Source organism: Streptomyces sp. NPDC020996, assembly GCF_040641355.1.
Taxonomy (GTDB): domain Bacteria; phylum Actinomycetota; class Actinomycetes; order Streptomycetales; family Streptomycetaceae; genus Streptomyces.
Genome location: NZ_JBFADM010000032.1, coordinates 8,090 through 89,610 on the forward strand (window position 1 = coordinate 8,090; position 81,521 = coordinate 89,610).

Here is an 81,521-nt window from a genome sequence, read left to right on the forward strand (position 1 = left end):
CGGACCGTGCTCAGGACCGGGCTCCGGACCGGATTCAGAGCCGGATTCAGAGCCGAGCTCCGGGTCGGACCTCGGACCGTACTCCCCGCCGGGCTCCAGGACAGGCTCCCAGCCGGACTCCGGCCCAGGTCCCGGGCGGGTCGGACCTCGGACCGTGCTCAGGACCGGGCTCCGGACCGGATTCAGAGCCGGATTCAGAGCCGAGCTCCGGGTCGGACCTCGGACCGTACTCCCCGCCGGGCTCCGGGCCAGGTTCGGGGGCGGGTTCCTGGGCGCCTGTGAGGCCGGCGCGCTTCGTCGTGCCGTGCGGTTCCGTGCGCGGGTTCAGTCCAACGGGCGCATTGGGGCGTAGGCCAGCCCCAGCGCGCCGTGCGCCAGCAGCAACGCCCCCGCCGCCAGCCAGCCGCCGCTGCGGCGGTACGCGCCCCAGGCCGTGAGCGGCAGTCCGGCAGCGAGCTGGGCCAGGGCCAGCGTCTGTCCCTTCGAGGTGCCCGCCCAGGGCAGCCAGGCGTTCCGGGGGCCGGGGCCGGTCCCGGCGGCGCCGGATGCCGGACGGGCCGTCTCCGGCCGGACCTCCCCTTCGAGCGACCGGTCCGCCCCTGTGAACCGGCCGGCGGCCGGGGCGATCTGACCGGTGACCTGGCCGGTGACCGGGCGGGCGTCCGGCAGGACGCGGGCCGCCTCGCGGAGGCGGTCGGCGGGTTCGCCCGGGTCGAGGCCCGGCGGCAGGGCGACGCCGGCGCGCGTGAGGACCGTCAGCAGGCCGCGCAGGCGGGCGCGGGCGTCGGCCCAGCGGTCGGACGCGGTGAGGCGGTCGAGCAACGGCAGGTCCGGGCCGAGGCCGAGACGCGCGGCGAAGGTACGCATCGCCTCGTCCTGGCCGGCGGGGGTGCCGTCGGCGAGCCAGACGTAGCCGACCGGGCGGCGGAAGCCGGAGACCAGGGTGTAGCCGGCACGGTCGGCGTCCCACCACAGCGCGAGGACCGGCCAGGGAGCGCCGACGGCCAGGGCGGTGGCCCAGCCGGTCAGGACGTCGTCGACCGTCTCCGCGTCCCCGGCCCACGGCCCGCCCCCGGGGACGAGGACGCTCCAGCCGTCACCGGCCCGGGCCAGCGTCATGGTCTCGCCCAGCAGGAGGGCGGTGCGGGCGACGGAGTCGGCGTCGGCCCGGCAGAGCAGGAGGGCGCCGGGAGCGCGGCCGGTGCGTGAGGTTTCCGTCGTCGCCATGGTCACACGCTAGGGCGATTTGCCCCGTTCGGTCACTTCGAGGGCGTGGACACGGGTATCGACGTCCCCGGATCGGGTGTCTTGACTTTCCCGCACCGCGATATATCGTGAAACGAGAGAAGACGCGATATGGCGTGTTCACGGCGGGAGGTCTGCACCATGTCCGAGTGGTCCGTCCGAGAGCCCGGGAAGCTCACGTTCGACGAGCCCCCGCGGGAGCTCCACGTGCGCATCGTCAACGGCACGGTGAACGTGGTGGGCACGGACGAGGACTCCGCCCGCCTGGAGGTCTCCGAGCTGGAGGGGCCCGAACTGCTCGTCACCCTGGAGGGCGGCGCGCTCACCGTGGCGTACGAGGATCTGCCCTGGAAGGGCTTCCTGAAGTGGCTCGACCGCAAGGGGTGGCGGCGCAGTGCCGTGGTCTCCCTCGCCGTGCCGGCCCGGACCCGTGTCGAGGTCGGGGTCGTCGGCGCCACGGCGGTCGTCTCCGGGCTCGACGAGCGTGTCGAGGTGAAGGGCGTCAACGGGGACACCACCCTCGTGGGACTCACCGGACCGGTACGCGCGGACACCGTCGCGGGGAACGTGGATGCGCAGGCGCTCAGCGGCGACCTCCGCTTCAACTCGGTCTCCGGCGACCTCACCGTCGTCGAGGCGGGCTCCTCCGTCCGGGCGGACTCGGTGAGCGGCTCGATGATCGTCGACCTCGATGCGACGGGTCGGCCGACCGACGTCACCCTGACGAGCGTCTCGGGCGAGATAGCCATCCGGCTGCCCCACCCGGCGGACGCGGAGGTCGAGGCGAACACCGCCGGCGGCACGGTCTCCAACGCCTTCGAGGATCTGCGGGTCGGCGGCCAGTGGGGCGCCAAGCGGATCACCGGCCGGCTCGGCGCGGGCAACGGCAGGCTGAAGGCGACCACGGTCTCGGGCTCGATCGCCCTGCTGCGCCGGCCCCCGGCCGAGGACGAACCGTGGGACGCGGTGCCACGGGACAACGGTCCGAAGGACGACGGCCCGAAGGACAACGGCCCGAAGGACGACGGCCCGAAGGACAGTGCCCCGTGGTACAGGAGCCCGAAGGACGGCGGCCCGAAAGACAACGGTCCGGAAGACAGCGGCCCGGCGGACAACCCGGCGGGCACAGCGGGCACGGACTCGGGGGAGAATTCCGTTTCCGGCCGGGACGGCGGCGCGACCGGCGCCCCGGCCGACGGCACGACCGACAAGAAGGTGCTCTGACATGCCTCCCGTCTTCGCCCATGGCCGCCTCCGCCTGTACCTGCTGAAGCTGCTGGACGAGGCCCCGCGCCACGGTTACGAGGTGATCCGTCTCCTCGAGGAGCGGTTCCAGGGGCTGTACGCGCCCTCGGCCGGCACCGTCTACCCCCGGCTCGCCAAGCTGGAGGCCGAAGGCCTGGTCACGCACACCACCGAGGGCGGCCGCAAGGTGTACGCGATCACCGACGCGGGCCGCGCCGAGCTGGCCGACCGCAGCGGGGAACTGGCCGACCTGGAGCTGGAGATCCGCGAGTCGGTGGCGGAGCTCGCCGCCGAGATCCGGGCCGATGTCCGGGGCGCGGCCGGCGACCTGCGGCGCGAGATGCGCGCGGCGGCTTCCGAGGCCCGCCGCGGCAGCACGGCGCAGGGCCGGCCGGCGGGCCCCTTCGGCGAGTACGGGGAGTACGGGGACCTCGGCGACAAGGAGGCATGGCGCGCCGCGAAGGAGGAGATGCGACGCGTCAAGCAGGAGTGGAAGGAACAGGCCCGCCGCGCCAAGGACGAGAGCCGCCGGGCCCGCGAGGAGGCCCAGCGGGCGCGGCGCCAGGCCAAGGAGGCGCAGGAGCGGGCGCGGGCCCAGGCCCAGGAGGAGGTGCAGCGCATCGCCCGGCGCGTGCAGGAGCAGGTGCAGGACCACTTCGCGCGGGGCGACTGGCCGACAGGGGTCCGGGAGGGCCTGACCGAGCTGGCCAAGGAGTTCGGCGACTTCGGCAAGACCTTCGGGACGGGGCTGGGCAAGGACTTCGGCTTCGGGCGCGGCGGCACGGGCACCGGTACGCCGGCGTCCGGACCGGAGTACTCGCAGACACCGGAGGATTTCCCGGCCGGGTACGAGCCGGCCTGGGCCCACGAGGAGACGACCGGCGACCCGGCCCGCGACCTGGACCGGCTGCTCGACCGCTTCCGCGACGACATCCGCGACGCCGCCCGCGACCACGGCGTCACGGCCGACCAGCTCCGTGACGCCCGCCGCCATCTGTCGACGGCAGCGGCTCACATCGGGGCGATACTGCGTACGCCGAAGGCCTGAGCGGCGGCGAGCGGATCAGGAAGGAAGACCTCACCGAGGCCGGACACACGCCGACGGCCGCCCCGGAAGAACGGGACGGCCGTCGGCACGGAAGCGGCTGTGGCTCTGGCTTGGCTATGGCTGCGGCTCTCAGCCGTTGGTGAGCACGATCTTTCCGAACTGGTCGCCCGACTCCAGTCGTTCGAAGCCCTCGCGAGCCCGCTCCATCGGCAGCACCTCGTCGATGACGGGACGTACGCCCGTGGCGGCGCAGAAGGAGAGCAGGTCCTCGAGTTCGTCCTTGGTGCCCATCGTGGAGCCGACGACCTTGAGTTCCAGGAAGAAGATGCGGGTCAGCTCGGCGTGCGAGGGGCGGTCGCCGCTGGTGGCGCCGGAGATGACGAGCGTGCCGCCGGGCCTCAGCGACTTCACCGAGTGCGACCAGGTGGCCGCGCCCACGGTCTCGATGACGGCGTCCACCCGCTGCGGCAGCCGCGCCCCCGACTCCAGCGCCTCGACGGCGCCCAGTTCCACCGCCCGCTTGCGCTTGGCCTCGTCGCGGCTGGTCGCGAAGACCCGCAGGCCGGCAGCCTTGCCGAGCACGATCGCGGCCGTGGCGACGCCGCCGCCCGCGCCCTGGACGAGGACCGAGTCGCCGGGCCGCACCCCGGCGTTGGTGAAGAGCATGCGGTAGGCCGTCAGCCAGGCGGTCGGCAGGCAGGCGGCCTCCTCGAAGGAGAGTTCCCTGGGCTTGGGCAGGACGTTCCAGGTCGGCACGGCGACCTGCTCGGCGAAGGTCCCCTGGTAGCGCTCGGTCAGGATGGAGCGGGGCTCCCGGGGGCCGACGCCGTGACCGCTCTGTCCGATCACGGAGTGCAGGACGACCTCGTTGCCGTCCTCGTCGACGCCGGCGGCGTCGCAGCCGAGGATCATCGGCAGTCTGTCCTCGGGCAGGCCCACGCCTCGCAGCGACCACAGATCGTGGTGGTTGAGGGAGGCGGCCTTGACGTTGACGGTGCTCCAGCCGGGACGGGCCTCGGGAGCCGGACGCTCCCCCAGTTCCAGGCCGTTCAGCGGCTGGTCGCGGTCGATTCGGGCGGCGTAGACGGCGAACATGGCCTTGACGATAGGCGGCCCCGGCGGCGCGGGGAACCAGGCCGCGCTGTGACACACACCCTCTTGCCACGGCAGGAGTCAGCGGGAGTCAGCGGGAACCCGGGGGGATCAGGTGGAATCAGCGGGCACCGGGAGAATCAGCGGGAAAAAGAACAGCCCCGCCCGGAAGGGCGGGGCCGTTCAGCCGGCACTAGGCACTCGGCACTCGCGTCAGCGACGTGCGACGCCCTCGGCCCGCGCCGCGGCCGCGACCGCCGCGGTGACCGCCGGAGCGACCCGCTCGTCGAACGGCGACGGGATGACGTAGTCGGCGGCGAGGTCGTCGCCGACCACTCCGGCCAGCGCCTCGGCCGCCGCGATCTTCATCCCCTCGGTGATCCGGGACGCGCGCACCTGGAGCGCGCCCGCGAAGATGCCGGGGAACGCCAGCACGTTGTTGATCTGGTTCGGGAAGTCCGACCGGCCGGTGGCCACGACCGCCGCGTACTTGTGCGCGACGTCGGGGTGCACCTCGGGGTTCGGGTTGGCCATGGCGAACACGAACGCGTCCTTGGCCATGGAGGCGACCGCCTCCTCCGCGACCGTACCGCCGGAGACGCCGATGAAGACGTCGGCGCCCTCCAGCGCCGCCTCCAGCGACCCGGTCAGGCCCGCCTTGTTGGTGAAACCGGCGACTTCCCGCTTGACCGGCGTCAGGTCGTCCCGGTCGGCCGAGACCACGCCCTTGCGGTCCGCGACGGCGACATCGCCGATACCGGCCTCGATCAGGAACTTCGCGATGGCGATACCGGCCGCGCCCGAGCCCGAGATGACCGCCCGCAGGTCGCCGAGCCCACGGCCGGTGAGCCGCGCGGCGTTGCGCAGGGCCGCCAGGGTCACGACCGCCGTGCCGTGCTGGTCGTCGTGGAAGACCGGGATGTCGAGCCGTTCCTGCAGCTTCCGCTCGATCTCGAAGCACCGCGGCGCCGAGATGTCCTCCAGGTTGACGCCGCCGAAGGACGGCGCGAGGCGCACCACGGTCTCGACGATCTCGTCGACGCCGGTGCAGTCCAGCGCGAGCGGCACCGCGTCCACGCCGCCGAACTGCTTGAACAGGATCGCCTTGCCCTCCATCACCGGGAGGGAGGCCTCGGGCCCGATGTCGCCGAGTCCGAGCACGGCCGTGCCGTCGGTCACCACGGCGACCACGGACGACTTCCACGTGTAGTCGTTGACCAGGTCCGGCTGCTCCGCGATCGCGGTGCACACGCGCGCGACGCCGGGTGTGTACGCGAGGGACAGGTCGTCCTTGTTGCGGACCGGCACGGTGGCCTGCACGGCCATCTTGCCGCCGCGGTGCAGCGCGAACGCCGGGTCGAAGGAATCGAGGGGCTCGGCCCCGCCGTCCTGATCCGTACTGCTGTCGCTGCGAGGATTGACGATCTCCGCTGCCACTTTGTCTTACCCCTTAAGTCTTCATCGGTTGAGGGTGGGCCACTCCTGGTGAGGGGTGGGCGGGACCGCGTATGGCCCGATATCTGTTGATGCGTACGGGTCATACGCGACAGGCGCGCCGCACACGCGCCCGGAGCCCCGGATGAGGGGTGTAAAGAACCTTCTTACCCGACGGACCGTGTCGACGACGAGTCCATTAAGCGCAAGGTCACATCCCGAAACCCGTAGGTCACACACTGGTGACGAGGATTCTCCCGAAATGGGTGGACACGTCCTTGACAAGCTCTTGACCAGCGGCCGAACAGTGACCAACGCCTCGGAGCACAGGTCCGCGTCCCGGGACGCACCGGAGATCTTCCGGCCGGAGGGGAGGATTCCCGCAGATGGTCCGGTCATGATGTCCGTCCTGATGCGGTTCGGGGGTCACCCGTTATCCGATTTTGACATAGCTGGCCCCCTGAACGGCTGAGTCCGAATGGCAAGATGCCGTAATCACACGAGGTCGCGACACCCAAAGGTGTGTGTTCTCGTCGACCCATCGGCATCTCCACCCTTCCGCCGGAGGAACCCACCATGACCGCAAGCTCCACCCGTCGTACCACCGCCGCGCCCAACCGTCTGGCAGCGGTAGGTGCGATCGCGGTCGCAGGCGCGCTGCTTCTCACCGGCTGCGGTGACCAGACCAAGGACAAGGACAAGGGCGGCAGCAGCGCGTCGACGAGCACCGCGCCGCTGGCCGACAAGCTTCCCCAGGCGATCCGCGACAAGGGTGTCATCAAGGTCGGTTCGGACATCGCGTACGCGCCGGTCGAGTTCAAGGACAGCTCCGGCAACACGGTCGGCATCGACCCCGACCTCGCGGCCGCCATGGGCAAGCAGCTGGGCGTGAAGTTCGACTTCGAGAACGGCACCTTCGACACCCTGATCACCGGTCTGCGCTCCAAGCGGTACGACATCGCCATGTCGGCGATGACGGACACCAAGGACCGCCAGGAGGGCATCGACTCCGACACCGGCAAGAAGGTCGGCGAGGGCGTCGACTTCGTCGACTACTTCTCCGCCGGTGTCTCGATCTACACCAAGAAGGGTGACGACCAGGGCATCAAGACCTGGTCCGACCTGTGCGGCAAGAAGATCGCGGTGCAGCGCGGCACGGTCTCCGAGGACCTCGCCAAGTCCGAGGCGAAGAAGTGTCCGAGCGGCAAGAAGCTGGCCATAGAGTCCTTCGACAACGACCAGCAGGCCCAGACCCGTGTCCGCGCGGGCGGCGCCGACGCCGGCTCCTCCGACTTCCCCGTGACCGCGTACGCCGTGAAGACCTCCGGCGGCGGCAAGGACTTCCAGATCGTCGGCGAGCAGGTCGAGGCCGCCCCGTACGGCATCGCGGTCGCCAAGGACAACACCCAGCTGCGCGACGCCCTGAAGGCCGCCCTGGACGCCATCATCAAGAACGGCGAGTACGACAAGATCATCCAGAAGTGGGGCGTCGGTGACGGCGCCGTCAAGGCAGCCGTCATCAACGGCGGCAAGTGACCGCGGCCTGCGGCCACCGAAAGGGCATCACCCGTGACTGCTGACATCGGCAAGACGGCACGTCCGGAAGACGCTCCCGCGGCCGGGCCGGAGGCCATCAAGGCCATCCCGGTCCGGCACTACGGGCGGTACGTCTCCGCCGTCATCGCGATCGGGCTCCTCGTCGCGATCATCTACGCGTTCGGCCAGGGCAAGATCAACTGGCACGCCGTTCCGGAGTACTTCTTCGACGACCGCATCATGAAGGGCGTCGGCCAGACGATGCTCCTGACGGTGCTGTCGATGCTGATCGGCATCCTCGGCGGCATCCTGCTCGCCGTCATGCGCCTGTCGAAGAACCCGGTGACCTCGTCCATCGCCTGGTTCTACATCTGGTTCTTCCGCGGCACCCCGGTCCTGGTCCAGCTGTTCGTCTGGTTCAACCTGGGCCTGGTCTTCGAGTACATCAACCTCGGGCCGATCTACAAGAACTACTGGTCGGACTTCATGACGCCGTTCCTGACGGCGCTGCTCGGCCTGGGCCTCAACGAGGCCGCGTACATGGCGGAGATCTGCCGCGCCGGCCTGCTCTCGGTCGACGAGGGGCAGACCGAGGCGGCCCACGCCCTCGGCATGAGCCACGGCAAGACCCTGCGGCGGATCGTCATCCCGCAGGCCATGCGCGTGATCGTGCCGCCCACGGGCAACGAGGTCATCAACATGCTGAAGACCACCTCGCTGGTCTCGGCGGTGCAGTACTACGAGCTGCTGCGCTACGCCCAGGACATCGGCCAGACCTCCGGCGCCCCGGTGGAGATGCTGTTCCTGGCCGCCGCCTGGTACCTGATCCTCACCTCGGTGCTCAGCGTCGGGCAGTACTACGTCGAGCGGTACTACGCCCGCGGCTCCAGCCGGAATCTGCCGCCCACCCCGTGGCAGCGGGTCAGGCAGAACCTGGCGCCCCTGTTCAGCCGGAAGGGGGTCACGGCATGACCGACAAGCTCAGCAAGGCGGACGAGCCCGTGCGCGACTCCAGTGTCCCGATGGTCAAGGCCGAGGGTGTCCACAAGTCCTTCGGCCAGGTGGAGGTCCTCAAGGGCATCGACCTGGAGGTGCGGTCCGGCGAGGTGTTCTGCCTCATCGGCCCGTCCGGCTCCGGCAAGTCGACCTTCCTGCGGTGCATCAACCACCTGGAGAAGATCAACGCCGGGCGGCTGTACGTCGACGGGGAGCTGGTCGGCTACCGGCAGCGGGGCGACAAGCTGTACGAGCTCAAGGACAGCGAGGTCGCGCTCAAGCGCCGGGACATCGGCATGGTCTTCCAGCGCTTCAACCTCTTCCCGCACATGACCGCGCTGGAGAACGTCATCGAGGCGCCGGTGCAGGTCAAGGGGCAGAACAAGACCGAGGCCAGGGAGCGGGCCCGGCAGCTGCTGGAGCGGGTCGGCCTGGCCGACAAGGCCGGCAACTACCCCTCGCAGCTCTCCGGCGGCCAGCAGCAGCGCGTGGCGATCGCCCGGGCCCTCGCCATGGACCCGAAGCTGATGCTCTTCGACGAGCCGACCTCGGCCCTCGACCCGGAGCTGGTCGGCGACGTCCTCGACGTCATGCGCGACCTGGCCGAGTCGGGCATGACGATGGTGGTCGTCACCCACGAGATGGGCTTCGCCCGCGAGGTCGGCGACAGCCTCGTCTTCATGGACGGCGGCGTCGTGGTCGAGTCCGGCCACCCGCGCGACGTCCTGACCGACCCCCAGCACGAGCGGACGAAGTCTTTCCTGTCCAAGGTGCTGTGAGCCGTCCGGCGGCCGCAGCGGCGACGAGGGGCGGTACGGGATCTCCGTACCGCCCCTCGCGCGTGCGCTCCCGCGGCGGACGGCCCTACCTGAGCGCCAGCAGCAGCGTGTCCGACGGTGAGCACCACACCGCGCGGGCCTCCTCGAAGCCCTGCTCGCGCAGGACGCGCGCGTGCCAGGCCGCGGACGCCGTGTCGCCGTCCGCGTGGTCGCCGTAGATCTCGAAGCGGCGGGCGGTGGGGGCGGCGAGCACGGGATCCTTGGCGGCCAGGGCCCACCACTCGGCCCAGTCGAGGGCGCCGTCCTTCATGGCCAGGTCCATGCGGCGATGCCGCTGGGCGCTCTCGGCCGCGTTGATGCGGGGCGTGGTGTCGTCGGCCATGTGGTCGGCGTTCAGGAAGACGCCGCCCTGGCGGACCAGCCCGGCGATCCGGCCGTACAGGGTCCGGAGGTCCTCGGTGCGCAGCCAGTGCAGGGCGGTGGCGGTCAGGACCGCGTCGTAGGTGTCGTGCGGGAGCAGTGCGGGCCAGTCGGGGTCTTTCAGGTCCGCCTCGACGAAGGCGACGCGCTCGGCGCCGGCGAACGTGCCCCGGGCGATGGTGAGCAGGGCCGGGTCGAGGTCGACGCCGGTGCTGGTGGCCCGCGGGAAGCGGGCGAGCAGCCGGGCGGTGATGCTGCCGGTGCCGCAGGCGAGGTCCAGGACGCGCGGCTCGGGCCCGGCGAACGCCTCGACCATGTCGAGCATGACCCGGAAGCGCTCCTCGCGGTCCGGCATGTACCACTCCTGCTGCCGGTCCCAACTGCGCTGCCACTGCTGCCAGTCGGTTTCCGCGCCGGTCGTCATGGAAGCCCCCTCCTCAGCCGAGCTCGTAATACCCTGGAAGCACGATCATCTGTTACCCGACCGCATCATGACCATAGAGCGCCCCAGTAAGGACTACAAGTGGAACTGGCCTATTACTCGGATTACGCCGTACGTCTGGTCAACAGCGAGCAGCCGGCCCGGGGCAAGGACACCCTGACCTCGGTCGAGGCGGTCCGGGAGCTGTTCGGGGCGAACCAGTCGGCGGCCCGGCGCGCCACGGACGCCGACGTGACCCGGTTCCGTTCGGTGCGGGCCCGGCTGCGCTCGGTCTTCGCGGCGGCGGACCAGGGGGACGAGACGCTGGCGGTGGACCTGCTGAACTCGCTGCTGCTGGAGTTCCCGGTGAGCCCGCAGATCTCGGGCCACGACTTCCGGGACGACGACGGCCGCCCCCTGTGGCACATGCACCTGGCCGACCACCCGTCGAACGCGACCGCCGGCTACGCGGCCATAGCGGCGATGGGCCTGGCGTTCCACCTGACGGAGTACGGCGTGGACCGGCTCGGCCTGTGCCAGGCGCCGCCGTGCCGCAACGCCTACCTGGACACCTCGACCAACCGCTCCCGGCGCTACTGCTCCGACCGCTGCGCCACCCGCGCCAACGTGGCCGCCTACCGCGCCCGCAAGCGCCTGGAGGCCGACCGGTCGGACAGCACGGGCCTGGCGGACGACAAGGCCCAGCGCGCGAGCGCGAACGGCGAGCGCTGATCGGGCTTCCGCGGCCGGTACCTCAGACGCACCTTGCCCAGCACCAGGTCTTCGGGGACGGTCCCGTAGTCCGTACTGTCGCCGCCGGCGTAGGAGTTGTCACCCAGGACCCACCAGCCGCCATCCCGGCGCTCCGCCGCACGCTTGACGACGAGCAGGTCCTGCTGGAAGGGGTGGCGCAGCACGATCACGTCCCCCGGCCTGATCCGGGCGCCGTACTGCACCACCAGCCGGTCCCCGTGCCGCAGCGTGGGCACCATGGACGGCCCGGTCACCTCGGCCACCCCGAAGGGCAGCAGCGCCCTCATGCGCTCCACGTCCTGCGACGGCTCCGGCATCACCGGCACCTCCCCGGTCCGATCGTCCACAGTCTCAGTCTCACCCTGGACTTTTGTCCTAAGCCCGTGGGGGCACTCGCGAAATCACTTCTCCCAGGGAGTAATGTCGCACCTGAGAAGACGATCACGAGGAAGGATTGCTTCATGCTTTCCCGCCTGTTTGCCCCCAAGGTCAAGGTCAGCGCGCACTGCGACCTTCCCTGCGGCGTGTACGACCCGGCCCAGGCCCGCATCGAGGCGGAGTCGGTGAAGGCCGTCCAGGAGAAGATGGCCGGCAACGACGACCCGCACTTCCAGGCGCGCGCCACCGTCATCAAGGAGCAGCGCGCCGAGCTGGCGAAGCACCACGTCTCCGTGCTGTGGAGCGACTACTTCAAGCCCCCGCACTTCGAGAAGTACCCGGAGCTGCACCAGCTGGTCAACGACACCCTGAAGGCCCTGTCGGCCGCCAAGGCGTCGACCGACCCCGCGACGGGTCAGAAGGCCCTGGACTACATCGCCCAGATCGACAAGATCTTCTGGGAGACCAAGAAGGCTTGATCTTTGCCTAGGCTGTCTGACCTGCGGTTTCGCGGGTCGCATCGCCTACCTGTCCGCACCCGGTCCGCAGGCCGCCGAGCACGGCGTCCATGACGGTCCGGGTGCGGTCGTTCTTGCCGCCACCGGCAGGACCGGCGATGTCGTGCGCACCCTTCACCGAGGCTGAGAACATGAAGGAGCCCATGGCCGACATCGCGGTTGGAACGCTCGAGCGAGGCGTGCATGGTCCAGGGGGCGCGATGCCGGAACCGCGCCGGGTGCACCTCGACGAGGGCCCCGTCGCCGCCGGCGTCTGGACCGACGGCGACCTCGGGTTCGTCCTCCTTCTCCACCGCAGGGACGACGGGTTCGTCGCCAGCGAGCTGTACTACTCCCTCAACGAGAAGAGCGGGCCGGGAACGGAGTCCGAGCCGGCCGTATTCCGGAAGAACCTGACGTCCCGCGTGGCTGTCGTGGCCGTTCGGCCAGGTGAGCGCCTGCGGGTGGTCCCGGTCGAACAAGGTGGTTCGACATCGCCCGCCGCGAGTCAAGGCTTGGACCTCTTTTCTTCGATCGAGTGAACAACCCGGGGAGCGTCGTCACCAGGCTCCGCTGCCGGCCGAAAGCGAACTCGACCGGGCCGTGTGCGGGCGGCTCGGCGCGTGCCGACGCCGCTCGTGCGATCCTGACGTGATGGACCGGGAGGACCTGGTGCGGCTGCGGCGGGCACGCGACCGCATGGACCGCGAGTACGCCGAGCCGCTCGACATCCCGGCGCTGGCCCGCACCGCGCTGATGTCGCCCGGCCACTTCCAGCGCAGCTTCCGCGCCGCGTACGGCGAGACCCCGTACGGCTACCTGATGACCCGCCGCATCGAGCGCGCCAAGGCCCTGCTCCGGCGCGGCGACCTGTCCGTCACGGAGGTCTGCTTCGCGGTCGGCTGCGCCTCGCTCGGCTCCTTCGGCTCACGCTTCACCGAGCTGGTCGGCGAGACCCCGAGCGCGTACCGGGCTCGCTCGCACGAGACCGGTGCGGTGATCCCGCCGTGCGTGGCACGCACGTACACCCGCCCGACCCGTCCACGCCGGGCCCAGGTCGGGGCCATGGACGTGCACCGCCGACTGCGACGCGCTGTTCGCCCGGGTCGAGGAGTCGGGCGCCGACGTGCTGCAGGAACCGATGGACCAGCCGTACGGCGTGCGGGACTGCGCGGTCCGGGACCCGGCGGGCAATGTGCTGCGCTTCGTGCAACGCGAGGCGTGGGCGGCTTCCACCGCACAGCGAGAAGCAGCTGAGCCCTGGCCCTCCGGTCCGCCCGGATGCCCCGTACCGAGCCCGAGTGCTTCGTCAGGACTCCTTCGCGGCACCGTGCTCCTCGGGGCTCGCGTCCGGTTCGGCGCGTTCCCCGCCGTAGGCCGCGCAGTCCGGGTTCTCGCACGGGCCGGGCTTCCAGACCGGGACCCACGCGCCCAGCGTCTTGTGGCGTGCGACGACGACGATCCGCACGGGCTGTCCGCAGACGGGACAGACCGGCCTGTCTCTGTCCATGCCCTCAGGGTAGGCCGGTCGCCGACCGCCCGCGCGGGTGAGGACGTCACGTCCAGCGCCCGGTCTCGACGTTCTCCAGGACTCCGAGCGCGTCCGGCACCAGGACCGCGGCCGAGTAGTAGGCCGTCACCAGGTACTTGATGATCGCCTGTTCGTTGATGCCCATGAAGCGCACGGACAGGCTCGGCTCGATCTCGTCCGGGATCCCGGTCTGCTGCAGCCCGATGACGCCCTGCTCCGCTTCGCCCGTACGCATGGCGATGATCGACGTCGTACGGGCTTCGGTGACCGGGATCTTGTTGCAGGGGAAGATCGGCACCCCGCGCCAGGTGGGGATGCGGTTGCCCGCCATCTCGATGGTCTCCGGGACCAGCCCGCGCCTGTTCAGCTCGCGGCCGAACGCGGCGATCGCGCGCGGGTGCGCGAGGAACAGCTTGGTGCCGCGCCGCCTGCTGAGAAGTTCGTCCATGTCGTCGGGGCCGGGCACGCCGTCGTGCGGCTGGAGCCGCTGGTCGTACTCACAGTTGTGCAGCAGCCCGAACTCGCGGTTGTTGACCAGTTCGTGCTCCTGACGCTCCCTCAGCGCCTCCACGGTCAGCCGGATCTGCTGCTCCGTCTGGTTCATCGGCTGGTTGTAGAGGTCGGCCACGCGCGTGTGGATGCGCAGGACCGTCTGGGCGACGCTCAGTTCGTACTCACGGGGACTGGCCTCGTAGTCGACGAAGGTGTGCGGGATGTCCGGCTCGCCGGAGTGGCCGGCCGCGAGGTCGATCGCCTTCTCCCCGTACCTGTTGGTGCGCTGCCGGGGGATCGAGCGCCGTTGCCTGAGATGCTCGCGCAGCGACTCGGAGCGCTCGGCGACCTGCTCGAAGTCACGGCGGGGCAGGACCAGCACCGTGCAGGCGGTGTCCGCGCGGACCGTGTACTCCCACATGGCGTCCGGGTCGAGCAGGACCGCCTCACCGAAGTGGGCGCCGTCGGCGAGGACGCCCAGGACCGCGTCGTCGCCGTACGGACCGGTGCCGACCTTCTCGGCCCTGCCGTGCGCCAGGAGGTACACCTCCTCGACCGGACTGCCGAATGAGGCGATCACGTTCCCCGGCGCGATCTCGCGTTGCCGGCAGCGACGGGCCAGCTCCGTGAGCACCTCCTCGTCCTCGTACGACCGGAGCGCCGGCAGTTCCCCCAGCTCGGCGGGGATGACCTCGACCCGGTCGCCGGTCTTCACGAACGTGATGCGGCCGTCTCCGACGGCGTAGGTCAGGCGCCGGTTCACCCGGTACGTGCCGCCCTGGACGTCCACCCAGGGCAGCATGCGCAGCAGCCAGCGCGAGCTGATCTCCTGCATCTGGGGCACGGACTTGGTCGTGGTGGCCAGGTTCCGTGCGGCTGCCGTGCCGAGGCTCTGCTGCGGCCTGCCCTGCTCCGCCCGGACCTCTTCGCCTACCGACATAGAAAATCGCCCTCCCGGTCATGCCGCGGCACGGTGTGCACCGCGGCATCGATCTGCGGGATCAACTCTCCATCACCGTGCGTGCCGAATCCATTACACAAAAGAGCGGGAATGGATCACCGGTCACCGGGCAATATGGGACCCCGTCCACCGCTTCGGCGGGTGCGAGACGGCCGGATCTCGCCAGCCGCCGACATGACGATGTGTGATCGAGCTTTCACTTTCGGTACATCCCTGGCGATGAGTGGCCGCGCCCGGCGGCCCCGGCCCGGCACGGCACGGCACGAAGGAGGCGGTCATGGCCACACCCATGTCTGCGAAGGCGTTCCTGGACGGCCTCAGAGCGGAGGGCGTCACCGTCGTCGAGGTCGGCGACTGGAAGCACCACAACCGCAACCACAAGGGACCGTGGGGACCCGTCCACGGGGTGATGATCCACCACACGGTGACCAGCGGCAGCGAGCGCACCGTCGAGATCTGCCGCAAGGGCTACGCCGACCTGCCCGGCCCACTGTGCCACGGCGTGATCACCAAGGACGGCGTGGTCCACCTCGTCGGCTACGGCCGCGCCAACCACGCCGGCCTCGGCGACGACGACGTGCTGCGCGCGGTGATCGCGGAGAAGGGACTCCCGCCGGACAACGAGGCCGACACCGACGGCAACCGTCACTTCTACGGCTTCGAGTGCGAGAACCTCGGCGACGGGCAGGACCCCTGGCCCGAGGCGCAGCTCGAGGCCGTCGAGAAGGTCGCGGCGGCGATCTGCCGCCACCACGGCTGGACGCAGCGGTCGGTCATCGGGCACCTGGAGTGGCAGCCGGGGAAGGTGGATCCGCGGGGGTTCACGATGGCGTGGCTGCGCGCGCGGATCCGGGACCGGCTGAAGTGACGCCGCGGGCCACAATGGTGCCGTGACCTCCGTCGACACCCTGCGCCCCCGCCTGCCCTCCCCCTTGCAGGAAGTGTCCGACGACCGGTTCACCGCCCGCGGCCTCCGCCTCCTCCTGAAGCGCGACGACCTGATCCACCCCGAGCTGGTCGGCAACAAGTGGCGCAAGCTCGCTCCGAACCTCACGGCGGCGGGCGGGCGCACGGTCGTCACCTTCGGCGGCGCGTACTCCAACCACCTGAGGGCCACGGCCGCCGCGGGACGTCTGCTCGGCCTGCCCACCGTGGGCGTGGTCCGCGGCCAGGAACTGGCCGGCCGCCCCCTCAACCCCTCGCTGGCCCGGTGCGCGGCCGACGGCATGCGGCTGCACTTCGTCGACCGGTCGGCCTACCGCCGCAAGTCCGAACCGGACACGCTGGCGGCCGTCCTGCGCGCGGCCGGGGCCGAGGGGGCGTACGTCGTCCCGGAGGGCGGCAGCAACGCCGAGGCGGTGCGCGGCTGCCGGGCCCTGGGCGAGGAACTGCGCGGCCGCGTGGACGTCGCCGCCGTCGCCTGCGGCACCGGCGGCACGCTCGCGGGCCTCGCCGCGGGCCTCGCCCCCGGCCAGCGCGCGATCGGCATCCCGGTCCTGAGGGGCGGTTTCCTCACCGCCGAGATACGAACCCTGCAACGGCGGGCCTTCGGCGGCCCGCGCGGCAGCTGGCGCCTCGACGAACGGTTCCACTTCGGCGGCTACGCCCGCGTCACCGGCGAACTGGCCGCCTTCGCCGAGGACTTCGAGCACCGCCACGGCATACCCGTCGAACGTCTCTATGTCGCCAAACTGCTCTACGGACTTGTCGCTCTGGCGCGGGAGGGCGCGTTCCCTCGCGGCACCACGCTGGCCGCGGTCGTCACCGGACGCCCCTTCCCCTGAACCCCCGAACCCCCTGCTCCCCCGAGCCCACCCGAGCCCGCCCGAGCCGCCCGAGCCGCCCGAGCCGCCCGGCGGGTCTACGCCGTCTCGCGGTAGACCGCCGCCTCCTCCAGGTCCAGCCGCCGCAGCAGGCTCCGGAGCATCTCGTCGTCGATGTGGCGGCCGTCGCGCAGCTTCACGAACACCGCGCGCTCGGCGCCGATCATCTCCCGGGACAGCCGCCGGTAGGTGTCGTCGACGCTCTCGCCGGTGACCGGGTTGACCGAGCCGAGGCGTTCCCACACGGCGTTGCGGCGGCGTTCGAGGACCTGGCGCAGCCGGTCGGCGAGCGGCGGCGGGAGGGCGTTGCGCTCGTCGGCGAGGAGGTCGTCCAGGCGCCGTTCGGCGGCCCGGGAGGCCTGCGCCTGGGCGTTGGCCTCCGCGAGGGTCTCGGCCTGGGCGTCCCGGGCGGGGAACTTCAGCAGGCGGATCAGCGGGGCCAGGGTGAGGCCCTGCACCACCAGCGTCCCGATGACCGTCGTGAAGGTGAGGAAGAGGATGAGGTTGCGCTGCGGGAAGGGATCGCCGCCGTGCACGGTGAGCGGGATGGAGAAGGCGATGGCCAGCGAGACGACGCCGCGCATCGCGGCCCAGGACGTGACGATCGGCCCCCTCCAGGTGGGGTTCTCCTCGCGTTCCCTGATCCGCGCGGACAGCATGCGGGGCACGAACGTGCCGGGATACACCCACAGGAAGCGGGTCGCGACGACCACCAGGAAGAGGGCGCCCGCGTAGCCCGCGGCGGCGACGCCCTCGTACTCGCCCAGCCCCTTCAGGACGACGGGCAACTGCAGTCCGATGAGCGCGAACACCGCCGACTCCAGGACGAAGGCGACCATCCGCCACACCGCCTCCTCCTGCAGGCGGGTGGCGAAGTCGACCTCCCACGCGCGGTGCCCGAGGTAGAGGGCGACGACCACGACCGCGAGGACACCGGAGGCGTGCACCTGCTCGGCGACGGAGTAGGCGACGAACGGGATCAGCAGGGACATGGTGTTCTGCAGCAGCGCCTCACGCACGTGTGTGCGCAGCCAGTGGATCGGCGCCATCAGCACCAGTCCGACCACGACGCCGCCGACCGCCGCGAGCAGGAACTCGCCGATCCCGCCCGCCCAGGAGGCGCCCTCGCCGACGGCCGCCGCCAGGGCGACCCGGTAGGCGGTGATCGCGGTGGCGTCGTTCAGCAGGGACTCGCCCTGCAGGATCGTGGTGATCCGGGACGGCAGCCCCACCCGGCGGGCGACCGCCGCCGCCGCGACCGCGTCCGTCGGCGCCACCACCGCGCCCAGCACCAGCGCCGCGGGCAGCGGCAGCCCCGGCACGATGAGATAGGCGGCCCAGCCGACGACGAAGGTCGCGAACAGCACGTATCCGACCGACAGCAGGGCCACCGGCCGTATCTGCGCCCGCAGGTCGAGGTAGGAGCTCTCGACGCCCTCCTTGTGCAGCAGCGGGGGCAGCACCAGCGGCAGCACGATGTCCGGGTCGAGGGTGTAGTCCGGCACCCCGGGGAGGTACGACACCACCAGCCCGGCCGCGACGAGCAGCAGCGGCGCCGGCACCGGGGTGCGTCGCGCGGCCGCCGCGACGGCGGCGCTGCCCGCCACGAGCAGCAGCAGTGGCATCACGTCCATGTCCTCGCCCACCCTCGAGTTTTTCCGCGCGGCTGTCCGCGCGGGCGTCGTAACCTGGCAATCATGAAACAGTGCACGCACGCCGACGCGCTGCCGCACCCGGAACCCGAGCCACTGACCGAGACGTGTCCGGAGTGCCTGCGCAACGGCACCCACCCGGTCCAGCTGCGGCTGTGCCTCACCTGCGGTCACGTCGGCTGCTGCGACTCCTCGCCGGGACGGCACGCGACGGAGCACCACAAGGATTCCGGACACCCGGTCATGCGCACCTTCGAACCCGGCGAGAACTGGCGCTGGTGCTTCGTGGATCACGTACTTGTGTGACTCCGGACGACTCCGTTTCCGGACGGTTCGACGGTCTGACGTCTGGGTACGTCAACCCGGCGCGCCTTCTTCCCATTTGGAGCCGCCAGACCCCTAGACACGGAGCGTGTTCACAGCTTTACTGTGAGTAACGACAACGGGGCGGGGTCCCGGGGGACAGAAAAGTCGGGAGCGCGGTAGCGTCACCGCTGAACCACACGTCGCGTTACCCCGGGGGGCGACCCTCGGCCAATAGCTTGTACCACCATGGAGGTGAGGGTGTCCCAGATCGCAGGCGAGCCCGCGACCCAGGACTTCGTGGAAGTCCGGCTGCCGGCTGCGGGTGCCTACCTGTCGGTGCTGCGTACGGCGACTGCCGGCCTCGCCGCCCGTTTGGACTTCACCCTCGACGAGATCGAGGACCTGCGCATCGCCGTGGACGAGGCCTGCGCGATCCTGCTTCAGCAGGCCGTGTCCGGCTCGGTGCTCAGCTGTGTCTTCCGGCTCGTCGACGACTCGCTCGAGGTCACTGTCTCGGCCCCCACCACGGACGGCCACGCCCCTTCCAGGGACACCTTCGCCTGGACGGTGCTGTCCGCGCTCGCGGGCAAGGTCTCCTCGGCCGTGGACGAGGACAAGACCGTTTCGATCAGCCTCTACAAACAGCGCGGCGCCGGACCCGGGCCGGCGTGAGGACAGGGGACGGGCCGGTGCGTGACGAAGAGCGCGGCACACGGGAGCTGCCGGCCGAGGGCACAGGCGGGTCCCGGCACATGGCGGACGGTGTCGACGGCATTCCCGAGCAGGCCCGGCCGCATCCGGAGGACGATTCCCCGAGGGCCGGCCTGGGCGACGGGCAGCGGGATCGGGAAGGTGCCGCACAGAGCGCGCCTCTGGGCGGCCGGGTCGGGGTCACCCCTGCCCCTGGCGGCTCCCCCGCCCGAACCAGGCCGAAGGCGGGGGAAGCGGCCAGGGCTCGGGGAAGGGCAACGGGCGGGACGATGAGCGAGCACGAGCGAAACGCCGGGGACGACGCGCCGAGCACGCCGAGCGTGCAGGCCGCGGAGCACGACCCGCAGGACCGCAGCGGAGCGCGTGCGATGTTCGTCGAGCTGCGCTCGCTGCCGGAGGGCAGCCCGCAGTACGCGGAGCTGCGCAACCAGCTGGTCCGCATGCACCTGCCGCTCGTCGAGCACCTCGCGCGCCGCTTCCGCAACCGCGGTGAGCCGCTGGACGACCTCACCCAGGTCGCCACCATCGGTCTGATCAAGTCGGTCGACCGTTTCGACCCGGACCGCGGCGTCGAGTTCTCGACGTACGCGACCCCGACGGTCGTCGGCGAGATCAAGCGGCACTTCCGCGACAAGGGCTGGGCGGTCCGCGTCCCGCGCCGTCTGCAGGAGCTGCGGCTGGCCCTGACGACGGCCACCGCGGAGCTCTCGCAGCAGCACGGCCGCTCGCCCACGGTGCACGAGCTCGCCGAGAAGCTGGCGATCTCGGAGGAGGAGGTCCTGGAGGGCCTGGAGTCGGCCAACGCCTACTCCACGCTGTCCCTGGACGTCCCGGACACCGACGACGAGTCCCCGGCGGTCGCGGACACCCTCGGCGCGGAGGACGAGGCCCTGGAGGGCGTCGAGTACCGCGAGTCCCTCAAGCCGCTGCTGGAGGACCTGCCGCCGCGCGAGAAGCGGATCCTGCTGCTGCGCTTCTTCGGCAACATGACCCAGTCGCAGATCGCGCAGGAGGTCGGCATCTCCCAGATGCACGTCTCCCGGCTGCTGGCCCGGACGCTGGCGCAGCTGCGGGAGAAGCTGCTGGTGGAGGAGTGACCGCTACCCGCGGTCGCCCCCCGTGCCGCCGGGCCCCCGGATGCCGAGGGCCCGGGTGGTCTCGGCGTTGACCAGCAGCACCAGGGACGCGACGGCGACGACCGCCAGGGCGATCCCCGCCGGGATCGCCACGCTGTCCGCCCGCAGCAGGTTGTAGGCCACCGGCAGCGCCATGATCTGCGTGATCACGGCCGGCCCGCGGCTCCAGCCGCGCCGGGCGAGCAGTCCGCGCGCGGCCAGCAGCGGCAGCAGCGCGAGGACGACCAGCGTGATGCCGCCGGTGACGGCGGACCGCCGGTCGTCCGGGGCGCCCGTGAAGCCCTCGACGAGCATCCAGACGCCTCCGACGACGAGCGCGAGCCCTTCCAGCGCGGTGAGCGCCGCGGCGTACGTCAGACGGCGCGGGCGGGGGCCGGTGGTCTCCGGGGCTGCGGGGGTCTGCTGACTGCTCACCCCTGAAGGGTAGCCGCCGGCGGGCGGGCCTCCGTGTCGAGGTTCACGCGCTGATCCTTACCCGATCCACACCTCGGCCTGTGCCCGGTACCACCCAGTAGGTACGCTGCAACCCATGCGTGCACTCCTCGTGGTCAACCCGGCGGCAACCACCACAAGCGCACGTACGCGCGACGTTCTGATCCATGCGCTCGCGAGCGAGATGAAACTCGAGGCGGTGACCACCCAGTACCGGGGGCACGCGCGTGATCTCGCCCGGCAGGCGGCGGAGAGCGACGACATCGACCTGGTGGTGGCCCTCGGCGGCGACGGTACGGTCAACGAGGTCGTCAACGGCCTGCTGCACTCCGGCCCCGACCCCGAGCGCCTGCCCCGCCTCGCCGTGGTCCCCGGCGGCTCCACCAACGTCTTCGCCCGCGCCCTGGGCCTGCCCAACGACGCGGTGGAGGCGACCGGCGCCCTGCTGGACGCCCTGCGCGACGGCAGCGAGCGCTCGGTCGGCATGGGCATAGCGGCGGGCACGCCGGGCACCGAGGACGAGGCGGCGCCGGCCCGGTGGTTCACCTTCTGCGCCGGGCTCGGTTTCGACGCGGGCGTCGTCGGGCGGGTCGAGCAGCAGCGCGAGCGGGGAAAGAAGTCCACCCACTCCCTTTATCTGCGCCAGGTCGTCCGCCAATTCCTGCAGGAGCCGAATCGCCGTCACGGCACCATCACGCTCGAGCGGCCGGGCGACGATCCGGTGACCGATCTGGTGCTGTCCATAGTCTGTAATACGGCTCCGTGGACCTATCTGGGCAATCGTCCGGTGTACGCGTCACCTAAGGCCTCGTTCGATACCGGGCTCGACGTACTCGGTCTCAGCCGCATGTCCACCGCCGCGGTTGCCCGGTATGCGACCCAGTTGCTCACTTCGTCCCCCGAGCGCGGACCCCACGGCAAGCACGCGGTGTCCCTGCATGACCTGGACCGCTTCACCTTGCATTCGAAGGTGCCCCTGCCGCTTCAGATGGACGGCGACCACCTCGGACTGCGTACGAGCGTGACGTTCACAGGCGTACGCCGTGCACTGCGTGTGATTGTGTGAGCGGAAGGGCCCAAAGTCCTTTCACTCGAACGTTTAGGCCAGGATCCACCCCATGGAAGTACGGCTGTGACCTAGTCGACACCGAGGAATCAAAAAAAACTTTCCGGAAGGGGTTGTATCCGCCGCTGAGGTTTGCGAGTCTCTACGTGGCGATCGGGACGGCCCGCAACACCGGCCTCGACAGATCACCGGAACCCCTCTCCAAAACACAGGACCACACCGGGGAAGACTCGGCGGTAGGCCCTTCACTTGTTGAGGGATTCGTGAAAGCGTTCACATTCACAAGCAACTTGCACGTAATACCAAGGAGAGGTAGCAGCCATGGACTGGCGTCACAACGCCGTTTGCCGCGAGGAAGACCCCGAGCTCTTCTTCCCCATCGGCAACACCGGTCCTGCGCTGCTGCAGATCGAGGAAGCCAAGGCCGTCTGCCGTCGCTGCCCGGTTATCGAGCAGTGCCTGCAGTGGGCGCTCGAGTCCGGCCAGGACTCCGGCGTCTGGGGTGGTCTCAGCGAGGACGAGCGCCGCGCGATGAAGCGCCGCGCCGCTCGCAACCGGGCCCGTCAGGCCTCCGCCTGACATTCGCACCCCTGCTGACAGCCTGAGCTTGGCGGCGCGTGTGCCCTACGGGCGATGATCCGTAGCGAGCGAGTACGCATCTCCCGCCCCCGAGCCGCAGCGCGCAGTACCTACGATGCGCAGCACTTGCTGGCAACGAGCATTCGCCCCGGACCGTGCGCGGTCCGGGGCTTCTTGCTGTCACTTGTGGGGTCGCACCGGGATGTCGAGGATCACCTGCGTCCCCCGCTCCGGCGCCGGGACCATGTCGAACGTGCCGCCCAACTCGCCTTCGACCAGGGTCCGTACGATCTGCAGACCCAGGTTTCCGGCGGTGTGCGGGTCGAAGCCCTCGGGCAGACCGACGCCGTCGTCCTGGACGGTGACCAGCAGGCGGGCCTCCTTGGTGGTGCCGCCGCGGACCGCCGAGACCTCGACGGTGCCGGTGTCGCCCTCGCGGAAACCGTGCTCCAGGGCGTTCTGCAGGATCTCGGTGAGCACCATCGACAGGGGCGTCGCCACCTCGGCGTCCAGGATGCCGAAGCGGCCGCTGCGCCGGCCGATGACCTTGCCCGGCGAGATCTCCGCGACCATCGCCAGCACCCGGTCGGCGATCTCGTCGAACTCCACGCGCTCGTCCAGGTTCTGGGACAGCGTCTCGTGCACGATCGCGATGGAGCCGACCCGGCGCACCGCCTCCTCGAGCGCTTCGCGGCCGCGTTCGGACTCGATGCGCCGGGCCTGCAGGCGCAGCAGGGCGGCCACCGTCTGCAGGTTGTTCTTCACCCGGTGGTGGATCTCCCGGATGGTCGCGTCCTTGGTGATCAACTCGCGCTCGCGGCGCCGCAGTTCCGTGACATCGCGGAGCAGCACGAGTGAACCGATGCGGGTGCCCTTCGGCTTGAGCGGGATCGCACGGAACTGGATGACCCCGTCGTGGGCCTCGATCTCGAACTCGCGGGGCGCCCATCCGCTGGCCACCTTCGCCAGCGCCTCGTCCACCGGGCCACGGGTCGGGGCGAGTTCTGCGGTGGTCCTGCCCAGGTGATGGCCGACGAGGTCGGAGGCGAGGCCCATGCGGTGATAGGCGGACAGCGCGTTCGGGGAGGCGTACTGGACGATGCCGTCCGCGTCGACGCGGATCAGGCCGTCGCCGACGCGCGGCGCGGCGTCCATGTCCATCTGCTGGTTCGCGAACGGGAAGGCGCCGGCCGCGATCATCTGCGCGAGGTCGGAGGCGCTCTGCAGGTAGGTCAGCTCCAGGCGGCTCGGGGTGCGCACGGTGAGCAGGTTGGTGTTGCGCGCGATGACGCCGAGGACCCGCCCCTCCCGTCGGACGGGTATCGACTCGACCCGGACCGGGACTTCCTCGCGCCACTCCGGATCGCCCTCGCGCACGATGCGGCCCTCGTCGAGCGCCGCGTCCAGCATGGGCCGGCGCCCGCGCGGGACGAGGTGGCCGACCATGTCGTCCTGGTACGAGGTGGGGCCGGTGTTGGGCCGCATCTGGGCGACGGAGACGTATCGCGTGCCGTCGCGGGTGGGGACCCACAGGACCAGGTCGGCGAAGGAGAGGTCGGAGAGCAGCTGCCACTCCGAGACCAGCAGGTGCAGCCACTCGAGGTCGGAGTCGTCGAGGGCGGTGTGCTGGTGGACCAGTTCGTTCATGGAGGGCACGTGTGCGAGCGTACCTGGGGGTTTGTCCCACTCCGAAATGCGCGGCCTTGCGGAGGAACACCCGCGGGCCGCGGCGCCCGGAGGGACCCTCAACCCTCCTGGCACCGCAGCCCGGAGCAATATCGGCCGTGGGGTGTGCGGTCCCGGTCGGCCGAATGTCGAGGATCCGGGGCAGTCAGGGCAGAGAGCTCCGGTTCCTCGGTCCCGCCCTCCTGTGCGGGGAAGGCGGAAGCCTGCGGTACTTCTTCGCACTGCTTCAATTGTGGACTAGACCACTGCGCGTGTCCATGAGTCGGGAGCTGTTCTTCGGTGTTCCGGCCCCAACTGTTCGGACGTCCTGGCATCCACCACGCAGCCTAACCCTTATGGGTTCATGTGCGGGGCCAGATGGTCAGGGCAATTTCCGCGAGCGCCTCCAGTTCCTCCCGGCTCGCGCCGTCGCGCGCCTGCTGGGACATGCCCTGGAGGACCGCGCCCGTGTGCCGGGCCAGCGCGCGGGCGTCGGCGCCGGCCGGCAGCTCCCCCACGGCGATCCCGTCCCGGATCCGGCTCTCGAAGGCGGCGATGTCGGCCTTGCGCCGCTCGCGCAGGGACTCCTCGACCTCGGGACTCGTGCAGTTGGTGGCCGCGTGGATGACGAGGCAGCCGTGCGGGCGGCCGGGGGTCGTGTACTCCACGGCGGCCTCCCGCAGGATCCGCTCGACGGCCGCCCGGGCGGTGGGCTCCTCGGCCAGCGCCCGCTCCGCGAAGGAGCCGTAGCGCGTGCCGTAGACGCGCACGACCTCATCGAACAGCGCCTGCTTGTCACCGAAGGCCGCGTACAGGCTGGGGGCGCCGATGCCCATCGCCCGAGTGAGGTCGGAGACGGAGGTCGCCTCGTAGCCGTGCTCCCAGAAGGCCATGACGGCCTTCTCCAGGGCGGTCTCGCGATCGAAGGAACGAGGGCGGCCGCGCCGCTTGGGCACGGGCCGGACGTCCACGGCACCCTCCACGGTGCTCTCCGCAGCACTCTCCGGGCCGCCCTCCGCAGCGCCGACCTGCACCTTCGTCTCCTCGCTGACCACCATGGAGTGAATTATATAGCGGATGCTAGAGAATTTTCGGCGGTCCGTTGTACGGTCATTTCTGTATCGGCCGCTAGAAAATCATGGAGGGCATCGGTATGAACTGGAACGTAGGAGACTCTGCTAAATTGACCTCGACTGGTCTATACCACACGTGCTGTTCCTTGAGTCCAGTTGAGTCCCTTCAGAGATCGGCAGGCCCAGCGTGGAAGTTGTCATCGTTCCGGACGCCAAGGCGGGTGGCGAGATCGTCGCCGAGGCCATGGCGCGACTCCTGCGGCGCAAGCCCGACGCGTTGCTCGGGGTGGCCACCGGGTCGACCCCGCTGCCGGTGTACGAGGCCCTGGCGGCCAAGGTCCGCTCCGGTGCCGTGGATGCCTCGCGCGCCCGGATCGCGCAGCTCGACGAGTACGTGGGGCTGCCGGCCGAGCATCCGGAGTCCTACCGTTCGGTGCTGCGGCGTGAGGTGCTGGAGCCGCTCGGAATCCCGGCGGACTCCTTCATGGGGCCGGACGGCACGGCCGAGGACGTACCGGAGGCGTGCGCGGTGTACGACAGGGCGCTCGCCGAGGCCGGCGGGGTGGACCTGCAACTGCTGGGGATCGGGACCGACGGGCACATCGGGTTCAACGAGCCGTGCTCCTCGCTCGCCTCACGCACCCGGATCAAGACGCTCACCGAGCAGACCCGCGTCGACAACGCGCGCTTCTTCGGCGGCGACATCGAGCAGGTCCCGCACCACGTCATCACGCAGGGCATCGGGACGATCCTGCAGGCCCGGCACCTGGTGCTGCTGGCGACCGGCGAAGGCAAGGCCGACGCGCTCGCCGCGACCGTCGAAGGACCGGTCGCGGCGGTGTGCCCCGCCTCCGCGATCCAGCTGCACCCGCATGCGACGGTCGTGGCCGACGAGGCCGCCGCGTCCAAGCTCAAGCTGGCCGGCTACTTCCGCTACGCCTACGTCAACAAGCCGGATTGGCAGGGGCTCTAGTCGCCGCGGGCACGCGAAGGCGCCGGCCGCTGCGGGGCGCCGGCGCCTTCCGTGTCGTGCGGACTACACGCCCGCGACGACCTCCGCCGCCGCGCGACCGCAGACCCGGGCCGCGCCGTGGGTGGCGATGTGGAGGGCGCCGCGGGGCGGGGCCTGCGGAATGCCCATCTCGACGACCACCGTGTCGGGGCGGGCCCTCAGCAGGGTGTCCAGGGCGGCCGCCATCCAGGGGTGCCGGTGCTCGTCGCGGACCACGGCGACGATGCGGCGCGGGCCGGCTGCGGCGAGGGCCTCCCGTCCCGCGTCCGCTCCGGTGAAGCTGCCCGTCTCCGTGCCGGGGAGGAGCCGGACGAGTTCCGCGGCGACGCCCCAGGGCGTCTCGGCGCCGACCGCGATGTTGGCGACGGGGGCGAAGGCGGCGACGTAGGGCGGCTCGGTGAGCGGCGTGAAGCCGTCGGCGCCGGTCAGCCGCAGGGCCCGCCGGGCCGCCCGCAGGCCCACCTCGTCGTCGGCCGCGCCCAGCACGCCCGCGGCGCGGGCCGCCGCCGTCCAGCGGGCCAGGCGGCGCACGCGTTCCGCGGCGTCGGCCAGGCGCTCCTCGGGCAGTTCACCGGCGCGTACGGCGGTGACCAGGGCGTCGCGCAGGCGGCGTACCGTCTCGTCGTCCGCGAGACCGCCGCCCACGCAGATCGCGTCCGCGCCGGCCGCGATGGCGAGGACGCTGCCCCGTTCGATGCCGTAGGTGCCCGCGATGGCCTGCATCTCCATGCCGTCGGTGACGATGAGGCCGTCGTAGCGGAGTTCGCCGCGCAGCAGGTCGGTCAGCACCCGGCGCGAGAGCGTCGCAGGGCGGTCCGGGTCCAGGGCCGGCACCAGGATGTGGGCGCTCATCACGGCGCGCGTCCCGGCGGCGATCGCGGCGCGGAACGGGGCCAGTTCCCGCGACCGCAGGACCGCCCGCTCCACGTCGATGCGGGGCAGCGCGTGGTGGGAGTCGACGGCCGTGTCGCCGTGGCCGGGGAAGTGCTTGGTGCAGGCGGCGACCCCGGCGGACTGCAGGCCGTCCACGTAGGCCGCCGTGTGCCGGGCGACCAGGCCGGTGTCGGCGCCGAAGGAGCGGACGCCGATGACCGGGTTGGCCGGGTTGGAGTTCACGTCCGCGGACGGGGCCCAGTTGAGGTTGATCCCGCAGGCCGCGAGGCGGCGGCCGAGTTCGCGGGCCACCCCTCTCGTCAGCTCCACGTCGTCGACCGCGCCGAGGGCGTGGTTGCCGGGGAAGCTGGAGCCGGTACGCACTTCCAGGCGCGTGACGTCGCCGCCCTCCTCGTCGACGGCGACCAGCACGTCGTCCCGTTCCGCGCGCAACCGCGCGGTCAGGGCGGACAGTTGCGCGGCGGAGGCGATGTTGCGGCCGAACAGGCCGACCGAGGCGAGGCCCTCGCCCAGGCGCCGCAGCAGCCAGTCGGGGGCGGTGGTCCCGGTGAAGCCGGGTTGCAGGACGGTCAGGGCGTCCCGGGTGAGGGTGTCGGTACCGTCGGTGATCGTCGTCATCGGGGGCGTCATCCCTTCACGGCGCCGGCGGTCAGACCCGCGGCCATCTTGCGCTGGACGAGCAGGAACAGGACGACGATCGGCACGGCCATCATGGTGGCGCCGGCCATCATCGGGGCGTACTCGGTGCCGTGCTTGGTGGTGAAGTTGCCGAGCCAGACGGTCGCGGTCTGGTTCTTCTGGCTGAGCAGCATCAGGGCGTACAGGTATTCGTTCCAGGCCTGGATGAAGCCGTAGACCGAGGTGGCGACCATGCCGGGGGCCAGCAGGGGGAAGACGACCCGGAGGAACGCGCCGGTGGGTGAGCACCCGTCGACCATCGCCGCCTCCTCCAGTTCCCTCGGGATGTTGACGATGAATCCGCGCAGCGTCCACACCGTGAAGGGCAGGATGAAGGTCAGGTACGTGATGATCAGGCCGGTGAGCTTGTCGTACTGTCCCAGGTCGTTCAGCAGCAGGAACACCGGGATGATCATGGCGACCAGCGGGACCATCTGGACCGCGAGGATGCCGACGATCACGATCTTGCGGCCGCGGAAGGCGAACCGCGAGATGGCGAGGGCGGCCAGCAGGCCGACCACCATGCCGATCACGACCACGGCGAGGGAGACGGTCAGGCTGCGGCCGACCGGCCCCCAGAAGTCGGCGATGTCCAGCGCCCGGCGGAAGTTGTCGAGCGTGATGCCGGTCGGCAGCAGGCTCGGGTCCGGGTCGATGGCGTCCTTCGCCGGTTTGAACGCCGTGTCGACCATCCAGTAGAGGGGGAAGCCGGCGGTGACGAAGACGAGGAGGCCGAGGAGGTTGTACCCGAGCCGCGACCTGCGGCGCCCGGCGGTGACGAGGGCGCTCATTCGACCTCTCCGATCTTCAGCATCTGGCGCATGTAGACGGCGACGACACCGAGCAGCAGCGCCACGGTGAGGAGGGCGATCGCCGAGCCCTGGGCGTAGTCGTTGACGACGAACGCGCGGTCGTAGGAGTAGGTGTTGAGGACCTGGAACTCGGACTCCGGGTGGCCGCCGCGCATGACGAAGACCTGCGGGAAGACGCCCATGTCCCAGATCACCGACAGCGTCGTGAGCATCACGATGATCGGCTTGAGGACGGGCAGGGTGACCCAGCGGAAGACGCCCCAGGAGTTCGCGCCGTCCAGCCGGGCCGCCTCCTCCAGTTCCCGGGGCACCTGGGTGAGGCCGGCGCTCAGGGTGATGACGACGAAGGGCACGGCGCCCCACACCACCAGCAGCATGATCACGGCCAGCCCCTCGGGCCCGCTCGCAAACCAGTTGTGGCCGATCATCTCGACGCCGGGCAGTTTGTCGAGCAGCGCGTTGAACACGCCGTAGTCGGAGTCGAACAACCACTTGAAGACGGTCGTGGCCACGATGACCGGCATGCCCCAGCTGGCCACCAGCACGATGTTGATCAGCGTCTTCAGCCACCTGGAGACCCGCTGCAGCAGCAGGGCGATCGCCATGCCGGCGACCATGGTCAGGACGACGGCGCCGCCCGCGAAGACGATCGTGCGCAGCACGACGGCCCAGAACTCGCCGTCCCCCAGCACCTTGCCGAAGTTGTCGAAGCCGACCGACTCGGCCGGCTGGAAGCCCCACAGCTGGGACTGCCCGAACTTCTGGAAGGACAGGGTGACCAGGCGGACGAGCGGATAGCCCATGACCAGGGCGAGGACCAGCAGGCAGGGCGCGAGCAGCAGCCAGGGGGTGGCCGCGGGACCCGACTTCCGCCGTCTGCGCGGCCTCCGGGACGGCGCGGGCGGTGGCGGCGCCGGCCGCGGCGGCGGCACCTTGGCGGGGGTGGTCGTGTCTGCGGCACTCATCGCGCGCTCCTCAGCGGTCCCTCAGGTCGGCGGACGGCGGGACCCCGCCGACGGCAGGGTCCCGCTGTGGGTCACTTGGTGTTGATGACCTTGTCGATCGCGGCGTCCGCCTCCTTCGCGGCGGCCTCGACCGACTTGTTGCCGGTGCCGATGTTCTGCAGCATGGTCTGCAGGACCTGGGCCTTCTCGACCTGGCCCCAGCCGGGGGCCATCGGGACGAACCAGTTGGACTCGGCCGCGGTGGCCGGGACCGCCGTCGCCGGGTCGTCCTTCAGAGTCGCGAGGTCGGTCTTGTTGTTGGGCAGGTTGCCCTTGGCCATCAGGCCCTTCTGGCCGGAGGAGCCGGCGAACGCGTTGATCCACTCGGCGGCGACGGCCTGCGCGTCCGACTTCACCGGGACGGCGAGGTCGCTGCCGCCCAGGAAGACGGGCATGTTCTTGCCGGACGGGCCCGGCATCACGAAGTTCTCGAGGTTGTCCTTGAGCTTGCCGGTCTTGTCGTTCTTCGGGTCCGCGGCGGTCGCGCCCTCCCAGGCCGCGCCGAAGATCATGCCGGACTTGCCCTGGCCGTAGACGATGTAGCGGTCGGACTCGTCCTTGGTCTTGTCGCCGTGCATGTACGTGTCGACGACGTTCTTGAACTCGGTGAGGCCCTTGAGGGACTCGGGCGAGGAGAGGTTCGCCTTCCACTGGCCGCCCTGCTCCTCGGCGATGGAGCCGCCGGCGTCGTAGACGAAGGACATGGCCGCGTACCAGTCGCGGGTGGGCTGGTACCAGGCGGAGAACTTGTCGCCCTCCTTCTTCTGGACCTTGTCGAGGGCGGCGGTGAGCTCCTTGTACGTCTTCGGCGCGGACTTCACGCCCACCGAGGCGAAGAGGTCCTTGCGCCAGTTGCCGACGCGGCCGCCCGCGTAGTACGGGACGCCGTAGGTCTTGCCGTCGTAGGTGACCGAGGCCTTCAGACCGTCCAGCCAGGCGGCCGAGTTGTCGAACTTCGCCGCGTCGAGGGGGGCGAAGGCGCCCTTGACCATGTAGCCGAGCATCTCGGTGTTGCCCATCTCGACCACGTCCGGAACCTTGTCCGTGGCGAGGACCGCGTCCAGCTTGGTGTTCTTGTCCGGCCAGCCGTAGTACTCGTGGTCGATCTTGATGCCGGGGTGCTTCTTCTTGACCGCCGCGTCGGCGGCCTTCACCAGCTCCGGCCAGTTGTTCTGGGCGTCCACGGTGAGCCAGACGGTCAGCTCCTTGACGTCCGCGCCCTGCTTGTCCGAACCCTTGCCGTCACCGCTCCCGCACGCCGCGACGGAGACCACCATGCCCGCGATACCGATCGCGGCTGCCAGCTTGCGCTTCACGCCACCCTCCTCAGGGATGCCACACAACCCCCCTGCCTCCCCGCGCGAGCGTTGGGCCGGGACCTGGACCAATGGTGTAGACCAGTACCGGGAGCTTGGACCAGACCAAGAGGCCTGTCAAGGCTGCCAGAACCGCTCCGACCAGCCGTTATGCGACCTACATATGCAGGAACCTTTAAGTAAGAAGCCCGCGAAAAGGCGTGCACCTGACGCGGCAACACCGGTAGACCACTTACAGTGGTGGACTAGACCAAAAGAGAGGGCGACGGTATACAGAGGGGATCACGCAGCGTGCGGAGGAGATCCCGGTACGCTGCCGCCACGATGTGAGCCGCGTCCGAAGCCGGGAAGGCAGACCATGAGCACCGACGTCAGCAGTGCGGAGCACGAGGGTGGGGCGACCGTCCGCACCGCACGCGTGCCGAAGTACTACCGTCTGAAGAAGCACCTGCTCGACATGACGGAGACGCAGGCGCCGGGCACGCCGGTCCCGCCCGAGCGCACCCTGGCCGCGGAGTTCGACACCTCGCGCACGACCGTCCGCCAGGCCTTGCAGGAACTCGTCGTCGAGGGCCGCCTGGAGCGCATCCAGGGCAAGGGCACCTTCGTCGCCAAGCCGAAGGTCTCGCAGGCGCTGCAGCTCACCTCGTACACCGAGGACATGCGGGCCCAGGGCCTGGAACCCACCTCGCAGCTGCTGGACATCGGCTACATCACCGCCGACGACCGCCTCGCCGGGCTCCTCGACATCACCGCCGGCGGCCGGGTGCTGCGCATCGAGCGGCTGCGCATGGCCAACGGCGAGCCGATGGCCATCGAGACCACCCACCTCAGCGCCAAGCGCTTCCCCGCCCTGCGCCGCTCCCTGGCCAAGTACACGTCCCTCTACACCGCCCTCGCCGAGGTGTACGACGTCCGCCTCGCCGAGGCCGAAGAGACCATCGAGACCTCCCTGGCCACCCCGCGCGAGGCCGGCCTGCTCGGCACGGACGTGGGCCTGCCGATGCTGATGCTCTCCCGGCACTCCCTGGACCGGGAAGGCCAGCCGGTGGAGTGGGTCCGGTCGGTGTACCGGGGAGACCGCTACAAGTTCGTGGCCAGGCTGAAGCGTCCGCAGGACTAGTGCCAAGGCCGTGAAGTCTGCGGCTGGGGCATGTCGTCAAGGGCCTGCGGCCGCGAGGATTTCGATGCTGGTGGTGGCTTTGTAGCTGGTGCGGTCGATGCGGGGACCGCGGGCCTGGGTACTTGGAGATGGCGCGTTTGGCGATGCGGGGGCTGACGCGTAGTCGCCGCTGGGGCAGCAGGCCGGCCAGGACGTGTCGGCCGATGGTGCCGGCCAGGTCGACGACCGTGCCGGCGATGACGCCAGCGGCCTGGATCACCAGGTCGCGGGCCGTCTGCCAGGCGATGCTGAAGCTGGCGCGGTCGGGCTCGGTGCCGCATCGGGTGCTGGTGGCGTCGGCCATGGCGGTCCGCAGCAGTCGGTAGACCACGAGCAGGGCGTAGATCTCCTGGTCGATGCCTTCGGGGGTGCGGGCCCGCAGGACCCGGCCGCCGAGGATGGTCGACTTCAGTTCCAGGTAGGCCGTTTCGGTCTCCCAACGCTGGTGGTGGCGGGTGGCGAGTTCGGCTGCCGGGTGGCGGTGGTGGTCGAGCAGGGTGGTGGCGAGCCGGTAGAGGCCGGTGTGGTTCCCGGCGGTGGTGGTGGTGATCTCGCAGTCGATGACGCGGACGCGCAGTTCGCCCAGTGCCGAGAGGCAGGAGCCGTCCCGGTAGCGGGCCAGGACCGGCATCCGGCGGCCGTTCTCGAGCCGGACCAGAACCTCGGCACCCGTGTCCGCGATGTCCGCCAGGAGCCGCTGGGCGCCGAAGTTGCGATCGGCCGGCAGGATCATCCCGGGCCGCAGGCTGGGCAGCAGGCTCGGGGCGTAGGCGGTCTCACCCGCGGTGGTCGGGCCGAACACCGCGTCGATGAGGGTGCGGGTGCCGCAGGCGACCAGGGCGAGCATGCGGACCTGCGGGTATCCGGTCCCGCCGTGGTTGCCGGCCTGCTTGGTGAACCTGGTCAGGACGGCGGGAGTGTCGGGGACCGTCAGGGTGGTGCCGTCGAGCGCGACCACCAGGAGCCCGCGCCGGCGGACCCCTGGTCCGTGCCGGGTCGCGGCAGGGCCGCGCAGCAGGTCGAACAGCCACCGCAGCGGTTTGCTGCCGACGCGCCGGCGGGCCTGGGCCAGCGCGCTCGCCGTCGGCGCGGCCAACGGCAGGCCCGCCAGTGCCCCGGTGAGCTTGCGCCACACACCGGGGCATCCCGTCTCCGGGAACAGGCACGCGGCCAGGACCAGGTACACCACGACCCGGGAGGGCGGATCCCGCAGCCGCGACTGCACGGCCCTGGTCGCACTCAGCGCCGCATCGACCATCTCGAAGGGCAGCTGGGTCAGCTCGCCGAGACGACCGGGCGCAGACCGGCCTCCGGCCACCGTGACACCACGTGTGATGGCACACTGTCCGGACAGCGGAGCCTCCGGTCTTTGTGAACGGCTTGTCTTGGTCGACTGCCAGTTCTACCGGGGCTCCGCTCCTCATGTCCGGCGAAACCACCACCTACGACCCCCTGGACAACCCCGCCAGGCCCATAACTTCACGGCCTTGGGACCAGTGCTGCACCAGAACGCGAGAGCGAACGCGGGGCGCAAGCCGGCTCCGAACGCCCGGGTGCCGTCCGGGCGCGCGTTCGAGCGGATTCCGAGTGGATGCGGACGGACCGTCAAAAGGCTGGCGCCCGGATGGACTTGTGCTGTTGCCGAGGCGGCGGCGGCCGCACACAATCGTCACACGGACCTCGCGACGCGGTCTTCCGCTGACGTGACACCGTGACCTAGATTGCCTGCGCGTTGCACATGTGATCAGTGACGGGACGGAGTCGCGGTATGTCTAATGCGCCCGAAGCCAGACCCCCGGTGGTGACACCGGCTCGCATCCTCATCGCCGTCTGTCTGACGGCGCCCTTCGTGGCGATGCTGTGGGTCGGCTCCTACGCCGAGACGGATCCCACGCTCGCCGGGATCCCGTTCTTCTACTGGTACCAGATGCTCTGGGTGCTGCTGTCCACCGCGCTGACGATGGCCGCGTACAAGCTGTGGCAGCGCGACCGGCGCGTCCGCGCCGCGCAGAGGGGCGGTGCGTCGGAGTGAAGGACGGCGTCAACGGCATCGCCCTCGGTGTCTTCGTCTTCTTCTTCCTCGCCGTCACGGCGATGGGCTTTCTGGCCGCGCGCTGGCGCCGGGCCGAGAACGAGCACAGCCTCGACGAGTGGGGGCTGGGCGGGCGGTCGTTCGGCACCTGGATCACGTGGTTCCTGCTGGGCGGCGACCTGTACACGGCGTACACCTTCGTCGCCGTGCCGGCGGCGGTCTACGCGGCGGGGGCGGCCGGGTTCTTCGCGGTGCCGTACACCATCCTCGTCTATCCGCTGATCTTCACGTTCCTGCCGCGGCTGTGGTCGGTGTCCCACCGGCACGGCTACGTGACGACGTCGGACTTCGTGCGCGGCCGCTTCGGCTCGAAGGGCCTGTCGCTGGCGGTCGCGGTGACCGGCATCCTGGCGACGATGCCGTACATCGCGCTCCAGCTCGTCGGCATCCAGGCGGTGCTGGACGTGATGGGCATCGGCGGCGGCGAGAACACGAACTGGTTCGTGAAGGACCTGCCGCTGCTGATCGCCTTCGGCGTGCTGGCGGCCTACACCTACTCGTCGGGCCTGCGGGCGCCCGCGCTGATCGCGTTCGTTAAGGACACGCTGATCTACATCGTCATCGCGGTGGCGATCATCTACATCCCGATCAAGCTGGGCGGGTTCGACGACGTCTTCGCCAAGGCGGGCGAGAAGTTCGCCGCCGCGGGGGCGGGCGGTCTCGTGCCGGCCCCCGCGGGCCAGTGGACGTATGCCACGCTGGCGCTCGGCTCCGCGCTCGCGCTGTTCATGTACCCGCACTCGATCACCGCGACGCTGTCCTCCGGGAGCCGCGAGGTGATCCGCCGCAACACCACGATCCTGCCGCTGTACTCGCTGATGCTCGGCCTGCTGGCCCTGCTGGGCTTCATGGCGATCGCGGCCGGGGTGAAGGTCACCAACGGGCAGCTGGCGATCCCGCAGCTGTTCGAGAACATGTTCCCCGACTGGTTCGCCGGGGTGGCCTTCGCCGCGATCGGCATCGGCGCCCTCGTCCCGGCGGCCATCATGTCCATCGCGGCGGCGAACCTGTTCACCCGCAACATCTACAAGGACTTCATCAGGCCCGACGCGACGCCGAAGGAGGAGACCCGGGTCTCCAAGATCGTGTCCCTGCTGGTGAAGGTGGGCGCGCTGGTCTTCGTGCTGACGATGGACAAGACCGTCGCCATCAACTTCCAACTGCTGGGCGGCATCTGGATCCTGCAGACCTTCCCGGCCCTGGTCGGCGGCCTGTTCACGCGGTGGTTCCACCGCTGGGCGCTGCTCACCGGCTGGGCGGCCGGCATGGTGTACGGCACGGTCGCCGCGTACGGGATCGCCTCCCCGACGCAGGCGCACTTCGGCGGCAACGCCAAGGAGATCCCCGGCATCGGCGAGATCGGCTACATCGGCCTGACGGCGTTCGTGCTGAACGTGATCGTGACCGTGGTCCTCACCGTCGTGCTGAAGGCGGTCAAGGCCCCGGAGGGCGTCGACCAGACCCGGCCCGAGGACTACACGGCCGACGCCGGGGACGCGGGAGTGCGGGTGGAGCTGCCGCCCGCGACCGCGGGGGCGCCCCAGTAGGAGGCGGTACGGACGGGCGGGCCGTCGGTGCGGACACCGGCGGCCCGTTGTCGTACCCGTCGGGCACACTCGCCGCATGGACATCGCGATACGGCAGGCGGCCCCCGGGGAGTACGAGGCACTCGGCGAGATCACCGCCCAGGCATATCTGCGGGACGGCCTCCTCGACTTCGGGGAGAGCGACGCCTACCTCGCGGAGCTGAAGGACGTCGGCAAGCGCGCCGCCGCCGCCGAGGTGCTGGTCGCCGTGCGCCGGGACCGCCCGCTCGGCGGCGTGACCTTCGTGCCGTCCGGCGGCCCGATGGCCGACATCGCCGGGCCCGGCGAGGCCGAGATCCGCATGCTCGCGGTCGCGCAGGACGCCCGCGGCCGGGGCGTCGGCGAGGCGCTGGTCCGCGCCTGCCTGGACCGCGCCCGAGCCGTGGAGGGCTGCGTCCGCGTCGTCCTGTCGACCCAGCGCTCCATGCACACCGCCCACCGCGTCTACGGACGCGTGGGCTTCGCCCGCGCTCCCGAGCGGGACTGGAACCCGATCCCGCACCTGGACGACATCACCCTGCTCGCCTATGCGTTGACGCTGTGAAGCCACCGCGACACAACATCTGGGGGTGACAGGGCAGCACGGCACAAGATGTATGCTCATGCTCGCTGTCGCCGCAGGGGAATCCGGTGCGAATCCGGAACTGTCCCGCAACGGTGTACTTGTGCATGTCCATGCGCAGGAGTCAGTCCGAGGACCTGCCGACAGCGCGCCCGGCCGTCCGGTCCGGGCGCCTGACGTCCGGGCCTCGTGGAATGGGCCGGTGGACGCGGCGCCGTGTGCGCTCGTGACTGCCCCCTGCCCTCCGCAAGGCCCCGTGCCGAGCGAGGGAGAGCCCCCACGTGACCATCGCGCCAGCCGATCCGGCATCGGCGACCCGGGATCCGGCCTCAGTGATCCAGCCGGACGGCGACGGCCCCGGCGCCGAACTGCTGCGGACCCTGACCGAGTTGACCGCCGACCTGCCCGACGCCGACCCCGGCCGGGTCGCCGCCGCCGCGCTGCGCGGCCGGTCCGCGCGGGCGGACGTGACGGAACTGCGCGAGCTGGCCACGGAGGCGGCCGCCGGCCTCATCTCCGAGGACCCCGCCTACTCACGGCTGGCCGCCCGGCTGCTGACGATCAGCATCACCGCCGAGGCCGCCTCGCAGGGGGTCACGTCGTTCACCGGGTCGGTCGCCGTCGGGCACCGCGAGGGCCTCATCGCGGACCGGACCGCCGCGTTCGTGCGCGTCCACGCGGCACGCCTCGACGCGCTGGTGGACGCGCGGGCGGACGACCGCTTCGGCTACTTCGGCCTGCGCACCCTGCACAGCCGCTACCTGCTGCGGCATCCGATCACCCGCCGTGTGATCGAGACGCCCCAGCACTTCCTGCTGCGGGTGGCGAGCGGTCTGGCCGAGGACGACACGGTCCGCTCCGCCGACGAGGTCGCCGCGCTCTACGGGCTCATGAGCCGCCTCGACTACCTCCCCTCCTCCCCCACGCTGTTCAACTCCGGCACCCGGCACCCCCAGATGTCGTCCTGCTACCTGCTCGACTCCCCGCTGGACGAGCTGGACTCCCTCTACGACCGCTACCACCAGGTCGCCCGGCTCTCCAAGCACGCGGGCGGCATCGGCATCGCCTTCTCCCGCATCCGCTCCCGCGGTTCGCTCATCCGCGGCACCAACGGGCACTCGGGCGGCATCGTCCCGTTCCTGAAGACCCTCGACGCCTCGGTCGCCGCCGTGAACCAGGGCGGCCGGCGCAAGGGTGCGGCCGCCGTCTACCTGGAGACCTGGCACGCCGACATCGAGGAGTTCCTGGAACTGCGCGACAACACCGGCGAGGACGCCCGCCGCACGCACAACCTCAACCTCGCGCACTGGGTCCCGGACGAGTTCATGCGCCGGGTGAACGCCGACGGGCAGTGGTCGCTGTTCTCCCCGTCGGACGTGCCCGAGCTGGTCGACCTGTGGGGCGAGGACTTCGACGCCGCCTACCGGAAGGCCGAGGCCGAGGGGCTGGCGCGCAGAACCCTTCCGGCGCGCGAGCTGTACGGCCGCATGATGCGCACCCTCGCGCAGACCGGCAACGGCTGGATGACCTTCAAGGACACCGCCAACCGCACCGCCAACCAGACCGCCGAGCCGGGCCGCGTCGTGCACTCCTCCAACCTGTGCACCGAGATCCTGGAGGTCACCGACGACGGGGAGACGGCCGTCTGCAACCTCGGTTCGGTCAACCTCGGCGCCTTCGTCGACGACGGGGAGATCGACTGGGAGCGGCTGGACGCCACCGTCCGCACGGCCGTCACCTTCCTCGACCGCGTCGTCGACGTCAACTACTACCCGACCGAGCAGGCGGGCCGCTCCAACGCCCGATGGCGCCCGGTCGGCCTGGGCGTGATGGGCCTGCAGGACGTCTTCTTCAAGCTGCGCCTGCCCTTCGACTCGCAGCGGGCCCGGGACCTCTCGACGCGGATCGCCGAGCGCGTCATGCTCGCCGCCTACGAAGCCTCCGCCGACCTCGCCGAACGGAGCGGCCCGCTGCCGGCCTGGAAGCAGACCCGTACCGCCCGGGGCGTGCTCCACCCCGACCACTACGGCGTGGAGTTCGCCTGGCCGGAGCGCTGGGCGGCGCTGCGCGAACGGATCGCCGCGGTCGGCCTGCGCAACTCCCTGCTGCTGGCCGTCGCCCCGACCGCCACCATCGCCTCGATCGCCGGCGTGTACGAGTGCATCGAGCCGCAGGTGTCCAACCTGTTCAAGCGCGAGACGCTGTCCGGCGAGTTCCTTCAGGTCAACTCGTACCTGGTCAGGGACCTCAAGGAGCTGGGCGTGTGGGACGCCCGCACCCGCGAGGCGCTGCGGGAGGCGAACGGCTCGGTCCAGGACTTCGCGTGGATCCCCGAGGACGTCCGGCGGCTGTACCGCACGGCGTGGGAGATCCCGCAGCGCGGCCTGATCGACATGGCCGCCGCCCGCACCCCGTTCCTGGACCAGTCGCAGTCCCTGAACCTGTTCCTGGAGACGCCGACGATCGGCAAGCTCTCCTCGATGTACGCGTACGCCTGGAAGCAGGGCCTGAAGACGACGTACTACCTGCGCTCGCGCCCGGCGACCCGCATCGCGCGCGCCGCCCGGGCCCAGGCGGCCACCGTCCCCGTACAGCAGGCGGCCGACCCCGAAGCCGTCGCCTGCTCCCTTGAGAACCCCGAGTCCTGCGAGGCCTGCCAGTGACGCGCTCCCACCACCTGCTCGACCCCGGCTTCGAGCTGACGCTGCGCCCCATGCGCTACCCGGACTTCTACGAGCGCTACCGGGACGCGATCAAGAACACCTGGACCGTGGAGGAGGTCGACCTCCACTCGGACGTGGCCGACCTCGCGAAGCTGACACCCGCCGAACAGCACCTGATCGGCCGCCTGGTGGCGTTCTTCGCGACGGGCGACTCGATCGTCGCGAACAACCTCGTGCTGACGCTGTACAGGCACATCAACTCTCCCGAGGCGCGGCTGTACCTCAGCCGCCAGCTGTTCGAGGAGGCCGTGCACGTCCAGTTCTACCTGACCCTGCTGGACACCTACCTGCCCGATCCGGACGACCGGGCGGCCGCCTTCGCGGCGGTGGAGAACATCCCGTCGATCCGTGAGAAGGCGGGGTTCTGCTTCCGGTGGATGGACGAGGTGGAGAAGATCGACCGCCTGGAGACCCGGGCCGACCGCCGCCGCTTCCTGCTGAACCTGATCTGCTTCGCCGCGTGCATCGAGGGCCTGTTCTTCTACGGCGCCTTCGCGTACGTCTACTGGTTCCGCAGCCGGGGTCTGCTGCACGGCCTGGCGACCGGCACCAACTGGGTGTTCCGCGACGAGACGATGCACATGTCGTTCGCCTTCGACGTGGTCGACACCGTGCGCAAGGAGGAACCGGACCTCTTCGACGACGAGCTCGGGCAGCAGGTGACGGACATGCTGCGGGAGGCCGTCGAGGCGGAGCTGCAGTTCGCGCGGGACCTGTGCGGCGACGGGCTGCCGGGCATGAACACCGACTCGATGCGCCAGTACCTGGAGTGCGTCGCCGACCAGCGCCTCGTCCGCCTCGGCTTCGCACCCGTGTACGGCTCGGAGAACCCCTTCCCCTTCATGGAGCTGCAGGGCGTCCAGGAGCTGACCAACTTCTTCGAGCGGCGCCCGTCGGCCTACCAGGTCGCGGTGGAGGGCACGGTCGACCTCGACGAGGACTTCTGACCGGGATCCGGGAACGCGGGTGGTACGTCCAACCGGGGTCCGACCGGGAAGACCGGGAAGACCGACCGTCCGGGAAGACCGACCGGGAAGACCGGAGGACCGGAGGACCGGAGGACCGGGAAGGAGGCCACCCATGCGCCGGACGACCCACCGCACCGCTCTCGCCCTCGCCGCGCTGACTCTGGCCGCCGCCGGCTGCGGCGGCGGCAGCGGGACGGGGAGCGGGAAAGGGGGTGGCGGCGGCACCGTCTCGCCGTCCTCCCCCACGACCACCGCCGCGGCCGGCTGCGCGGACACCGCGCAACTGGACGCCGCCGACAGCGGCCGTACCGTCTGCCTGGCCGTGGGCGGCACGGTCCGCGTCAGCCTGGACGGGACCGCCGGACGGCCCTGGAAGCCGGTCGCCGTGAGCGGTACCGGGCTGCGGGCCACCAACAGCGGCTTCGTGCTGCGGCCGGGCGACGCGAGCGCCGCCTTCGAGGCCGTCTCCGCCGGCCGCTCCCGGCTGTCCTCGCAGCGGCCGCTGTGCGCCGCGCAGACCGGCCGGATCTCGTGCAAGGGGATTCAGGAGTGGTGGGTCACCGTGGTGGTGAGGTAGCCCGGCCGCCGTGCGGGACGCCGGGCGCCCGCCTCCGCGCGGGCCCGCTCGGCCTCCCGGATCTGCCGGTCGACGCGCCGGTCGTGGAGGATGCCGGCCACCGACGGCAGGATCAGCAGGACGAGGATCCCGAGAACGGTCAGCATTCCGGTCAGTGCTTCGATGTGTGTCGTATCCATGGACACCACTGTCGCGCCGGTGACTCCTGACAAACAGTGGCAGGACTGCCGCACACCCTCGAAAAGCTGCCAACGATGAGGCAGACTGGCGGCATGCTGCAGAACGTGGCCGCCGTCGTCCTGAACGGCGTGAACCCCTTCGAACTCGGCGTGGTCTGCGAGGTCTTCGGCATCGACCGCAGCGACGACGGACTGCCGGTGTACGACTTCGCCGTCGCCTCCGCCGAGGGCCCGAAGCTCTCCTCACGGGGCGGCTTCGCCCTGCACGTCGACCACGGCCTCGAACGGCTGGAGTCGGCCGACCTGATCGCCGTGCCGGCCTGCGCCGGTTACGAGACGCGTGAGTTCCCGCCCGACCTGCTGGACGCCCTGCGGCGCGGGGTGGACCGCGGGGCACGGGTGCTGAGCGTGTGTTCCGGCGTGTTCGTGCTCGCCGCGGCCGGACTGCTCGACGGCCGGCGCTGCGCGGTGCACTGGCACCACGCGGAGGGACTGTCCCGGGCGTACCCGCGGCTGACCGTCGAGCCCGACGTGCTGTACGTCGACGAGGACCCGGTGATCACCTCGGCCGGCACGGCCGCCGGCATCGACGCCTGCCTGCACATCGTGCGCAAGGAGCAGGGCCCGGAGGTCGCCAACAAGATCGCCCGGCGCATGGTGGTGCCCCCGCACCGGGACGGCGGGCAGGCCCAGTACATCGAGCGCCCGCTGCCCCGCTCCCAGGGCGACACGGTGGCCGAGGTGCTGGTCTGGATGGAGCGGCACCTCGACGAGGACGTCACCGTCGAGCAGCTCGCCGCCCGCGCCCACATGTCGCCGCGCACCTTCGCGCGCCGCTTCCAGCAGGAGACCGGTACCACGCCCTACCGCTGGATCCTGCGCCAGCGGGTGCTGCTGGCCCAGCGGCTGCTGGAGGCTACGGACGAGACGGTGGACGCGATCGCGGGCCGGACCGGGTTCGGGACCGCGGCGGCGCTGCGCCACCAGTTCACGCAGGTGCTGGGGACCACCCCGAACGCTTACCGGCGCACGTTCCGGGGGTCCGAGGCGGCCTGACCGGTCGCCCCGGCGGGTACCCGGACGCGCCGGGGAGGTGTGCGGCGTCAGTCGTTGGCGACGACCGGGTAGCGGGGCTCGTTCTCGGCCATCTGCCGCAGCGCGTCCTTGCGTTCACGCTTGGAGAGGCGGTCGATGTAGAGGTACCCGTAGAGGTGGTCGGTCTCGTGCTGCAGGCACCGGGCGAAGTAGCCGGTGCCGCGCACCTTGACCGGGTTGCCCTGCTCGTCCTGCCCGGTGACCTCCGCGTAGTCCGGGCGCGCGAGCGGGGCGTAGGCGGTCGGCACGGACAGGCAGCCCTCGTTGCTGTCGTCGAGGCGACGCCGTTCGGCGGGCAGTTCGGCCAGCTTCGGGTTGCAGACCACGCCGACGTGCCGGACGCCCTGGTCGTCCTGGCAGTCGTAGACGAAGACCTTCAGGTCGACGCCGATCTGGTTGGCGGCCAGGCCCACGCCCTCGGCGGTGCGCTGCGAGGCGAACATGTCCGCCACCAGCTGCTGGAGCTCCTCGCCGAACTCGGTGACGTCCTTGCACTCCTTGTGCAGCACCGGGTTGCCCACCACCGTGATCGGCCGCGAGGTGCCGCGCTCGCGCCAGGCGTTCTCGCGCTCCTCGCAGTCCTCGGTGTCGATGACGAAGCCCTCGTCGTCCACGGGGAGCACGCCCGCGTGCTGCTGATCGGTGTCCTGCTGCGCCATGACCGACGTACGCCTTCCTGCAAGCATGGGAAATTCTGCGGGTACAGCCTAAAGGGAGCGGTGCACCGGCAGGCGGCCGTTCCGGGGCCCCGGGTTCAAAGGAGCTGGGTTCAGCAGACCTCTTCGAGATCCCGCCAGTCCCTCGAGTCCGGGCTGTCCGCGACCCACCCGTCCAGCAGCCCCCGCACCAGCGACGCGGGCGCCGCGACCCCGCACTCCCGCTCCGGCACCCACAGCTGGCCGTCGGTGCGGTGCCCGAGCGGGCCGGGGTGCCCCGGTTCGCTGTGGTCGTGCGGGTCGAGGTGCTCGCCGTCGCCCTCGTCCGAGGGCATCCGGGACTCCGAGCACATCCGGCACAGCAGCCGCACGGACGACGACCAGTCCTCCGCCGCGAAGCCCGCGTCGGCGGCGAGCTGCTCCAGGGCGTCCCGGTCGTCCTCGGTGGCGGCCTCCAGCAGGACCACCCATGTCGGCACGGGGGACGGCGCCCACAGCTCGATCTCGTCGAACACCGGGTAGGCGTGCCCGGCCGCGGTGGTCCGCTCGCCGTGCGGCACCCCGTCGTGCAGCACGACCTCGCCCCAGCGCCGCCCGGAGGACGGCAGCGGGATCGACAGCACCTCGATGCGGGCCGGGTCCAGCCGGCGGCCCCACACCACCTCGGCCTCCCCCTCCGGGGACAGCCGTACGGCCGCGCTGCCGAGGTCCATGCCGACCGGCTCCCCGGACGCGGTGGCCGTGCCCGGCACCCGCAGCCCGTACGCCTGCCAGGCCCGCCGGGCCAGCGGCCAGTCCTGCAGGGCGGTGGCCGCGATGCCGACGTTCCACCAGTCGGGTGCCCCGGTCTCCCGGTCCAGCAGCGCCACGGCCCGCAGACCGGCCGCCCGAGCCTGCTCCCAGTCGTGCCGGAACTTGTGCAGCAGGGCGAGGTTGAACCAGGACTCCGACAGCCAGGGCTCCAGATCGGCGGCCCGCGTCAGCAGCGCGCCCGCGTCCTCGTACCGGCCGTCGCCGATCAGCGTGAACGCACGATCGGTGGCCTGCCGCCAGGAGGCGGAGGGCCGGTGCCGTCCCTTGCCGAAGATCCTCACGATTCCCGCCTGCCGGTTCCGTTCAGTGGGCTGGCCAGTGCCCCTGGACACTCTCTCTCTTCGCATCCAACCACGTGTGGCTGGAAGCACGCTCATTACCCATGGGTTACCCAGCCGGGAACGGCGTCAGACAGTCCCGGGCCAGGACGCGGGCCAGGGATTCCACCACCTCGGGCGCGTAGTCCGCCGCGGTCGCCAGCCGCAGTTCCTCCAGCGCCGTCAGGGGCCCGCCGGGTCCGGCGTCCCGCGCCTTCTCCTCGTAGGCGTTGACGGTCCGCACGATCCGGGCGGCGACCGGCTGCTCCCGGTAGGGGTCGGCCTGCCGCTCGACGACCACGGCGACCGCCCGGTCGACGCCGGTCTGGCGGACCACGGCCCCGCCGAGCAGCGCGATCCGGCGCTGCTCGGCCACCGGCAGGCCGGCCGTGGCGCCCGCCGGGACCGGGTCGACCAGGCTGAGCTGGCCGATGTCGTGCATGAGGGCGGCGCACTCCAGCACGGCGAGCTCCGGCCTGGTCAGGCCCAGGTCCCGGCCGACGGCCCGGCTGAGCGCGGCCACCCGCCGGGCGTGCCCGGCCGGGGTGTACCCGGCGATCTCGGTGGCGCGGGCGAGGGAGGCGATGGTCTGCCGGTTGGTGGTCCGCACGGCCGCGTACCGGCGGAAGGACATCTGGGTGAGCAGCAGCGGCAGCGAGAACACCGGCAGCGCCCACAGTCCCGCGACGGCGACCGCGAGCGACGTCACCGCGCCCGTGGCGCACACCGCCGAGCCGATGCCGAGCAGGGCGCGCAGTTCGTCCCGCAGCAGCGGGCCGAAGGGCCAGCCGGCGCGGGAGTGCGCGAGCGCGGCGGCGAGGACGGCGTCGCACAGCGCGGTCAGGGCGAGCAGCGTCGGCAGCAGCAGCGCGTACGCGGGGCCGACCCAGGTGTCGAACAGCCCGCGGTCGTACAGGGGCTGGAAGCACACGGCGGCGAAGGCGACGGCGAGCACGCGCCGGGCGAGGTGGTCGGTCACCGCCCGCTGTCCGCGCGCGATGTGCGGCACGTTGCCGGCCAGGGCGGCGGCGAGGACGACGGTGACGACCTGCACGGCGCCGTGGGTCGTGGGCCGGCCCGCGTCGTCCCCGAGCAGCGCGTACGACAGCGCCGCGGCGGCCCCGAGCGGCGCGGCCTCCCTGACCCGGGCGCCGGTCCACCGGGCCAGCTCGCCGACGGCGACGAGCAGGCCGAAGGCGAGGGCGGTGGGGCGTTCGACCAGGCCGGTCCAGCAGGTGGCGAGGAGGGAGCCGGCGGCCACCAGGGCGGCCGCCGTGTGGATGAGGAGCGTCAGCGGCGGGCGGGGGCTCACCGGCGTGCCCGGGGCCTGCCGCCGGCGCGCGGCGCGGGCGGGGCCGCGCGGTCCTCCTCGGCGGTGACCGCCGGGCGCCAGCCGTGCCGGGCGAGGGCCCGGACCAGGGCGCCGACCATGCGGGGGTCGAACTGGGCCCCCGCGCACCGCTGGAGTTCCTCCAGGGCCGCGGAGACGGGCCGCGCCCTGCTGTAGGAGCGCGTGGACGTCATCGCGTCGAACGCGTCGGCGACCGCGACCACCCGCGCCGACTCGGGGATCTGGCCGCCGGCCAGCCCGTACGGGTACCCGCTGCCGTCCAGCCGTTCGTGGTGGTGCAGCACCGCCGCCCGCGCCTCGCCCAGGAAACCGATTCCGCGCACCATCTCGTGCCCGTACTCCGGGTGCAGTTCGATCACCCGCCGCTCCTGCGGGGTGAGCGGGCCGTCCTTGCGCAGCAGCCGGGTGGGGACGCCGAGCTTGCCCACGTCGTGCAGGATCCCGGCGAACCGCAGCACCTCGACGCGCGCCTCGTCCATGCCGAGTTCGCGCGCGATCATCATCGACGCCTGCCCGACGCGCTCGCTGTGCCCGCGCGTGTAGCCGTCCTTGATGTCGACGGCCTGCACCAGTGCCCGGATCGTCGCCTGGTGGGCGGCCCGCTCCCGGTGGTACTGCGCGAACGCCCATCCCGACACGCACATCGGCAGCAGCACCAGCAGCGCGGCCACCGGCCCGTACGGGCTGTGCCACAGCACGGCCATCATCAGCCCGGCGAGGCCGTGCACGGCGACCGGCGCGAGGGAGCGTACGAACAGTCCTCGCCAGGCCCGCCGGACCGGCACCCGCTCGGCCAGCGCGAGGATCCCCCCGTCCAGCGCGGTCAGCGCCAGGCAGAACGTGAGGACCGCGGTCCCGGCGGGCAGCAGGGCGTAGGGGAAGTCGGACGCCGCGACGGCGTCCGGTCCGCCCAGCGCCCGGTGCACGCGGGCGGCGGCGCACACGGCGAGGGCCAGCTGGGCGGCCCGCCAGGTCCGGCGCAGCCACGGCGAGCGCCGGCCGACCGGCGAGAGCAGCGCGCCCGGCAGCGGCACCAGGGCGGCGGCGGCCGGCGGGAGCAGGAAGGCCCCGGCGAGGAGCACGGGGTAGAACGTCCCGGCGAACCGCCATCGGGCGGCGGCCTGCTCGCCGGCGGCGTACAGCGCGGCCGGCAGCGCGACCGCCCAGCAGGGCGTGCGCGGGCCGCACAGCGGGAGCAGGCAGCACGCGGCGCCGAGGACCGCGCAGGCGACGTACACCCGTGCGCGTGCCGGCACCGCCTCCATCACGTCTCTCCCCCCGGCCGAGCCTGCTGAGGCTGAGGAGCCTAGGCCGGAGAGGGGCGAGCCCGCGGGCTGTTGGCCCGCGGATTAGCACGTTCGAGTGACGACGGCCCGCCTTGGCGCGGGGGTCAGGACTCCTGGGGCGTGACCGGGAAAGCGGTCACGTCGTGTTCGGGCACGGCCTGGCCGGAGCGGATCAGGTCGATCCGCCCCATCACCTTGGAGCGCAGGTCCGTCGGCACGTCGTCATGTCCGCAGCACCGCTTGACCAGCTTCTTCACGGCCTGCTCCAGGCCGTACTTCTCCAGGCACGGCGAGCACTCCTTGAAGTGCTGCTCGAACTTGTCGCGGTCCACGTCGGGCATCTCGCGGTCGAGGAACTCGTAGAGGTGGTCGAGGACCTCACCGCAGTCCGTCTCGTGCGGCTCTCCGCAGCTCATGAGCCCGAGCCTTTCGCTTCGTTCGACTCTCCGGCGCCGGCCGGGACCAGGCCTCGCTCGCGGGCGTAGTCCTCGAGCATGCCGCGCAGCTGACGGCGGCCCCGGTGCAGCCGGGACATCACCGTACCGATGGGTGTCCCCATGATGTCGGCGATCTCCTTGTACGCAAAGCCCTCGACGTCCGCGAGATAGACGGCGATGCGGAACTCCTCGGGGATCGCCTGGAGGGCTTCCTTGACGTCCGAGTCCGGCAGGTGGTCCAGCGCCTGCGACTCCGCCGAACGCAGACCGGTCGACATGTGCGACTCGGCGCGCGCGAGCTGCCAGTCCTCGATCTCCTCGGCCGCGGAGCGCTGCGGCTCCCGCTGCTTCTTGCGGTAGGAGTTGATGAACGTGTTCGTGAGGATCCGGTACAGCCACGCCTTCAGATTGGTGCCTTCGCGGAACTGGTGGAAGGACGCGTACGCCTTGGCGTACGTCTCCTGCACCAGGTCCTCGGCGTCGGCCGGGTTGCGCGTCATGCGCAGGGCGGCCGAGTACATCTGGTCGAGGAATTCGAGCGCGTCCCGCTCGAAGCGCGCGCTGCGCTCCGAGGCCGACTCCGCGCTGACGCCCTGGCCCTCGGGCAGCTCCGCCTGGCCGTTGTCGGTCCCTGCGTCGATCCCAGTGACCGGACCCACCTCCTCAAGATTCCGGGTAGCACCGAAACCGGTGCCACCAGAATCGGAGGATAGACGACTACCCGACTCCGCCGCCCCTCGAATCGGAGCGGTCTTCGCCGCGTGCAGCACCGTCCAGTCCAGGTCAGCACGGCTGCTGCGGCTCGGGCAGTAGGTCGAACCCATGCGGCGGACTTCCTCTCCGTACGACGTCGGTGCTGGTGGTCCAGCACGTCTGTCCGCTAAACAGTGGCCGCGCGCGCGGCATTCCCCGCCCCCGCACAGCCCCTCACAGCCCCTCACAGCCCCTCACGCCAATGAGGCCATCCAGCGCGCCACGCCGTCGGTGATGATCCCCAGGGCGTGCTCCTGTCCGGTCGCCGCCCGCTTCGGCACGGCGAAGCCGTGGTCCCCGTACGGCACCTCGATCAGCTCGTAGTCGCCCTCGGGGAACTCCTCCGGCCTGCCGAACGGGTCGTTGCCGCCCTGCACGACGAGGGCGGGCACCCCCGCGCCGAGCAGTTCGCCGGCCCGGGACTTCTCCGGCCTGCCCGGCGGGTGCAGCGGGAAGCTCAGGGCGAGGACGGCGCGCGCCCCCAGCCCGGCGGCGGTGCGGCAGGCCACGCGGGCGCCGGCGCTGCGGCCGCCCGCGACCACCGGCAGCCCGTGGCCGGCGAGCGCGGGCCACACGCCCCGCCAGCCGGCGTCGAGCGTCTTCGGCGCGGGCGCCACCTTCTTGCCGGCCACCCGCCAGGGCTGTTCCACGAGGGCGACGCTCACCCCGTGCCCCGGCAGCACCTCGGCCAGGGCCCGCAGGTCCCGCGCCTCGACACCGCCGCCGGCGCCGTGCCCCAGGGCCAGCACCAGCCGCGCGGCGTCGGCCTCGTGCCAGGTGATGCGGGCGTCCCCCGCCTCCGTGCCAATGATCTCGGTCGTCACATCAGAAGAGTGTGCCCGCCTCGGGTCCGTCGAGCTCCTTCAGCAGCTCCGGTCCGTTGTTGCGGACGTTGCTGACGGCGGTGGAGACGGGGTAGGCGCGCATCAGTCCGGGCGGGGGCGGCTGGAGCAGCGCGCGCAGCTCGTCGGGGTCGGTGCGGGACGGGTCCAGCCAGGCGTCCCAGCGGTCCGGGGTGAGCATGAGCGGCATCCGGGGGTGGATCTCGGCGAGCGTGCGCGGTCCCTCGGCGGGGGCCACGGCGAGGGGGGTCGTCTCCGCCTCGGTCGTGATCACCGTGCAGGTCGCCCACCAGGCCTGCGGGTGGTCGTCCGGCAGTGTCCGGTCCCGCCAGAACTCGTACAGCCCGGCCATGGCGAACACCGACCCGTCGGCGGGCAGCACGAAGTACGGCTGCTTGCGCGGCCGCTTCCGCTTGCCCTCGACCTCCAGGTCCCGCTCCTGCCGGCCGGTGACCCACTCGTAGTAGCCGTCGGCCGGGACGACGCACCGGCGCGCGGCGAAGGCCCGCCGGTACGACGGCTTCTCGTGGACGGTCTCGGCCCGGGCGTTGATCATGCGCGCCGCGCCCTCGGGGGTCTTCGACCAGGACGGCACCAGGCCCCACTTCAGCCTGCGCAGCTGGCGGACGGGGCGCGGGTCGCCGGTGTCCTTCAGGGGGCGGTCGAGGACGACGTGGACCTCCTTGGTCGGGGCCACGTTGTAGTCCGGCGCGAGAGCCTCCCCGGGCTCCCACTTCTCGATCTCAAAGACTCCTGCGAGATCCTCGGCTCCACGACTCGCTGCATACCGTCCGCACATGCGTGCCACACTGCCAGATTCCGCACCGGGAGAGGGAGCCACCGAGCCACCATGGACAGCGCCGCCAGCACCGCACCCGCCTCGCTCGCGTCCCTGTGGGACGAGGTCTTCGGCGTTCAGCCGGACCCCGACCTGTGGGTGGTGATCGCGACCCTCGTCGCCGCGCTCGCGGTGACCGTCCCGCCGGGCCTGTGGCGGGTGTCGCGCAACGCGATCACCATCGCCCACGAGGGCGGGCACGGGCTGGTCGCGCTGCTCACCGGCCGCACCCTGACCGGCATACGTCTGCACTCGGACACCAGCGGTCTGACCGTCAGCCGCGGCAAGCCGGACGGCCTCGGCATGATCCTGACGGCGGCGGCCGGCTACACCGCTCCCCCGCTGCTGGGCCTGGGCGGCGCCGCGCTGCTGGCCGCCGGCCGCATCACGCTGCTGCTGTGGCTGGCGACGGCGCTGCTGCTGGCGATGCTGGTGATGATCCGCAACGCCTACGGCGTGCTGACGGTGGTGCTGACCGGGGGCACGTTCCTGCTGGTGTCGTGGCTGGCGGGGGCGCAGGTGCAGGCGGCGTTCGCGTACGCGGTGGTGTGGTTCCTGCTGGCGGGCGGCGTGCGCCCGGCGTTCGAGCTGCAGGCCAAGCGCAGGCGGTCGGGCGCCGGGGACTCGGACGCGGACCAGTTGTCCCGGCTGACGAACGTGCCGGCGGGACTGTGGCTGTTCCTGTTTCACGCGGTGTCCCTGTGCTCGCTGATCGGGGGCGGACGCTGGCTGCTGGAGCTGTGAGCGCGCGACCGCGCGACCGTGCTTCCTGTGGCTGCGCGACGGCGCCCCGTGGACCCGCGCGACGGCGCTTCGTAGTCCCGTACGACCGCACCCCGCGGTCCAGTGCGACCGCGCCCCCTGGGCCCGCGTGACGGTGCCCGTACGCGACGGCGCTTCGTAGTCCCGTACGACCGCACCCCGCGGTCCAGTGCGACCGCGCCCCGTGGTCCAGTGCGACCGCGCCCGGTGGGCCCGCGTGACGGCGCCCGTGGTCCCGTAAGACCGCGCCCCGCAGGCCCGTGCGACGGCGGGTGTCCGGGTGCGGGGCCGGGCCGCTGTGCGGCTCCTGCCGCGCGGGCCCGACCAGCCACAACAGCGCCGCACCAGAACCACGGGCGCCTTATAGAGTGGGCCCATGGCCCAGAACCCCGCACACACCGCCCTCTGGCCCGCCCCGCACGCGAGCGGGGCCGTCGACGCGACGGTCCACGTGCCCGGGTCCAAGTCGGTCACCAACCGCGCCCTGGTGCTCGCGGCGCTCGCCTCCGAGCCCGGCTGGCTGCGCCGCCCGCTGCGCTCCCGTGACACGCTGCTGATGGCGGGCGGACTGCGCGCCATGGGCGTGGAGATCGAGGAGGGGGTCGGCCCCGACGGCTCCGGGGAGGCCTGGCGGGTGCTCCCGACGGGCCTGCGCGGCCCGGCCGCGGTGGACGTCGGCAACGCCGGCACGGTGATGCGCTTCCTGCCGCCGGTCGCCGCGCTGGCCGACGGCCCCGTCCGCTTCGACGGCGACCCGAGGGCGTACGAGCGTCCCCTGAACGGCGTCATCGACGCGCTGCGTGTCCTCGGCGCCCGGATCGACGACGACGGCCGCGGCGCGCTGCCGCTGACGGTGCACGGCGGCGGCGCCCTGGACGGCGGCACGGTGGAGGTCGATGCCTCCTCCTCGTCCCAGTTCGTCAGCGCCCTGCTGCTGTCCGGTCCGCGTTTCAACCAGGGCGTCGAGGTCCGTCACGTCGGCGCCTCGCTGCCCTCCCTGCCGCACATCCGGATGACCGTCGACATGCTGCGCGCGGTCGGCGCCCAGGTGGACACCCCGGAGTCGGGCGGCGAGCCGAACGTCTGGCGGGTGACGCCGGGCGCCCTGCTCGGGCGGGACCTGACGATCGAGCCGGACCTGTCCAACGCACAGCCGTTCCTGGCGGCTGCCCTGGTCACCGGCGGCAAGGTCGTCGTGCCCGACTGGCCGGAGCGCACCACCCAGCCCGGCGACAGGCTGCGCGAGATCTTCACCGAAATGGGTGGTTCCTGTGAACTCACCGATTACGGGCTGGTGTTCACCGGTTCGGGTGCTGTTCACGGCATCGATGTGGACCTGAGCGAGGTCGGCGAGCTGACCCCGGGCATCGCGGCGGTCGCCGCCCTGGCCGACTCCCCGTCGACCCTGCGCGGGGTGGCCCACCTGCGCCTGCACGAGACGGACCGGCTGGCCGCGCTGACCAAGGAGATCAACGAACTCGGCGGCGACGTGACCGAGACCGCCGACGGCCTGCACATCCGTCCGCGCCGCCTGCACGGCGGGATCTTCCACACCTACCAGGACCACCGCATGGCGACGGCCGGCGCGGTCATCGGCCTGGCGGTCGAGGGCGTGCAGGTCGAGGACGTGGCGACGACGGCCAAGACCCTGCCGGAGTTCCCCGAACTGTGGACCGGGATGCTGGGCGGCGTGGAGAGCCGGGGATAACGGCATGCGCCGCTACGGCAAGCACACCGACGAGGACGACATCCGCAGCCGCCCGAACCGCAAGGGCAACCGGCCGCGCACGAACATCCGCCCCAAGCACGAGGACGCGGCCGAGGGCATGGTCCTCACCGTCGACCGCGGCCGGCTGACCTGCCTGGTGGACGGCCGGACCGTGCTGGCGATGAAGGCGCGCGAGCTGGGCCGCAAGGCGGCGGTGGTCGGCGACCGGGTGGCCATCGTCGGTGACCTGTCGGGCCAGAAGGACACTCTCGCGCGCATCGTCCGCATCGAGGGGCGCACGTCGCTGCTGCGCCGCACGGCCGACGACGACGATCCCTACGAGCGCGTGGTCGTGGCCAACGCCGACCAGCTGGCGATCGTCACCGCCCTGGCCGACCCCGAGCCCCGCCCGCGCCTGATCGACCGGTGCCTGGTGGCGGCGTACGACGGCGGGCTCGACCCGCTGCTGGTGCTGACCAAGTCGGACCTCGCCCCGCCGGACAAGCTCCTGGAGCTGTACGGCGACCTCGACATCCCCTACGTCGTCACCAGCCGCGAGGAGCTGGACAGCGGCGCCGCGGCGGACCGGGTGCGCGAGCACCTCGCCGGCAAGATCACCGCGTTCGTCGGCCATTCCGGCGTCGGCAAGACGACGCTGGTCAACGCGCTGGTCCCGGAGGACCGGCGGCGGCTGACGGGGCGCGTCAACGCGGTCACGGGCCGCGGCCGGCACACCACGACCTCGGCGCTCGCCCTGCCGCTCGCCGGGGCGGACGGCTGGGTGGTCGACACCCCGGGCGTCAGGTCCTTCGGCCTGGCGCACATCGACCCGTCCCGGGTCATCCACGCCTTCCCCGACCTCGAACCCGGCACGGAGAACTGCCCGCGCGCCTGCAGTCACGACGAGCCGGACTGCGCGCTGGACCAGTGGGTCGCCGAGGGCCACGCGGATCCGGCCCGCCTGTACTCCCTGCGCCGGCTGCTGGCCACCCGGGAGCGCACCGACGGCGACTGACCACCGCGTTGTTTGGGTGGACACGAGTCCGGCAAGTGCATAATCGCACCGAGCCGGACCCAACGGGAGGACAGCACATGGCGTGGCTGCTGGTCATCGTGGCCGGGATGCTCGAGACCGGTTTCGCGGTGTGCCTCAAGCTGTCCCACGGCTTCACCCGGCTGTGGCCCACGATCGCCTTCTGCGTCTTCGCGCTCGGCAGCTTCGGCCTGCTCACCCTCTCGCTGCGGAAGCTGGACGTCGGACCCGCCTACGCCGTGTGGACCGGCATCGGGGCGGCGGGCACCGCGATCTACGGGATGATCTTCCTCGGCGACCTGGTGTCCACCCTGAAGATTGTCTCGATCAGCCTGGTCATCATCGGCGTCATCGGCCTGCAGCTGTCGGGCTCGGCGCACTGAGGCACCGGGCCGGGACGCGGTCACGCCGTCACGCCGTCAACTGGCTCCGCACAGTGGTCCGTACGAGGTCCGCGACGCCGCCCTCCCCCGGCGGGGCCGTCACGCAGGACAGGGCGACGCGTATCACCAGCTCGCAGGAGCGGGCGAGGCCGGCGGTGTCCGGCTCGGGCGCTCCGGGACCGGACAGGACCGCGACGGCCCGGTCGCGGACCGCCGCCACGAGGTCGCCGGGCGAGGGCAGCGGACCGTCCGCCCGGCGCTGCGCCGGCACGGCCGAGGTTGAGGGCACCGCCGACAGCGTCGGAGAGGGCAGCCACGGGCTCCAGCAGCCGGTGAGCACGGCCCGCACGAGCGCGTTCCCGCGGGCCGCCGACGCCGTCCACTCGGCGACGGCGACCAGCCTGTCGCGGGCGTCGGAGTGCGCGGTCAGCGCCCGCTCGGCCCCGGCGAGAAAGCCGTCCGCCTCGCGTCTCACGAGCGCGCGGGCCAGCCCCTCCTTGCTGCCGAACTCGTTGTACAGCGTCTGCCGGGACACTCCGGCCGCCGCGGCCACGTCCACCATCCGCACGGTGGACCACGGTCGGCGCGCCAGCGCCGAGTACGCGGCGTCCAGTAGGGATTCCCGCGCTGCAGGCATCATCGCCTCCCTGGGGCGAGCGGCTCTGCGCCCAGGTTTGACGCGCTCGGAGGCACTGTCAAGGGTGCGCGGAGGCACCTGGAGGCACTCTTCGGACACCAGGTGCCGCCCCGTCCACGGCAGGGCCCGGTGGCCCCTTCCCGACCTCGCCGGATAGCGTTCGTTCCATGCCGGACTACCTTGACGACCTGCGCTTCGCCCACGTCCTCGCGGACGCCGCCGACGCGGCCACCATGGACCGCTTCAAGGCACTCGACCTCAAGGTCGAGACCAAGCCGGACATGACCCCGGTGAGCGAGGCCGACAAGGCCGCGGAGGAGCTGGTCCGCGGCCAGCTCCAGCGCGCCCGTCCCCGGGACGCGATCCTCGGCGAGGAGTACGGCGTCGAGGGCACGGGGCCCCGCCGCTGGGTGATCGACCCGATCGACGGCACCAAGAACTACGTGCGCGGGGTGCCTGTGTGGGCCACCCTGATCTCCCTGATGGAGGCCGGCGAGACCGGCTTCGAACCCGTCGTCGGCGTCGTCTCCGCTCCCGCCCTGGGCCGCCGCTGGTGGGCGGCGAAGGGGCACGGCGCGTTCAGCGGGCGCAGCCTGTCCTCGGCGACCCGGCTGCACGTCTCGCGCGTGTCGCGGCTGGCGGACGCCTCGTTCGCGTACTCCTCGCTGTCCGGCTGGGAGGACCAGGGCCGCCTGGACGGCTTCCTCGACCTGACCCGCGAGGTGTGGCGCACGCGCGCGTACGGCGACTTCTGGCCGTACATGATGGTCGCCGAGGGCTCGGTGGACATCTGCGCGGAGCCCGAGCTGTCCCTGTGGGACATGGCCGCCAACGCGATCGTCGTCACCGAGGCCGGCGGCACCTTCACCGGCCTGGACGGCCGCCCGGGCCCGCACAGCGGCAACGCGGCCGCCTCGAACGGCCTGCTCCACGACGAACTGCTGGGTTACCTCAACCAGCGCTACTGACGGCGAGTACGGCCGCCGGGACCCGGACGCCGCCGGGCGCGGCCGGGACCCCGGACGCCGCCGGCACGGCCGGGCCCCCGGACGCCGCCGGCACGGCCGGGCCCCCGGACGCCGCCGGCGCGGGCGCGCGTCCTAGGGTGCGGGCATGAGCTCGCGGACGTACCTCTCCGAACTGTTCTCGCTGGACGACCGGGTCGCCGTGGTGACCGGCGGCAGTTCCGGCATCGGCCGGGCCATCACCGGGGCCCTGGCGCGGGCGGGGGCGAGCGTGGTGGTCGTGGCCCGCAGGGAGGCGGAACTGGCGGCGACGGTCGAGGAGTTGACGGCCGACGGCTGCCGGGCGGCCTGGGTGAGCGCCGACCTGAGCAGCCGTGAGGGCGTGCGCGCGGCGGCCGAAGAGGCGGCCGGGGTGTTCGGGGAGCCGGACATCCTGGTCAACTCCGCCGGGGTCAACCTGCGGCCTCCGCTGGGCGAGTTGGGCGACGACGTGTGGGACACCACGATGGCCGTGAACCTGGAGGCGCCGCACCTGCTGGGCCGGCGGTTCGGACCGGGCATGGCCGAGCGGGGCTTCGGCCGGATCATCCACATCTCCTCCCAGCAGGCGCACCGGGCGTTCGTGCAGAGCGGCGCCTACGGGGTGTCCAAGGGGGCGCTGGAGTCGCTGGCCCGCTCCCAGGCGGAGGCGTGGTCGCCGTACGGGGTCACCTGCAACACGCTGGTGCCGGGGTTCGTCATGACGCCGCTGAACGCCCGGCTGTCGTCGGACCCGGAGAAGGTGGCGGCGCTGGCCGCGCGGACCATGGTGGGGCGCAACGGCCTGGCCGAGGACTTCGCGGGCGCGGCGGTCTTCCTGGCGAGCCGCGCCTCCGCGTACGTCACCGGTCAGTCGATCTTCGTCGACGGCGGCTTCTCCGTCCACTGACCGCCCGTCGGCCGCCCATCACCCGTTCGGGGATGACTGCCCCGCACCCTCTTGTTGACCCGCCCTTTGCCTGTCACTCTGAAAGTCCCCCCGCTTGTGCATTTGTGAATCCATGAACAAACTGCGGGGCACCCTCAGGAGGTGGCTCATCCCATGCTCGTCCGTGACGCCATGAGCACAGTCGTCCTCACCATCGGCCCCGCGCACACCCTGCGCCAGGCCGCGGCCCTCATGTCCGCCCGCCGCGTCGGCGCGGCCGTGGTACTCGACCCCGACGCCGGCGGTATCGGCATCCTCACCGAACGCGACATCCTCAACTCCGTCGGCCTCGGCGAGGACCCCGACACGGAGCGCGCCCACGACCACACCACCACCGACGTGGTGTTCGCCGCCCCGTCCTGGACCCTGGAGGAGGCGGCCCGCGCCATGTCCCACGGCGGTTTCCGGCACCTCATCGTCTGCGACCGGGGCGAGCCCGTCGGCATCGTCTCGGTCCGCGACATCATCCGCTGCTGGGCTCCGGTGCGGCAGGAGGTGCCGGCCTGACACGACGACCGGCGCCCCGGCGCTCATCGAGGCTCCACGGTGCCCCGTGAGGCTCCAGGGCGCTCCAGCACTTCATGACACAGCAGCACTTCATGACGCTCCATGACGAACGGGCCGGTCTCCTTCGCAGGGAGGTCCGGCCCGTCCGCCACGGCAAGCGGTCCGGCGTTGTCAGCCGCGCAGGGCCTGGACCGCGGCCTCCAGCCGCTTGCCGAAGTCCTCGTCCGCCCGGCGGAAGTTGCCGATCGCGCGCTCGGCGATGTCGTCGCGCGAGACCTTGGCGAGGGAGCCCGCCAGGTTGCCGATCAGGCGTTCCTTCTCGTCCTCGGACATCAGACGGTAGAGGTTGCCCGCCTGCACGAAGTCGTCGTCCTCGGCGTGCACGGGGGCCTCGTGGTCGCCGGTCACGCCGCCGACCGGGATCGGCTGCCACAGCGGCCGGTCCGTCTGGAAGGGGCCGCCGAAGCTGTTCGGCTCGTAGTTCTTCGCGCCCTTGTGGCGGCCGTCGTACAGGTAGCCGTCACGGGAGTGGGTGCGCGCCTCGGTGGCGTGCGGGCGGTTCACCGGCAGATGGTCGGCGTTGACGCCGACGCGGTAGCGGTGGGCGTCACCGTACGCGAAGAGGCGGCCCTGGAGCATCTTGTCGGGCGACGGGCCGATGCCCGGCACGAAGTGCGCGGGGCTGAAGATGCTCTGCTCGACCTCGGCGAAGATGTTCTCCGGGTTGCGGTCGAGCTCCAGCTTGCCGATCTCGACGACCGGATAGTCGGCGTGCGGCCAGACCTTGGTCAGGTCGAACGGGTTGAAGCGGTAGGCCGCCGCGTCGGCCGCCGGCATGATCTGCACGCCCACGGTCCACGTCGGGTACTCGCCCCGCTCGATGGCCTCGCGCAGGTCGCGCTGGTGGGAGTCGGGGTCCTTGCCCGCGAGGACCTCGGCCTCCTCGGCGGTGAGGTTCTTGATGCCCTGGTCGGTCTTGAAGTGGTACTTGACCCAGAAGACCTCGCCGGCCTCGTTGTTCCATTGGAAGGCGTGCGAGCCGAAGCCGTCCATGTGACGGTAGGACGCCGGGATGCCCCGGTCGCCGAACAGCCAGGTCACCTGGTGGGTCGACTCCGGGGACAGCCCCCAGAAGTCCCAGACGTTGTCGGCCTCCTGGCTGCCGGTGTACGGGTCGCGCTTCTGGGTGTGGATGAAGTCCGGGAACTTGACGGCGTCCTTGATGAAGAACACCGGGGTGTTGTTGCCGACGAGGTCGTAGTTGCCCTCCTCGGTGTAGAACTTCACCGCGAAGCCGCGCGGGTCGCGGACGGCGTCGGCGGCGCCGAGGTTGCCGGCCACCGTCGAGAAGCGCAGGAAGACCTCGGTCCGCTTGCCGACCTCGGAGAGGAAGGCGGCGCGCGTGTACGGCGTGACGTCGGCGGTCACCGTGAAGGTGCCGTAGGCCCCCGCACCGCGGGCGTGCACCACGCGCTCCGGGATGCGCTCGCGGTTGAAGTGGGCCAGCTTCTCCAGGAGCAGCTGGTCCTGCACGAGCACGGGACCGCCGGCGCCCGCGGTCTCGCTGTTCTGGTTGTCGGCCACCGGTGCACCGGCCTCCGTAGTGAGCGGTCCCTGCGTCACGTGCGCCTCCTGCATGACTTCCTGCTGTTTCTGTCTCGCGGCCAAAGCCAGGCTCGATCCTACATTGGACTAAATCCAAGTCAAGCGCGACTCTAAAGTCACATCTATTCAGGATCTGGGCATCTTGCTGTTAAACTGGCCCGCATGAGTGACCTTTTGGAACGGCTGCGCGGACGCGGATGGCGCATGACCGCACAGCGGCGGGTCGTGGCCGAGGTTCTCGACGGCGAGCACGTCCACCTGACAGCGGACGAGGTCCACGCCCGGGCCGTCGCCAAGCTGCCCGAGATCTCCCGGGCGACCGTCTACAACACGCTGGGCGAGCTGGTCTCCCTCGGCGAGGTGCTCGAGGTCGCCACCGACAAGCGCGCCAAGCGCTACGACCCCAACGCGCACCGGCCGCACCAGCACCTGGTCTGCGCCGGCTGCGGCGCGATCCGGGACGTCCACCCGAGCGGCAACCCGCTCGCCGACCTGCCCGACTCGGAGCGCTTCGGCTTCACGGTCTCGGACGTCGAGGTGACCTACCGCGGCCTGTGCCCGAGCTGCGCGGCGGCATAAGCCCTTCCGAAGCCCCGGCCCCTGGATCCGCCCACGGACGCCGGGGCTTTCCGCTGCCCAGGAGCGGCGGCCGCACCCCCGGACATCCTCCGGACGCACCGAGGGCCGGAATCCAAGATCTGGATTCCGGCCCTCGGCCTTCAGTAGCGGGGACAGGATTTGAACCTGCGACCTCTGGGTTATGAGCCCAGCGAGCTACCGAGCTGCTCCACCCCGCGGCGATGAACGAAACATTACGTCAAGGACGTGCACAGAGGCAAATCGCTTTCGGCGCAGGCCAGGGGCAGCCCTCTGGCGGACCAGGGGCAGGCCCTGTGGCGGGCCGGGCGCGCTCCGTGACGGCCCGCACGGCCGCTACGCCGACAGCTCCTCACGCAGCGCGTCCCGCAGCCGGGCCGCCCGCTCGGCGACCTCACCGGGTCCCAGGGACACCGCGCGATCGGCCCACCGCTGCCCCTCCGCCAGCTCACCCCGACGCGCGTAGACCAGGGCCAGCCGCAGCGCGGCCCGGCCGTGCCCGGCGTCGGCTGCCCGCGTCCACCAGACCGCCGCCTCCGGCTCGCTGCCCTCCCGGGCCAGCAGCAGGCCCAGATTGAAGGCGCCGTTGCGGGACCCGGCCTCGGCCGCCTCCCGGTACCACCGGGCCGCCGCCACGACGTCCCCGCGGGCCGCGGCCAGCATCCCCACCCGCACCTGCGCCCGCCGGTGCCCCTGGGTGGCGGCGCGCTCGTACCACTCCTCGCACTCGGTCTTGACGTGCACCGGCTCCCCGAGCTCGTGCGCGTGCGCCGGCGGCCTGCGCGCGTCCAGCACGGTCGCCAGCCGGTAGGCGCCCTCCGCGCTGCCGCCCCCGGCCGCGCATCTGAGGTACCGCTCCGCGGCGAGGTCGTCCCTCTCCCGGAGCCGCGCGATCCCGACCTGAAGCGCCGCCTCCGTGTGCCCGGCGGCCGCGGCGCGCTCGTACCAGCGCAGCGCGGCCCCGTTCTCGCCCCGGCCCGCGTACAGGATTCCCAGGTTGAACGCGGCGTCGACGCTCCCGGCCTCCGCGGCCTTGGAGAACCACGGCTCGGCGCCGGTCGCGTCGCCGCCCTGCAGCAGCAGGATCGCCAGCGCGTTCGCCGCCTCCCGGTGCCCCGCGTAGGCCGCACGCCGGTACCACTGCTCGGCCTGCGCGGTCCGACCCTGCTCGGCGCACAGCAGCCCGAGGTTGTAGGCGCCGTTGTCGTCCCCGGCGTCCATCGCCGCCCGGTACCACCGCTCGGCGGTCTGGGTCTCGCCGCGCTCCGCGTGCAGCGCCCCCAGCGCGTTGGCCGCGTTGCCGTCCCCCTCCTGGGCGGCGCGCAGCCACCACACGGCCGCGCTCTCGGTGTCCCCGGCGTCACGCAGCAGGAACCCCAGGGCGCAGGCGGCCCGTACCTCGCCTTCCTTGGCCGAGGTGAGGTACCAGCGCCCGGCCTCCTTCAGCTCGCCCCGCTTCTCCAGGATCGCCCCGAGGTGCAGCGCGGCCCGCCGGTGCCCGCGCGCGGCGGACTGCCGGTAGAACTGCTCGGCCTGCGCCATCAGCGCGGCGCCGTCGCCGCTCCCGGTGTCCTCCGCGAGCGCGGCCTTCCGGTCGAGCGCGCGGGCCAGCCGGTACGCCGCCTCGCGGTGCCCGCGCTCGGCCGCGGCCCGCATCCACCGTTCGGCGGCGGAGTCCTGACGGTGTTCCAGCAGGTCGGCTAGCGCGTAGGCGCCGAGCACGTGTCCCTGCTCGGCGGACTGCCGCAGCCAGTACTCGGCGGCCGGCTCGTCGCCGCGCTCGCGGTGGTGGCGCCCCAGCGCGTGGGCGGCCGCGGCCGACCCGGCGACGGCGGCGATGCGCCACCAGCCGGCCGCCTCCTCGGGGTATCCGCGCTGGTGGAGAAGGACTCCCAGGTTGTTGGCGGCGGCGCGGTCGCCGGCGGCGGTGGCGGCACGCAGGTGGGGCTCGGCGCCGTCGAGATCGCCGCGGCGCAGCAGCATGGCCCCGAGGACGCTCATCGCCTCGACGTCGCCGGCCTCGGCCGCGAGCCTCTGCCGCACTTCCTCGGCGGCCTCCTCGGCTGCCTCACCGGCCTCCCCACCGTCGGAAGGCTGCACAAATCGCCCTGACTCGAACAGAGTTGCCTTCTCCCCCATAACGTCCATCGTCGCACCACCTGCTAACTGGGTACACCTGGTATACCGCAGCCAGTGAGGTCACTTCAGCGTTTTGTCGACATGCCCACAGAGAGACAAGTCAAACACAGATCGCCCAACTCCCCACGGCGGCACGGCCTTCATCTGCCCCCGGCACACGTGTTCGCACATGACGAAGGCCCGGATCCTTTTCAGGATCCGGGCCTTCGTCTTCAGTAGCGGGGACAGGATTTGAACCTGCGACCTCTGGGTTATGAGCCCAGCGAGCTACCGAGCTGCTCCACCCCGCGCCGTTGTGCTGCAACCGTACCACGGCGCGGGAGGGGCGTTCGATCAGCCGCCGCTCGGGCTGCTGCTGGGACTGCTGCTCGGACTGCTCCTGGGACTGCTACTGGGACTGCCGCTGGGGCTGGGTGTGGCGCTGTTCTTGGAGCCGCCGCCGCTGGTCTTGTCGGCCTTGGCCTGTGCCGCCTCGGCCCGCCGCAGAGCGTCCTCGAGGTCCTTCTGCGCCTGGCCGTACGCCTTCCAGTCGCCCTTCTTCAGGGCCGCCTGGCCGGCGTCGAAGGCCTTCTGTGCGTCGCTCAACGCCTCCTGGACCGTCGGGTTGCCGGACGTCGGCGGCTTGGTGGTGGACTCGTCCGGCGGCGTGGTGGTCGAACCGTCCGCTCCGAAGACCTTGTCGAGGGCCTGGTCGAGGGTGTCCTCGAAGGCGGTGTTGCCTCCGTAGGTGACCAACACCTTGCGCAGCAGCGGGTACTTGAGCCCACCGCCGCGCACGTAGACCGGCTCCACGTACAGCAGTCCTCCGTCGAGCGGCACCGTCAGCAGGTTGCCGTACTCGACCTCGGAGTCGCCGCGGCTGAGCAGGCTGATGGTCTCGGCGATGTTCTGCTCGGAGTTGAACTGGCTCTGTACCTGTTTGGGCCCGTTGACCGTCGTGTTGGTCGGCAGTTTCAGGATTCTGATCTTGCCGTAGTCGGGCGTGCCCGCCTCGGCGTCGACCGCCATGAACCCGCTGAGGTTGTCCCGCCCGTTGGGCGTGAACGTCGTCGTCAGCGAGAACGCCTGGGAGGACTGGTCGGGCATCTTCATGCTGAGGTAGTACGGCGGCACCGCGTCGCCCGACTTGTTGGTCGGGTCGTCCGGCACCTGCCACACCTCGGAGCCGCTCAGGAAGGTCTGCGCGTCCCTGACGTGGTAGCGGGTCAGCAGCTCGCGCTGCACCTTGAACAGGTCCTGCGGATACCGCAGATGGGCCAGCAGGTCGCCCGAGATGTCCTGCTTGGGCTTCACCGTGCCCGGGAACGCCTTCATCCACGTCTTCAGGACGGGGTCCTTGGTGTCCCACTGGTAGAGCTTGACCTCGCCGCTGTAGGCGTCGACGGTCGCCTTCACCGAGTTGCGGATGTAGTTGACCTGGTTCTGCTGGGCCACCACCGCGCGGGAGTTGTTCGTCGCGGTCAGCGAGTCGGCCGTGGTGTCGCCCAGGGTCGTGCGCGAGGCGTAGGGGTAGCCGTTCGTCGTCGTGTAGGCGTCCACGATCCACTGGATGCGGCCGTCCACCACCGCCGGATAGGCGTCGCCGTCGATGGTCAGCCACGGGGCGACCGCCTCGACGCGCTCCTTGGGCGTGCGGTTGTACAGGATCCGCGAGCCCTCGCCGATCGCCCCCGAGTAGAGGATCTGCGGCTCGCTGAACGCCACCGCGTACGCGGCCCGGTTGACCGGGTTGGCGAGGTTGACGCCGCTCTTGCCGGTGTAACTGGTCGTCTTCTCACCGCTGTCGTCGGAGTAGTCGATCTCCTTCTGGGGACCGCCGACGATCGAGTACGTGGTGGTCTTCTCGCCGTAGTAGACGCGCTGCTGGTACGTGCCGAGGTCGCCCTTGGACGGCAGGTCGGACTCGGTGAAGACGGGCCGGCCCTCGTCGTCGGCCTCGGTGCCCTTGGCGGCGACCACGCCGTAGCCGTGGGTGTACCGGAAGTGGTCGTTGATCCAGTTGTTCTTCGGGATGCCGTTCAGGTTCAGCTCGCGCAGACCGAGGACGGTGTCCTGGTCCTTGCCGTCCTTGCTGTAGCGGTCGACGTCCAGGTTGGTCGGGAACGCGTAGTAGTTCCTGATCTGCTGGAGCTGCTGGAAGGTGGGCGAGACGATGTTCGGGTCCATGATCCGGATGCTCGCCGTGGAGTCCACGTCGTCGCGCAGCTTGGTCTTGTTCGTGGTGGTACTCGTCCCCGAGTACTCGGTGACCTTCGCGTCGTCGATGTCGTACGCGTCGCGGGTCGCCTTGAGGTTCTTCTGGACGTACGGCGCTTCCTTGGCCTGCTCGTTGGGCTGGACCTGGAACTTCTGCACGATCGCCGGGTACAGCCCGCCGATGAGGATCGCCGACAGGACCATCAGGCCGAAGCCGATCACCGGCAGCTGCCAGGTGCGCCGCCACAGCGTCGCGAAGAACAGCACGGCGCAGATGACGGCGATGCAGAACAGGATCGTTTTGGCCGGCAGGTAGGCGTTGGCGTCGACGTACCGCAGGCCCGTCCAGTTGTCGGTGGCCTTGAAGTCGCTGGACTTCACCGCCAGGCCGTAGCGGTCGAGCCAGTAGGCGACCGCCTTCAGCGCGACGAAGATGCCGAGCAGCACCGACAGGTGGCCGGTCGCCGCGGAGGTGGCACGCGCACCCGGGGAGGTGATCCGCAGGCCGCCGTACAGGTAGTGGGTGAGCGCGGCGGCGATGACGGACAGGATCGCGGCGGCGAAGCCGAAACCGAGCAGGAAGCGGTACCAGGGCAGGTCGAAGGCGTAGAAGGACACGTCGAGGTGGAACTGCGGGTCCTTCTGGTGGAAGGGCACGCCGTTGACCCACATCAGCCAGGTCCGCCACTGGCTGGAGGCGGAGGCGCCCGCGATCAGGCCGACCAGGGCGGTGATCCCGAGCAGCAGCCACTTCTTGTACGGCGCGATGCCCATCCGGTAGCGGTCGAGGTTCTGCTGCTCCATCGACATGGCGCTCAGCGGCGGGCGCAGGCGGTGGGCGAGCCAGATGTTCACGCCGACCGCCAGCGCCATCAGCAGGCCGAAGACGAAGAACAGGCCGATCTTGGTCGACAGGGTGGTCGTGAAGACCGACGAGTATTTCACCGACCGGTACCACAGCCAGTCCGTCCAGAAGCCCGCGAACATGGTGAACGCCATGCCGAGAACGGCAAGCACGCCCAGTGTCATGAGCAGGGTCCGGACGCGCCGGGACGGGCGGCCCACTCTCATCCGCGGCCCCGTCGGGCCTCCGCCGCGGTCCGGCATCTGGAAAGCCAAGGTGCGCACCTCGAAGTCGCTGTCGTCAATTCAGGCCCGCGTGTTCGTGGACCGTGCGGGGCCCCCGTGCTCCGGGGGCCCACACCTATGCAACTTACTCACCGTTTACTCGGTTCCCGATTCCGCCCGGGAACGAGGCAGGATTGTGACCATGTCCAACACACCCATGGCGGCGAGCCCGCTGACCCGGGCCGTGCTCGAGATCGACGAGTACGCCTCCGGCCTCGGCTGGGACCAGCCCGCCCGCCTCTTCGCCCTCGTAGACACCGCTCGGCTGCGGGCTGAGGAACCTGCCCTCGCGGCCCAGCTCGGCCTGGAGGACGAGCCCGAGACCACCGGTCTCACCCCGATCGAGCAGGACGAGATCCCCGCGGGCCGGCCGCTGGACGAGTTCCTCGGCACGATCGCCTGGCCGGACGCGGTGGCCGGCTGCGCGCTCACCGTGGAGCGCCTGATGCTGCCGCCGTCGGCGGAGGCGTCCGTCCCCCAGGACCTGGACGAGAAGAGGCTCGCCCGGTGGGTGGCCGAGCACCCGGAGCGCCAGGAGGTCCGCATGACGGTCGCGGTGCTGCGCGACGGCGCCCGCGAGTCGGCGCTGCGGCTGCGCGAGAAGGACTCCCCCACGGAGGTCCTCACGGGCTCCGACCTGGTGCCGGGGCTCGCGCAGGCACTGGCCGCCACGTTCGAGGACTGACCGGGTCCGGCATCGTCTCGGGGGTACGCGGTACGGGGCCGGGGCGGGGCGCTCCCGGTCCCGGCCCCGTACCGCACGTGTGCGCCGGCTCCGGCCGTCAGCTGTCGGGTCTGCCGGTCGTCAGCCCTTGGCCGTGCACTTCGGCAGGTCGGAGGTCTTGCCGGTGCGGATGTCCTTCAGCGCGGCGAGGGCGTCGCCGATGGTGTTCACCTTGACCAGCCTGAGCCCGCCGGGGGTGTCCTTCGCGGCGGCCGAGCAGTTGTCGGCCGGGGTGAGGAAGTACCGGGCGCCCTTGTCGCGCGCGCCCACCGTCTTCATCTCGATGCCGCCGATGGGGCCCACCTTGCCGGCGTCGTCGATGGTGCCGGTGCCGGCCACGAACGCGCCGCCGGTGAGGCTGCCCGGAGTGAGCTTGTCGTAGATGCCGAGCGCGAACATCAGGCCGGCGCTCGGCCCGCCGACGTCCGCGAGCTTGATGTCGATGGTGAACGGGAACGTGTGATCGGTGCCTGCGGAGATCCCGACGATGGCGCGCTTCTCCCCGCCGTCGTCGGAGGCCGCGGTCGTGATGGTCACGTTCTTCGTCCGGGTCGCCGTCCGGTGCTGCTTCTCGGCGGCGGCCTGCTCCTTGGCGGGCACGATCGTGAAGACGACGTTCTGGCCGGGCTTGTGCTTGGTCACGAGCTTCGCCACGTCGGCGGGCGCCTTGACGGCCGTGCCGTCGACGGCCTTGATGACGTCGCCGGCGTGCAGCCTGCCCTCGGCCGGGGAGTCCTTGACCACGGTCGAGACGATCACCCAGGACGCCACCGGGACGCCGAGTTCCTTCAGGGCGGCGACCTTGGCGCTCTCCTGCGACTGGCTGAACTCCTCGGCGTTCTCCTGGTTGGACTGCTCCTCGGTCTTGCCGTCCGGGTAGAGCGTGTCGTGCGGCACGACCTTGTTGTCGTGTGCGAGCCAGCCGTACACGGCCTCGACGAGGTTCATCTTGTAGTCGGCGCTGGTGACGCGCACGGTGGTCATGTTCAGGTGGCCGCTGGTGGCGTACGTCTTGCGACCGGAGATCTGCAGCACCGGCTCGCCGCCGTGCTCCCCGAGCGTGTTCACCGTCGGTCCCGGCGACATCTCCGAGTACGGCACGGGGATGAACACTCCCGCGCACAGGAGCGCGATCAGCATCAGGGTGGAGGCGAGCATCGTCGCGGTGCGGCGTGGCATGCCACGACAGTACGGGACGCCTGTGTCAGCGCACCGTCAGCCCCACCCCTGTCATGTACCGGAGTGTCATGTACCCGAGTGGGACTTCTCCATGGCCTCCCGGAACCGGGCGTACCCGTCCAGCTCGGGACCGTCGCTGCGCACCTTTCTGGTCCGGTTGGCCCAACTGCCCCACAGACCGGCGGCGATCGCAGCCACCAGAGGAATCAACAACCAGACGAGCACGCCCATGCCGACCTCCCGACCCCGCTGAGCGACCGCAAGAACTGACTGATCAGCAGATTAACCATGCGCACTGACAACGCTCACGGCGGGGGTGGGGTCACGCAACCCGAGTCGTACAAAAGGATTCACGACACGCTGCCCATGACGGCACTACGCGCCCACCCACTCCTCGGTTCCGTCGGAGAACGTCTGGTGTTTCCAGATGGGCACCTCGTGCTTGAGGTCGTCGATCAGCTTCCGGCAGGCGTCGAAGGCCTCGCCCCGGTGCGGACACGACACGGCCACGACGACCGCCAGGTCCCCGACCGCGAGGTCGCCGACCCGGTGCACCGCGGCGAGGGCGCGCACCGGGTACTCCGCGGCCACCTTCTCGGCGACCCGTCGCATCTCGGCCTCGGCGCTGGGGTGACACGAATAGCCCAACCGGTCGACGTCGGCTCCCCCGTCGTGGTTGCGCACGGTCCCGACGAACAGCGCGGTCCCGCCGGCCGCGTCGTCCCCTACGGCGCGGAAGATCTCGTCCACGGACAGGGGCGTCTCGCGGACGCCGATGAGCTTGACGGGGTCGTCCGCGGCCTGCTCACCGGGGTGCTGGTGCGTGGGTTCCATGGGCCCCATCGTGCCTCACCGCTCCGACAGCGCGGAACGGCACCGGGACTGCGGCGGACACCCGCCGCGGCGCGCGGCGGAAGCCGCCGCTCAGATCCGCCGTCGCGCCTTGCGCGCCCGCCGCACCACCGCCGCCGCACCGAGCAGCGCCACCGTCGCGCCCGCGGCCCCGGCCGCCGTCGCGTCCTTGCGTCCCAGCCGCCGGCCGGCGACCGTGTGCCTCCCGGAGACCTCCTCCAGCAGCTGCGCGAGGACCTCCTCGTTGGTCCACTGCGGCCGCCACCCCGCGTCGTGGAGCCTGCTGCCGCTCACCACCCAGGGGTACATCGTGTACGCGAGGTCTCCGGCCGGGGACGGCGTCAGCCCGATGCGGTGCAGCCGGGCCGCCGCCCCCAGCGCGACCGCGGACGGCAGTTCCATGCGCCGGATGCCGCTGAGCTCCTCGACCTCCTCCTGCTCCAGCCAGCCCTCGCAGCCGACGGCGAGTTCCCCTTCGACCTTCTCCAGAACGGCGTACTCCAGCGCCCCGCACAGGTCCTCGACGTGGCAGAACTGCCACGCGGGCCGTGACCCGGCGACGACGAGCAGCCGGGGCGACTCGAAGTACCTGGTCAGCGCGGTGTCCGTGCCGCCCACCAGCACGGCGGGGCGTACGACGGTGACGTTGAGCCCCGGGTGAGCCCGGGGAGCGCGGCGTGCCAGCCGCTCGATCTCCAGCAGGTCCCCCACCCCGGTGGCCTCCGCCGTCGCCCGCAGCTCCGCGTCCTCCGACAGCGGCAGCTCGTTGTCCGGCAGCGCCCCGTAGACCATCGCCGAGGTGCACAGCACGACCCGGTGGACCCCGGCCGCCGCGGCGGCCGTCAGGACGGTCTGCGTCCCTCGGACGTTGTAGGCCGAACGGGCCGCCGAGTCGGTCTCCAGGTTCAGGTCCAGGGCCAGGTGCACCACCACGTCGGCCCCGCGCAGCTTGTCGGCGATGGCCGGGTCCCGCACGTCGAGGATGTGCCACTGGGCCGCCGCGCACTCGCCGCGCCGTTCGTCGATGGCGACGACCTGCCTGATCTCACCGGACGCGGCGAGCCGCTCGGTGAGCAGCGCGCCCACCCCCGACGCGGCGCCGGTGACCGCGACGACGGGCCCGCGTGTCGCGGGACTGGTTGACCGGTTTCGCGCTGCGCGAACCTGCGGATCTGGGGAACTCACCGGGCGTCTCCAGCGGTTGTCTTCAGTACGGGTGCGAGTGACGCGTCCGTACCAGGTGGCATCCATCCTGCCGCAGGCTGACAGTCGGCGAAGCACCGAGGCCCGAACGGCTCGGGGTGTCTACGCTGGGTGGTGTTATCGGGCAGTCGCGCCGTCGGGACAACCGGCGGCCTTACCAGCCGAGGAATCCCGTGAGTGACACCCCATTCGGATTCGGCCTTCCGCCGGAGGAGCCGGAAGACGGCGACGAGGGCAAGAAGAAGGACCAGGAGAGCGGCGGTGGTCAGGGCCCGGCCAACCCGTTCGGTTTCGGGCTGCCCGGCGCCGGGGGCTTCGGCGGCCCTGGTGGCCCCGGTGCGGACAATCCGCTCGCTGCCATGTTCGGTTCGCTGAACCCCACCGACCTGGGCGCCGCTTTCCAGCAGCTGGGCCAGATGCTCTCCTACGAGGGCGGCCCGGTGAACTGGGACATGGCCAAGCAGATCGCCCGCCAGACCGTCTCCCAGGGGGCGGCGGACGGCTCGAAGGACTCCAGCATCGGTCCCGCCGAGCGCACCGCGGTGCAGGAGGCCGTCCGGCTGGCCGACCTGTGGCTCGACGACGTCACCTCGCTGCCCTCGGGCGCCGGCTCCTCGGTGGCCTGGTCTCGCGCGGAGTGGGTGGAGGCGACGCTGCCCGCCTGGCAGGAGCTCGTCGACCCGGTCGCCGAGCGCGTCGGCGCGGCGATGGGCGATGTCCTGCCGGAGGAGATGCAGGCCATGGCCGGCCCGCTGATCGGCATGATGCGCTCCATGGGCGGCGCCATGTTCGGCACCCAGATCGGGCAGGCCGTCGGCGTGCTCGCGGGTGAGGTCGTCGGCTCCACCGACATCGGCCTCCCGCTCGGCCCGGTCGGCAAGGCCGCGCTGCTGCCGGTGAACATCGAGGCGTTCGGCAAGGACCTGGGCGTGCCGAAGGAGGAGGTGCGGCTGTACCTCGCCCTGCGCGAGGCCGCCCACCAGCGTCTCTTCGCCCATGTGCCGTGGCTGCGCTCGCACCTCTTCGGTGCCGTCGACGGGTACGCGCGCGGGATCAAGGTCGACACCGCGAAGCTGGAGGACGTGGTCGGTCAGTTCGACCCGCAGAACCCGGAGCAGTTGCAGGACGCGCTGCAGCAGGGCATGTTCCAGCCGGAGGACACGCCCGAGCAGAAGGCCGCCCTGGCCCGTCTGGAGACGGCGCTGGCCCTCGTCGAGGGCTGGGTCGACGCGGTGGTCCACGCGGCCGCGAAGCCGCGTCTGGGGTCCGCGGACGCGCTGCGCGAGACCCTGCGCCGCCGCCGTGCCTCGGGTGGTCCCGCCGAGCAGACGTTCGCCACGCTGATCGGTCTGGAACTGCGCCCCCGCCGTCTGCGTGACGCCTCCCGCCTGTGGGCCTCGCTCACGGACGCGCGCGGCGTCGACGGCCGCGACGGGCTGTGGGCCCACCCCGACATGCTGCCGACGGCCTCCGACCTGGACGACCCGGACGGCTTCGTGCACCGGGAGCAGATCGACTTCTCCGAGCTCGACAGGATGCTCGGCGAGGCGGCGGAGAAGCCCGACCTGCACAAGAAGGGCGACGCGGGCGACACGGAGGACGACGGCGCCGAGTGAGCCTGTACGACGACGCGGTCCTCGTCCTGAAAGGGTACGAGGGCCAGGAAGAGCTGCGCCAGGCCTACCTCGACCACCTCGCGGCGCATGCCGACGGCGTGTGGAAGGCCTGCACCGCCGGGCACGTCACGGCGAGCGCCCTGGTGGTGGACCCGTCACGCGGCCGGGTGCTGCTGACGCTGCACAGGAAGCTGCGGATGTGGCTGCAGACGGGCGGTCACTGCGAGCCGGCGGACGCCTCGCTGGAGGCGGCGGCGCTGCGCGAGGCGACGGAGGAGTCCGGCATCGCGGGGCTGACGCCGCTGCCGGGCGGCCCGGTGCGTCTGGACCGGCACCCGATCCCGCCGCCCTGCCACTGCCACTACGACGTCCAGTACGCGGTGCTGGCGCCCGCGGACGCGCGGCACACCGTCAGCGACGAGTCGCTGGACGTGCGCTGGTTCGCCTACGACGACGTGGCGGGCGTGGCCGACGCCTCGGTCCTGCGCCTGCTGGAGGCCACGCTCGCGAGGCTGTGACGGGTGCGGGGGCCTGACGGTGTGAGGGGTGGCCGCCGGTGGCGGTCACCCCTCACACGTGCTGACCACGGTCAGCTCCAGGCGTTGCCCTGGTTCTGGCTGCGCACGCCGTGCTGCCCCATGCCGTACTGGGCGGCGATGCCCTGCCCGATCTGGGCGTTCTGCGGCGGCATCAGTTCGCTGGGCTGGACGAGCGCGAAGCCGGAGCCCATGAAGCTGAGCTCCCAGCCCTCACCGGTGTTGCCCCGGCGGCGAAACACCCCAGAGGAGTGCGTCTGCGCCTGCATCTGCACCCGCAGGCTCGTCGACCAGGCGACGATGGCGTCGGCGTCGCAGTTGACGTACTTGTCCGGCGTCACCTGCATCAGCAGGGGCGCGCCCGAGGTCATCAGGGCCACCTTGCCGCGGCCGGTGATGTTGAGCTGGTACTTGCCGGAACCGGAGATGCCGTACTGGCTGTCGACGGCGATGACCTCGTGGTGCAGCGAGGAGTCCATCGCCAGCACATAGCTGCTGTCGACCGTCAGCCCGTCCTGCTCCACGTCCATCAGGTGGACGTACTGGGCGAGGTTGGCGAGGTAGACCGTGCCCTGACCGTGGCAGCGCATCAGGTCCAGGCCCTCGCCGGTGCGCGCACGCGCGCGTGCCTGCTGGTTGCTCCGGTACTCCGCGTCGAACTCGACGAGGCCCTGGTAGGCGACCATCGTGCCCTTGCGGGCGAGGACGTCGTCCTGGCCCTCCAGGTTGACACGCAGCATCTGGTGGTTCTGCAGGCTCCAGCGGTCCTGGGTCTGCTGGTCGTTGTAGGCGAAAAGCGAGCTCTGCATGGTTGTTCTGGCTCCCCCTCAGCCCCGGAACCGGAGACGGTCGGTGCTGTCCTCGCTGGGCTGGACGACGACGATGCCCTGACCGGAGAAGGCCATCTGGTAGGCCTCGCCGCTGCCGCGGCCGATCAGCGACTGCGCCTTGAAGCTGCGCTTGCCCTTCACCTTGAGGTTCGGGGACCAGGCGACGAGCGCGTCGGGGTCGACGTACGTCTCGTCCTCGCCGCCGCCGCAGTCGACGACGATCGGCTTGCCCCGGGAGGTCAGCGCGACCCAGCCCTGCCCGGAGATCTTGGTGTTCCACAGGCCCTGACCGGCGAACTTCGCCAGACCCTTGACCCGCTCCACGCCCCACTGCAGGTGCGCGTCGAAGGCGAGCAGGTTCGTGGCGTTGACGGAGATCCCGTCGCCGTTGAGGTTGATGACGACGACGTCGGCGCCGTAGTCGGCGAGGTAGAGCAGGCCGTCGCCGGAGCACTTCATCAGCGGCGCGCCCTCGCCGGTGACCCAGTCGCGGGCGATCTGCCGCACGGCCGGCGGGTTGGGCTCGTACTGGATGAAGCCTTCGTAGGCGACCATCGACCCCACGCGTGCGAGGAGGTCGTTCCCGGTCTGCATGGCGACCTTCAGCATGTGGTTGCCGTGGTTCTCCATGCGGGCCGTGACGGGTGCGGGAGCGTAGCCCGCGAGCGGCTGGTTCATGACGGGCTCTCCCTCAGATCTCGTACGGCTGGACGACGACGAAGTTGCCGGGCGCGGCCCGGAACTGCAGGTTGACGCTCTCTCCGGTGGAGCCGGGGTAGGCGTTGCGGCGCATCCGGACCTGGCTGGAGACGATCACCTGGGCGGCGGCCGACCACGCGACGACGGCGTTGGCGTCGGCGAACGTGGTGGGCGTGACGGGGAGCACGACCGGCGTGCCGTGCGTCTTGACGACGATCGTGCCGGTGCCCTGGAACTGCATCGTGAACAGCGCGCCGCCGGGGATGCCGTGGCCCTCGATGCGGCGGACCTCGTACTGGAGGCTCTCGTCGAAGGCGAGGACGTTCTCGGCGGAGACGCAGATGGCGTCGCCCTGGAGCTCGACCGGGTGCAGGTGGGTCGAGTTCTCGGCGAGGAAGACCTGGCCCTGGCCGGTGCAGCGCATCAGCTGCATCTCCTGGCCGGTCGCGTTGCCGACGAGCCGGCCGGCGAAGCCCGCGCCCTTGTAGCTGAAGTCGACCTTGCCCTGGTAGAGCACCATGCTGCCCTGCCGGGCCAGCACGGGCTGCCCGCCGATGCCGAGGTCGACGCGGATGAGCTTCTGGTTCTGCTGCGTCCAGCGCTGCCCGGTCGGCGTCTCCTTGTACTGCGACAGGGCGGCGGTCACACCTGGGCCCTGCGGCACGCCCTGCGGGGCGCCGTAGGGCGCCTGCGGGCCCGGGGCCTGGCCGAACGGGGGCTGCTGGCCGTAGCCCGGAGGCTGCGGCGGCTGGCCGTAGCCCGGAGCCTGCGGCGGCTGGCCGTAGCCGGGCGGCGGGGTGGGGGCCTGAGGGGCGTGGGGCGCGTGGGGCATCGCGGGCTGGCCGTAGCCGGGCGGCGGCGGTGGAGCGGCCGGGCCGGGAGCCGGGGGCTGGCCGTACGGCTGCTGGTGCGGCGGCTGGCCGTAGGGAGCGGGCGCCGGGGGCGGGACCGGAGAGCCGCCCGGCGGGGTGAGAGGCCCGACGATGGTGGGCGCGGCGTGCACCGACGGCATGGGCGCCGGGGCCGGGGGCGGAGTGGAACCCGGGGGCGGGGGCGGAGTGGCGCCGGGCGGCGGCGCGAAGCCCTGCGCGGCGGGTGCGGGCGCCGGGGCCGGGGCCGGGGCCGGGGCAGGCGCGGGGGCCGGCGGGGCGGCGAACGCGGGCGGTGCGAAGCTCGGGGCGGCGGCGGCCTGGGGCTGCTGCGGGGCCGCTGGAGCCACGGGAGCCGCAGGGGCCTCCTCCTCCAGCACCTCGCCGCCGAAGTTCTTCAGCAGCGCCTCCAGGCCGCCGTCGAAGCCCTGCCCGACGGCGGCGAACCGCCACACGTCCTTCAGGTAGAGGTCGCCCAGCATCACGGCCCGCTCGGTGGAGAACTCAGAGCCGTTGAAGGAGTACCGGGCCACCTCCTCGCCGCCCGCGACGATGCGGATGTATCCGGGGCCGATCTGCGACATCTGCCCGGCACCGTCGATCGTCGCGGTGAAGGACAGCTTCTGGATCTGCGGCGGGATCCTGTCGAGGGTGACCCGGAAGGACTCCGTGTCGCCCGCCTGGGCGCCCAGGAGCTGGATGGACTCCTCAGGGGACTTCGGCTGGTTGAAGAAGATGAAGTAACGGTCGTCGGAGAGCCGTTCGTCGGCGTCGAGACCGAAGCAGCTGATGTCGAAGGTCAGCCCCGGGGCGGCGATCTGCACGCCTACGTACAGATCGGTGCCCGCAGTGAGGTCACTGATCCTGGCCTTGTGGCCGCGTTGGAATTCCCTGGCCATGCGTAACGACCGTCCCCCATCCCGAATGTGAGTGCGTCGCGCCAGGCTAACGGCAAACTCGGACATCGGAGGAGGTCGGTACACACCCGGTACACAACCGCAGCCCCGTGGCCGAGGCGCCCGTGACGGCCGTCACTCCCCGCGATCGCCCGGCGGGTGCGGCAGCCGGCCGGCGGCGGCCACCCCTTCGAGGTAGCCGCGGGCCCGCTCGGTGCGCGGATACGTCTCCAGCAGCCGCCAGAAGCGGGGCCCGTGCCCCGGCACCAGCAGATGAGCCAGCTCATGGAGGAGGACGTAGTCGACGACGTACTCGGGCATGCCCTGCAGCCGGTGGGAGAGGCGGATACTGCCCTCGGCCGGGGTGCACGAGCCCCAGCGGGTGTTCTGGTTGGTCACCCAGCGCACCGACGCGGGCCGCGCCCGCCCGCCGAGGTACTGCTCCGACAGTCGTGCGGCGCGTTCGGCCAGCTCGTCGTCGCCGAGGACCCGCTTGCTCTCCTGCGCGGCCAGTTTGTCGAGCATGACGCTCACCCAGCGCTGCTCCTCCGCCTCGGACATCCGGGCGGGGATGAGCACGACGGTGCGATCGCCCTCGCGGTACGCGGAGACCGTTCTGCGGCGACGGTCGCTCCTGCGGACCTCGATCGCGCTCGCCCCCGAGCCGTTCGGCGGCTGGCTCGTCGTGCTGCGCTGTGGTGTTCCGGCGCGGTGCAGTGGGTCGGCGGGCACGCCCTGACGGTACCCGCTGCTGGCGGGGGAAGTCCTGACTCCGGAACGGTTCGGTGCCGACACCCACCGAGCGTCTGATTCGTACGACGAATACCCACCGCCTGTGGACAACTTTCGGCACCCGCCGGCCCGGCCGGGCATGCTGACTCTCGCCGGCGGAGCCCGACCGGCCACCACCGACCGGGCTCCACCGGCGGACGGGAATGTTCTGAGATGTTCTTCGAGGGCTACGGGGGCCTGTCATGCAGCTGACCGACGGAAGCGATCCGACGCGGCGGAGGAAGCCGATGACCGCGATGACCTCGATGGAGGCGGTGGAGGCGACGGCTGCGGTGGATGAGATGGATGAGATGGATGAGGTGGTGGCTGAGGTGGATGAGGTCGACGCGACGGAGGCGGTCGGCCCTCCTGCTTCGTCCGCTTCCCTGGTTCCTCTCGTGAAACCCGCGCTCAGGCGCGGCTGGCGCGATCTGAACACCGTGCAGTTCGGGATGACCCCGGCGCACGCGATGACGCTGGGCCCGATGGACACGGCGACGGGCAGCTTCCTCGACCTCCTCGACGGCACCCGCGGCATGCCGCTCCTGCGCGAGGAGGGCCGCCGCATGGACCTGCCCGACGGCCACGTCGACGGACTGGTGGACCGGCTGTCGCGAGCCGGCCTCCTGGACGACGCCAAAGGGGGCGGCCCCGCCGCCGACGTCCTGCGCACCAGCAAGCCGGTCCTCGACCGGCTGCGCCCGGACCTGGCATCGATGTCCCTGGTCACCTCCGCTCCCGGCGACGCGATCAGACGCGTGGCCGCCCGCGGCTCACTGCGCGTGCAGGTCCGGGGTGCCGGCCGGGTCGGTGCGCTCATCGCCTGCCTGCTGGCGGGCGCGGGCATCGGCGAGGTCGACGTGCGCGACACCGGCCGGGTCGAGCCGTGGGACGTCGCTCCGGGCGGGCTGCCCGCCGACTCCATCGGCGACCGCAGGGACGAGGCGGCGCGGCAGGCGGTACGCCGGTGCGCGCCCGGCCGCCCGCGCCGCGGCCGACCCTCATCGGCCGGCTCCGGCGAGCCCGGCTTCTCCCTGGTGATCCTGGCGCCGCGGGACGACGTCGCCGTCCACGCGCCCGACCCGGCCACCGCAGGCCCTCTCGTCTCCTCGGGCACACCGCACCTGTACGCCGGGGTGGTGGAGGGGACCGGCGTCGTGGGGCCCCTAGTGCTGCCTGGTGAGACCGCCTGCGCCGGCTGCCTGCACCAGCGGCGCGCGGACCGGGACCCGGTCTGGCCCCGGCTGGTCGCGCAATGGCGCTCGGGATCGGGGCGCTCCCGGCAGGTGCGGCCCTGCGACCTGACTCTGGCATCGTCGGTCGCCGGCCTCGCGGCAGCGCACGCCCTCGCCTTCCTGACCGGCCGGGTCCCGTCCAGCGCCGACGTACGCTGGGAGGTCTCCCTGACCGACCTGAGCTGGCACGGACGGCGGATCCGGGCGCACCCGGCATGCCGGTGCGGGGCCGCGGAGAAAGGTAAGGGGGAACACATCTCCAAGGACGAGGAGTCTCACGAGACAATGGCGGGGCAACGGTCGTCGGAGGAGTCACGCCGTGAGGCGGACGCGGCGCGGCCGGCTGGGACTTGGAGGGCGCATGTCTGATCTTCCCCGCAAGGCGGTCACCCGGACCGCCAAGCTCGCCGCGCTCCCGCTCGGCTTCGCCGGGCGGGCGACCTGGGGACTCGGTAAGCGGATAGTCGGTGAGTCCGCCGAGCTGGTCGGCCGCGAGCTGCAGCAGCGCACCGCCGAGCAACTGTTCAAGGTGCTCGGCGAGCTGAAGGGCGGCGCGATGAAGTTCGGCCAGGCCCTGTCCGTCTTCGAGTCCGCGCTGCCGGAGGAGGTCGCCGGCCCCTACCGGGCAGCGCTGACGAAGCTGCAGGAGGCCGCGCCCCCGATGCCGACCCGCACCGTACACGCGGTGCTCGACGAACGTCTCGGTGCGGACTGGCGCGACCTGTTCCAGGAGTTCGAGGACAAGCCCTCCGCCGCCGCCTCGATCGGGCAGGTGCACCGGGCGGTGTGGCACGACGGCCGCGAGGTGGCGGTCAAGGTGCAGTACCCGGGCGCGGGAGAGGCCCTGCTGTCCGACCTGAACCAGCTGAGCCGTTTCGCCCGCCTCCTGGGCCCCCTCGTCCCCGGCATGGACATCAAGCCGCTGATCACGGAGCTCAGGGACCGTGTCTCGGAGGAGCTGGACTACGGCCTGGAGTCCCAGGCGCAGCAGGTCCACGCCGTCGAGTTCGCGGACGACCCGGACGTCGTGGTGCCCGGCGTGGTCCACCAGTCCGAACAGGTACTGATCACCGAATGGATCGACGGCATCCCGCTGTCGGAGATCATCTCGGAGGGCACGCAGGAACAACGCGACCGCGCCGGCCAGCTCCTGGCCCGCTTCCTGTTCTCCGGTCCGGCGTGCACCGGCCTCCTGCACGCCGACCCGCATCCGGGCAACTTCCGTCTGCTGCCGGGCGATCCCTCCGGCGAGGGGGACTGGCGGCTGGGCGTCCTGGACTTCGGCACGGTCGACCGTCTCCCGGGCGGCCTGCCGACCCCGATCGGCGACTCCCTGCGCATGACCCTCGACGGCGAGGCGGAGGCCGTCTACGAACTGCTCTGCGCGGAGGGCTTCGTCAAGGACTCGATAGAGCTGGACCCCGCGGCCGTCCTCGACTACCTCCTGCCGATCATCGAACCCGCCCGGGTCGACGAGTTCACCTTCACCCGCGGCTGGATGCGCAGCCAGGCAGCCCGCATCGCGGACCCCCGCTCCCCCGCCCACCAGCTCGGCAAGCAGCTCAACCTGCCCCCGGCCTACCTACTGATCCACCGGGTGACGCTCAGCACGATCGGCGTCCTGTGCCAACTGGGATCGACCGTGCGGCTGCGGGACGAGCTGGAGGAGTGGCTGCCGGGATTCCTGCCCGACGACGACCTCGACGAGGAGGAGACGGCCGCGGAGGCGTGAGGCCGCGGCCCGGGACGCCGGGACTCCCGACCCCGGCAGCCCGGCTCCGGCCTCCCAGGTCCTGGTCTCCCCGGTCCCTCCCTACCCTGGTCTCCCCGGCTCACCACCAGGCGGAGTCAAGCCTGCCTTCGATGGCTCTGAGGTTCTCCCGGGAGCAGGCGTCGCAGATGTACTGGCGGACGCCGTTCTCCACCGAGCAGGTCCAGGTGGGCTGCGGGGCGTCGGCCCGGGCGCCGCAGCGGGCGCACACCAGCACGCCCGGCTCCTCAGGGGCCGCGTCAGGGGAGCCGTCGTCGTCACTGCCTCCGGAAGGACTCGTCACCCGGCGACGATAACGCCGCCGTCGGCGTACCGGATACCGCGGACACAGCACCGCGGGGGCCGGTCCGTCCGGACGGACCGGCCCCCGCGGGGAAACTCCCGCCTCCCGGGCGGGGAGGCCACTGCTTCAGACGAGGCGGGTCACTGCATGACCGCCATGGCGAGCGCCCGGCGGGCGCGCAGCGAGGCGCGCTCGGCCCGGCGCTGCATCCGGCGGGCGGCCGCCAGGCGCACTGCCCGGCGTTCCCGCTCCGCCTCGTCCAGCCGGTCGTGCATATGGGCACGAGCCAGGGCTTCTTGGATGAGTTGCATCTCTCGGGTCCTGTTCTGGCGCGAGTCGGTCGCGCCGGTGGTGGTGAAATCTTCGATCGCGGAGCCTGCGGGCTCGGTGGTGGACGGCTTCATCGGGGCCTGCTTCTTGGGGTCGTGCGTGAGGGGACGGTCGATCGTTCCTGCGGTGTTCATGCCGTGACCGGGTTCTTGCGCGGGCGGCCACGCGGCCGCTTCCGGGCGACGACGACACCCTGCACGAACAGCTCGCCACCCCAGACGCCCCAGGGCTCACGCCGCTCCTTGGCCCCGGCGAGGCAGGCCTCGACCAGCGGGCAGGTGCGGCAGAGGGACTTGGCGTACTCGACGTCCGCCGGCGACTCGGCGAAGAAGACCTCCGGGTCGTAGGAACGGCAGGGGACGGGTACGCCGAGGTTCTCGATGGCGTCGTCGAGCGCGGTGAGCGCGGTGAGCGGGGTCAAGGCGGAGTCCTCCGTGAGGCCGGGCGGGGGGATCGTTTCGGAAGGCGGTACGGACGGGGCGTGCGCTTCGAGTTGCACGGTTCGTCTTCCTCGTCTGGTCGTTCCGGCCCTGTTGGGCCGGGTGGCGGCTGGTACCGGGTTCTTTTCTTGTCCCGAGGCCCCTTCGGCTCCGTCGTCCCGCTTGAGGGAAAACAGAAGGGCCGCGGATCCCGGATGGGGTTCCGCGGCCCTGAAGGCGCCGGCCTGATCGGCGATCAGGCTGGATCACTCCAGGGTTCTGGCCCACGGAAGGCCCACATCAGGTGGTGCTGCGTCTGCTTCCGGCTTCCGGCACCGGCTGCCGTAAAGGCATAGGCCTGCGCCTGTGCCGCTACTGCTTCCAGTGCCTTGGTCGGTCGCTCATTGCGCTCACGAACGGGAAGACCCGCGAGAGACACGGAGGACGCCGGACGCACGGCACGAATGCCGGACAGACCGGTGCCCTGGTCCGAGGCGCCGAGCATGCACAGGGAGGCGACGACCGAGCGATCGGTCAATTTGACGGTGCTGATGGAACCGGCGTTGATGTTGATCACTGGACTCGCCTCCTCTCGGCGTCTCGGGGGACTGGGGGTGATCCAGTCCGACGGATATGCAAGTACATCACGGAATCAGGGCCTACGAGAAGGCCTCCGTCCCCGTGGCTAAGAACCTATGGGGATCGCTGGGGCATGCGCAAACTATTTTTTCGACGAGTTCGAATCAGTCATCGCCGTCGTCCTCCGCGAGGTCTTGACCGGCGCAGATGGCCAGAACTTCGGCCCCGTAACGGTCCAGCTTGCGTCGGCCGACCCCGGGGATCCGCGCCAGCTCGTAGGCGTCGTCCGGCACCGTCTCGGCGATCGCCATCAGCGTCTTGTCGGTGAAGACGCAGAAAGCGGGCTGTCCGCTGCGCCGCGCCTGGACGGCACGCCAGCCGCGCAGCCGCTCGTAGAGCCCCTCGTCCATGTCGGAGGGGCAGTCCTCGCAGCGCATCAGCTTCATCTCACCGGCGTCGGTGAGCGTGCGTCCGCACACCCGGCAGCGGGCCGGGGTGCGCTGAGTGCGCCGCGGCACGGCGTCGGCCCTGCGCGTCGTGCCGCGCTCGACGCCCGCGGAGACGCCTGCCGCCGAGCGGCCGACGGCGGCGGTGGACCCGGGGCGCAGTCCGTCGAGGAAGCGGCTGGGGCGGCGGTTCGGCCGGCCGCCGGGCGAGCGGGAAAGCGCCCAGGAGACGTACAGGCGCTCCCGGGCGCGGGTGACGCCGACGTAGAGGAGGCGGCGTTCCTCCTCGATCTGCTCGTCGGTCCTGGCGTAGGTGATCGGCATCATGCCTTCGGCGACGCCGACCAGGAAGACGGCGTCCCACTCCAGGCCCTTGGCCGAGTGCAGGGAGGCGAGGGTGACGCCCTGCACGGTCGGGGCGTGCTGGGCGCTCATCCGCTCGTCGAGCTCAGCGACGAGGTCGCCGAGGGTGGCGCCGGGTCGGGCGGCGGCGAAGTCCTGCGCGAGGTTGACGAGGGCGGCCAGGGATTCCCAGCGCTCCCTGACGGCGCCGGACCCGGCCGGCGGCTGCGGCGTCCACCCCTCCCCGGACAGCACGGCACGCACCTGGGAGGGCAGGTCCACGGTGTCGTCGAGGAGGGAGTCGTTGCCGCCGAAGCGGGCCGCGCCGCGCAGGGCGATGCTCGCCTTGCGGACCTCTGGCCGCTCGAAGAACCGCTCGGCACCGCGCAACTGGTAGGGGACCCCGGCGTCGGCGAGGGCCTGCTCGTAGGTCTCCGACTGGGCGTTCGTGCGGAACAGGACGGCGATCTCGCTGGCGGGGACCCCCGCGTCGAGGAGGTCACGGATGCGGCGGGCGGCGCCCTCTGCCTCGGCGGGTTCGTCGGTGTACTCGGTGTAGACGGGGTCGGGGCCCGACTCGCGCTGGGAGACCAGCTCCAGGCGGTGGTCGGCCGCGCGTCCGCGGGCCTGTGCGAGCAGGCCGTTGGCGAGGTGGACCACCTGGGGGGTGGACCGGTAGTCGCGGATCAGCTTGACGACGGTGGCGCCGGGGTGGCGGATGCGGAAGTCGAGGAGATGGTCGGGGGTCGCCCCGGTGAACGAGTAGATGGTCTGGCTGGCGTCTCCCACCACGCACAGGTTGTTCCGGTCGCCGAGCCACAGCTCCAGCAGGCGCTGCTGGAGGGGGCTGACGTCCTGGTACTCGTCGACGACGAAGTGCTGGTACTGGGAGCGGACCTGCTCGGCGACATCGTGCCGGTCCTGGAGGATGGCCACGGTCAGCAGCAGGACGTCCTCGAAGTCGATGACGCCCCGCTCCCGTTTGAGGTCCTCGTAGACGGAGTAGAGCTGGGCGACCTCCGCCGGATCGCGCGGTACCTCACGGGCGGCCTTGGCGGCGGCGGGCGCGTAGTCGGCGGGGACGGTCTGGGTGACCTTGGACCACTCGATCTCCGCGGTGACGTCCCGCAGCTCACCGCGGTCGAGGCGGATACGGCAGGCGGCGGCCGCGTCGGCGACGAGCTGGATCTTGCGGTCGACGAGCCGGGGCATGGAACCGCCGATCGCTTTCGGCCAGAAGTACTGCAGCTGGCGCAGGGCGGCGGAGTGGAAGGTGCGGGCCTGGACGCCGTGCGCGCCGAGCTGGCGCAGCCGGCCTCGCATCTCGCCCGCGGCGCGGTTGGTGAAGGTGACGGCCAGCACGCTGGAGGGCTGCAGGATGCCGGCGCGCACTCCGTAGGCGATGCGGTGGGTGATCGCCCGCGTCTTGCCCGTGCCGGCGCCCGCCAGCACGCACACCGGACCGTGCAGGGCGGTGGCCACCTCGCGCTGCTCGGGGTCGAGCCCGTCGAGCACCGCGTCGGCCGAGTCCGGTACCTGCGGGAAGAGGGTGGAGTGCGTTGCTGCTGTCACACCGCCATGCTGCCAGGTCGCCGGAGACGGGTGAGCCCGTTGTCCACAGGCACGGTCCGACAGTCGTACGAATGCGGCAGGCATCACGTCCGTTGAGGCGCCATGGGCGGGAATGGTCGCCGTTTCACCTACGTTGCACCCCTGCGAGCATTCATCCCCTGCAGCTGAGGAGCATGAGAGACATGCCGGGAACTGTGACGATGTACAGCACCACGTGGTGCGGCTACTGCCGCCGGCTGAAGAGCCAGATGGACCGCGAGGGCATCACGTACAACGAGATCAACATCGAGCAGGACCCGGAGTCCGCCGCGTTCGTGGAGAAGGCGAACGGCGGGAACCAGACGGTTCCGACCGTCCTCTTCCCCGACGGTTCGACGCTGACGAACCCGTCGCTGGCGCAGGTGAAGCAGAAGATCGGCGCGTAAGCGCTTCGCGCCGCGTACGGAAGGCGGCTCCCGAGGTGTGAATACATCCTCAAATCCAGGGCATTATGTCCTAAATGTCCGCCCTGGCGGAGG

The 81,521-nt window shown here is 71.4% G+C and carries 79 protein-coding genes, 2 tRNA genes, 3 pseudogenes and 1 riboswitch; of the genes and pseudogenes, 40 read left to right on the forward strand and 44 right to left on the reverse strand.

The window, feature by feature from the left end:
• Nucleotides 1-324 precede the first annotated feature (324 nt).
• Complete coding sequence (locus AB0G63_RS21680) at nt 325-1,227, reverse strand: hypothetical protein (RefSeq protein WP_360752595.1); 903 nt, start codon at nt 1,225-1,227, stop codon at nt 325-327.
• A gap of 159 nt (nt 1,228-1,386) precedes the next feature.
• On the opposite strand from AB0G63_RS21680, the gene AB0G63_RS21685 reads away from it, so the two are divergent.
• Nucleotides 1,387-2,469: a DUF4097 family beta strand repeat-containing protein gene (locus tag AB0G63_RS21685; RefSeq protein WP_360752597.1), complete on the forward strand. Its 1,083-nt coding sequence runs from the start codon at nt 1,387-1,389 to the stop codon at nt 2,467-2,469.
• 1 nt (nt 2,470) lies between these two features.
• Entirely contained in the window at nt 2,471-3,538 is a 1,068-nt protein-coding gene (locus tag AB0G63_RS21690) for a helix-turn-helix transcriptional regulator (protein WP_360752600.1), read from the forward strand.
• Between the two features lie 129 nt (nt 3,539-3,667).
• Here AB0G63_RS21690 and AB0G63_RS21695 read toward each other — a convergent pair whose 3' ends face one another.
• Together AB0G63_RS21695 and AB0G63_RS21700 are read right to left on the reverse strand one after the other, a co-directional pair.
• Entirely contained in the window at nt 3,668-4,633 is a 966-nt protein-coding gene (locus tag AB0G63_RS21695) for a zinc-binding dehydrogenase (RefSeq protein WP_360752603.1), read from the reverse strand.
• 210 nt (nt 4,634-4,843) lie between these two features.
• Nucleotides 4,844-6,067 (reverse strand): NADP-dependent malic enzyme, encoded by a 1,224-nt coding sequence (locus AB0G63_RS21700; protein ID WP_360752605.1) that lies wholly within the window; start codon nt 6,065-6,067, stop codon nt 4,844-4,846.
• A gap of 573 nt (nt 6,068-6,640) precedes the next feature.
• On the opposite strand from AB0G63_RS21700, the gene AB0G63_RS21705 reads away from it, so the two are divergent.
• Genes AB0G63_RS21705 through AB0G63_RS21715 form a run of 3 tightly spaced genes read left to right on the forward strand, consistent with a single transcriptional unit; the run spans nt 6,641 to nt 9,375 of the window.
• Nucleotides 6,641-7,600 (forward strand): ABC transporter substrate-binding protein, encoded by a 960-nt coding sequence (locus tag AB0G63_RS21705; protein WP_360752608.1) that lies wholly within the window; start codon nt 6,641-6,643, stop codon nt 7,598-7,600.
• A 33-nt stretch (nt 7,601-7,633) separates the two neighbouring features.
• On the forward strand, nt 7,634-8,572 hold the full coding sequence (locus AB0G63_RS21710) for an amino acid ABC transporter permease (RefSeq protein WP_360752611.1): 939 nt from the start codon (nt 7,634-7,636) through the stop codon (nt 8,570-8,572).
• Nucleotides 8,569-9,375, forward strand: a complete 807-nt coding sequence (locus AB0G63_RS21715; RefSeq protein ID WP_360752613.1) for an amino acid ABC transporter ATP-binding protein — start codon at nt 8,569-8,571, stop codon at nt 9,373-9,375. Before AB0G63_RS21710 ends, AB0G63_RS21715 begins: the two co-directional genes overlap by 4 nt.
• An 85-nt stretch (nt 9,376-9,460) precedes the next feature.
• On the opposite strand, the gene AB0G63_RS21720 is transcribed toward AB0G63_RS21715, so the two are convergent.
• Nucleotides 9,461-10,219 carry a class I SAM-dependent methyltransferase gene (locus AB0G63_RS21720; protein WP_360752616.1) on the reverse strand — a complete coding sequence of 253 codons (759 nt, stop codon included), beginning with the start codon at nt 10,217-10,219 and terminating at the stop codon, nt 9,461-9,463.
• 99 nt (nt 10,220-10,318) lie between these two features.
• Between AB0G63_RS21720 and AB0G63_RS21725 the strand changes: the two genes are divergently transcribed.
• Nucleotides 10,319-10,948, forward strand: coding sequence for a CGNR zinc finger domain-containing protein (locus tag AB0G63_RS21725; protein WP_360752619.1), 630 nt, complete (start codon nt 10,319-10,321; stop codon nt 10,946-10,948).
• On the opposite strand, the gene sodX is transcribed toward AB0G63_RS21725, so the two are convergent.
• Nucleotides 10,852-11,286: a nickel-type superoxide dismutase maturation protease gene (sodX, locus tag AB0G63_RS21730; RefSeq protein ID WP_360752762.1), complete on the reverse strand. Its 435-nt coding sequence runs from the start codon at nt 11,284-11,286 to the stop codon at nt 10,852-10,854. The genes AB0G63_RS21725 and sodX overlap by 97 nt on opposite strands.
• Before the next feature lie 144 nt (nt 11,287-11,430).
• Here sodX and sodN point away from each other — a divergent pair, with 144 nt between their 5' ends.
• The 4 genes and pseudogenes from sodN to AB0G63_RS21750 all read left to right on the forward strand — a co-directional run.
• Entirely contained in the window at nt 11,431-11,826 is a 396-nt protein-coding gene (gene sodN, locus AB0G63_RS21735) for a superoxide dismutase, Ni (protein ID WP_004983535.1), read from the forward strand.
• 182 nt (nt 11,827-12,008) lie between these two features.
• Nucleotides 12,009-12,386 (forward strand): hypothetical protein, encoded by a 378-nt coding sequence (locus AB0G63_RS21740; RefSeq protein ID WP_360752622.1) that lies wholly within the window; start codon nt 12,009-12,011, stop codon nt 12,384-12,386.
• 112 nt (nt 12,387-12,498) lie between these two features.
• Nucleotides 12,499-12,885, forward strand: a pseudogene (locus AB0G63_RS21745) (helix-turn-helix transcriptional regulator); the annotation flags it as partial.
• 34 nt (nt 12,886-12,919) lie between these two features.
• A pseudogene (locus AB0G63_RS21750) lies at nt 12,920-13,060 on the forward strand (VOC family protein); the annotation flags it as partial.
• Nucleotides 13,061-13,153: 93 nt separating this feature from the next.
• Here AB0G63_RS21750 and AB0G63_RS21755 read toward each other — a convergent pair.
• Both AB0G63_RS21755 and AB0G63_RS21760 read right to left on the reverse strand, forming a co-directional pair.
• The gene (locus AB0G63_RS21755) at nt 13,154-13,354 is read right to left on the reverse strand and encodes a hypothetical protein (RefSeq protein ID WP_360752625.1); all 201 of its coding nucleotides are present in this window, start codon (nt 13,352-13,354) and stop codon (nt 13,154-13,156) included.
• A gap of 46 nt (nt 13,355-13,400) precedes the next feature.
• Nucleotides 13,401-14,807, reverse strand: a complete 1,407-nt coding sequence (locus AB0G63_RS21760) for a family 2B encapsulin nanocompartment shell protein (protein ID WP_360752628.1) — start codon at nt 14,805-14,807, stop codon at nt 13,401-13,403.
• A gap of 298 nt (nt 14,808-15,105) precedes the next feature.
• On the opposite strand from AB0G63_RS21760, the gene AB0G63_RS21765 reads away from it, so the two are divergent.
• Nucleotides 15,106-15,696: an N-acetylmuramoyl-L-alanine amidase gene (locus tag AB0G63_RS21765; RefSeq protein ID WP_360752630.1), complete on the forward strand. Its 591-nt coding sequence runs from the start codon at nt 15,106-15,108 to the stop codon at nt 15,694-15,696.
• Between the two features lie 22 nt (nt 15,697-15,718).
• A complete protein-coding gene (locus tag AB0G63_RS21770; RefSeq protein WP_360752633.1) occupies nt 15,719-16,612 on the forward strand; it encodes a pyridoxal-phosphate dependent enzyme in 894 nt (297 codons plus the stop codon).
• Nucleotides 16,613-16,689: 77 nt separating this feature from the next.
• Here AB0G63_RS21770 and AB0G63_RS21775 read toward each other — a convergent pair whose 3' ends face one another.
• Complete coding sequence (locus tag AB0G63_RS21775) at nt 16,690-18,285, reverse strand: Na+/H+ antiporter (protein ID WP_360752636.1); 1,596 nt, start codon at nt 18,283-18,285, stop codon at nt 16,690-16,692.
• Nucleotides 18,286-18,348: 63 nt separating this feature from the next.
• Here AB0G63_RS21775 and AB0G63_RS21780 point away from each other — a divergent pair, with 63 nt between their 5' ends.
• The 3 genes from AB0G63_RS21780 to AB0G63_RS21790 all read left to right on the forward strand — a co-directional run bounded on the left by AB0G63_RS21780 (nt 18,349) and on the right by AB0G63_RS21790 (nt 20,417).
• Nucleotides 18,349-18,609: a UBP-type zinc finger domain-containing protein gene (locus AB0G63_RS21780; protein WP_360752638.1), complete on the forward strand. Its 261-nt coding sequence runs from the start codon at nt 18,349-18,351 to the stop codon at nt 18,607-18,609.
• 258 nt (nt 18,610-18,867) lie between these two features.
• Nucleotides 18,868-19,281, forward strand: a complete 414-nt coding sequence (locus AB0G63_RS21785; protein ID WP_161069408.1) for an anti-sigma regulatory factor — start codon at nt 18,868-18,870, stop codon at nt 19,279-19,281.
• Between the two features lie 17 nt (nt 19,282-19,298).
• Nucleotides 19,299-20,417, forward strand: a complete 1,119-nt coding sequence (locus tag AB0G63_RS21790; RefSeq protein ID WP_360752641.1) for an RNA polymerase sigma factor SigF — start codon at nt 19,299-19,301, stop codon at nt 20,415-20,417.
• A gap of 3 nt (nt 20,418-20,420) precedes the next feature.
• Here the strand turns inward: AB0G63_RS21790 and AB0G63_RS21795 are convergent, their stop codons facing one another.
• The gene (locus AB0G63_RS21795) at nt 20,421-20,870 is read right to left on the reverse strand and encodes a hypothetical protein (RefSeq protein WP_360752643.1); all 450 of its coding nucleotides are present in this window, start codon (nt 20,868-20,870) and stop codon (nt 20,421-20,423) included.
• A 115-nt stretch (nt 20,871-20,985) separates the two neighbouring features.
• Here AB0G63_RS21795 and AB0G63_RS21800 point away from each other — a divergent pair, with 115 nt between their 5' ends.
• Both AB0G63_RS21800 and AB0G63_RS21805 read left to right on the forward strand, forming a co-directional pair.
• Complete coding sequence (locus AB0G63_RS21800) at nt 20,986-21,954, forward strand: diacylglycerol kinase family protein (protein WP_360752646.1); 969 nt, start codon at nt 20,986-20,988, stop codon at nt 21,952-21,954.
• A gap of 321 nt (nt 21,955-22,275) precedes the next feature.
• A complete protein-coding gene (locus AB0G63_RS21805; RefSeq protein ID WP_003992873.1) occupies nt 22,276-22,533 on the forward strand; it encodes a WhiB family transcriptional regulator in 258 nt (85 codons plus the stop codon).
• Nucleotides 22,534-22,713: 180 nt separating this feature from the next.
• Here the strand turns inward: AB0G63_RS21805 and AB0G63_RS21810 are convergent, their stop codons facing one another.
• Nucleotides 22,714-24,180 (reverse strand): PAS domain-containing sensor histidine kinase, encoded by a 1,467-nt coding sequence (locus AB0G63_RS21810; RefSeq protein WP_360752766.1) that lies wholly within the window; start codon nt 24,178-24,180, stop codon nt 22,714-22,716.
• Between the two features lie 380 nt (nt 24,181-24,560).
• Complete coding sequence (locus AB0G63_RS21815; protein WP_360752649.1) at nt 24,561-25,256, reverse strand: TetR/AcrR family transcriptional regulator; 696 nt, start codon at nt 25,254-25,256, stop codon at nt 24,561-24,563.
• A 202-nt stretch (nt 25,257-25,458) separates the two neighbouring features.
• Between AB0G63_RS21815 and nagB the strand changes: the two genes are divergently transcribed.
• A complete protein-coding gene (nagB, locus tag AB0G63_RS21820) occupies nt 25,459-26,244 on the forward strand; it encodes a glucosamine-6-phosphate deaminase (protein ID WP_360752651.1) in 786 nt (261 codons plus the stop codon).
• A 63-nt stretch (nt 26,245-26,307) separates the two neighbouring features.
• Here the strand turns inward: nagB and AB0G63_RS21825 are convergent, their stop codons facing one another.
• The 4 genes from AB0G63_RS21825 to AB0G63_RS21840 all read right to left on the reverse strand — a co-directional run bounded on the left by AB0G63_RS21825 (nt 26,308) and on the right by AB0G63_RS21840 (nt 30,987).
• Nucleotides 26,308-27,795 (reverse strand): glycoside hydrolase family 3 protein, encoded by a 1,488-nt coding sequence (locus AB0G63_RS21825; RefSeq protein ID WP_360752654.1) that lies wholly within the window; start codon nt 27,793-27,795, stop codon nt 26,308-26,310.
• Nucleotides 27,796-27,803: 8 nt separating this feature from the next.
• Entirely contained in the window at nt 27,804-28,646 is an 843-nt protein-coding gene (locus AB0G63_RS21830) for a carbohydrate ABC transporter permease (protein ID WP_324787573.1), read from the reverse strand.
• Complete coding sequence (locus AB0G63_RS21835) at nt 28,643-29,632, reverse strand: sugar ABC transporter permease (protein ID WP_360752657.1); 990 nt, start codon at nt 29,630-29,632, stop codon at nt 28,643-28,645. The genes AB0G63_RS21830 and AB0G63_RS21835 overlap by 4 nt, the downstream gene beginning before the upstream one ends.
• A gap of 71 nt (nt 29,633-29,703) precedes the next feature.
• Complete coding sequence (locus AB0G63_RS21840; RefSeq protein WP_360752660.1) at nt 29,704-30,987, reverse strand: extracellular solute-binding protein; 1,284 nt, start codon at nt 30,985-30,987, stop codon at nt 29,704-29,706.
• 358 nt (nt 30,988-31,345) lie between these two features.
• Here AB0G63_RS21840 and AB0G63_RS21845 point away from each other — a divergent pair, with 358 nt between their 5' ends.
• Entirely contained in the window at nt 31,346-32,110 is a 765-nt protein-coding gene (locus AB0G63_RS21845) for a GntR family transcriptional regulator (RefSeq protein ID WP_324787576.1), read from the forward strand.
• Nucleotides 32,111-32,510: 400 nt separating this feature from the next.
• Here AB0G63_RS21845 and AB0G63_RS21850 read toward each other — a convergent pair.
• A pseudogene (locus tag AB0G63_RS21850) lies at nt 32,511-33,407 on the reverse strand (IS4 family transposase); the annotation flags it as partial.
• Nucleotides 33,408-33,917: 510 nt separating this feature from the next.
• Between AB0G63_RS21850 and AB0G63_RS21855 the strand changes: the two are divergent.
• The 6 genes from AB0G63_RS21855 (at nt 33,918) to AB0G63_RS21880 (ending at nt 40,657) form a co-directional block, all read left to right on the forward strand.
• On the forward strand, nt 33,918-34,181 hold the full coding sequence (locus AB0G63_RS21855) for a DUF3311 domain-containing protein (RefSeq protein ID WP_360752663.1): 264 nt from the start codon (nt 33,918-33,920) through the stop codon (nt 34,179-34,181).
• Complete coding sequence (mctP, locus tag AB0G63_RS21860) at nt 34,178-35,788, forward strand: monocarboxylate uptake permease MctP (protein WP_360752666.1); 1,611 nt, start codon at nt 34,178-34,180, stop codon at nt 35,786-35,788. Before AB0G63_RS21855 ends, mctP begins: the two co-directional genes overlap by 4 nt.
• A gap of 76 nt (nt 35,789-35,864) precedes the next feature.
• Complete coding sequence (locus AB0G63_RS21865) at nt 35,865-36,371, forward strand: GNAT family N-acetyltransferase (RefSeq protein WP_360752669.1); 507 nt, start codon at nt 35,865-35,867, stop codon at nt 36,369-36,371.
• A gap of 77 nt (nt 36,372-36,448) precedes the next feature.
• A riboswitch (cobalamin riboswitch) is annotated at nt 36,449-36,527 on the forward strand.
• A gap of 143 nt (nt 36,528-36,670) precedes the next feature.
• Entirely contained in the window at nt 36,671-39,052 is a 2,382-nt protein-coding gene (locus tag AB0G63_RS21870) for a ribonucleoside-diphosphate reductase subunit alpha (protein WP_360752672.1), read from the forward strand.
• Nucleotides 39,053-39,102: 50 nt separating this feature from the next.
• Nucleotides 39,103-40,059 carry a ribonucleotide-diphosphate reductase subunit beta gene (locus AB0G63_RS21875; protein ID WP_360752769.1) on the forward strand — a complete coding sequence of 319 codons (957 nt, stop codon included), beginning with the start codon at nt 39,103-39,105 and terminating at the stop codon, nt 40,057-40,059.
• Nucleotides 40,060-40,192: 133 nt separating this feature from the next.
• Nucleotides 40,193-40,657 carry a hypothetical protein gene (locus tag AB0G63_RS21880; protein ID WP_360752674.1) on the forward strand — a complete coding sequence of 155 codons (465 nt, stop codon included), beginning with the start codon at nt 40,193-40,195 and terminating at the stop codon, nt 40,655-40,657.
• Here the strand turns inward: AB0G63_RS21880 and AB0G63_RS21885 are convergent.
• Complete coding sequence (locus AB0G63_RS21885) at nt 40,624-40,836, reverse strand: hypothetical protein (RefSeq protein ID WP_360752677.1); 213 nt, start codon at nt 40,834-40,836, stop codon at nt 40,624-40,626. The genes AB0G63_RS21880 and AB0G63_RS21885 overlap by 34 nt on opposite strands.
• A 93-nt stretch (nt 40,837-40,929) precedes the next feature.
• Here AB0G63_RS21885 and AB0G63_RS21890 point away from each other — a divergent pair, with 93 nt between their 5' ends.
• Nucleotides 40,930-41,892, forward strand: a complete 963-nt coding sequence (locus AB0G63_RS21890) for a helix-turn-helix domain-containing protein (RefSeq protein ID WP_360752771.1) — start codon at nt 40,930-40,932, stop codon at nt 41,890-41,892.
• A gap of 47 nt (nt 41,893-41,939) precedes the next feature.
• Here AB0G63_RS21890 and def read toward each other — a convergent pair whose 3' ends face one another.
• The 8 genes from def to AB0G63_RS21930 form a co-directional block, all read right to left on the reverse strand.
• A complete protein-coding gene (gene def / locus AB0G63_RS21895; RefSeq protein WP_351892213.1) occupies nt 41,940-42,590 on the reverse strand; it encodes a peptide deformylase in 651 nt (216 codons plus the stop codon).
• A 110-nt stretch (nt 42,591-42,700) separates the two neighbouring features.
• Nucleotides 42,701-43,681, reverse strand: a complete 981-nt coding sequence (locus AB0G63_RS21900; protein WP_351892211.1) for a hypothetical protein — start codon at nt 43,679-43,681, stop codon at nt 42,701-42,703.
• A gap of 106 nt (nt 43,682-43,787) precedes the next feature.
• Complete coding sequence (locus AB0G63_RS21905) at nt 43,788-45,029, reverse strand: HD domain-containing protein (protein ID WP_360752681.1); 1,242 nt, start codon at nt 45,027-45,029, stop codon at nt 43,788-43,790.
• Complete coding sequence (locus AB0G63_RS21910) at nt 45,026-46,333, reverse strand: HD-GYP domain-containing protein (protein ID WP_360752684.1); 1,308 nt, start codon at nt 46,331-46,333, stop codon at nt 45,026-45,028. Before AB0G63_RS21910 ends, AB0G63_RS21905 begins: the two co-directional genes overlap by 4 nt.
• Before the next feature lie 125 nt (nt 46,334-46,458).
• The gene (rsrA, locus tag AB0G63_RS21915; RefSeq protein ID WP_360752687.1) at nt 46,459-46,770 is read right to left on the reverse strand and encodes a mycothiol system anti-sigma-R factor; all 312 of its coding nucleotides are present in this window, start codon (nt 46,768-46,770) and stop codon (nt 46,459-46,461) included.
• Nucleotides 46,767-47,450, reverse strand: coding sequence for an RNA polymerase sigma factor SigR (gene sigR, locus AB0G63_RS21920; protein ID WP_360752690.1), 684 nt, complete (start codon nt 47,448-47,450; stop codon nt 46,767-46,769). The genes rsrA and sigR overlap by 4 nt, the downstream gene beginning before the upstream one ends.
• A gap of 288 nt (nt 47,451-47,738) precedes the next feature.
• Entirely contained in the window at nt 47,739-48,368 is a 630-nt protein-coding gene (locus tag AB0G63_RS21925; RefSeq protein WP_360752693.1) for an alpha/beta family hydrolase, read from the reverse strand.
• A gap of 1 nt (nt 48,369) precedes the next feature.
• Nucleotides 48,370-49,185 carry an SOS response-associated peptidase gene (locus AB0G63_RS21930; protein WP_360752696.1) on the reverse strand — a complete coding sequence of 272 codons (816 nt, stop codon included), beginning with the start codon at nt 49,183-49,185 and terminating at the stop codon, nt 48,370-48,372.
• Nucleotides 49,186-49,236: 51 nt separating this feature from the next.
• On the opposite strand from AB0G63_RS21930, the gene AB0G63_RS21935 reads away from it, so the two are divergent.
• The 4 genes from AB0G63_RS21935 to AB0G63_RS21950 all read left to right on the forward strand — a co-directional run bounded on the left by AB0G63_RS21935 (nt 49,237) and on the right by AB0G63_RS21950 (nt 53,110).
• On the forward strand, nt 49,237-49,968 hold the full coding sequence (locus AB0G63_RS21935) for a M50 family metallopeptidase (protein WP_360752700.1): 732 nt from the start codon (nt 49,237-49,239) through the stop codon (nt 49,966-49,968).
• A 394-nt stretch (nt 49,969-50,362) separates the two neighbouring features.
• Nucleotides 50,363-51,694: a 3-phosphoshikimate 1-carboxyvinyltransferase gene (gene aroA, locus AB0G63_RS21940; protein ID WP_360752702.1), complete on the forward strand. Its 1,332-nt coding sequence runs from the start codon at nt 50,363-50,365 to the stop codon at nt 51,692-51,694.
• Between the two features lie 4 nt (nt 51,695-51,698).
• Nucleotides 51,699-52,709: a ribosome small subunit-dependent GTPase A gene (rsgA, locus tag AB0G63_RS21945; protein WP_360752704.1), complete on the forward strand. Its 1,011-nt coding sequence runs from the start codon at nt 51,699-51,701 to the stop codon at nt 52,707-52,709.
• A 77-nt stretch (nt 52,710-52,786) separates the two neighbouring features.
• Nucleotides 52,787-53,110, forward strand: coding sequence for a multidrug efflux SMR transporter (locus AB0G63_RS21950; RefSeq protein ID WP_324787594.1), 324 nt, complete (start codon nt 52,787-52,789; stop codon nt 53,108-53,110).
• Nucleotides 53,111-53,138: 28 nt separating this feature from the next.
• Here the strand turns inward: AB0G63_RS21950 and AB0G63_RS21955 are convergent, their stop codons facing one another.
• On the reverse strand, nt 53,139-53,747 hold the full coding sequence (locus AB0G63_RS21955; protein WP_360752707.1) for a TetR/AcrR family transcriptional regulator: 609 nt from the start codon (nt 53,745-53,747) through the stop codon (nt 53,139-53,141).
• 167 nt (nt 53,748-53,914) lie between these two features.
• Here AB0G63_RS21955 and hisN point away from each other — a divergent pair, with 167 nt between their 5' ends.
• The 3 genes from hisN (at nt 53,915) to AB0G63_RS21970 (ending at nt 56,186) form a co-directional block, all read left to right on the forward strand.
• Nucleotides 53,915-54,715: a histidinol-phosphatase gene (gene hisN / locus AB0G63_RS21960; protein ID WP_360752710.1), complete on the forward strand. Its 801-nt coding sequence runs from the start codon at nt 53,915-53,917 to the stop codon at nt 54,713-54,715.
• 145 nt (nt 54,716-54,860) lie between these two features.
• The gene (locus AB0G63_RS21965; protein WP_360752712.1) at nt 54,861-55,640 is read left to right on the forward strand and encodes an SDR family oxidoreductase; all 780 of its coding nucleotides are present in this window, start codon (nt 54,861-54,863) and stop codon (nt 55,638-55,640) included.
• 153 nt (nt 55,641-55,793) lie between these two features.
• Nucleotides 55,794-56,186 (forward strand): CBS domain-containing protein, encoded by a 393-nt coding sequence (locus AB0G63_RS21970; RefSeq protein ID WP_324787598.1) that lies wholly within the window; start codon nt 55,794-55,796, stop codon nt 56,184-56,186.
• Nucleotides 56,187-56,357: 171 nt separating this feature from the next.
• On the opposite strand, the gene AB0G63_RS21975 is transcribed toward AB0G63_RS21970, so the two are convergent.
• A complete protein-coding gene (locus AB0G63_RS21975; RefSeq protein WP_360752714.1) occupies nt 56,358-57,809 on the reverse strand; it encodes a catalase in 1,452 nt (483 codons plus the stop codon).
• A gap of 144 nt (nt 57,810-57,953) precedes the next feature.
• Between AB0G63_RS21975 and AB0G63_RS21980 the strand changes: the two genes are divergently transcribed.
• The gene (locus AB0G63_RS21980) at nt 57,954-58,370 is read left to right on the forward strand and encodes a Fur family transcriptional regulator (protein WP_324787600.1); all 417 of its coding nucleotides are present in this window, start codon (nt 57,954-57,956) and stop codon (nt 58,368-58,370) included.
• A gap of 144 nt (nt 58,371-58,514) precedes the next feature.
• Here AB0G63_RS21980 and AB0G63_RS21985 read toward each other — a convergent pair.
• The 4 genes from AB0G63_RS21985 to AB0G63_RS22000 form a co-directional block, all read right to left on the reverse strand.
• A tRNA-Met gene (locus AB0G63_RS21985) sits at nt 58,515-58,588 on the reverse strand.
• Between the two features lie 136 nt (nt 58,589-58,724).
• Nucleotides 58,725-60,536 carry a tetratricopeptide repeat protein gene (locus tag AB0G63_RS21990; protein ID WP_360752718.1) on the reverse strand — a complete coding sequence of 604 codons (1,812 nt, stop codon included), beginning with the start codon at nt 60,534-60,536 and terminating at the stop codon, nt 58,725-58,727.
• A gap of 207 nt (nt 60,537-60,743) precedes the next feature.
• Nucleotides 60,744-60,817: transfer RNA gene (locus AB0G63_RS21995), tRNA-Met, on the reverse strand.
• 43 nt (nt 60,818-60,860) lie between these two features.
• Nucleotides 60,861-63,830 carry a UPF0182 family protein gene (locus tag AB0G63_RS22000; protein WP_360752774.1) on the reverse strand — a complete coding sequence of 990 codons (2,970 nt, stop codon included), beginning with the start codon at nt 63,828-63,830 and terminating at the stop codon, nt 60,861-60,863.
• Between the two features lie 163 nt (nt 63,831-63,993).
• Here AB0G63_RS22000 and AB0G63_RS22005 point away from each other — a divergent pair, with 163 nt between their 5' ends.
• Nucleotides 63,994-64,536: a PPA1309 family protein gene (locus tag AB0G63_RS22005; RefSeq protein ID WP_360752720.1), complete on the forward strand. Its 543-nt coding sequence runs from the start codon at nt 63,994-63,996 to the stop codon at nt 64,534-64,536.
• A gap of 120 nt (nt 64,537-64,656) precedes the next feature.
• On the opposite strand, the gene AB0G63_RS22010 is transcribed toward AB0G63_RS22005, so the two are convergent.
• From AB0G63_RS22010 to AB0G63_RS22025, 4 genes are all read right to left on the reverse strand, one after another.
• Nucleotides 64,657-65,754, reverse strand: a complete 1,098-nt coding sequence (locus tag AB0G63_RS22010) for a PDZ domain-containing protein (RefSeq protein ID WP_360752722.1) — start codon at nt 65,752-65,754, stop codon at nt 64,657-64,659.
• Nucleotides 65,755-65,820: 66 nt separating this feature from the next.
• A complete protein-coding gene (locus tag AB0G63_RS22015) occupies nt 65,821-65,985 on the reverse strand; it encodes a hypothetical protein (protein ID WP_360752726.1) in 165 nt (54 codons plus the stop codon).
• Between the two features lie 144 nt (nt 65,986-66,129).
• Nucleotides 66,130-66,588 carry a molybdenum cofactor biosynthesis protein MoaE gene (locus AB0G63_RS22020; RefSeq protein WP_360752729.1) on the reverse strand — a complete coding sequence of 153 codons (459 nt, stop codon included), beginning with the start codon at nt 66,586-66,588 and terminating at the stop codon, nt 66,130-66,132.
• Between the two features lie 90 nt (nt 66,589-66,678).
• On the reverse strand, nt 66,679-67,791 hold the full coding sequence (locus tag AB0G63_RS22025; RefSeq protein ID WP_360752733.1) for an SDR family oxidoreductase: 1,113 nt from the start codon (nt 67,789-67,791) through the stop codon (nt 66,679-66,681).
• 191 nt (nt 67,792-67,982) lie between these two features.
• On the opposite strand from AB0G63_RS22025, the gene AB0G63_RS22030 reads away from it, so the two are divergent.
• Both AB0G63_RS22030 and AB0G63_RS22035 read left to right on the forward strand, forming a co-directional pair.
• Complete coding sequence (locus tag AB0G63_RS22030; protein WP_360752735.1) at nt 67,983-69,425, forward strand: zinc-dependent metalloprotease; 1,443 nt, start codon at nt 67,983-67,985, stop codon at nt 69,423-69,425.
• Nucleotides 69,422-69,943 carry an NUDIX hydrolase gene (locus AB0G63_RS22035; protein WP_360752738.1) on the forward strand — a complete coding sequence of 174 codons (522 nt, stop codon included), beginning with the start codon at nt 69,422-69,424 and terminating at the stop codon, nt 69,941-69,943. The genes AB0G63_RS22030 and AB0G63_RS22035 overlap by 4 nt, the downstream gene beginning before the upstream one ends.
• Nucleotides 69,944-70,014: 71 nt before the next feature.
• Here AB0G63_RS22035 and AB0G63_RS22040 read toward each other — a convergent pair whose 3' ends face one another.
• From AB0G63_RS22040 to AB0G63_RS22055, 4 genes are all read right to left on the reverse strand, one after another.
• A complete protein-coding gene (locus AB0G63_RS22040) occupies nt 70,015-70,770 on the reverse strand; it encodes an AIM24 family protein (protein ID WP_360752740.1) in 756 nt (251 codons plus the stop codon).
• A gap of 18 nt (nt 70,771-70,788) precedes the next feature.
• Entirely contained in the window at nt 70,789-71,469 is a 681-nt protein-coding gene (locus tag AB0G63_RS22045) for an AIM24 family protein (RefSeq protein ID WP_324787609.1), read from the reverse strand.
• A 13-nt stretch (nt 71,470-71,482) separates the two neighbouring features.
• Nucleotides 71,483-73,258, reverse strand: a complete 1,776-nt coding sequence (locus AB0G63_RS22050) for a TerD family protein (protein ID WP_360752743.1) — start codon at nt 73,256-73,258, stop codon at nt 71,483-71,485.
• Nucleotides 73,259-73,390: 132 nt separating this feature from the next.
• Nucleotides 73,391-73,987, reverse strand: coding sequence for a M48 family metallopeptidase (locus AB0G63_RS22055; protein ID WP_360752746.1), 597 nt, complete (start codon nt 73,985-73,987; stop codon nt 73,391-73,393).
• Nucleotides 73,988-74,412: 425 nt separating this feature from the next.
• Between AB0G63_RS22055 and AB0G63_RS22060 the strand changes: the two genes are divergently transcribed.
• The gene (locus tag AB0G63_RS22060; RefSeq protein ID WP_360752777.1) at nt 74,413-75,630 is read left to right on the forward strand and encodes a TOMM precursor leader peptide-binding protein; all 1,218 of its coding nucleotides are present in this window, start codon (nt 74,413-74,415) and stop codon (nt 75,628-75,630) included.
• On the forward strand, nt 75,623-76,993 hold the full coding sequence (locus tag AB0G63_RS22065; RefSeq protein ID WP_360752748.1) for an AarF/ABC1/UbiB kinase family protein: 1,371 nt from the start codon (nt 75,623-75,625) through the stop codon (nt 76,991-76,993). Before AB0G63_RS22060 ends, AB0G63_RS22065 begins: the two co-directional genes overlap by 8 nt.
• A 100-nt stretch (nt 76,994-77,093) precedes the next feature.
• Here the strand turns inward: AB0G63_RS22065 and AB0G63_RS22070 are convergent, their stop codons facing one another.
• The 5 genes from AB0G63_RS22070 to AB0G63_RS22090 form a co-directional block, all read right to left on the reverse strand.
• A complete protein-coding gene (locus AB0G63_RS22070; RefSeq protein ID WP_360752751.1) occupies nt 77,094-77,315 on the reverse strand; it encodes a hypothetical protein in 222 nt (73 codons plus the stop codon).
• 140 nt (nt 77,316-77,455) lie between these two features.
• Nucleotides 77,456-77,779 (reverse strand): hypothetical protein, encoded by a 324-nt coding sequence (locus AB0G63_RS22075; protein ID WP_351888860.1) that lies wholly within the window; start codon nt 77,777-77,779, stop codon nt 77,456-77,458.
• A complete protein-coding gene (locus AB0G63_RS22080; protein WP_360752754.1) occupies nt 77,776-78,144 on the reverse strand; it encodes a WhiB family transcriptional regulator in 369 nt (122 codons plus the stop codon). Before AB0G63_RS22080 ends, AB0G63_RS22075 begins: the two co-directional genes overlap by 4 nt.
• Before the next feature lie 176 nt (nt 78,145-78,320).
• Nucleotides 78,321-78,641, reverse strand: a complete 321-nt coding sequence (locus tag AB0G63_RS22085) for a hypothetical protein (RefSeq protein WP_360752757.1) — start codon at nt 78,639-78,641, stop codon at nt 78,321-78,323.
• A 166-nt stretch (nt 78,642-78,807) separates the two neighbouring features.
• Nucleotides 78,808-81,003, reverse strand: a complete 2,196-nt coding sequence (locus tag AB0G63_RS22090; RefSeq protein WP_360752759.1) for an ATP-dependent DNA helicase UvrD2 — start codon at nt 81,001-81,003, stop codon at nt 78,808-78,810.
• A 182-nt stretch (nt 81,004-81,185) separates the two neighbouring features.
• Between AB0G63_RS22090 and AB0G63_RS22095 the strand changes: the two genes are divergently transcribed.
• Complete coding sequence (locus tag AB0G63_RS22095) at nt 81,186-81,428, forward strand: mycoredoxin (RefSeq protein ID WP_045559070.1); 243 nt, start codon at nt 81,186-81,188, stop codon at nt 81,426-81,428.
• The last annotated feature ends 93 nt before the right edge of the window (nt 81,429-81,521 follow it).

Bases quoted from the DNA above. Each gene is read 5' to 3' on its own strand.
- AB0G63_RS21680 (WP_360752595.1), bottom strand. From the start codon at position 1,227: ATGGCGACGACGGAAACCTCACGCACCGGCCGCGCTCCCGGCGCCCTC.
- AB0G63_RS21685 (WP_360752597.1), top strand. From the start codon at position 1,387: ATGTCCGAGTGGTCCGTCCGAGAGCCCGGGAAGCTCACGTTCGACGAG.
- AB0G63_RS21690 (WP_360752600.1), top strand. From the start codon at position 2,471: ATGCCTCCCGTCTTCGCCCATGGCCGCCTCCGCCTGTACCTGCTGAAG.
- AB0G63_RS21695 (WP_360752603.1), bottom strand. From the start codon at position 4,633: ATGTTCGCCGTCTACGCCGCCCGAATCGACCGCGACCAGCCGCTGAAC.
- AB0G63_RS21705 (WP_360752608.1), top strand. From the start codon at position 6,641: ATGACCGCAAGCTCCACCCGTCGTACCACCGCCGCGCCCAACCGTCTG.
- AB0G63_RS21715 (WP_360752613.1), top strand. From the start codon at position 8,569: ATGACCGACAAGCTCAGCAAGGCGGACGAGCCCGTGCGCGACTCCAGT.
- AB0G63_RS21720 (WP_360752616.1), bottom strand. From the start codon at position 10,219: ATGACGACCGGCGCGGAAACCGACTGGCAGCAGTGGCAGCGCAGTTGG.
- sodX (WP_360752762.1), bottom strand. From the start codon at position 11,286: ATGCCGGAGCCGTCGCAGGACGTGGAGCGCATGAGGGCGCTGCTGCCC.
- sodN (WP_004983535.1), top strand. From the start codon at position 11,431: ATGCTTTCCCGCCTGTTTGCCCCCAAGGTCAAGGTCAGCGCGCACTGC.
- AB0G63_RS21740 (WP_360752622.1), top strand. From the start codon at position 12,009: ATGGCCGACATCGCGGTTGGAACGCTCGAGCGAGGCGTGCATGGTCCA.
- AB0G63_RS21755 (WP_360752625.1), bottom strand. From the start codon at position 13,354: ATGGACAGAGACAGGCCGGTCTGTCCCGTCTGCGGACAGCCCGTGCGG.
- AB0G63_RS21760 (WP_360752628.1), bottom strand. From the start codon at position 14,807: ATGTCGGTAGGCGAAGAGGTCCGGGCGGAGCAGGGCAGGCCGCAGCAG.
- AB0G63_RS21765 (WP_360752630.1), top strand. From the start codon at position 15,106: ATGGCCACACCCATGTCTGCGAAGGCGTTCCTGGACGGCCTCAGAGCG.
- AB0G63_RS21775 (WP_360752636.1), bottom strand. From the start codon at position 18,285: ATGGACGTGATGCCACTGCTGCTGCTCGTGGCGGGCAGCGCCGCCGTC.
- AB0G63_RS21780 (WP_360752638.1), top strand. From the start codon at position 18,349: ATGAAACAGTGCACGCACGCCGACGCGCTGCCGCACCCGGAACCCGAG.
- AB0G63_RS21800 (WP_360752646.1), top strand. From the start codon at position 20,986: ATGCGTGCACTCCTCGTGGTCAACCCGGCGGCAACCACCACAAGCGCA.
- AB0G63_RS21805 (WP_003992873.1), top strand. From the start codon at position 22,276: ATGGACTGGCGTCACAACGCCGTTTGCCGCGAGGAAGACCCCGAGCTC.
- AB0G63_RS21810 (WP_360752766.1), bottom strand. From the start codon at position 24,180: ATGAACGAACTGGTCCACCAGCACACCGCCCTCGACGACTCCGACCTC.
- AB0G63_RS21815 (WP_360752649.1), bottom strand. From the start codon at position 25,256: ATGGTGGTCAGCGAGGAGACGAAGGTGCAGGTCGGCGCTGCGGAGGGC.
- AB0G63_RS21825 (WP_360752654.1), bottom strand. From the start codon at position 27,795: ATGACGACGATCACCGACGGTACCGACACCCTCACCCGGGACGCCCTG.
- AB0G63_RS21830 (WP_324787573.1), bottom strand. From the start codon at position 28,646: ATGAGCGCCCTCGTCACCGCCGGGCGCCGCAGGTCGCGGCTCGGGTAC.
- AB0G63_RS21835 (WP_360752657.1), bottom strand. From the start codon at position 29,632: ATGAGTGCCGCAGACACGACCACCCCCGCCAAGGTGCCGCCGCCGCGG.
- AB0G63_RS21845 (WP_324787576.1), top strand. From the start codon at position 31,346: ATGAGCACCGACGTCAGCAGTGCGGAGCACGAGGGTGGGGCGACCGTC.
- AB0G63_RS21855 (WP_360752663.1), top strand. From the start codon at position 33,918: ATGTCTAATGCGCCCGAAGCCAGACCCCCGGTGGTGACACCGGCTCGC.
- AB0G63_RS21865 (WP_360752669.1), top strand. From the start codon at position 35,865: ATGGACATCGCGATACGGCAGGCGGCCCCCGGGGAGTACGAGGCACTC.
- AB0G63_RS21875 (WP_360752769.1), top strand. From the start codon at position 39,103: ATGCGCTACCCGGACTTCTACGAGCGCTACCGGGACGCGATCAAGAAC.
- AB0G63_RS21880 (WP_360752674.1), top strand. From the start codon at position 40,193: ATGCGCCGGACGACCCACCGCACCGCTCTCGCCCTCGCCGCGCTGACT.
- AB0G63_RS21885 (WP_360752677.1), bottom strand. From the start codon at position 40,836: ATGGATACGACACACATCGAAGCACTGACCGGAATGCTGACCGTTCTC.
- AB0G63_RS21890 (WP_360752771.1), top strand. From the start codon at position 40,930: ATGCTGCAGAACGTGGCCGCCGTCGTCCTGAACGGCGTGAACCCCTTC.
- def (WP_351892213.1), bottom strand. From the start codon at position 42,590: ATGGCGCAGCAGGACACCGATCAGCAGCACGCGGGCGTGCTCCCCGTG.
- AB0G63_RS21910 (WP_360752684.1), bottom strand. From the start codon at position 46,333: ATGGAGGCGGTGCCGGCACGCGCACGGGTGTACGTCGCCTGCGCGGTC.
- rsrA (WP_360752687.1), bottom strand. From the start codon at position 46,770: ATGAGCTGCGGAGAGCCGCACGAGACGGACTGCGGTGAGGTCCTCGAC.
- AB0G63_RS21930 (WP_360752696.1), bottom strand. From the start codon at position 49,185: ATGTGCGGACGGTATGCAGCGAGTCGTGGAGCCGAGGATCTCGCAGGA.
- AB0G63_RS21935 (WP_360752700.1), top strand. From the start codon at position 49,237: ATGGACAGCGCCGCCAGCACCGCACCCGCCTCGCTCGCGTCCCTGTGG.
- aroA (WP_360752702.1), top strand. From the start codon at position 50,363: ATGGCCCAGAACCCCGCACACACCGCCCTCTGGCCCGCCCCGCACGCG.
- rsgA (WP_360752704.1), top strand. From the start codon at position 51,699: ATGCGCCGCTACGGCAAGCACACCGACGAGGACGACATCCGCAGCCGC.
- AB0G63_RS21950 (WP_324787594.1), top strand. From the start codon at position 52,787: ATGGCGTGGCTGCTGGTCATCGTGGCCGGGATGCTCGAGACCGGTTTC.
- AB0G63_RS21955 (WP_360752707.1), bottom strand. From the start codon at position 53,747: ATGCCTGCAGCGCGGGAATCCCTACTGGACGCCGCGTACTCGGCGCTG.
- hisN (WP_360752710.1), top strand. From the start codon at position 53,915: ATGCCGGACTACCTTGACGACCTGCGCTTCGCCCACGTCCTCGCGGAC.
- AB0G63_RS21965 (WP_360752712.1), top strand. From the start codon at position 54,861: ATGAGCTCGCGGACGTACCTCTCCGAACTGTTCTCGCTGGACGACCGG.
- AB0G63_RS21970 (WP_324787598.1), top strand. From the start codon at position 55,794: ATGCTCGTCCGTGACGCCATGAGCACAGTCGTCCTCACCATCGGCCCC.
- AB0G63_RS21980 (WP_324787600.1), top strand. From the start codon at position 57,954: ATGAGTGACCTTTTGGAACGGCTGCGCGGACGCGGATGGCGCATGACC.
- AB0G63_RS21990 (WP_360752718.1), bottom strand. From the start codon at position 60,536: ATGGACGTTATGGGGGAGAAGGCAACTCTGTTCGAGTCAGGGCGATTT.
- AB0G63_RS22000 (WP_360752774.1), bottom strand. From the start codon at position 63,830: ATGCCGGACCGCGGCGGAGGCCCGACGGGGCCGCGGATGAGAGTGGGC.
- AB0G63_RS22005 (WP_360752720.1), top strand. From the start codon at position 63,994: ATGTCCAACACACCCATGGCGGCGAGCCCGCTGACCCGGGCCGTGCTC.
- AB0G63_RS22010 (WP_360752722.1), bottom strand. From the start codon at position 65,754: ATGCCACGCCGCACCGCGACGATGCTCGCCTCCACCCTGATGCTGATC.
- AB0G63_RS22015 (WP_360752726.1), bottom strand. From the start codon at position 65,985: ATGGGCGTGCTCGTCTGGTTGTTGATTCCTCTGGTGGCTGCGATCGCC.
- AB0G63_RS22020 (WP_360752729.1), bottom strand. From the start codon at position 66,588: ATGGAACCCACGCACCAGCACCCCGGTGAGCAGGCCGCGGACGACCCC.
- AB0G63_RS22040 (WP_360752740.1), bottom strand. From the start codon at position 70,770: ATGCAGAGCTCGCTTTTCGCCTACAACGACCAGCAGACCCAGGACCGC.
- AB0G63_RS22045 (WP_324787609.1), bottom strand. From the start codon at position 71,469: ATGAACCAGCCGCTCGCGGGCTACGCTCCCGCACCCGTCACGGCCCGC.
- AB0G63_RS22050 (WP_360752743.1), bottom strand. From the start codon at position 73,258: ATGGCCAGGGAATTCCAACGCGGCCACAAGGCCAGGATCAGTGACCTC.
- AB0G63_RS22065 (WP_360752748.1), top strand. From the start codon at position 75,623: ATGTCTGATCTTCCCCGCAAGGCGGTCACCCGGACCGCCAAGCTCGCC.
- AB0G63_RS22075 (WP_351888860.1), bottom strand. From the start codon at position 77,779: ATGAACACCGCAGGAACGATCGACCGTCCCCTCACGCACGACCCCAAG.
- AB0G63_RS22095 (WP_045559070.1), top strand. From the start codon at position 81,186: ATGCCGGGAACTGTGACGATGTACAGCACCACGTGGTGCGGCTACTGC.